Below are 114,945 nucleotides of genomic sequence, written 5' to 3'. Positions count from 1 at the left end.
GTTCGGAAAACACCGTGACGTCCCGCTGATCGAACTTGGCGTCACAGCGGCACGGCAAGCCCTGCAGGACTCCGGCCTTGACTACACCGACATCGGTGAGGTGTTCACGGCCTCGTCACTAGCTGGACCGCAGACCGGTATCAAGGTTGCACTCGAGTTGGGACGCACCGGGATTCCGGTTACCGCAACCGAAAGCGCCTCGGCGAGCGGCCTGGTCGCGCTCCGGCACGCGATCTCCGCAGTCACCTCAGGCCGAAGCGAGGCCGCCCTCGCTATCGGCTACGAGAAGACGACCGCCTTGGAGCCAGGTGGTGTGGTACCCGCGGCTGTTGGGTTCTGGGACCGCTTTCCCGCACAGACGCACTACGCCATCGAGGCGGCCCGATGGCTGTACGACGCCCGCTGTGGACCCGAGGTGATCGCCGCTGTGGCCGCGAAGTCCTACAACCAGGCCCGGTTGAATCCGCTTGCAGTACGACGGGACTCCGGTCCGGTGACCGTGGACGACGTGCTGGCCGCCCGGATGGTGGCGGAGCCGCTGACGAAGATGATGTGTCACGCCTCGGTGGACGGCGCCGCCGCCATTGTCGTGACACGCGAACCACGTCCGCGATCGGTCTCGGTGTTGGCGGTCGAACAGACCAGTTGGCCAACCGATCCGTCGTGGCCGCTCCTCGGGCCCGTCGTGGGCCCGCCGTCGCAACTGACGCTGACCGCCGAGAGGGCATACACCACCGCAGGCATCAAACCGACAGATATCGGGGTGATTTCACTGCACGACATGTGCGCCAGCGAGGAAATCACCGCACTCATCGCCATGGGGTTGGCCGATTCCGCCGGAGTTGCCGCACTCGCCCAGACCGGTGGTCTCGCGCACGACGGAACGCTGCCGACCAACACCGACGGTGGCTGCATCGCCCGCGGCCACGCCTTTGGAGCGACCGGCCTGGCTCAGGCCGCAGAAGTCGTCACCCAACTTCGCGGCGAGGCCGGAGCGAGGCAGGTGGCACAGCCAAAAGTCGGGATGGCTCAAGCTGTCGGCGGCGGCGGCTCCTGTGTCGTGGCGCTGATGCGCGCCTGAACTGGCGATTTCTACGCGATCGCGCCACTCTCTTTCAGCGCGAGGATCCGGTCCCAGTCACCGCCGAGATCCAAGATGAGTTGCTCTGTGTCGGCAGCGAATTCGGGCATCGGCGCCAACGCCAGCGGTGTCTCGTCGAAGAGCACGGGGCTTGCCACAAGATCGAAGCTCGCTCCCTGGTCATCCACCGTGACGATGTTGCCGTTCGCACGCACCTGCGGGTCGGCGGCCACCTCGGCGGTGGTCTGCACCGGTGCCCACTGTCCGTCGAAACCCTCCAGGGCGACCCGCCAATGAGCTAGCGGCTGAGCGCCGATCGTCGCACGCAACACCTCTATCGCGTCTGCACCGTTGGCAGCGAGCAGCTGGTGGGTCGCAAAGCGTTCATCCTCGGCCAGTTCAGGGACGCCCACCCGGCGACAGAACTCAGCGAAGTAGCGGAATCCCTGCAGCATGGACAGCCCCAGGAACCGGCCGTCTGCGGTTCGATAGAACCCGACCAATGGGTTGTTCGGGGTGACGTTGGCTCCCGCAGGATTGGTCTGCCACGGTTGACCACTCACCAACGCGGCGTTGATGGCCACGCCGGACGCCCACACACCCACTCCCAAAAGCGAGATATCCACCACACGAGCATGACCCGTGCGCTCCCGTTCGAAGAGCGCGGCGGCGATACCGCCGGCGATCGTCATTCCCCCGATCGAATCCCCGTACGCGGGTCCCGGTTGTGGAACCACCCCGTCAATGTCGCAGGGCGTCGAACCGGCGGCGCCCGCGGCCCGGCTCCAAAATCCCGTCATGTCGTAGCCGCCGGTCCCAGCGTCAGGCCCCAGCGGCCCGTAGGCGCTACCGCGCGCATACACGATGTCGGGATTGGCGGCCCGCAGATCGTCGACGTCGATCCGCAGTTTCTTCCTGGCGTCCGGCAAGAAGTTGGTGAGGAACACATCACTGGTCTTGGCAATGTCCATCAGCAGCTCATGCCCGTCCGGCGTCGCCATGTCCAATGCGACCGAGCGTTTCCCGCGGTTTGCGTGCTCCATCACCGGGTTCCGCTCACCCTCGATGGTAATGTGCCCGAGCTGACGCAGGCCGCGTTGGGAGTCGCCGGTCTGCGGATGCTCGATCTTGACCACGTCCGCGCCCCAGTCCGCCAGCACTGCACCGGCAGCGGGCACGAACGTCCACTGCGCGACTTCGAGTACCCGTACGCCCGACATGGGTCCGCTCATCGATTCCCCTCGTACCTTCGTTGATCGCTATCGTGTCAGCGGCGATTCAGCGTCACCGGCAGCAGATCGAAATTGTTGTTCAGCGCCGATGGCCTGGGAACGCGTTCTCCGGTGACTTCAATGCCGCTGGCGCGCTTGACGATTTCGTCAAGCGTCAGTCGCGCCTCTCTGCGGGCGAGTGCAGCGCCCATGCAGAAGTGTTCGCCGACTCCGAAGCCGAGATGGCTCGGCGCGTCCTTGCGTCGGATGTCGAACTGATCGGCCGTTTCACCAAAGTGCTCCGTGTCGCGGTTCGCTGAACCGTAGGCGAGCAGCACTCCATCACCCTCCCGGATCACCTTGCCGCGCAACTCCACATCGTGGGTGGCTTGTCTCGCCATGCTGCGTACCGGTGTCCAATAGCGAAGGACTTCTTCGATGGCGTTGTCCACCAGCGAAGGATCGTCGAACAGCGCTCGCGCCTGGTCCGGATGACTTGCCAGGCACTCGGCGATACCCGCGATCAGACTCTGGGTGGTTTCGCTACCGGCCGCCAGCAGCGTGAGCGCATACACCATGATCTGCAGGTCGTCGAACGGTACCCCGTCGATCTCACCCAACGTGGCGAGCATCGTCATCAGGTCGTCATCGACCGGGTTCTGAGCCTTCTCCTTGGCGATGTCCAGGAGATACGGACCGATCTCGGTCATGATGACATCGAAATCCGCCTGGGTTGCCGCTCCACTTCCGGAGCGTGAGATCGCCGTCGACCATCCGGCCACTTTCGGCCAGTCGGCCTCGGGTACGCCGAGGAGATAGGCGAAAACGTAGACAGGTATCGGCTCCGCGACGTGTGCTATCCAGTCGAACTCCCCGTCAGGCAATGCGTCGAAGACCTCGTTGACGACCTGTTTTACCCGCTCTTCTGCCCTGGCGACCGCCGCCGGGGTGAAGCGACCCTGGAATGTTCGTCGATGAGCCCGATGGACCGGCGGATCGAGGAACATGATTCCTCTGTTCCGGTAGCCCTGCGGTTCGACTCCCTGCTTGTGCGCGATGAGATCCATCAGAATCGCGATGCGTTCGGAGGCGAACTGATGAGGTCGTGCCGAAATCGCTTTGATGTCATCATATTTTGTGATGACCCAGAACTTTCCGTCGTCATACCAGTGCACGGGATCATGTGTTCGCAGCTCGCGGAACACCTCGTCGGGGCGATCGAGGTAGAACTGAGCCTGGTCGAATTGCGCGCCTGAGGTCGCCGACAGGGGATTCGTGACTGTCGTCATAGATGAACAATAGAACACAAAGTGTCTATTTGCGATATGGTCGTCGGGTGAGCTCTGCCTTGTCGCACCTTCGGGTGTGTGACCTCAGCGGGCAACTGGCCGGCGCGGGCGCGACGAAGATCCTGGCCGCGTTTGGTGCCGAGGTGATCCGGGTCGAGGATCCCGCGACCCGTGGCCTGTGGGACGCCCTACGGGGAGTGGGTCCCTATGTCGACGACCGTCGTGGGATCGACCTCGGCGCCGGGTTCAACAACCACAATGTCGGGAAGTACGGCGTCACCATCAACCTGCGTCTCGACGAGGGAAAACAGCTGCTGCGTGAACTGGTCGCGATCAGCGACGTCGTCTGTGAGAATTTCGCGGCCGGCGTGATGGCGCACCGCGGCTTCGGCTACGACGATCTTCGCGAGATCAAGCCCGACATCATCTATGTGTCCAACTGCGGATTCGGCCATACCGGCCCGTACCGCGACTTCAAGACGTGGGGTCCGATCGTGCAGGCGATGAGCGGTCTCACGTTCACCTCGGGGCTGCCCGATGCCGAACCCGCCGGTTGGGGCTTCTCCTACATGGATCACGGGTCGGCCTTCTACATGACGGTGGCCATCATGGCGGCGCTGCACCACCGTGACCGCACGGGTGAAGGTCAGCACGTCGATCTGGCCACGGTGCCCGCGGGCATCGCGATGCTGCCAACCGAGGTGCTCGACTGGACGGTGAACCGGCGACGCACCTCGGCACGAGGAAACCGGGCCGACTTCGACGAGTTCGCACCCCACGGCATCTACCCGTGCGCGGGTGAGGACCGATGGATCGCCATCGCGTGCCGTGACGACAGGGAGGCGGCGTTGCTGGCCAAGGTGCTGGACGAACCCGCGATCGCCTCGGAGCGCTTCGCGACACTGGCCACTCGACTCGCCGCCGCCGACGAACTCGACGAACTGGTTGCCACGGCCACCTCCCGCCGCGATGCCATCGCACTGGCCGATGATCTCGTCGATGCCGGCGTGCCCGCCAGCGTCGTCAAGAGCCCGCGGGAACGCATCGACGAAGACCCGGACCTGGCCAGGATGGGACTCTTCCCGACCGTCACACACCCCGACATCGGTGCCGTGCGCGTCGAGGGTGTTCCGCTCACCTTCTCAGCGACCCCGTGGAATGTAGACAGGCCGGGACCCAAACTGGGCCAACATAATCGCGAAATCCTGGGCGCACTCCTCGGCCACGATGACTCGACGCTTGATGCCTGGGCCGAGCGAGGTGTGATCTGAGCGCGCTAGCCGATCTCCGCGTCGTGGAGATAAGCGACCAGTTCACGCCCGTGGGCGGGCGTGTGCTCGCCGAACTCGGAGCCGAAGTCATCGTCGTCGAACCGGCACAGGGTTCCCCGCATCGTCTGCGTCCGCCGTTCGTCGATGACGAGTCCGGCGTTGACCGCAGTCTGCGTTGGTGGGGTCAGAACGCCGGAAAGCGCAGCGTGACCCTCGACGTTCAATCGGAGTCGGGCGCTGACACGCTGCGCCGACTCATCGGAAGTGCCGACATCGTGCTAGCCGGCGGCGATCGAGCGCCCGGCGGCATCACTTATCGTGAGGCGGCCGGGGACCATCCCGGTCTGATCTGGGTTTCGGTGACGCCGTTCGGATTGGGCAGCGTCAGGGCCGACCACCCCGCCACCGACCTCACGGTGCTCGCTGGAGGTGGGCCGGTGTGGAATTGCGGTTACGACGATCACTCCATACCGCCGATGCGCGGCTCCGGCGACCAGGCTTCCAACATCGGCGGCATGTACGCCGCGATCGGCGCGTTGATCGCGCTGTCGCATCGCGATCACACCGGTGTCGGCCAACTCGTCGACGTCAACGTGACGGCGGCCTGCAACGTTACCTGCGAGCAGACCACCTATCACTGGCTCGTGAACCAGGCGGTGTGTGTCAGGCAGACCGGACGCCATGCCTACCCGACGCCCAGCTCCGAAGTCCAAGTGCGTTGTGCCGACGGCCATTACGCGACTACCGGGGTGCTGCCCCGTAAACCGGAGGAATTCACTCGGATGATCGCCTGGCTCAACGAGTTAGGGCTGACCGAGGAGCTGCCGGAGACTGTGTTCCTCGAGATGGCCGCCGCCCGGACCACCCCGGTCGATCTGGCCTCAATCGGCGAGGACGACGAAACGACGGCAATCATGAGCGCCGCCCGTGACGCCATCACATTGATCGCGTCACGTATGCCTGCCAAGGAGTTCTTCATTGCCAGCCAGCAACGGGGTTTCCCGGCGGGCGCCATTCTGCCTCCTGATGAGGCCTTCGATGACGAGCACATGGTGGCGCGCGGCATGCATGTACCTGTCGAGCACTCCGAGCTCGACCGGACGGTCGTGTATCCCGGTGTGCCCTACGCCTTTTCAGCCAGTCCTACAGTAGAGCCGAGCCGTGCGCCGATGCTGGGCGAGCACAACGCGCTTCTCGACGAGCTGGCGCTTTGAGCGCAGAACACCGCCTCACCCATGTCGGGCTCTGCGTCACGGATATCGAGCGCTCGACCGAGTTCTACTGTTCAGCGCTCGGATTCACCAAGATCGGTGAGATGCACGTCGATGATGAAGTATCCGCACGGCTGCTCGACGTCGAAGACCTGGTGCTCGATCTGGTCTACCTCGAGCGCGACGGATTCCGCCTGGAACTGCTGGCCTATCCCACATCCGGCACAACGGGCGACGGCGCGCCACGCCAGATGAACGCTCTCGGCTTCACCCATCTGTCCTTCCGCGTGGACGACGCCGACGCCCTTGCCACCGCCGTCGTCGAGCACGGCGGGCAGCTGCTGGCCCACCGCACAGTCGTATTCAGCGGAGGCAATCGCGGGCTGATGCTCACCGATCCTGACGGGAACATGCTCGAGCTCATCGAGCGTATACGCTAGCTGAGCAACTAGTCACAATTCGTTCTGTTGTTCAGTTGGGTGGTAGAGTCCGTCTGTGCCCGCGACCAGCGAGTTGATGTATTCACCGTTCTCCAAGGCCGTCTTCGACGACCCCTATCCGGTCTACCGTCGGCTTCGCAACGAGGCGCCCGTGTATCGCGATCCCGACGACCGCTGGTGGGTGCTGTCGCGGTTCGAAGACGTGGCCGGCGCGTTACGGGACTGGGAAACGTACTCGTCCAAGCTCGGCCCGGCACCGGAGAATCCCGACGACGACGGCCGGAAGTATTCCGTCATATCGATGGACCCGCCGCGGCACGACCGTATCCGCGGCGTACTCAAGGGTTTTTTCACTCCCCGCGCCGTCGCCTCGCTGGAGGGTGCCCTGCAGTCGGTCGTCGACCATCACCTCGGTCGGCTCAAACGCGGCACCACCGTCGACGCAATGGAAGCGTTCGCCTTCGCCGTCCCCACCGACGTGATCGGGGATTTACTCGGCGTGCCTCAGGCCGACCGGGAGCAATTGAGGGTCTGGTGGGAGGCATTCCTGACCAGACACGAGGGCGAAGTCGCGATGCCGCAGAGTGCTATCGAGGCCAACCGCAACATCAGCGCTTACATCGGCGATCTCATCGACCGGCGCCGGACCGACCCTGGCGACGATCTGATCAGCATCGTGCTGCAGGCCACCTTCCACGACCCAGAAATCGGCGACGACCGCTCATTGACGCCTCACGAGGTGTTGATGTTCTGCAATCTGCTTTCCGCCGCGGGTTCTGAGACCACGCAGAAGCTCATCTCCAACGGTCTGGTCGCGTTACACGACCACCCCGATCAGTGGCAGCGAATCGTCAGCGATCACAGCGTGATTCCGGCAGCCGTCAACGAGGCCCTGCGATACGACACTCCCAGCCACTGGGTGGCCCGGACACTGACGCGTCCCGTCGAGCTACACGGTGTGACCATGGATGCCGGCGACTGGGTGCTGTTGCTGTTGGGCAGTGCCAACCGCGACGAGCGTCGATACGACGACCCCGACCGCTTCATCATCGACCGGCCGCGCGGCACCGATGTCTACTTCGGCTGGGGCATCCACATCTGCCTCGGCCAGTGGCTGGCTCGCCGCGAGGCGCAGATGGTCTTCGAGTATGTCGCCAAGAACTTCCCCGACTATGCGATCGGCGCACACGAACGCGTGCTGACAGCAACGGTGCGCGGCTATACCAGCGTGGAGATGACGCTGCGCTGAGCGCTCACTCGACCACCCACCGCGGTTCCCGCTTCTCGGCGAAGGCCTTCATGCCCTCGGTGTAATCGGGATGGGTCATCTGGTGCTGCAGGACGTAGCGGTACGCGACGTCGTGGGCGGCGTGCAATCCGACATCGAGGCTCTTCCACATTCCTTTGATCGAGGCCTGCACGGTAGCCGGGCTCAACTTCGTGATCGCAACGGCGATCTCTCGCGCGCGCTCCTGCAGACGATCGGCGGGTACGACCTCGTTGATCAACCCGATCTCGTATCCGCGCTGGGCGCTGATCCGCCCGTCCTTTGTCATGAGCGCCAATTGCATGACCATCGACAGGGGCATCCTGCGCAGCAGAACCGTCGGCTCCAGCGCGAAGACGTTGCCGACCGTGAGGTGGGTGTCGATCAACTCGGCGTGCTCGGCGGCGATGATCAGATCGGAATCGGCCACCTGGTGCAGGCCTCCCCCGACCACCATCCCGTTGAGAGCGCAGATGACCGGCTTCCACACGCCGTGGTGCAGCCTCGAGCCCGGCACCTTGTTGCGGATGCCCGACTGTGCGGTCGCGCGAATGTCCTGGCCTGCACTGAATGCGCGATCACCCGCGCCTGTGATGATGGCGACGCGGATGTCGGAGTCCTCGCGTACCCGCGCCCACGCTTGTCCGAGCTCGGTACGGGTCAGATCATCGGTGGCATTGAGCCGCTCCGGACGGTTGATCGTGATGGTCGCGATGTGATCGCTGACATCGAACAGGATCCTCTGAAAGTCCACCGCTAACCCCAATCGAAGTCGTGATGCAACAGATACGCATATAGTGTGTAAGTGTCTCATATCGGCCGAGTGGTCCGTTCGCCGGTCGACGTCGGTGCAGATCGGGAGGTGTGATGCCGGGGTCCGACGCAACGACGTCCGATAACCGCGCCGGGGACGCCGCCGCTTCGCAACCTGGTCTCGCAGCCCGCATCGAAGCGATCCTCGGCGTCGACCCCGGCGCCGAGGCAGTTGAGTTCGGCGGCACATGGACGACGTGGGGATCGCTTGCCGCGGTCGCCCACGGGGTCGCCGACCATCTGATATCGGCGCGCCTTGCACCGGGCGCACCGGTGGGCCTGGTGCTGCGCAATGACCCGGCGATGATCGCGGCGATGCTGGGCGTGCTGTTGGCCCGTTGCTGCATCGTGACGCTGAATCCGTCACACGGCAACGAGGGTCTGGGCCACGATATCCGCGACCTTCGCCTACCCGCGGTGGTGGCGTGCGGGGTCGACTGGGACCGGGCGGGCGTCGTCGAGTCTGCCAAGGGCGCTCTGGGCATTCGCGTGTCCGTTACCGACCGCCACGTCGAGGTCGTGGAGGGCCTCGAGTCGCCCGGCGACGGACCGTTCCGCGAATCCGATCCCACGGTCGCGGTGGAGATGCTCACCAGCGGAACGACGGGGCCGCCGAAACGGATTCCGCTGACGTACAGCGCGTTTGAGCGCACCATATCCGCGGCCGGGACTCACTACGGATCCAGCGACGACACCGCTGCCCGGTTGCGGCGGGGCGTGATGATCGTGAGTTCGCCGCTGGTGCACATGTCGGGACTGTTCCGCACACTGCTCTACGTGTGTCAGGGCCGCCAGATCGCACTGTTGCCGCGGTTCACCGTCGACGACTTCATCGATCTTGTCACCCGGCACCGACCGAAGGCCGTCAGTCTGGTTCCGACCGCGATGGCGATGGTCCTGGAGGCCGACGTCGACGCCGTCGTGTTCGACAGCGTCAAGGTGGTGACATCGGGCACCGCACCGCTGTCGGTCAGTCTGCAGCAGACCTTCGAAGACCGGTACGGCGTTGCCGTTCTGCCCTCCTACGGTGCGACCGAATTCGCGGGTGGTGTGGCGGGATGGAATCTGAAACTGCACCGCGAATGGGCCCAGTCCAAGCGCGGCAGTGTGGGCCGTCCCCAACCCGGCCGGGAGATCCGCATTGTCGCGGTCAACGACGGCCGTGAGGTCGCCGCCGCAGGCGAGCAGGGGGTCATCGAAGTGCGCACCGCAGGCGGTGAGTGGGTACGCACGACAGATCTCGGACGCCTCGACAGCGACGGATTCCTCTTCGTCGACGGACGCACCGACGATGTCATCAACCGGGGAGGATTCAAGGTCACCCCTTCCGATATCGTCGCCGCTCTGCGATCGCATCCGGCCGTGCGCGATGCCGGGGTGACCGGCCTGGCCGATGAACGGCTCGGCGCGGTTCCGGTGGCCGCCGTCGAGTGCGTCGAGGGCCAAGACGTCACCGCCGACGACCTGCTCACCTACCTTCGTGGGCGGCTGAGCCGATATCAGGTGCCCGCCGGTTTGAAGATCGTCGACGAACTCCCCCGAACACCGTCGATGAAAGTCAGCCAGCCGGCAATTCGCGCGCTGTTCGAAAGACCCGACGAGGCGGCCGTGTGACATTACGTTGCGTCGCATCGGGATTGGGCTTTCCCGAAGGTCCGATCGTCGACGACGACGGTTCGGTTCTGGTGTCCGAGATCGCCAACGGGCGGATCAGCCGGGTGCGCCCCGACGGCGCGGTCGAGACGTTCGCCGAGACCGGGGGCGGGCCCAACGGTCTGGCGCGCCTGCCCGACGGCCGGATCCTCGTGTGCCAGAACGGCGGTTCCCGGTTCGCCATCAGACCGTGGCCGTTCGACATCGACGGCTCCGTGCCACTATTCCTGCCGGCGGGTGGTCCCGACCAACCCATCACCCCGCAACTGCAGGTTGTCTCGAGCGAGGGTGAGGTAACTACTCTCACGACGACATTCGCGAGTATCAGCGGTGATGAACTGCCGTTGGCGCGCCCCAGCGACGTCTGCGTGGACGCCCAGGGCGGCTTCTACGTCACCGACGGCTTCTCGGTGCAGGGACGGAGTCGAAGCCTCACCGGCGTCCTGTACGGCACCCCCGACGGGCAATTGCGCGAAATCGTATATCCGCTGGAACTTCCCAACGGAGTAGCGCTGTCCCCGGACGGATCGAAGCTGTACGTCGCGGAAACCAGGACCCGGCGCATTTGGGAGTTCGAGGTGCTCGGCCCCGGCCGCGTCGGTACCGGGCGTGGCCTCGCCACGGTGCCGAGTGGTGGACCGATGAATTTTGGTGGCGCCGACGGCCTTTGTGTCGCTCCCGACGGCACGATTGTTGTCGCCACCGTGGGAACCGGTGGGGTGACGGCCTTTTCACCCGATGGAGACCTGCTGGGCGTGATCGTTGCCGATGATCCCATGACCACTAATGCAGCGCTCAGCCGCGATGGGCGCTCCCTGTTCATCACGCTGGCATCGTCGGGACGTCTGGTGGTCGTGGACGATTGGCGCTCTGCTCTCGTGTAGCCCCGTTGACGCGACGCGACGCGACGGCGTACGGCGCTGATCGCACGCGAGTTCCGCGACGACGGCTGGATCGCGCGGAGTCACCGCCTGCGACCGGAATGGCAGGACAAAGCGTTCGGTGCGATCGCCAACTGCCCTGAGCGAACGATCAGGATCGAAGAATGACTAGCGACCTCCGAGTTGTGCCTTCGTGACGAGGAGATACTCGCCGTGAACATGGCCGTTCGACATCGACGGCTCGGTACCGCTGCATGACGCCATGACGGCGAACGCCGCGCTCAGCCGGGACGGGCGCTCACTGTTCATCACGCTGGCATCGTCGGGACGCCTGGTCGTCGTGGACGATCGGCGCTCTGCTCTCGTGCAGGCAACTGTTGACGGTCTGGACAGTTGCGTCGACGAACTTGTCGCCGAGTTCTGCGACGACGTCGTCGCTCGTCGGACAAGGAGCGGTGGCCGTGACCCTACGGTGCCGGCGGATGCCGGATCGCAACCTGGCGACGCTCGACCCCCGATTCACGTCGCCGGGCTCCGTCTCCCGGAAATCGTGAAAACTCTTCTGCCCCAGCGGTTTCATCCGTCACATTCTCGACTCGATTTGTCGGTGATCGAATGTATGTTCGAATTATGGCATTGCCCTTGGTCGACGCGGTCGCCGCCTACACCGCCGGTGTTGACGCGCTGCTGAACGCCGAGGTCGACAGTCCGTCGCACCGCGACCTGCTCACGTGCTTCGACGCTATTCAGACTGCCTCGCAGCGTGTTCCGATGACCGGCTACGCCATCCTGGCGCGGTTGGACCGCGAAGCAGACCCCAAACAGTTGGGGGCTACTTCGCTATGGCAGCTACTCACCCTGCGCACCCGGATGAGCAAGGGCAAGGCCCTCAAATCAATCGCGCGCGCCCGGCTTCTCGCCCCAAGACGCACCCTGCAGGGTCAGGAACTACCGCCGGAGTGGGAGCACACGGCCGCCGGTCTGGCGGCAGGGGTGTTCGGCGATGAACACGTCGAGGTCATCCGCAAGTTCTTCAAGGCCCTGCCGGCCACTGTCGACCCTGTCACCCGCGTCCAAGCCGAACACAGCCTCGCCAGCGCCGCTGCCGAACTGGACCCGCACTCCCTGACCATCGCCGCCATCCACCTGCTGGCCATGCTGCACCCCGACGGGGACGAACCCGCCGACGCCGCCGCCCGCAAAGCCGGTCTCACCCTCGGTCCACAGCAACCCGATGGCCTGAGCTACCTGTCCGGATGGATCTCGGCGAAGACTCGTGCCCTACTCGAACCCGTCCTCGCCAAATTCGCCGAACGCAACCGCCACCCCAAGACGCCATCACCCGCCGCGGACGACACTGCGCCCGAGCAGGCTCCGACCGCACAAGACCCGCTGCCCTTCACCGAAGAGCGCGGGCCGCAGCCGGAACCGGTGAGCGACGAGCTACCAGCCGACACTGGCGAGCTAGCGGCCGACACCGACGAGCCCGCCGATGACGTTCCCGCCGAGGGGGATCCGTTCGCCACACATCCTGACGACCCGCCATTGCCGCGACCCGAGCCACTTCTCGACCTGCAGTTCCGCACTAAAGCCCAATACACTCACGACGCATTCGCCACCGCCCTCGAGATGCTGCTGCGCTCCAGAACTCTCGGGACGCTGAACGGCCTACCCACCACCGTGGTCGTGACCACGACCCTGCAGGAACTCCAAGCCGGCGCGGGATACGCCGTCACCGGCGGCGGCACCCGCCTACCCATGCGCGACCTCATCGCCATGGCAGCCCGCGGCGCCCACCACTACCTTGCCGTCTTCGACGGACACACCAGCGAAACGCTGCACCTCGGCCGCGCCAAACGCTGCGCCACCGCCGCGCAGAAACTCGCGCTGTTCGGCCGCGAGCGCGGCTGCACCGCCCCGGGATGCACCGCCCCCTTCTACGACTGCCAAGCCCACCACGGCGTCGAGGACTGGAAACTCAACGGCCAAACCAACATCGACGACCTCACCCTCGCCTGCGGCCCCAACAACCAACTCATCGAAGACACCGAGTGGACCACCCGCCGCGGCCCCGACGGCCGCTTCCAATGGATACCGCCTCCGCACCTCGACACCGGCCAACCCCGTACCAACAACCTCCACCACCCCGAACGCCTTCTCAAACCCAACGACGAGGATGACGACCCCCTCTAGGCGTCGGCCCGACTCACCTGCCAAGCAGGTCGCTCCCATCGGTCACACGACTTCGTAGACCTCGTATTCCAGAGTCTCACCGGCGAAGGATCCTTTGGCTACGCCTAGAATTCGGGTCAACCACTCGTAACGTGGGTCGCCGGTCTCGAAGTACATCGCAGAGTAGATGCCTGCGGTGGCGGCGTTCATTCGGCCAGTGTAGGTGACCAGAATCGTTGCACCATCATCAGTTTCGAGCGTGAGCCTGGCATCGACGAGGACCCGCCCGGACGGCTCGACGAAGGCTCAGTCGGCGGCCGCACGACCTTTGAGGGAAGCTTGCAACCGCTCGCCTTCGTAACGCGCGCCGGTGATCTCACCGATCGTCCGGCTCCCCGACGGCCCCGTCGAGATCGCGATCGGCTCGGCGAGTTCGTAGGTGACGTGGCACAGCGGACGCAACGTGGCGTCCAATGACCCTGGCACGGCGGTCACCGTCACGTCTGTTCCGCGGCGACGAACTCGAACACTGCGCCGTAACAGCTCGCGGGATCGGTGATCAATCGATCGCCGTCGTGCTCAGCGATGACGATATCGTGGGCGACCAGGCGAGCCTCCGCCGCGGCAAGATCGGCAGTCTCGAAGATGCACGAATGCATGATCTCGCCGTTACGGGCCAGATCCCTGCCGGCCACCGAATCCTCGGTCAGCGGCTTGATCAAGTCGACCGTCGTATTCGCACCGAGTTGCAGTCGGTTGCGCTCCGCGTGCTTCCCGTCGTCCTTCGCGACGACGTCGGCCCCGAGTGCGCGATAGATGTCGGTGGCACGATCGAGATCACGAACCACCACGCCGATCCGCCAACCGGTGATCGCCAGCGGATGCGTGCGCCACGGTTCATTGCTCCACTCGTCGGCGAAGCGCGGGTCCTCCCATCGCCCCGGGACTCCGAGCGGTCCCGGCCGGGCCTCCGAGAACGGCATGAACTCCAGCTGGCCCGCGGTATCCCTGGGATGGGTGAACACCGGACTCATCGGCTTCTCGACCATGACGTCGCGGCCCGCGCCGGCCAGCCCGAAGCACCGCACGCCCAGGGCGGTCAGCGCATCGAAGATCTCGGTCGGCGGACTGTCCACGAAATACGCAGAGGCGTGGAAGTGCCTGCCGAACCGCGTCAAGAACCTTCCGAGCGGCAGATCTGCACCCTCTGCGGTGGGCTCCATGATGTCGACGGCCAAATCGGCGATGGCGACCATGGACGCCCAGCGCTTCTCGGCGTCCAGCCACTCGTCGGTGAAAACGTCGACCGCTCCGAACACGTCGCGGTACCACTGGGTGACGGTCCGATAGTCATCGACAATGTGGTTTACGTGCCACTGCTTGCCTACTGCGATCACGACATCACAATCCTCACTCAAGCCGGGTCCTGGTCGAACCTTCGTCTACTGAAGCGCCAGCCATCCGCATCTTTCGTCAACTCGTCTCGGTAGATCCCCTGCGCGATCACCTGATATCCCGCACCCGGGTTCGACACGAACACCGTGCAGTACGCCTGACCGGTCGCCGATGTACCGTCCCCCTGCGCCAATACCGACGTGGTGACGTGTCGAAGCTGGCCGGGCACCGTCGTCGACGTAGGCCGCCAGCCCATCGTGCCCGCGGGCCTGTTCGTCATCGCCGAGCAAGAAACCGCCGTCGGCGGTGAAACACTCTGCAAACCCCTTCGCGTCGCGCCGATCGAACGCGAAGTTGAAGCGGCTGATCAATCGCTCGATCTCGACGACGTCCTCGACTGGCAACGGCACAGCAGGCCCTCCTGAGACTCAACACGCGATGGGGCCAGAACACTATGACATATATTGTCTAACTGATAACACTCCCCGACCGTGTGGAGAGAGGCCGAGATGACGGGTGCGGCTGCCGAGGTCGACCTGTTCCTGTCGACCACCCGCGCGTTTCTTGACCGTGAAGCCTCGATCGAGCGCGTCCGCGAGATGCACAGCCGCGGTGACACCTACGACCGCGACTGGTGGCGCAAGGCTGCCGAATTGGGTTGGACGAGCCTGCTAGTCCCCGACGAACTCGGTGGTGGCAGCGTGTCCGGCAACGGCGTTGCCGACCTGGCTTTGGTCGCCGAGCAGATCGGCCGCACAGTCGCGCCGGGACCGCTGATGCCGGTCAGCGCGGTGCTCGCCGGTTTGGTCGACGCGAGCAACAGCACGCAACACACCGAGATGATCGCGGCTCTGATTGAAGGGACGGCCGTCAGTGCGTGGGCGGTCGATGAGCCCGGCGCGCCGTTCGGCGCGGTGCCCACAACCGTCGCGACGGAGTGGGCGAATGGGTATCGAATCGACGGGGTGAAGGATCGCGTCGAGGCGGGCATCGGCTGCGACTCTTACCTCGTGACAGCCCGCGCCGCCGATCGCCCGATCCAACTGATGGTGCCCGCGGACGCCAAGGGCGTCACCGTCGAACCGGTCGCGTCTATCGATCTGGTGCGCGACTACGCGACCGTTCGATTCGATGGAGTCGAGGTTGATGCGGACGCGGTCGTCGGAACGTCGGACGAGACGCTGGATCTCATCGCGCGCCAATCTCAGATCGCGCAGCTGCTTCAGACGTGCGAGATGCTCGGAATCCTCGACGCGGTGTTCGCCAAGACCGTCGAGTGGGCTCTAGAGCGGCACAGCTTCGGGCGGCCGCTCGCGTCCTACCAAGCGCTCAAACACCGCTTCGCCGACCTCAAAACCCAGTTGGAAGCCTGCCGGGCAATCGCGGCGCTCGCGACTCGCCACGTCAGCGCGAGGGCAGTCGACGCCGCACTCACGGTCAGCGCCGCCAAGGCGTACATCGGCGAGCACTCGGTCGCAATAGTGCAGGACTGCATTCAGTTGCACGGCGGTATCGGCGTCACCTGGGAACACGATCTTCATCTGTTCCTCCGCAGAATCGAGGTCAACCGCGCCATGTTCGGCACGACGGAAGAACACCAGGAGAACGTGTTCGCGCTCTCCGAGAAATCGGGAAAGACGCGATGACCGAGACCGTCGATGAATTCGCGGACAGAGCACGCAACTGGCTCGCGGACAACATGCCCCCGCTGGACCGCGCCGCCCCGCCGGTGTTGGATCGCGCCGAGGACAATACGTGGCAACGTGCGCGCGAGCTCCAACGTCGGCTCTATGACGGCGGATTCGCGGGCATCTGCTTCCCCGCGGAGTACGGCGGCTTGGGCCTGGAGTACGCGTACCAAGCCGCGTTCAACGCGGTCGCCGAACCCTACGAGATGCCGCTTGCGCTCAACATCCCGAGTTTGACGATCTGTTGCGCGACCCTGCTCGACGCCGGCAGCGAGAAGCAGAAGCGCACGCGGATCGCTGCTGCATTGCGGGGTGACGAGGTGCTGTGCCAATTGCTGTCCGAGCCGGGTGGCGGATCCGATCTGGCGGGAGTCACAACCCGCGCAGACCGATCGGGCGACAAATGGATTCTCAACGGCGCCAAGACCTGGAGTAGCAGCGCGTTCGCCGCAGATTTCGGCCTATGCCTGGTGCGCACAAACTGGGATGCACCCAAGCACGAGGGGCTCACGATGTTCCTGGTGCCGCTGCGGTCCCCGGGGTTGACGCTGCGACGGATCCGTCAGGTGAACGGGTCCGCGGAGTTCTGCGAGGAGTTCTTCGACGACGTCGAACTATCCGACGAGCACGTGGTCGGCGAGGTCGGAGGAGGCTGGGCCGTCGCCTCGAGACAGTTGTTCCACGAGCGTCGCGCGGTGGCGAAAGGATCTGAGTACGCAAATTGTGGGGCTTCCGAGGAAAGGCGTGACGGCGCTTTCGATCTCGTGGCGCTGGTGCACGCCACCGGTCAGTCCGACGATCGGTGGGCGCGCCGCCTGGCGGGACGCGCGCTGGCTCACCGTATCGTCGAGAAAGCGTTGGGCGAGAGCGTCTTTCACGGGGTCTCCACCGGAGTGATGCCGCCTGCCTCTGGCTCAATCACCCGCCTCTACTACGCACTCTGCGAGAACCTGAATCTCGATGCAGCTGTGGCGCTGGCCGGACCGGGGGCAGTGGTGGGTGCGGCAAACCAGGACCTCCTGGCGATTGGGCAGAAGTATTTGTCGCGGCAGACCGTGTGCATCGGTGGCGGCACGACGGAGATCGCACGAAACATCATTGCCGAACGCGTGCTCGACTTTCCGCGTGAGTACGCCGCCGACCGCGGCGTTCCGTTCAAGGATGTGCAGCGAGGTGGCACACGACGATGACGTTGATCACCGACCGCTTGCGCGCCGCGATCGGCGTCTGGCACGAACAGGACGGACCCGTATTCCCCATCGATTCCTCGGATATCCGCCGGTGGGCGATCGCCACTTATTGGCCACAGCAGCCGCCGCGGTTGTTCTGGGACGAGGACTACGCCCGCACCACTCGCTGGGGTGGCGTCATCGCTCCCGATGACTTCAATCCGTTCGCGTGGCCCATCCAGCCTCCCGATGCCGGACCCGCGCAATTCGCGCTCCCCCAACCCGGCGAGCCAGGGCAACATGTCCTCAACGGCGGAGTGGAGTTCGCGTTCGGTGAGCCGATGCGACCGGGTGATGTGATCACCGGCAGGTGGCGGATCAAGGACGCCACCGAACGCGAGGGTCGACTCGGTCAGATGCTCTATGTACAGCTGGAGCGCGAACTGCGCAATCAGCGCGGCGAGGTGGTCCGCACCCGTATCGACACCCTGATCAGATACTGAGAGAGGCAGCTGTGTTCATCGACGGGAAATGGCAATCCGCCTCGTCAGGCAAGACTTTCTCGAGTATCAACCCCGCGACCGGGGCGGTGCTGGACACCGTCGCCGACGGCGGCCGCGCCGAAGCCCGCCTCGCCATCGACGCGGCGGTGTCCGCGTTGCCAGCCTGGCGGGCAAGGACTGCCTACGAGCGAGCAGACATCCTCGCTTCGGCGCACCGCATCATGCTGGAACGCCAGGATGATCTGGCCGTCCTCATGACGAGGGAGCAGGGCAAGCCGCTGCGGATGGCGCGCACGGAGGTCGGCTACGCCGCCGACTTCCTGCTGTGGTTCGCCGAGGAGGCCAAACGTGTTTACGGCGAGGTGATTCCGTCATCGCGCGCGGGTCAGCGCTTCCTGGTGTTACAACAGCCGGTCGGGGTGTGCGCCGCTATCACACCGTGGAACTACCCGATTTCGATGATCACCCGGAAGGTCGCTCCCGCACTGGCCGCGGGCTGCACGTCGGTTTTGAAACCGGCCGAGCAGACGCCGCTGTGCGCGATCGAGACGTTCCGGGTTTTCGAGGACGCCGGTGTGCCTGCCGGTGTGGTCAACCTGGTGACCTGTTCGGATCCCGAACCGGTGGCCGAGGAGATCCTGTCGGACCCACAGGTTCGAAAGATCAGTTTCACCGGCTCGACCGAGATCGGGAAGATGATCGCTGCGCGCGCTGGCGCCACGATGAAGCGGGTGTCGATGGAACTCGGTGGACACGCACCGTTTCTCGTGTTCGACGACGCCGACCCCGAACACGCGGCCAAAGGTGCCGCACTCGTGAAATTCCTCAACACGGGCCAGGCATGTATCTGTCCCAACAGGTTCATCGTGCATCGCTCGATCGTCGCGCCGTTTCTCGAGACGTTGCGGCAGCGAGTGGAAAAGCTTGTTCCCGGAGACGGATTGGCCAAGGGAACGACAGTTGGCCCCCTCATCGACGAGGCGGCGCTGCACAAGATGACCCGACAGGTCGACGATGCGGTCGGTAGGGGCGCAACACTGATGCTCGGAGGTAAGCAACTGACCGGCGACACCTTCGACGGCGGTAACTTCTTCGCGCCGACCATCTTGTCCGAGGTCACCCCGGATATGGTGATCTGCTCGGAAGAGACGTTCGGCCCGATCGCTCCGGTCCTGGTGTTCGACGACGAGGCCGAGGCCATCGAGATGGCCAACTCCACCAGCTACGGCCTCGCCGGGTACATCTACACACGCGACATCAGCCGTGCGATTCGAGTCGCCGAAGCGCTGGACTTCGGCATGATCGGCATCAACGACATCAACCCGACCTCGGCCGCGGTCCCGTTCGGCGGCATCAAGGAAAGCGGACTGGGCCGTGAGGGTGCTCGCGCGGGTATCACCGAGTACCTTGATACCAAAGTGTTGGGAATCGCATTGTGACCGAATCGAGTTCGCCCACCTTCGAGTCGATCAACATCGGCGACCGAATCCCCGAATTCGTCCGAACCACCGGCTTCGCCGAATGGAACCGCTATGCCGCCGTCAACGACGAGTTCATCCCGATCCATATGGACGACGAGGCCGGCAGAGCCGCGGGTAACGAGAAGGGCGCGTTTGGGATGGGCAACCTACGGCTGGCCTATCTGGTCAACATGCTGCGGCAGTGGATCGGTGATGACGGCGCAATCCGTTCACTGACGGCTAAGTACCGGAGCATGAACCAGAAGGGTGACGAGTTGCGCGCTGTCGGCGAGGTGGTCGGCAAGGAAATCGTCGACGGTCTCGCGTTGGTGCATCTGAAGGTCGACGTCATCGACCAGAACGGCACGAGCACAACACCAGGTGAAGCCACGGTGGCCTTGGCTACTTGAATACGCCGGGCGACTTCGAGTAGTCGACGGTGGACAACTCGGTCATGCCGCCATCGATGTGCAGCACGGTTCCGGTGACGAACGCCGCGTCATCGCTGGCCAGGAAGGCCACCGCAGGTGCGATCTCGATATCGGGGTCAGCGCCGCGTTTCATCGGCGACGCTTCGGCCGTACGCGTGTAGTTGTCCCATTCGGTGCCGATCATGTCGCGCTGCACATCGGTCAACGCGAACGGGCACACGGCGTTGACACGGATACCGTGGTGGGCCCACTCGTTGGCGGCCACTTTGGTCAGCGCGCCGATGGCTCCCTTCGCCGCCGAATACGGTGCCGTGTAGGCGATGCCGCCCAGCGCCGAACCGGACACGAAGTTGATCACCGACGACTTCTGTGCGGCCTTGAGGAACGGGTGCGCCAATTGCATGAACCGGAAGGTGGCGCGTGGGCCTGTCGCCTCCGATAGCTCCCAATCTTTGTCGCTGACGAGTTCGAGCGCCTTCGGCATGGCGAAGTACTGCGCGGCGTTGACCAACACGTGCAACACACCGTCGACGGCGGCGGCCTCCACCGCGGCGGCGATCTCCTCGCGTTTGGCGACGTTGGCCTGGACGAACTTCGCCGTGGCGCCGTCTTTCCCAATCAGTTCGACGCACTCGGCCGCCTTGTCGGCGTTGAGGTCGACAATCGTCACGTGCGCGCCCTCGGCAGCCAGCCGCCTCGAGATCGCTCGCCCGAGCCCCTGGGCACCGCCGGTGACCAACACGTTTCGCTCGTCAAGGCGGGCCATGGGCAATCCTCCGGTGTGTAACAGTTGAACAATATTCGTTCTATCATCCATTATCATGGCAGACCGTTGGTGCCTGTCGTCGAGAAGGGGTAGAGGATGCGAGTAGACGTAGATCGCGACCTCTGTGAGTCCAACGCCGTCTGCGTCGGCATCGCCGCCGACATCTTCGAACTCGACGACGAGGACCTTGCCGTGGTGACCGTCGACGAGATACCCGCCGACCGGGAGGCGGACGTTCGGCAGGCCGTACAGCTCTGCCCGAAGATCGCGCTGACACTGCGCGAGGACGGATAGGCGTCGAACGATGTTCATCGGGCTGACAGAGGAGCAAGAGCTGCTGCGCGAGACGATGAGGCGATTGGCTGACACCACCGCCACATCAGGTCCCGACGACATCGCGTCCGATGACCGCCTCGACACACAGTGGCAGCGCCTCGTGGAGGTCGGCGTACCCGCGTTTCGCGCGCCCGCGACATGCGGGCTGGAGGCCAGCGGTGTCGAAACCGCGCTCGCCATCGAGGAATTGGGGCGCAGGCTGAGCGCACTACCCGTGCTCGGACAAGCAGTCCTCACCACCGAGCTGCTCTACGCCGCCGGTGCAGAAAAGGAGGTCGACCTGATCGCCGAGGGCGCTCTGCGCATGGCGCCGGTGTTGAGGGACGACCTGTCCGGATTCGCCGATTCCGAAGACCGCGGTGTCGTCCTTGACTCCGCAGGCGCCACCCATGCGCTGTTGGCTCTTTCCGATGGAAAGCGCCGGCGCTTGGTCTACGCCGCCATCGATACTGCATCGGGGCGTGAAGGCCTGGATTTGACGCGGTCGATCAGTCCCATATCCGCCTCCGGTCTCGGCGCCACCACGTCGGTGGGAGATCCTATCGACGCACGCCGATGGGACTCCGTCATGGCGATGGCGCTGACCGCCGTCGCCGCCGACCTGATCGGGGTGATGACGGGGGCGCTCGAGGACGCCGTCGGCTACGCAGGCGAACGCGTGCAGTTCGGCGTCAAGATCGGAACCTTTCAGGCCGTCCAGCACATACTGGCCGATTCGCTTGTCCGCCTCGAGGGAGCTCGTAGTTGTCTGTGGCACGCGGCGTGGGCGGTCGACCACCTCTCCCCCGCCGAGGCCTTGCTGGCGGCGCGCACGGCCAAGGCCTACGCGTCGGCCGCCGGTCGCGACGTCGTCGAGGCGGCCATGCAAGTCCTGGGTGGCATCTCCATCACCTGGGAGCATGTCGCGCATGTGCGCCTTCGCCGAACACTGTTGAACCGCAGGCTGTTCGGTGACGAAAGCGATCAATACCAGGCCATCGCCGACATGCGGCTGAATGATCCGGACCTGGGCTAGACAAGCGAACACCCGGAGAACCATGGATTTCAACGACACCCAGGACGAAGCCGAATTCCGCGCCCGTCTGCGCACCTGGCTCGACGACAACGCCGCAGCCGCCGTCATCCCAGAGGACCCCAGCGCGCGGGCTGACGCCGCGAATGCCTGGCATCAGACCCTCTACGAAGCCGGATACATCGGACTGTCGTTCCCGACCGAGTACGGCGGTCACGGGCTGTCACCCATCTACGAGGCAATCCTCAACGACGAGCTGGGACGCGCAGGCGCACCGCCCATCGAGGGTGTCGGACATCTGTCGAATGCATTGCGACTCTTCGGATCCGAGCAGCAGCGCGCCGAACTGCTGCAAGGGCTGTTGTCGGGCGCGGTGCGCTGGTGTCAAGGCTTCAGTGAGCCCGAGGCAGGGTCGGACCTGGCCAGTCTCAAGACAAAGGCGGAGGCGATCGAAGTCGACGGCCGACCGGTCTTCCGCGTCAACGGCCGGAAAATTTGGACCAGCTTCGCCGCGGTGGCCGACTGGTGCTTTCTGCTGTGCCGCACCGAACCGGACGCCGCCAAGCACGCGGGTATATCGGTACTGCTGGTGCCCATGTCCACCCCGGGCATCAACGTGGAGCCGATCGTCAATGCCGCACGCAACCGGGAGTTCGCCGAAGTCACGTTCACCGACGTCGACGTACCTGTCGAGAACCTGCTGGGCGAACGCGGGCAAGGTTGGTCGATCGCAAACCAGCTGCTGGCCTACGAGCGGGGCCCGAGTGATATCAACTGGATCAGCAGGCTCGCACTGCAACTGCGCGCACTCGAGGACGACGTGCGATCGGGTCGGCTCGCCGATACCCCCGCGGCCCGCGCCCGCTTGGGCGAGGCGTACACCGAACTGCGGGCCCTTCAGGTCAAGGTGCAACGGTCCCTCACCGACCGGGTCAAAGGTGCACTGCCCGGAGCAGAAGGTTCGTTGGACAAGTTGTTGATGGCCAGGGCAGACCAAACGTTCGGGCACACGATGATGGACCTGCGTGGAAGCGGACCCGTCCTGCGAGAGGGCCTGGAATGGGACGTGTACGTCTGGTCGCGCGCCGCGGGCATCTACGGCGGAACTGCCCAGATTCAGCGCAACATCGTCGCGCAACGCGTGCTGGGCCTACCCCGCAAATGAGCTAGGTGGCACGGCTCGTGGCAGACGACATAGGCGATGCGGTCGTGGAATGGATCTCCACGACGGTTGGCCCGATCCGCTCTATCGACCGCCAACAGCGTTGGCGGCCCGCATGGTTCGTCACCGCTGAAAGCAACGGCCGACCCGTTCGGCTGTATGTCCGCGGGAACCGGGAGGGATTCGGGTTCGCCGGTGTCGAAGCGGAGGCGGCGATCCTACGGGAGATGGAAAACCATGGGATACCGGTGCCGCACGTCCATGGCGTCATTGCCGACGGTGCTGCGGTGGTGATGGATTGGCTGTCGGGCGAAGCTGACCTCAGCAGCGCTGCCGATGCTGTCGAAATCGATGCCGTCATGGATGACTACGTCGATGCGCTCGTGCGAGCGCACCGCATCGACCCAGCCGCCTTCGCCGACATCGGCTTGCGCGTCCCCACCGGCGCACATGGCGTCGCTCTTGACTATTTCGAGACCTTCGTGGAGCGCTATCGATCCTTCAAGCAGCGACCAGAACCGTTGTTGGAGTTCGCGATCGGGTGGCTCAGGAGAAACCCCCCCACACACCGGTCAACGCCTCGATTCGTCCTCGGTGACACGGGTCAATTCATGTTTGCCGAAGGGCGGATAACCGGCCTCCTCGACGTCGAGTTGGCGCACATCGGTGACATCTCACACGACCTGGCCGGCTTGCGTTTACGGAACGTGACCGAGCCAATGGGCGACTTGGGCCGAGTACTGCGGCGCTACGCAGAGGTTTCCGGCGAGCCGCTGGACGTGGCATCCATCGAGTTTCACACCGCGAAGTTCGCACTCTGCACACCCCTGGGCGTCGCTCTGGTGCTCCACCTGGACCTCCCGCTGCTCGACATCGTCCAGTACATCGAGTGGTTCCACCAGCTTTCGCTGCACGCGATCGAGTCCATCGCTCGATTGTCAGATGTCGAACTCGCCCCGGTGTCGCTACCCGATCCTGTCCGGTCGCGTTACGACGGTGTGATCGGTGGGCTGTCGACCATGGTGGAATCTCTCGACGTCTCTGCCGGGATTACCGAGTACCAACGCGGTTCGGTAGCGTCGGTGGCACGCTTCTGCCATCGGGTGAGCGAGTTCGGCGATGCGATCGACCGTGCAGACCTCGCGGACATCGAGGCGACCACCAGGCTGGGATCAACAGACCGCCGCGCCGCTGACCAAGCGCTCGAAGCATTCATCTTGGATGCCGGCCCAGAACACGACGCGGCGCTGGTCCAGCTTCTCCACCGTCGGGTCATGCGGCAACTGCTACTACTCGAGCCGCTGTTGTCCGGCGGTCGAATTGGTCATGTCGCGCCGCTTGCTGAACTACTGGCGAGCGAGGCCCCCGTGACCGCTCAGCGCTCGCGGTAGTGCTTGAGCGCTTCCTTCATGCCCGCCAGTCGGCGCTCCATCACCTCGTCGCCCTCCCCCGCCTCAATCTTCTTGGACACCTCTGCGATCTCCTCGACCAGTCGGCCGGCCGCCTCATCACGCGTGAGAAGGTCCTGATCGACCCAGTCGTCTTTGGGGATACGCTCGCTCGGGTCCATATTCGCTCTTCCTCGTCGTACGCGCTATAGTTCAACTAAGCAGATTATGTTCAGTTGTTCCATAAGCCTAGCAGCCGTGCATGGGAGGAACCCGCGATGCCGCTCCAGCCGTCGATGAAACTTCTGTCCGTCGATGACCACCTCATCGAGCCCCCGCACGTGTGGACCGATCGGCTGCCGAAGAAGTACGTCGAGGACGGGCCCCGCATCGTGGAGTTCCCGCGCGAGGGCAGGTCGCCGATGCACCAGTGGGTGTATGAGGGCCGCAGTTATCCCAACATCGGGCTGAACGCGGTCGCGGGTAAATCACCGGAAGAATTCGGTGTCGACCCGGTGCGCTACGACGACATGATCCCCGGGTGCTACGACCCGAAGGCCCGGCTGGCCGACATGGACATCGACGGAGTGCACGCGATGCTGTGCTTCCCGTCGTTTCCGCGGTTCTGCGGGACCGTGTTCCTGGAAGGTCAGGACAAGGACTTGGCGCTGCTGTCCGTCCAAGCTTGGAATGACTTCTCACTCGACGAATGGTGCGCAAGCGATCCGGCGCGCTTCATTCCGATGATGATCAGTCCGCTGTGGGACACGCAGCTGATGGTGGCCGAGATCGAACGCAATGCCGCCAAGGGGTGCCGCGCGGTCGGTCTGCCCGACAACCCGATGAACCTCGGCCTACCCAGCTTCCATACCGACCACTGGGAGCCTGTCTGGTCGGCCCTGGAGGAGACGAACATGACGGCGGTCATGCATTTCGGCTCCGGAGGCATGCCCCCGTCGACAGCACCAGAGGCGCCGTTCGCGGTGATGGTCACCCTGATGGGGACGACCTCGATGGCAGCAGCCATCGAGTTGGTCTTCTCCCCCGTCTTTCACAAGCACCCGAACTTGAAAGTCGCGTTCTCCGAGGGCGGGATCGGTTGGATGCCGTACCTGGTCGAGCGCGCGGACTATGTCTGGCGTAAGCACAAGTACTACCAGAACATCCATCCGACGATCGCACCGTCCGAGCTGTTCCGCCGCAATATCACCGGTTGCTTCATCGAAGATGAAGTCGGTGTGGCGATGCGCCACCAGATCGGCATCGACAACATCACCTGGGAGTGCGACTACCCGCATTCGGACTCGTTCTGGCCCAAGAGCCGAGCGCGTGCGGAAGAGATGTTGGCGAGTGTGCCCGACGAGGATGCCGCCAAGATCGTCGAACTCAATGCGCGGCGCTGGTATGCGTTCCCGGAGGAGGGCTTCAAGTCGTCCACCGCCGACAGCGGATGGCGCCCGAACAACGGCGAACCGCCCGAGTACGACTATGACGCGGTCATGTCGGATCACGGCGGCGTCGGTTACGGAGCGTTCATCGAAAACCTCGCGAATCAGATGGCCAACAAGGAGATCAAGAACTAGCGGCGGGGATCGCGATGTCCGTTGGGACGTCGCGACCGCGCAGCACTTGGCTCCTGACGACGCGCCAACGGGCCCTTTCGGTAGCAGCGGCGGCCCGTAGCGCCGCGCCTGAGGCGGCCACGCCACCTTCGGATTTCGCGAATTCGGATAATCGTGCCGCCTCGTTGACCGGATCGCCGATAACGGTGTACTCGTAGCGGCGAGGGTCACCGATATTGCCTGCGACGGCGGTTCCCGCGGACACGCCGATGCCGGCGGCGAGGTGTACATCGCCGGAGAGAGCAGCCAAAAGCTCCCGCGCGGCCGACAGGGCCGCGCCGGCGTGGTCCGGGACGGCCTGCGGAGCACCGAAGACCGCCAGAACTGCATCACCCTGAAACTTGTTGACCCATCCGCGATGTCGCTCCACGATGTCTACCACCACCGCAAAGAAGTCGTTCAGCAACGCGACGAGGTCCGGCGGAGTCATCTTCGTCGCCATACGCGTCGAACCGACGAGGTCCACGAACAGGACTGCCACATCGTAGGTCGCGCCGCCCATCGCGGGTGCGCCGCCCTCCGCTTCGGCGAGGCGGGCCACATCTCGGCCAACATGCCTGCCGAACAGATCGCGCAATCGTTCGCGCTCCCGCAGCCCTTCTGCCATCGAGTTGAACCCCGCCTGCAGCAGGCCCAGTTCGGACGCGTCGAATACTGGGATTTTGACGTCATAATCACCGCGGCCGACACGTGCCATGCCGGCACGCACCTCATCGATGGGATCGGCCATCGTCGCGCCTGTAAAGAGCGTCACAGCAAGCCCACTCAGCACAGCCGCGCTGCCCAATCCGAGCACCACCACGGCCAATCGGTCACCCGGGTAGTCCACGACCAATGCGCTGGCCGCGGCAAGCAACACCATCAACAGGGGCACACCAGTTCCGACCACCCACGCCGCGAGTGCCCGCATTCGAAGGCCCAGGGGTTGCTGGCGGGCCGGCGGGTCTTCGGTCAGTACCGGCGCAACATAGGGACGCAACACCCGGGTGCACCACCAATACGTCAGCGTGGCTGTCACCGTCGCGCCCGACAACGTCGAAACACCAAGCGTCGTTGCCAGCCAGGGCCTCGCCGAATTCACGATGATCAGCAGTACGACTGCACCCGTCCACACGGCGGCGCCACAGATTGTCAGGCGCGCGGGGATGCGCATGAGCACGGCGTGCCGCTCCGCCTGTGACGCATCCGACCGCGCAGTCGTCCACCACAGACCCCAGAACGCTGCTATCGGCACGACGACTGCGCAATAGACTGCAGCGGCGATGACGTTGGTGCGCAATACCGTTGGGTCGCCCAGCGCCGCACCCGTGGGAAGTCCGCGCGAGGTCATCACACCGATGATGGACGCCCCAAGCATACTGGGGACGAGAGTTCCCACCGTCAGCATCGCTCGGGCGGACCGGTTGACGGTGCAGTCCCGCCCGCGCAGGAACTTCACGACTCAGTCCCTGCTCCTGGTTCGCCACCAGGCGGCGAATTCAGGATCCGCTAGGGGGAGGTCCCCGACGCCGATTTGGCTTCGGGGCCAGTCCGCGGCATTCTGCTCGAGAGGCGACCGCGCATGAGCGGCTCCGTACCACAGTCGGTGGCGGCGTTGGACGAACAGCCACCGCCCAGCCACCTGCTCATAGGTGTCCTCATACTTGATCAACTGATCCAGAAAACCGTCGGCCCGTTCTTGGGCATAGCAATGCGCCCACACCTGACCCCGCGCGCGGACGTCGTCGTCGAACTCCACCAGATGGTTGGCCACCAGAATCACCGCGAACAGACTACCGGTCATGCTGTCGACCATCAGCCGACGCAACCCGGCCGGACCGTCGCCATAGGAGCCGAAACGTGCACTCGGTGAGAAGAGTTCGGCCATAGCGTCAACATCTCGCGATTCGACTGCCGCCGCGTATTTGTACGGTAGCTCTCGAATCTCTTTGAGAGAAAGAAGTTTCGCTACCCGCCGATCGACATCGGGCACGGACATATCAGCCTCCGGTGACGTTGATGTCTTGGCCGGTGATCGCGGAGGCAGCGTCGGACGCCAGCCACATCGACACCTCGGCGACCTCATCAGGCTGCACCAACCGGTTGAGCTTGTTCATTCCGGCCAACCGTTGGCGCACCACGCCGGGATCCACTCCCTCGGCAGCTGCCCGGCGTCCGACGTAGGTGTCGAACAGCTGACCCGCGACGCTCCCGATTATCAGGCAGTTGACCCGGATACCGTTGGAGCCCACTTCCATTGCCATCGTCTGTGACAGCGCGGACAAGCCCAGCTTGGCGGCCGCGTAGTGCGCCTTCTTCGGTTGCACATTTGTCGCGGCTGCGGAGGACATGAACTGAATATTGCCCCGACCTGCGGGCAGCATCGCCTGGGTCAGCGCCTCGCGAGACAGCACCATGGGAGCGACCAGATTGGTCGCCAGTACATCGTTCCAGTTGGCGATCGACGCCTCATGCACGGCCTCATCGGTGCCCGGAGTAGCCGCATTGTTGATCAGCACGTCAAGACGCCCCCAGCGGGCGATGATGTCGGCGACCAGGCGGCTGCACGAGTCCTCCTCACGGATGTCCGCTACATGAACCGACGCGCCACCGCCCTCCTCGGCGATGTTCTCCGCGGTGATCGCAAGCTCGTCCGAGCGTCGCGCGACCAGTGCAACCATGGCGCCGCGGCGCGCATATCGTCGCGCGAGTACCCGGCCGATGCCGCCACTGGCACCGGTGACGACGACCACCTGTCCGGAAAAGTCGGCACTCACCGCTAGCCGTCCAACAGCATCTTGGCCATGGGTGTACCGGCCGGGAAGGCCTCCGTGATGCCGGCACTGAGATATCCGGAGTCGGTGACCATGGTGATTCCGTTGACCACGCTCGCGGCATCGCTGCACAAGAACAGAAGCGGGTAAGCCTGTTCCATAGGCGTGGCCGCCCCAACTCCGACCTTCGCGCGGTAGTCAGCGCCGAAGTCCAACCACAGATCAGCATTCGCCTGAGCCAGTGGAGTGTCCGTCGGTCCCGGACAGATCGCGTTGATCCGGATGCCGTCGGCCATGAAGTCCATGGCTTCTCTCGCGACATAGGCACACACCGCCTGCTTGGTGAACATGTAGTGCGCGCACTTGTTGTCGATTGCCCACGCCGTAGCCGTATCGAAGTCAACGATGTCGAGAAACTCGTTGAGCTGTGCCATATTCGACCGCCAAGCCAGGCCCGCGGCCGACGAGATGAAGGCGATCGCACTGCCATGGGGCAGCATGTCGTTGGCGCGAAGTCGCTCGATCAGATACCGGTGACCGATGAAGTTGATGCGCTCGATACCGTCACCGTCGGCGACACCCGCGCACGCGAACAACGCGTCCACAGTGCCGCCACACTCGGTCACCGCTGCATCGATGCTTTTCGCGTCGGCCAGATTGACGCGGATCGCCGTCGTCCCAGGCAGATCCGACGACGCGTAGTCCATCACGACGACCTCTGCACCGGCATCGAGCGCCAATCGTGCGGTCGCATTGCCCATGCCGGTGGCGCCGCCCACCACCAACACACGCTTACCGCGATACGCGAATGCATCGAACAAACTCATGAGGTCTCCAGAACAGTAGTGAGGGACTGGGCTGCGATGACCGACGCTCCGAACTCTTCGATCGCCTCCACAGCGTGGTTCACGCTATCGCCGGGCACCGAAAGCGTGACTGCGGTGACTCCTAACCGACTCAGCCGATCCACCTCGCCCAGATACGCATCGGCGACGAACGACGATGTTCCCGGCGTTCCCGGCAGTCCGTTGAAGGTGATGTCAATCGCCGTGAAATCTCTTCCCGCTGCGTCGCATCGGCGTCGAAGATCATCGAGGCCGGCGGCTAGGCCGGCTTCGGCGTCCATCACCGCGGTCTTGGTGTACCTGGCCAAGGCGTCGGCTGCGGCGAATGGACACCAGCCGTCGGCGTACTCGACGACACGGCGGCGCGCGGCGACAGTATTCCCACCGACCCAGATCGGGGGGCGCTTTACCGGCCGCGGGTGGGCAGTGATCCCGGCGGCCTGAAAGTGCTTACCGGCGAACGTCACGTCGTCCTGGGTCCACGCTCGGCCGATGAGTTCGAGAGCCTCATCGACCAATCCGGCGCGTTGCTCGAAATCGATTCCCAGCGCACCGAACTCGCCCCTCAGGTAGCCGACGCCGACCGCGAGCGTAAACCTTCCACCAGACAATGCGTCCAACGTCGCACCGGACTTGGCGACCAGGAAGGGATTGCGGTATGGCAGCACCACCAGATTGGGGATCAACCGCAATGTTGACGTGACGGCGGCCGCGTACCCCATCGCGACGAACGGATCGAGTGCGTCGTGCCCACCAGTGTCGAGCCACCGCTGTGGGGGCGCTGGGTGATCGGTGAACCCGAACCCCGTGAAACCTGCCCGTTCGGCGGCCGTGGCGACGGCCGCCACGCCCGAACCAGTGACCAGGTCCGGGTTGTAGGGATGGCTGTGCATCGGATGAGTCAAGATGAATCGCATCGTCTACCTCGCTGTGTGAAGCGCCAGCTACCGACCTTGGAACCGCGGGTCGCGCTTTTCGGTGAATGCCGCGACACCTTCGGCAACATCGGCGGTGCCCGCGACCTGCTCGACCAACAGCGCTTCACTGACGAACGCCGATGCCCGGTCTACATCGAGGGCCTGATTGAGCATCATTTTCGCCGCCGCCAACGCCCGAGTCGGCCCGCTTGCGAGTCGTTGCGCCCATTCGGACACGACCCTGCGTAGTTCGTCGTGGTCGGTGACAACCTCGTTGACAAGACCGATCCGATGCGCTTCGGTCGCCGACAACTCCTCACCGAACAAGACCAGCCTCTTGGCGACGTTGAACGGCACCTTCCGAGTCAAGAGGTATGCGGCGCCGCCGTCGGGCGCGAGACCTCTGCGGACGAACAATTCGATGATCCGCGCGGATTCGACCGCCACGACGAGGTCGCAAGCGAGCACCATGCTGGCGCCGACCCCTGCCGCGACACCGTTGAGCGCACAGATCACCGGCTTGTCGCAGTCCAGCAGCGCGGCGACCACCGCCTGGGATCCGGTACGCAGAATCCGGGCCGCGTCGCCGGCGATCCGGTCTTGGCTCGGCCGCATGTTCGGGTCGCGCAGATTTGGGCCCGTGCAGAAATGCCGTTCACCCGCTGCGGTGAAAACGACGGCCCGAATTTCGGGATCCGCGGACGCTGAGGCCAGATTGTCGATCAAATCGCGTTGCATCGCACGGGTGACGGAATTGCCGACATCGGGGCGGTCGAGCACCAGCCACCGCACACCGGCTTCCGAACGGACCGTGAGTCCCGTTGTCACAGTTTTACTGGAACGCTGGCGGGGCCACGCACCGAGTTCGTGTGGACATATGCGACCTCAGCCTCGTCGACCTCCCAGGTCGGAAATCGTTTCAGCGTCTCCTCGATGGCGACGCGCGCTTCCAGCCGCGCGAGCGCAGCGCCGAGGCAGAAGTGCGATCCGTGCCCGAAGCTGATATGTCGGATTCCGGTGCGCGTGACGTCGAACTTATCGGGGTCGACGTACTGACGCTCGTCGCGTCCGGCCGACCCGGTCAGCAGCGCGACCTTGGATCCCGCGGGAATTACGGTGTCGTGATAGCTGGTGTCGCGCAGCGAATATCGGCCCTGAACCGGTGACGGCGCGTCATAGCGCAGCAATTCCTCGACCGCTCCGCCAATGAGTCCGGGATCCTCCACCAATTTCGCGCGCTGATCCGGATTGCGCGCCAGCGTCAGCGCCGCCCAACCGAGCAGGCGTGCGACGGTCTCGTTGCCCGCCACGTTGACCATCGCGATGAACACCAGCAGCTCGCCGTCGTCGAGACGCCGAGGGTCGACGTCGGGCATGACGAGATCGGAATCCATGAGATCGCTGACGATGTCGGCCGTGCGATGCTGCCGTCGCAGTTCGATTTGCTGCCGGTAATAATCGAACAGCTTTGCCGAGGCCTCGTCGCCTGCCGCATTGCGTTCCGACTCACCCTCGTCGCGATGGACCTGCGCGTCGGACCACACGCGGAGATTGTCGTGATCCTCCTCGGGAAACCCGAGGAGCGAACTGATCACCATCACCGGCAGTTTGGCCGAGAAGTCACGCACATAGTCGAATCCTTCGGCGCCCGCGTACTGATCCAGGTACCCGCGGCACAGCTCGCGGACGTAATCCTCCAGCTTGGCGATTCTGCTCCGAAAGAACGTGCGGTTGACCATCTTGCGCATCGAAGTGTGGTCCGGCGGATCCATCATGATCATCGCCTTGGGCGATCCCCAGGGATCCTCGGTGATCATGTCGAGGGTGATGCCGTGCTCGGAAGAGAACGCCTCGGTGTCGAGCGAGGCTGTCATGACATCGTCGAACCGGCTGAGCGCGTAGAAGTCGTACTCCGGGTTGTAGTAGACCGGCGCTTCGTCGCGCATCCGCTTCCACACCGAGTACGGTTCGGCGTGCAGGCTGCGGTCGAAAGGGTCCCAGCGCAGCTCTGTCGTCGTCATCGGCACCATCCTCTCAGTAGAACACTATTACATATTCTGTTTAATTGCACTACCATCATTGCGCCTGGAGCAATGCCGTTTGAGGAGGACTTAAAGGTGGAAACGCGGGAGCTAGATCACGTCGTATATGAAAAGGACGGGGCGATCGCGCGCATCATCCTCAACAACCCAGAGCGCGCCAACGCCCAGACCTCTGAGATGGTGCACAGCGTCAACGAAGCGCTCGATGATGCGCAATATGACTACGACATCAAGGTCGTCATCATCAAGGCCAACGGCAAAGGGTTCTGCTCGGGCCACGTACCCGACGGCAGCTATCCGGAGTTCAAGGCCGAACTCGAGGCGTCGGGCAAGGTCTGGCGTTCGGCTGCCCAGCTTTTCCTATGGCCGGTGCTCAAGCTGTGGGAGTTTCCCAAGCCCGTGATATCGCAGGTTCATGGCTATGCGATCGGCGGCGGAACGACCTGGGCGCTCATCCCTGAAATCACGGTGTGCAGCGATGACGCCTGGTTCCAGATGCCGTTGGTGCCCGGATTCGGTCTGCCGGGATCGGAGACGATGTTCGAGCCATGGGTGTTCATGAATTACAAGCGTGCCGCCGAGTACCTGTACACCGCGCAAAAGATCTCGGCCGAGCAGGCTCTCGAGTTCGGGTTGGTCAACCGTGTTGTACCGCGTGACCGACTGGAGGCCGAGGTCGAGGAACTCGCTGCCAAGATCGCCAAGGCGCCCCTGATCACGCTGCAAGCCACCAAAGCCGGAATCCTCCGAGCGTGGGAAAACATGGGTTTCCGGACACACCAGCAGGCGAGTAACGACCTGCAGGCTGTTGTCACGGGGTCCAAGGAGTTCCAGGACTACATGGTGGAGCTGATGAAAAAGGCCGCCAAGCCGTCGGACCGGGTCTGACCGTGCCGCTGAATCCGATCGTCCGATTCGGAGGCGGACCGCAGATCGACGCGCTACGTGGCGAGCTGCGGGAGTGGTTGGCCGCCAATCTCCCCGACGAATTCCGGCGCACCGCAGCCAATCCCGACTACTGGCCGCGGGAAGACCACGAACGTGCCGTCCGGTTCTGCCAGGCACTGCACGAACGAGGTTGGTTCGTTCCACACTGGCCCGCGCAGTTCGAGGGCGGCGGACTGGGGATCGTCGAGCAAGTGGTGATCCGCGAGGAACTCGCCTACGCAGGCGCCCCGATGGTCAACACCAACGGCGTGAACATGCTGGCCCCGGTGCTGTTCCGGTTTGGCACTCCCGACCAGCAGGCCGAGCACCTCCCCAAAATCGCGCGGTCCGAACGGATGTGGGCGCAGGGCTACTCAGAGCCCGAAGCGGGTTCCGATCTCGCCGCGCTGCGCATGACTGCGCGCCGCGACGGCGACGACTACGTGCTCGACGGGCAGAAGACCTGGACCAGTAACGGTGTGCTCGCCGACTGGATCTTCGTCCTCGCCCGGACCACGCCGCTCGGTGAAAAGCGGCAGGCGGGCATTTCGTTCTTTCTCGTCGATCTCGACTCGCCAGGTATCACGCGTCGGCCCATTCGCTCGATGACCGGCTATCCGACGTTCGCCGAGGAGTTCTTCGACGGGGTTCGCGTGCCGGCGACCAATCTGGTCGGCGGTGAAGGTGACGGCTGGAAAGTCGCGAAGGCCCTGCTGGTCGCCGAACGGTCGAACGTGACCCGCGCCGCCCAGGCGCAGCGTTATCTGGACGAACTGGTGGACTGGTGCCTCGCTCAGCGAGGCTCCTCGCACGATCCGCTGGCCGATCCGGCCAACAGGCTCGCGCTGGCGCGTGCGGTGGAGCGGGTCGAGGTCGGCCGCGCACTGTCCTATCGGGTGGCCCATCAGCAGGCCGCGGGTGCCCTTGATCCCGCGCTTCCCTCACTATCGAAGCTTTATCACTCCGAACTCACCGCGGAACTACGGCAGCTGGGAGCGACTCTCCTCGGCCCAGCGGGTGCGCTGATGCCCGATGACCCCGACGCAGTTCTGCACGGCCACTTCTCGGAGGGGCTGCTGCTCTCCCTGCTGCACACCATCGGTGGCGGGACAAGCGAGATTCAGCGGGATCTCATCTCGACCACTGGCCTCGGGCTGCCTCGCTAGCCGAGCGCTGTTGCGCGACCGTGGCCACAGCCAACTCCAGCGGGTGGAACGCCGCCAGCTGGGCGGCCTCCGCCGCTGCGATGAGTCGCTTCGTCAACTCGACCGCGCCCTGATCGTATTCGGCAAGCGAACGCGCGATCGAGATGGCGTCATCGACTGCGGCGGCGGGTTCGGCGAGGTCGGTGACCAGTCCCAGCCGATGCGCATCTTCGGCAGGCAAGCGGTTGCCGCGCAACAACAGCGACGACGCGCGATGCCTGCCGAGCTGCTGAGTGAGTCGCCACGCCAATCCGCCGTCTGGCACCACCGCGCGTGTGACGAACGGCGCCGAGAAGAACGCATCGCGCGCGGCGACCACGAGATCACAGGACAGAGCCAGGCTCCAGCCGAGGCCGATTGCGGCCCCCTCGACCGCGGCGACCGTGGGAACGCCGACCGATCGAAGTTGTTCCATGACCCGCTGCGCGTGTTCGACCCTACCCGCAGGCCCCATGGGCCCGGAGCCGTGCGCCGGCCCCGTCTTCAAATCCCCACCGGCGCTGAAGAATCCCTGCGCACCCGCGATGACGATGCCGCGTGCACCAGAAGTCGCCGTCAGCGCGGAGGCCAGCTCCGACCAGGACTCATAGCGCAACGAATTGCGCTGCGCCGGGCGGTTCAACCAAATCACCGCGACGCCGTCGCGGTCCTCGGTCAGGATCAGCGGATCCGGATTCACCCCGTGTATGCCGGTCACGATTTGTCGAGGAACTTGTCTATCGCAGCGCGGTGCTCGGGTGTGGTGAAACACTCGGTCTCTGCAGAGATTCCGTATTCGAGAATGGCGGTGACCGCGCGCTCAGCGTGCAGGTTCAGGGTGCGCTTGGTGTCCTGGACCGCGCGCGCGGGAAGTGCAGCCAGCCGATGAGCTAGCGCCAGGCCCTCGGTCTTGATGTCGCTGTGGGGAACTACGCGGTTGGCCAGCCCGAGTTCGACGGCCTTCTCCGCTTTGATGCGTTCACCGAGCAGCAGATACTCCTTGGCCTTCAGCAAGCTCATCAGGAGTGGCCACAGCACCGAACCACCGTCGCCGGCCACCAGGCCGCTCGCGACATGCGTGTCCGCGAAGAACGACCGGTCCGACATCAGCACGATGTCGCACAACACCGCGATGCTGCAGCCGAATCCGACCGCGGGTCCGTTGACCGCCGCGACGATCGGCAGCGGGAAGTCGATCATGTCGCGCACGATCCGACGGGCATCACGCATCCCCTCGCGACGAGTTACCGGGTTCTCCACATGCGTGTGCAACCACTCCACCAAATCCCCGCCCGCAGAGAAGAAGTCACCGGTTCCCGTCAGCAGCACCGCGCGGGCGTCGGGGTCTTCACCGAGGGTGGTCCACAGCCTCGCAAAGGCACCGTGCATCCGGTTGTTCACGGCATTGGCGTTGCCGGGGTTGTTCAGCGTCACGATCCGCACGGCGCCGTCGTTGGCGACGAGGATCTCGTCGCATCCGGTGGTATCCGGCGAGCCAGTAGGGAGTTCGCTCATCGAATCGCATCCGCGAGCCGCTTGCTGATGATCTGCTCCGCGTCAGCCACAATGCGCGAGACCAGTTCACCGGCCGTGGGGATGTCATCGATCAGACCCATCGCCGTCCCGACCCACCAGATGCCCGCGTCCAGATCCCCCGTCTCGTACACCTTGACCCCTCGCTTACCCGAGACCAGATGGGCGATGTCCTCGAATTGACCGCCCTCATTGAGGATTTCGACGACCTCACGTGAGACAGTGTTGCTCGCCACCCGGCCCGTATTGCGCAAAGTCCGGAAGATGAGTTCGGTATCGAGCTCGCTGCCCGCCACGATGGCGTCCTTGACCTTCTGGTGGATGGGCGATTCGACGGTGCACATGAACCGCGACCCCATATTGATCCCGTCGGCGCCAAGCGCCAGCGCCGCAACCAGCCCCCTACCATCGGCGAACCCGCCCGAGGCGATCATGGGAATCTCGATCTCTCTCGCCGCAGCGGGTATCAGGACCAGACCGGGAATGTCGTCCTCGCCAGGATGGCCGGCGCATTCGAAACCGTCGATGCTGATGCCGTCCACACCCAGACTCTGGGCCTTGACCGCGTGCCGCACCGAGGTGCACTTGTGCAGCACCTTGATTCCGTTGTCGTGGAACATCGGCAGGTGCGGACCCGGATTCGAACCGGCCGTCTCCACGATTTTGATCCCGGCATCGACGATCACCTGCCGGTACTCATCGTAGGGCGGCGGATCGATGGTAGGCAGGATCGTCAGGTTGACCCCGAACGGCTTGTCGGTGATATCCCGGGCGCGGGCGATCTCGTTCGCGAGGTCAGCAGGCGTCGGCTGAGTCAGCGCGGTGATCAGACCCAGACCGCCGGCATCCGACACTGCGGCGGCCAGTTCCGCGCGGCCAACCCACTGCATGCCGCCTTGCACAATCGGATGCTCTATACCAAAAGCCTCGGTGAACCTGGTGGAGATCAACGGATTTCGGTCCCTTCAGGATGAGGTGGTGCCCCGGTCCACGCCGGGCGACGGGTAGCGACGAACGCGTCACGGTCGACGGTGGCCGGCCATTTCGGAGGCCGCTTCTGCAGGAATGCGGTGAACGCTTCGATCTGTTCTGGGGTGCCCATCGACGCCCAGTAGCCCGACACGTCGACAGGCGGTAGCGCACGAGCCATCTCACGCTTCATCGCGGCGCGCGCCGCCGGGCCGGTGTTGCGCACCCTGTCGAGCAGCGCGGCGGTCTCGGCTACGAGCGACTCGTGCGGCACGACCTTGCCGATGAGACCGAGTCGCATCGCCTCGTCGGCCTCTACCCAATCGTTGCCGTAGATCAGGTGATTGGCCCGCAGCGTGCCGACTCGTTGTGGGAGTCGCGCGGCAACGAAGGCCTCGTAGATGCCGCGGGTGAGGTCAGGCACGCGGAGTCGGGCTCTGTCGGAGGCGATCACCAGATCCGCATAGAGCGTCATCACCAGCCCGCCGCCAAGAGCGAGTCCGTTGACAGCGCACACCACGATCTTCGGGATCTTTCCCAGCGTCTCGAAAGGAGTGGAGTCGTAGGCATCGGTGAACGAATCCCATCGCCGCTCAGGGTTGCCGACAGCGTTCATGTCGCCGCCCGCGCAGAATGTATCGCCGGTACCGGTGATGACGAGGAAATTCAGTGTGGGTTCGTCGGCGACGATCATCGCCGCTCGCTTGATTCCGTGATACCCGTCGGCAGTCAGCGCATTGCGCTTCTCCGGCCGATTGATGGTGACCGTGAGCGTGTCACCGGCGATGATCCCGGACAGCTCTTCGGCGCCCAGGTCAACGCGGCTTGGGAGTTCGGTCACGAGATGACGGCGATCAGCTCACCGACCTCATAGGTGCCACCTTCGGAGACCTTCCATGACACCGTGCCGGTCGCGGGAGACTCGATGTCCATCTCCACCTTGTCGGTGGCGATGGAGTACAGCGGCTCACCTTCAGTGACCGAGCCGCCATCTTCATGGAAGAACTCGGTGATCTCGGCTTCGGTGATGGCGTCACCAGGCTTGGGCATCCGCACTTCTGTCACGAAATCCTCCTGATCGCCTCGACCACCTGGTCTGCGCCCGGTCGGCAGGCGGCTTCCAGCGTCGCCGCCCGTGGGATCGGCGTGTACGTCCCCGCAACACGCTGGATGGGTGCAGCGAGCACACCGAAGAGTTCGGTACCAACCGCGGCGGCGATCTCGGCGCCCGGGCCACAGAATCCGACTGATTCGTGGGCGACCACCAGTCGAGTCGTCTTGCGGACCGAATCCAAAACCGTTGCCAGGTCCAGCGGTACCAACGTGCGCAAATCTACGACCTCGACCGAAATCCCCTCGCTGGCAAGTCTTTCAGCCGCCTCCAGCGCCGCATGCACCATAACGCCGTAGGCGACGACTGAGACATCGGATCCCTGGCGCTTGACATCGGCCTGGCCGAGCGGGATCACGTAGTCGGCCACCGGTACGGGACCCTTGCCGCCCCCGTAATAGAGCTTCATGGATTCCACGAACAGGCAGGGATCGTTGTCGGAAAGACAGGCTTTCAGCAGGCCAGCAGCGTCGGCAGCGGTACTCGGCCAGACGACCTTCAGCCCGGGTGTGTGCATCGCCCAGGCCTCGAATGCCTGCGAATGTTGGGGCCCCGCAGCCATTCCCACCATCGTCCTGATCACCAGCGGCGCACCTTTGCGACCACCGGACATATATCGCACCTTGGCCGCGTGATTGGCGATCTGGTCCATCGCGACGCCGAGGAAGTCCATGAACATCAGTTCGGCCACGGGACGCAGGCCGCCCAACGAGGCTCCTATCGCCGCGCCCACGATTGCGGATTCGGCGATGGGAGTGTCGAGCACGCGACCCTCTCCGTACTTGCCTGAGAGCCCCGCGGTGACTTTGAACATGCCACCGCCCGACGGATCGCCGATGTCCTCGCCAAGCAGGACTATCGAATCGTCGGCGGCCATTGCCCGGTCGAGTGTCCTGTTGATTGCCTGCACCAGACCAAGATCCTCGGTCTCGCCACCCGGCAGGACGGCATGCACCTGGCCGGGTTCAGCAAGCTCTGACCCATTGCAGGAGAACACGTCCCGGGTCAGCTCGTCGACATCGGGCGGTTCTGACGCGACAGCGGCGGTGAATGCCTCGTCGAGTTCGGCGATCACCTCGTTGTCGATGGTGTCGAGGTCTGCCTCGGTTGCGGTCCCATCGGCGATCAATCGTGCCCGGTATCGGGCAAACGGCGGATCCGCGCGCCTCGCCGCCAGTTCGTCCTGGTCGGCATATCCCATCGCGTCGCCGAAATAGTGACCCTGTAGCCGGTAGGCCTTTGCCTCGACGAATGTCGGGCCCGCTCCGGCTCGCGCTCGTTCAGCCGCCGCCGACACCGCGTCGTAGACGGCTTGTGGATCAGTGCCGTCGACGGTGACTCCGGGCATTCCGTAACCCACGGCGCGGTCGGACAGCTGGGCGGCGCGCGTGTATCGGTCGTAAGCGGTGCCCTCGGCCCACGCGTTGTTCTGGCAGAAGAAGATCACCGGCAGTGACCAGACCGCGGCCATGTTCATCGCCTCGTGGACATAGCCAATGCTGGTGGCTCCGTCGCCAAAGCTCACCAGGACAACCTGCCCGGTCTCGCGGCGCGCAGCGGCCAACGCGATGCCGTTGGCGATCAAGGGGCCTGCACCGACGATGCCGGTGGTCCATGCGATGCCGTGTGCGGGGTCGCAGATACCCATCGCGCCTGCTTTGCCCTTCGACAATCCGTCGCGGCGTCCGAGAATCTCGGCGAAGTAGCCCTCCAGATCGATGCCCTTGGCCAAGACATCGCCGAGTCCGCGGTAGGTGGTGACCAACTGGTCCCCATCGGCCAACGCAAGCATCGCGCCTGCCGACATCGCCTCCTGACCGTCGACCGGCCAGTAGCTCATCGCCGCCTCTCCCGAGGACAACGCCTTGCGCACTCGTTTGTCGCCGTGTTGCACCTTGCTCATCAGTCGGTAGAACTCGACCGCGAGGTCTGTGCTCGGCGCCGAGGCCTCAGTGCCTGTTTGAGCGGACATCACACTCCTTGCCGGGTCGGCGAGAATTCTACAATATGACGATATGTGTTCAATCGTGCAGTCAGGTGGCGGCCTGCATCTGCGCGGCAAACAGCATCCGATCGAAATAGCAGCGCTCCAGGATCAGCCCGTCGCCGCGGAAGATGAACAGGTTGATGCTGAGCATGTCCACCGCAGCACCAGGACGCGTCGTCCTGGTCTCCACCACCAAACCGTCGGCGGAGTGGAATATGGCTTCGGCCGAATAATGCAGCCGGGGCAATTCGTCCCACTGACGCAGAATCATCTGACGGACTTGCTCATCCCCGTCGAACACCATGCCGGTCGGGACGATCTCGTAACGCGGATGGGTGAATGTCGCCATGATCGCCTCGAGATCACGGTCATTCTCGCCTGCGACGTGTCGCAAGACCAGTTCCTCACGCCGTCGCTGGAGTTCGACGTCTGGCGCGGACACGACTCACCTGCACTCGAAGGTCGGCAGGTTGCGCCCATCCGGCAGCGGCACCCATGCGACGTCGACCTCGTCCCCCACCTGCGGCGGGACGCCAAACACATTCGACATGATGCGTGCACCCTCGTCCAGGTCGACGAGCACGACCGAATAGGGCACTTTGTCGGCGAGGGCAGGCAGCGCGGGACGATGGTGCACGCTGACCGCATAGACGACACCGCGACCGGACAACGTTTCCCAGACAAGTTGGTCGCCCCCGCAGTGCGGGCAAACGAATCGCGGATACCACACCAGCCGGCGGCAATTCGCACACCGCTGCATCGTCAGAGTCTTGCTCTTGGTCGCATCCCAATAGGGTGCCGAGACCGCGCTCGGCTCGGGCACCGGAATGGCGGGAACGTCGTCATTCACAGCGTCGCCTCCGTTCCGAGAATCACTGTGGACGTCGCCGACAGCACGCCACCGGTCCCGTGCGCCAATGCGACGTCGGCATCCACCTGCCGGTCGCCGCATTCGCCGCGCAGCTGGCGGGTCGCCTCGACGAGCAGAAACGCGCCGAACGCGCCGGGATGCGTATACGCGAGTCCGCCGCCGGTGGTCTGGCCGGGGAGCGTACCGCCGGGGGCCAGCGCGCCATCACCGACGAAGGCGCCGCCCTCCCCCTTGGCGCAGAAGCCGAGAGCCTCGAGGGCCAGCAGCACCGTGATGGTGAACGAGTCGTAGAGCTGCACGACGTCGACCTCGCCTGGGGTCAGCCCCGCTTGGGCGAACGCCGCCGGTCCCGACACCGCGCCAGGGGTGACCGTCAAGTCAGGCATCTGTGAAATCATCGTGTGCGATGCGGCCGAGGCCGCCCCCAACACGTAAACGGGCGCCTTTTCAAGATCGCGAGCCCGCGCCGCCGAGGTCACCACGATTGCACCCGCGCCGTCGGTGACCAGACAGCACTCCAACTTGTGCACCGGCTCGGCAAGGTAGCCGGAGTTCAGCACGTCGTCGACCGTGATCTCATTCTGGAGGTGCGCGCGCGGATTGCGCGCGGCCCACTTGCGAGTGTCGACTGCGATCTGCGCGAGTTGTTCTGCAGTGGTGCCGAATTCGGCCATGTGCCGATTCGCGGCCAGCGCGTAGGCGCTGATGGGCAACATCACCCCGAAGGGCGTCTCCCATTCGAGGCGCTCGGGTGTGGCGAAGACACCCATCCCCTTTTCGCCTCGTCTACGCGCGGCGCGCGGCGTCGATGCATAGACGATCACCACTGTTTCGGCAAGGCCCGCCGCGATCGCCGCCGCCGCGTGCTCGACATAGAGCCCGTAACTGGCGCCGCCGGTCTGTGTCGCATCGGTGAAACGCGGTGTGATGCCCAAGTATTCGGCTAGTTCCACGGAGTGCATCAACGTGCCCCCCGTACAGGAACACAGGCCGTCGACGTCCTTGAGAGTCAGTCCCGCATCGGCCAGCGCCGCCCGGATGACTCGCGCCTCGAGCTCTCGCAGTGGCACGTCGATGACGCCTTCGGGCGAAACCTCGTCTGCGGCACCGACTATGGCCGCTGCGCCACGGATACTCGTCACAGCGTCAGGCCGGGGCCGCTGCGAGCTCGGTTGCGGCCGGAATCACCTCTTGGGAGAACAGTTTCATCGACTCGTAAACCTTGGCGCGGTCCATCGCACCGCCCCGCGACATCCGCAGCATGATGTTGCGCCAACCCATGTCGATGACGGTCTGCATCTTGGTGATGATGCGCTCGGGATCACCCATCAAGGTCAAATGCGAGTTGAGCACCTGCTCGTAGCTCTGCTTGTCGTGCTTCTCGAACCAGTCCGAGTAGGCCTTGTAATCGGCTGGAATCTCACCGCCACGCTCGAACGGATTCGAGTATTTGAGATGCGTCTTGATGGACAGCTCGACACTCTCCCGCGGGTAGGTGCGGGCGAAGCCGTCGTCGGTGTGGCAGAACGCATTAAGGAGTGCCCAGACGTTCTCGGTGGCGGCCTCAAGCCCCTTCTTGGCCTGGGTTTCCAGGTAGATGTCGAGTGCACCCTGCAGGTCCGGGTCGACCGTGTAGGGATTGCCGATGATCGCGCCAAAACCCTTGTCCGCCAACCATTCAAAGCTCGACGGTGTTTTCATCACTGTGCCCCACACCGGAACGGGCCGCTGTACCGGACGCGGATAGATGGTCACATCCTCAAGCTGGAAATACTTGCCCTCGTAGCTCACATTCTCCTGCGTGAGCAGCAGGTTCACGATGTCAACACATTCCTGATAGCGACCTGTCGCCTCGTCCATCGAAATGCCGAAGCCCTGGAACTCGTGGGCTTGGTAACCGCGGCCGAAGCCGGCATCGAACCGCCCGCCGGACAACACATCGACCATCGCGATGCGCTCGGCGAGCTGAATCGGGTTGTGAAACGGGCTGACCATGCAGGCCGTACCGATACGGATGCGCTCAGTCTGCGCGGCGATCGCGGCCGCAACCAACGGGAGGTCGGCGAGCATGCCGTAGGGCGAGAAATGGTGCTCAGCCAGCCAGACCTCGTCGTAGCCGAGTTCCTCGGCCCAGCGCGCCTCCTCCAGCACGTTGGCGAACACCTGCTGGTCGGACAGGTGGTTGGGCTTGTCGCCGAGGATGAATACGCCGAACTTCATTCCGATCGCTCCTAGAAACTAGTTGCAGTTACTGCCACTATATTGCACGATTGAACATATATCGTCAATACGTTCAGTCCGATCACCCGGGAGGTTGCGTTGAGCCTTGACGCGAATGCAGTGGGCACCAAGCTGGATCCGACGACGTTTGCGTGGACGGAGGCCGACACCATCCTCTACGCGCTGGGGGTGGGTGCCCGGCCACCCGACGACCTCGGCCTTCTCGACGAACGCCGTGGTCCTGCGGTGTTACCGACCTTTGCCCTGCTGGCAAACTGGTGGGCGGTCAAGGATCTGCGCAGCGTCCTCGATCTCGGCTCGTTTCCCATCGTCCACGGCGGACAGTCGCTGTCGGTGTCTCGTCCCGTGCAACCTTGCGGCGAGGTGGCAGTGACCGGCGAGGTCACGGCGGTGTGGGACAAGGGCAAGCACGCCGCGATCGAGGTGACAACTCGCGGGACCGACGCCGACGGCGAACTCTTCGTCGCGGTCGGACAGACCATGGTGCTCGGCGGCGGCGGGTTCGGCGGAGACCGCGGCCCCGCGTCCGCAGATGAGCCAACCGGACCCTCCGACGTCACCATCATCGACGAGGTGCGGCCGGAACAAGCCGCCATCTACCGGCTCAGCGGTGACCGCAACCCGCTGCACATCGATCCCGATGCCGCCAAGAAATCGGGCTTCGACGATGTGTTCCTGCACGGCCTGTGCACTTTCGGATTCGCCGCGCGCGCTGTGATCAACAGTCTCGGCGGAGGCGATCCCACGGCACTACAGTCGATCAGCTGCCGATTCGCCAAACCCGTGATGCTCGGCGCGCCTTTGAGCACCGAAGTGTGGCGGCAGGGCCCGACCGTGCAGTTCCGCACCAGTCAGGGTTCGGTCGTTGCCCTGTCGGCAGGCACCGCGACGCTGCAAGGATGACAGTCATGGATCAACGTCGCATGCGGGGCCAACGCAACCGTGAGGCGCTCATCACCGCAGCGGTCGAACTCTTCGAGACGCAGGGCTACGACGCCACCACCGTCGACCAGATCACCGCCGCCGCTGGCGTCGCGCCGCGGACGTACTTTCATCACTTCGCGGCCAAAGAAGACATCCTTTTCGACGGCTACGCCGAAAGACTCGACGAGGCCACCCGCCGATTTCGCGCTTCGCGCTCGATCACGTTGTGGGGGGCGCTTTCTGAGGCGTCGGCTTCCGTTGCCGAAGCGATCGCCGCACAGCCGGAGATCTTTGTGGTGCGGGCCCGGATGTACGCAAGTCACCCGGCGCTTCGCGCGACGCGGCTGCGCATCAACGACGACTGGATCGACCAGATGACGCGTGAGGTCGCGCGATGGCTCGGTAGCGACGCCGAATCAGATCTGCGCCCGCGCTTGGCGGCCACCGTCGTCAACGGGGCCAACCGCGCCGCGATCGACACGTGGGTGGCCGGTGGCGGACGCGGCGACCTTCTGGCGATCATGAGCCAGGCGGTCGTTTTGCTTCGGCCGTCCATCAACCGCATCGAGCGGCTGGTCAAGGAAGATCGGCGCCGCCATGTCGGGTAACCGTGGGCTGGCGGTGGTGACCGGCGGCGCTCGTGGAATAGGCGAGGCGATCGTCGACGAGCTCGTCGCTGCCGGCTACCGGGTGGCCGTGGTCGACGTGAACGCCAAAGCGCTGGCCAAGACCGCCGAACGGGATGCCGCCAGGTCGGGTCTGATCATTCCGGTCGAGTTGTCTATCACCGACCGCGCGGCGGTCGAACACGAACTCGGCGCGCTTGCGGCCTCTCACGGCGCGATCCAGGCGCTGGTGAACAACGCGGGCATGACGTTGCCCGCCACGTTTCTCGACCAAACGGACGAGGACTGGAATCGGATCGTCGCGGTCAACCTCACCGGCACCTTCATCATGGCGCAGGTTGCCGCACGCCAGATGGTCGAGCAGAAAACCGGCGCGATCGTGAACATCAGTTCGGTGTCTGCGCACGGTGTCCGTACCGGGCCGGCCGCGTACGCCGCAGCGAAGGCTGGTGTGGAAGGCCTGTCCAGGCTGATGGCCGTGCAACTCGGTCCGCTCGGCGTGCGCGTCAACACCGTGGTGGTCGGGACCACCGCGACACCATGGTTGCTCTCTCGAAAGAGCGATGCCGAGCTCGAAACCATGCGTGCCACGACACTGACCGGATCCATCGGTGAACCCGCCGACATCGCCAAGACCGTCGGATTCCTTTGCTCACCGTCGGCCAAACACATCACCGGTCAGATGATCTCAGTATCCGGCGGGCAATGGATGCCATGATCGGGACCGCTGTACGATGAAACATCCATTGCCAATCTGTTCAGTCACATCGAGGTGGCCAGGGTGAGTTCAACCCGCACATTCGCTTACGACCCTCTTCCCTATCCGGCTGTCGTGCCAGCGATGCTCGCCGAACTCGTCGAGCGATTCGGTCGCAGTGACTTTGTCGTGTCGTCGGACGGAGCCGGTACCGACGAGCGAATCACGTACTCCGAAGCGGACGAACAGTCAGCGGAGATGGCGCGCCGACTGCTCGCCGCCGGCGTGACCAAGGGGGCCAGGGTCGGCATCCTCGCGCCCAACGGCCCCGACTTCGCGGTCGCGTTCCTCGCAACCACCCGGATCGGGGCCGTGGCGGTACCCATCAATACGTTCTTCCAGCCGCCCGAACTCGAATGGCTACTTCGCGACGCCGATATTCACACGGTGGTGTCGGTGCCCACCCTGCTGGGCAAGGACGTCGAGGCCCGACTCGAGCAGGCCACCGGAGTCGCTCCCGGCGCCGCGAACCCCGTACTCACCGACCGGCTACCGCACCTGCGCAATGTCTTCTCGCTGGCACCGGATGCCCAGGACTGGCCGGAACCGGTCGCGCAAACGTTCCTCGACGCCTGCGAGTCGACGGTGCGCGAGACGGATGACATGGTCATCATCTACACCTCCGGCAGTACGTCGAATCCCAAGGGCATCATCCACTCTCAGAACACTGCTATCGCGCATTCGCGTTTCATCGCAAGCCAACACGAGTGGGATCCCACCGACCGCGTCTATATCCCGATGGCCTTCTTCTGGGTCGGCGGCCTGATCTTCGGGCTGCTGGGACCGATGCAAATCGGAGTGACGATCCTGACCGAGCATCGGTTCGAGCCCGCCGACGTGCTCAGGCTGCTGGCGGCCGAACGCGCAACGTATACGACGGGCTTTCCCCACGTCGGTCCCGCGTTGACGAACCATCCCGACTTTGCGACCACCGATCTGTCCGCCCTACGAGAGGGCTACCAGCAGGTGCTGCTACCGCCAGAACGGCGTGCTGCCGACCCGTCGCTACGAGTTCGACAACTCGGGATGACCGAGACGTGCAGCTCACACACCTGGTGGCCACCCCACGAGCAGGTGCCGGAATCCAAGCGCGGGTCGCTCGGGGTTTCGGCACCGGGTTATGAACACAAGGTCGTCGACGAGACCGGTCAGGAAGTGCCCAACGGGGTGGCCGGCGAGATCTGTGTGCGCGGCTGGGCCATGATGCGCGGCATCGTCGGACGCAGTAATCGGGACGTATTCGATGCCGACGGTTGGTATCACACCGGCGACGCCGGATATCGCGATGACGACGGCCACCTTTACTTCGCGGGCCGCACCGACGACATGATCAAGACCTCGGGGGCCAACGTCGCTCCCATTGAAGTGGAGTCAACGCTGAGCAGAATCGACGGCGTGCGCATCGCCTATGTCGTCGGGCTGCCCGATCCGGCGAAGGGCGCGGTGGTCAGTGCCGTGGTAGTGCTCGACGACGGCGTCGACCTGTCGGCTGACGCCCTGGCCGCACAGTGCCGCACGGAACTCGCGGCCTACAAAGTGCCCAAGAAGTGGGTCATGCTGCCGGACGCGGACAGTCTGCCGTACACCACCACGAACAAGATCGACAAGATCGCGCTCAGCACGCTTTTGGAATCGGGCGCACTCTCATGACCGCCAAGTCCGGCGACACCATCGCGGCGCTCGCCGCTCGTGTCGAACGTCTCGAAGCGCTCGACGAGATCCGCCAACTCGCGGCCAAATACGCTGTGGCTCTGGACATGCGTGACCTCAATGCTGTTGTCAACCTCTTCGTCGAGGACGTCGGAGTCCCGGGTAAACGTCGTGGACGAGAAGCGTTGCGTCAGTGGTACGACACCGAGATGCGACATGACCTGCTGGGCAGCGCGCACGGGCCGCTCGCACACGTGATCGACGTCCACGACGCCGACCATGCGACCGGCTTGGTCTACTCACGCAACGATCTCGAGACCGAGACGACGTGGGTGATCGAACTGCTCGCCTACCTCGATGCATATGAACGGCGGCACGGCCGTTGGTACTTCGCCCGACGAACTCCGCTGTTCTGGTATCAGAGCGATATCACCGATCCTCCGCTCGGTCCCGAGAAGATGCGCTGGCCCAACACATCTGCGCACAAAGGGACGTTCCATGACGCGTTCCCCAGCTGGGCGGAATTCTGGTCGGCCGATCCGGGGCGGCTGGAAGCTGCAGTCCCCGCGCCGCCGCCGGTCGGCGAATGGTTGCAGACATTGCGGCGAAGCGACTCTGTCCCCCACGTCAGTCCGACGGGGCGAAGCGCCGACGATCCGAGAAGCGGATGACATGACAATCGACTCCGATTTAACCGTCTTCACTCTTACAGACGACCAGCGCGAGTTCCGATCGACCGTGCGCGCATTCCTCGAACACCACGTACCAGAATCCGAGGTTCGTCGCCTCATGGCGTCGGAAAAGGGCTTCGATCCGACGATATGGCGCGCCATGGCCGATCAGATGAGCCTGCAGGGATTGATCATTCCCGAGGCGTACGGCGGCGAGGGGTTCGGCTTCGCCGAACTCGGTCTGGTGCTCGAAGAGATGGGCGGGGCGCTAGTGCCCGGTCCCTACTTCACATCGGCGGTGCTCACCGCGGGTGCGCTCATGTGTTCCGGTGACGAGGAAGCGTGCGAACGGTACCTACCCGGCATCGCGTCCGGTGAGACCATCGCGACCCTGGCACTTACCGAGCGGTCCGGACGATGGGATCGCGATGGCATCGAGACAACAGCCGGCCAAGATGGCGGCGACTGGATGCTTCGGGGAACCAAACACTATGTGCCCGACGGCGGTATCGCCGATCTCGTGCTTGTGGTGGCCCGCGCCGCGTCCGGCGCCGTGGGCCTCTTCGCTGTCGAGAACACCGATGACCTGGTACGCAGAGAGCAGTCCACCCTCGACCCGACGCGCCGTCAAGCCGTCATCGAGTTCGTGGACACCGCTGCGATACGCATCGGCGGTGAGGATGCGTGGCCCGGGCTGAGCCACGCGTTGAGTCAGGCGGCGGCAGCGCTGGCCAACGAACAAGTCGGCGGCGCCCAACGGTGCCTTGATCAGGCGGTCGCCTACGTCAAGGTCCGTAGCCAGTTCGGTAGACCTGTCGGCTCATTCCAAGCGATTCGACACCGCTGCGCCGATCTCATGCTCGACATCGAATGCGCCAGAGGCGTAGCGCAATACGCCGTCCACGCCATTGATCACTTTCCCACTGAGTCCGAATCGGCGGCAGCGCTGGCCAAGGCGTACTGCTCGGACGTGTACGCGCGCGCCGCAGCGGCCAACATCCAGTTGCACGGCGGTATCGGATTCACCTGGGAACATCCCGCGCACATGTATTACAAGCGAGCGAGATCGTCGGCGATGTTGCTCGGCGACCCGAGCTTTCACCGTGGACTGCTGGCCGACAGCATCGACATCTGAGTTCAGAAGTCGGTGCCGCCGTCGATGTTGATGACCGCACCGGTCATGTATGCCGCTCGGTCGCCGAGCAGAAACGCGATGAGTTCGCCTGCCTCGTGGGGTCTTCCGCCGCGTCCCAGCGCCACTCTCATATTCCAGTCGGGATTGCTCGACAGATGGGTGTAAATCGCATCTTCGAGCGGCACACCGTATTGCTGTGCACGATGCTCTCGAATGTGGTCGTTCGTTTCGGTGTCGAACAGACCGGGGCACACCACGTTCACACGGATACCGTCGGGGCCGTGTGTTTTCGCCATGATCTTGGACAGCGTCAGCACAGACGCCTTCAGCGCGTTGTAGGGCGGGATGAGAATCTTGGGGGCTCGTACCGAATATGCGGCGGTGGTCACGATGGTGCCGCCGCCGTTGCGCTGTAGATGCGGGATGACCGCACGACACGACCGCACGGTCGCCATCAGAATGAGCTGGTAGTACCAATCCCAGGAGTCGTCGCCGTGTTCGAGGAATGGGCCCTGCTGGTTCATCGGTCCTGCGGTGACGGCAAGTCCTCGTAGAGGGCCCAGATCCTCTGCCGCGCGGTCGACGGCGCGATCGACTGCTCCTCCGCTCTCGGTTGCGTCGACGGCGATCCCCACGGCCCGGACTCCGAACTCTGTCGCCAGTCCTTGTGCACGCTCCTCGGCGCGTTGACCGTCGCGTGCGAGCAGCGCGACGTTCGCGCCGTCGGCGGCCAACGCCCGGGCCGCGCCGTATCCCATGCCGGTGGTCCCGCCGACGAGCACGTAGTTGCGGCCTTCTACTCCGAGTTCCACGCAGTCAACCTCCCGGTATGGTGGCGAAATCGAGCACTGAACACTATGACGAACTATGTCATGATGTTTAGCGGTGTCGGGCATCGCCACCGCAGCTAAGGACGACACAGCCGCACCGCGGCAGCGCACAGGAACACACCATGTCGCGTAGGATCGAATACTTGGCAGGGTCGATCTGAGCCGTCTAGCAGGCCCTACCGGACAGGAGCGGGATGGCGACCCAACGGGCCACGGCCGACATCGAGGCGCAAGAAGAGTACGACCGTCAGGATCAGATCCTTGAGGCGGCCAACCAGTGCTTCACCCAGTTGGGCATCCATCGCACCAGCGTGCAGGACGTCGCCAGGATGGCGAACGTATCGCGGGGCACGGTCTACCGGTACTTCGAGGACCGCAACGTGCTGATCGATGCGGCGATTGAATTCGGCGCCCAGAAGTTCTACCAGCAGGTCGCTGCGGCCATGGCCAAGAAGTCGACCCTTGCGGAGAAGCTTGGAGCAATGGCCGAGACTCACGCGGTCATCTTGTTGGACCATCGCACCCGCAACCGCCTGATGGCCGACGACTCAGAGCTGATGCGCCACATGATTTCCGATGGTGATTCCGCGGTCCGGCGAACCACGGCGTTCCTGGTGCCCTATGTTCGCGAGGCGCAGAAGCGCGGCGAGGTCGGCTCGGGCATCGACGTCACGGCCGCCAGCGAGTGGCTGGCGAGAATGATTTACTCCTTCTCGACGGTCAACGAAGCGCAGACTTTCGACATGTCCAAGCCCGAGACCGTACGCAAGTACGTCGAGAAGTTCGCCGTCAACGGATTGCGCTGACCCCACGGCGCGATTCTGTCTGTTCAACTGAACAACTCTTGTATTACTGTTCTGTATGATCGTGTGGTGCAAACCTCGCACGCGCAGGTCAGAGGACAGGAGACCATGACGGAGATCTGGCGCGAAGAGCGGATGCTGATTGACGGCCAACTCGTCGGGGCACGGGAGGGTGGCGCATACGACAACGTCAACCCGGCGACGGAGAAGGTGATCGGCTCCGCGGCCGACGGCACGGCCGCGGATATGGACGCGGCCATCTCGGCCGCGCGGCGGGCATTCGACACCACCGACTGGTCGACAAATCACGATCTGCGCGTGCGGTGCATTCGGCAACTGCACGAGGCTCTGGTCAAGCATGCCGACGAGTTTCGCAGCACAACCGTCGCCGAGGTCGGCTGCCCGCTGGCGCTGACTTACGGCCCGCAGATCGACGCGCCCCTGGCCGGGCTGCCCTGGGTTGCCGATCTTGCCGAGAATTACGCGTGGGAGACCGACCTCGGTATCGCCGAGCCGTTCGGCATCAAAACCCGCCGCACCGTACGCCGGGAACCGGTGGGCGTCGTCGCAGCGATCACTCCCTGGAATTACCCGGTGCAGATCAACCTCGCAAAGATGGTGCCCGCACTGGCCGCGGGCAGCACCGTGATACTCAAACCGGCGCCCGACACACCCTACGGTGCAACGCTTCTCGGGCATCTCATTGCCGAGCACACCGATATTCCGTCTGGCGTTGTCAACGTGGTCACCTCAGCGGGCCATGACGTGGGTCAGCAGCTGTGCGAAGATCCGCGCGTGGACATGATCTCGTTCACCGGCTCGACGGCAACGGGCACCCGCATCATGATGGCGGCGGCGGCCACCATCAAGAAGGTGTTCCTCGAGCTCGGCGGCAAATCGGCGCTCGTGGCACTCGACGACGCCGATATCGGATCGGCAGTCACCTCGGCGGCGTTCGCCGCAACCACTCACGCCGGACAGGGCTGCGCCAACACCACACGACTTCTATTGCCCAGAGCCAAGTATCGCGAGGGTGTCGACGCGTTGGCCGAAATGCTCAAAGGCTGGTCGTATGGTGATCCCACTGATTCATCTGTCCTCATGGGTCCGCTGATCAGCGAGCAACAGCGGCAGCGGGTGCTCGGTTACGTCCGCAAAGGGATCGACGAAGGCGCCACGGTGGCGGTCGGCGGCGGCATACCCGCGCATCTGCCGGTCGGCTATTACGTCGAGCCAACTTTGCTCACCGATGTCGATCCGAATGCCACAGTCGCCCAAGAGGAGATCTTCGGGCCGGTCCTGGTTGCCATCCCGCACGACGGTGACGACCATGCCGTGGAGATCGCCAACAACTCGCGCTACGGCCTGTCCGGATCGGTGGTGAGCGCGTCAGACGACCGAGCGCGCTCGGTGGCCAACCGCATTCGAACCGGCACGGTCAACGTCAACGGCGGGGTGTTCTACGGGGTAGACGTTCCGTTCGGCGGCTACAAGCAGAGCGGCATCGGACGGGAGATGGGCGTGGCCGGTTTCGAGGAGTACCTGGAGATCAAGTCGATTGCGCAACGGGCATCGTGACCGTGCGGTCGCTGTCGGGTAAACGGGTCGTCGTCGTCGGCGCTTCAGCCGGCATCGGCAAGGCTTTCGCGATCCGCGCGGGTAAGGAAGGAGCGCAGCTTGTCGTCGCTGCTCGACGCACCGACAAGCTCGCCGAAGTCATCGCTGAGGTCGGCTCGGGTACACCGGCGGTCACCGATGTGCGCCGACCCGAAGATTGTGCCCGCGTCGCCGCAGTCGCCCGCGAGCAATTGGGCGAAGTCGACCTGCTGATGATCAGTACCGGATACGCACCGCTGAAGAAGCTCGGCGACACCGACACTCACGACTGGCGCGACGTTTTCGAAACGAACGTGGTTGGTGTACACGAGACGATCCGTGCCCATCTGCCCATTCTCACGCCCTCGGCGATCGTCGCCGCGATGTCCTCCGATTCGGTGCGCAATCCTCACTCCGCGCTGGGGGCATACTCGTCGAGCAAAGCTGCGCTGGAGCGGTGTCTGGTCTCGTGGCGCCTGGAGAATCCGGGCTACAGATTCTGTTGTGTCGAGGTAAGCGGCACTGTCCCGACGGATTTCACGTCTGCATTCGATCCGGACGTGCTCGGCGAAGTTGCGAGCGAGTGGATGTCCCGCGGTCTTGTCCAGGCGAGCAGGATGACACCGGAAGACGTCGCCGAAGTGTTGGCGGGCGTCTTCGGCAGTGTAGTGGACTTCCCGGAGGTCGGCCTGGAATCACTCGTCGTCAAGTCGCCATCGGGACCGTTGCGCCCGTGAGCGTTTCACTCCTGCTCGAGATGGCTCAGGAAGCGGCGCTCGCCGAGCCTGATCGCACCGCGTTGGTGTCCGGTGACTTGCGCTTGACCATCGCCGAACTGAGCGACCTCGCCGACGGCGCTGCCGGCGTGATCAGCGCTTCGGGGGCCGAACACGTCGCGTACGTCGGCGCCGGTGGGGTGATGCTCCCGCTGCTGGTGTTCGCTTCGGCACGGGCTGCCGTCCCCGTCACCCCGTTGAACTATCGGCTGTCCGCGGACGGTGTCCGTACGCTGATCGGGCGGCTCCCGAAGCCCGTCGTGATCGTCGACGACGAGTACCGCGCTGTGGTCGGAGACTTGGCGGGCCACGCCGCGCAGATCTTTTCCGCTGCTGACTTCATCACCGCGGCGCGGATATCGGCACCAGCGGCCGAGTTCGCCGACCCGGATTCGGTGGCTGTGGTGTTGTTCACTTCGGGCACGACATCAGCACCCAAAGCCGTTGAGTTGACGCATAACAACCTCACCAGCTACGTCATGGGCACCGTCGAGTTCGCGTCGGCAGAACCCGGTGACGCCGCCGCGATCTGCGTACCGCCTTACCACATCGCCGGCGTCGGAGCCGCCCTCTCGAATCTGTATGCCGGGCGTAAGATGGTTTACCTCAACAACTTCGACCCCATCGAATGGGTCCGACTGGTCAATCGCGAAAAGGTCACCTCGGCAACAGTGGTTCCCACGATGCTGGACAGGATCGTGACCGTACTCGAAGGGCTCGATGGGTCTCCCCTACTGCCCTCGCTGCGCACGCTTGCCTATGGCGGATCGAAAGTCGCTGCGCCGCTGGTGCGCAAGGCCTTGGAACTGTTGCCGCATGTCGGATTCGTCAACGCCTACGGTCTCACCGAGACCAGTTCCACCATCGCCGTGCTCACCCCCGAGGACCATCGCAACGCGCTGGCGTCAAGCGACCCCGCAACGTCACGTCGGTTGGGGTCGGTTGGCCGGCCCGTCCCCACGGTCGAGGTGCAGGTCCGAGCCGAGGATGGCACCGTGCTGGGGCCGGACGAGCCCGGCGAGTTGTTCGTCCGCGGCGAGCAGGTGTCGGGCCGCTACACCGGCATCGGGTCGGTGCTCGACGCGGACGGCTGGTTCCCCACCAAGGACGTCGCATTCCTTGACGAAGACGGCTATCTGTTCATCGGGGGCAGATCCGACGACACCATCATCCGCGGCGGCGAAAACATCGCTCCGGCCGAGATCGAAGACGTCTTGGTTGAACATGCTGGCGTACGGGAGTGTGTCGTGGTTGGCGCCGATGACGACGAGTGGGGTCAGATCATCGTCGCCGTCGTCGTGCCTGACGGCGAATTCGCACCCGAACCCGAGGAGCTACGGAGTTTCGTGCGCGAACGACTGCGGGGATCGAGAACTCCGGACCGTGTCGTCTTTCGCGGTCAACTGCCCACCAACGCCACCGGCAAGGTCCTGCGACGCCAGATCGTTGATGAACTGAACGCCGACGCCAAGGAGTCGACATGATCAAGAACGGCACTCGACTGAAAAGTCAGGTGTGCGAAACCCAGGTCATCATCGTGCGCAGTTCGGAGGCGCTCGACGACCTACGCGCAGGTGGTTCGCCGATGATTCCCGTCGGCGATGAGATCGATACGAGCCTGGCGCTTGACGACGGTCTCGCCGGGGGCACGCAGATGGGCAAACGATATGTCGACGGCGCGGGGGCCGAGGTGCTGGTGACCAACGCCGGCGCAGGCTCACTGTCGATCGGATCGACGCCTCTGGCGATCAAGGAAGCCAAACCATTGCCCGCCAGCGATTAGACGGATCATGGCTCTTGTCATTGCCGCCGAAGCAAACGGTTCGATCGGATGCAACCTGACAAATGAACGCGGAAAGGGCATCACATGGCCGACATGATCGATGACGTCGAATCGCTTTGGCCCGAGTACCCAGACTACCGAATCGACCTGACGCCCTGCCGGCTGACGGGACAGGTCTGGGCCGGCGACACACTGCTGGCCGAAAGCGATGCCTGTCTTATCGTGACGGAAACTGATCACACGGACAGGCTGTACTTTCCGGAATCGTCGGTTCAGTGGCAGCACTTCGAAAAGTCGGAGCACACCACGGTGTGCCCTTTCAAGGGACGGGCCGATTATTGGAACCTCATCGGCCCGCACCAACCGAGCGCGAATGCCGTGTGGACCTATCGTGCGCCGCTGCGAGAAGTTGCCGGGCTGAAAGGTTATGTGTCTTTCTACGACCTTGATATGCGAATCATCGTGGTCGATCGATGGCCCGACGGTACCGAGGTACCTGCGACGTTTCCACTTTGGGGCGATGCTGACGAGCTACTGCGGCTCATCGATGTTCAACCCGCGTCGGACTGCAAATTCATCGGTCCGGCTCATGGCCCGACTCGCCGCGACGTCGTCGAAGGCGGTCAGTTCGCCGGAGAAGCCATTGTTGCTGCCAGTAAAGCCCTTCCTGGACAACGGGTCACATCGATATCGATGATATTCACGAAGGCTGCTTCGTTCACCGCGCCTGTCGATGTCGATGTCGATGTTCTGCGCCAAGGTCGAACGTTCTCGACCGCCGAGGTGCGGATCAGCCAGCACGGGGCGTTGCGAAGTGTTGGGTTGCTTCTCGCCGACTCCGGCGCCGATGACGTCATGCGCGACAGCGCACCAATGCCTGACACCCCCGGCCCGGAAGCCGCTGTGCAGTTCGCCGGCTTCGGGATGCCCGGCCGGGAGATCAGGGTCGTCGACGCCGCATACGATCCCGACCCGGAGCGGGTCGGACCACCCGTGATCGACGCCTGGGTCCGATTTAGGGACGCACCTGATGAGCAATATCTACATCAGGCGCTATTGGCGCAGTCGACGACGCACTGGACCATCGCTGCAGGCATGCTGCCCCACCGCGGCTTCGGTGAGGCTCGCGCGCACGACACGTTGTCCACCGGAATCATGAAGGCCACCATTGCCTTCCACGACGACGCGGATGTCAGTGAATGGCTGCTGTACAGGAATTGCGCATTCTGGTCAGGACGAGGACTCGTGCAGGGCGACGGGCGGGTGCACACCCGTGACGGCCGCCTCGCCGCCTCCTACACCATTCAGGCCATGGTCCGAGCGTTCGGCCGCAGTCCCGCAGACATGGGACACGACAGCCGGACGGCGATGTAGTTGGCTTTCAGCAGTTATGGATCTTCGATACGCCGCGCCAAACCTCGAGCTGGAAACCCTCTGCCGCCGTTATGCAGCGGCGATAGACCATCGCGACATCGGCGGCCTGCTCAGTGTCTTCGCAGTAGACGCCACCATGCGCGTAGAGCAGCCTGGAAAGCGGCCGGGCAACCTGAACGGTCATCGCGAGCTCGAACGCATCATCGAGATCGTGAATCGCTTTCCCCGCACCGCGCACGTGCTCGGACAGGGCCTTTTCCAAGTGGACGGTGAACGTGCAATCGGTGAAGTCTATTGCACTGCACATCACTTCAGTTCTGACGAACAGGGCTCCTGCCACGATCTGGTGATGCACATCAGATACATCGACCGCTACGCGGTCAGCGAGGACCGCGGCTGGCGCATCGTCCACCGAAGAGTGTGCGTCGACGCCACCGAGGACCGACAGGTGCTCGGGGACTGGTAGTCGAATGGGACGATGCTCACGTGACATGGCCGAGCACGTAGTGCCCGCTGTCCGGATGGTGATACCACCCACCCGCCGCGCTGGTCCCGCCGTCTACGTGCAGCGTCTGACCGGTGACGTAAGAACTGAGATCGCTCGCGAGAAACACTGCGGCTCCAGCCATCTCGTCGACATGGCCGGCACGGCCGAGCGGCACCATCAGCTTGGCATTCTCCTCGCCGTTCGGCGCCATTCGGCGAAGACTCTCGGTGAGGGTGAAGTCGGGTGCCAAACCGTTGACCCGAATACCGTGTGATGCGAGCTCGAGCGCAGACGTCTTGGTGAAATTGAGTACCCCCGCCTTCGCTGCCGCATATGCGGCGAAGCCGGGTGCTGCGCGCACGCCTTCGATCGTGCTGACGTTGATGATGCTGCCGCCCAGTTGCGCATCGACCATGGCGCGAGCCACCCGCTGAGTGCACAGCATCACCTGCGTCAGGTTCATGCGGATCAACGAATCCCAGCCGTTGGGGGTCGTCTCGAGGAGACCGGACCAGAAAACGCCACCAGCGTTGTTCACCAGAATTGTCGGCGTGCCGAATTCGCCCACCGTTTCGGCCAGCGCAGCGTCGACCTGCTCAGGATCGCGGACGTCGGCCACGCAGGCCAGTCCGTCCACCTCCGCGGCGGCCTCGGTCGCCTGGGCGGCGTCCTTCTCCCATATCGCCACGCGAGCCCCGAACTCGGCGAACGCTGATGCCACTGCCCTGCCGATGCCCGCTCCACCGCCGGTCACGACGGCAACGTGACCGGCAAGCGACACCGCATCACGGCGTAGAACCATCGGGCCTCCTCGACGACGAATGTCTGCATAGGCACTATACGACTAGACACTGAATGCTCTATTGTTTCATTCGGAGAACCGGGAGAAGTGGATGCTGTTCAACGACAAATACGGTCCCTGGGCGCTGGTCGCGGGCGCATCGGAAGGTCTCGGCGCCGCGCTCGCCAACGGTGCCGGCGAGCGGGGGTGCAACGTCGTGCTGATCGCGCGCACCGAATCGAAGCTGGCCGACGTCGCCGCCCACATCGAGCGAACCTACGGTGTTCAGACGCGCACGCTGTCGGTGGATCTCAGCGGCCCCGATGCGGTTCAGCACGTGATCGAGGGTGTCGACGATCTCGAGATCGGACTCTTCATCTATAACGCCGCCGCCGAGCCTCGTGGGTTGTTCCTCGATACCCCAGACGACGAACTCGTACGCAATGTGTACATGAACTGTACGGTCCCCACGCTGCTCACCAAATCGCTCGCTGCCAAGATGGTCGAACGCCGGCGCGGTGGTATTGCGCTGTGTTCCTCCGGCGGTGCACTCCAGGGCCTACGCATTTTCGCCGCCTATGGAGCCGCCAAGGCCTATGAGTTGCTTCTTGCGGAAGGTCTGTGGGACGAGCTGCGCGGTTCCGGCGTTGACGTCATGGGTTACATCATCGGCACGACCTTGACCCCTGAGTTCCGTCGCAACATGGACGTCACGCCTGACGTCGAATCGAGCTTGCGCGCTGCGGGCGCGCAGAGCCCTGAGGAATGCGCCGCGCGCTTCTACGAAGTGTTCGGCAGTGGCCCAAGGGGATACGCAAGTGACCACATCGAGGCGAGCTTTGCCGCAAACGCCAGTCTGCCGCGTGCTGAAGTAGTAGCCGCTTTGGGCGAGCACATGCAGGCGAACTTCGGCTAGACGCCGAGGCCAAGCGGTCCTGCTGCACGAATTCTATCGATGAACTGACTCAACGGAGGCACACATGAACCGTCTCAAGGGCAAGGTCGCCCTCGTCACTGGAGCGGCCCGCGGCCAGGGGCGCAGCCACGCCGTCCACCTCGCGGACGAGGGCGCCGACATCATCGCCGTCGACATCTGCGCCGACATCGAGTCGAACGAGTACCCGCTTGCCACTCCCGAGGACCTCGACGAGACAGCGAAGCTCATCGAGAAGTCAGGGCAGCGGGTGGTGACGGCTGTGGTCGATGTGCGTGACCGCGCAGGTCTCAAGGGAGCGCTGGATGACGCCGTTGCGCAACTGGGTGGGCTGCACGTCGTCGTGGCGAACGCGGGGATCTGCCCGCAGGGCAACCATATTCCGTATCAGGGCTTCATCGACGCATTCGACGTTGACTTCGTCGGCGTCGTCAACACCATCCACGTCGGCCTCGGCCACCTGACTGCCGGCGGGTCGGTAATTGTGACGGGTTCCATCGCTGGACTCGTCGACCAGAAGGATCTCGCGACTGGCGGAGGGCCGCAAGGCCCTGGCGGGGCGGGCTACGGCATGGCCAAGAGGATGGTCCGCGACTATACGAAGGCGCTGGCCTTGACGATGGCGCCGCACAACATCCGGATCAACGCGGTCCATCCCACGAACGTCAACACGGACATGCTGCACAACCTGCCGATGTATCGCACCTTCCGGCCGGACCTGCCCGAACCTTCGCGAGAAGACGCAGAGTTGGTCTTTCCGGTCCTGCAGGCAATGCCGGTCCCCTACGTAGAGACCGAGGATGTGTCGCACGCGGTGGTGTACCTCGCGTCGGACGAGTCTCGTTACGTTACCGGGCAACAACTGTTCATCGATGCCGGCGCTGGCTTGAAAATGGGCATGTAAGCGTTTCTGCACGCGCATGGATTTTGTGCGAGCAAATAGCAGCGATGTCATCCGCAGTTAGAGGATCGCTGGACCCAGCCACCGCGCAACGAAGCGGCGGAGTGCGACTCCGCCGCGCGTTTGAGGTCTGGGATCGGTGAGGAGAGATTGCACAGTGCGCAAGGTCATTTCGGCCAGCTCGCCAAGTTCGGTGACATCCAAGCCATGAAGCTTCCAATCGACATCAGGGCGGTGAAAGACCGACAGGCAGAATGTATTGGCGTGTCAGCGGTTAGCGAAATGACCTCTTCGTCCTCGGCTCAGCGAGTCAACAGGCTCTCGAGTTGCGGATCCCCGGCGAGATTCTCGATCGCGAACGAAACGCATTCGACGACTTCAGAAACCGGATCCTTGAGTCCGCCGACGTGTTGTGTGACTAGATCGCGCCACCGCTGCAGGTTCGATCGGCGCTCCAGGTCGGACTCGAACCGACACTGGACGGCGACACTGGCCGAGCACGGGCAGCGCGATGAGCTTTCGCCACAGCAGTAACACCGGTCACCGCTAACCAAACCGCGGCGGTGCAAGATCCGAATTGGATACTTGCGGCGGCGTGGAAATTTCCGGCTTGGCTTCGTTCAGGGTGTTTGTGTAAGTGCCGTCGACGTACACGTCGATCCAGGTCGTACCGTCGATCGTTTTGTACGAACACGTCGAGACCCGACCCTTCGGGCCCGAACTGGTTTCGTACCGGCCATTGGCTTCCTTGCACCCAGCCTTGATTTCCGCCTCAGTCTGCTTTTCCTCGGCGCTGGCGCCGACGGCTGATGCGAGCGCAATACAAAGGCCAATGCAAACGGCGCCGACGGCTCGGGCGACGCGCGCGATTCGGCGGGTCGCGGCGTGCTTGTTAGTTGTCATTCTCTACTCCTCGTGGTTAGTTGGCGGCGCGGTCGCGCCGCTTCACGGGAGGAATTCTTCTGAGATCACGGGGACCGTGTAATCGCCGTTGGGCCAGAATTAGCCCCTCGACGGGGAGGATTTCCTGTCCGACCGGTAAGCAACTTCGGCCCGAGGCGATGCGCACCAATGGTGTGCCCCCAGTGAGACTCGAACTCACACTTGGCGGATTTTAAGTCGGCCGAAGCACGTGCGCCGGTATTCGTGGATGTTTCAATTACCTGCTTCTAACAGCAGATACCGTTCACCGCGTTCGTCAGCATTCGCGGCTATCACGCGTGAGATGTGACAGCGTCGTGACACTGACGCAGTCGCCCCGAAAGCCGAACTACCCTGCTCGCCATGGGCGGGGCCCCATGCGTAGCGGGCTATCACCTACGAACTGCCCAGCCGATCCGATCGCTGCATCCCGTCGCGGTCGGTGAATGTCGCACCTTCGCGTGACCGAGAAGCTGCCACTCCTTGGACGTCACCCCTCCTGTCGGTGCGCTGAACTAACCTCCCCCGTAGTCAGACCCGACCGTCATGATGTGTTTGGCGTGGTGAGCGAAAGCGGAAGACAAGGTGATTGACCGGCTCGAACGCAGACCTATTCGTATTGAACTCTCGAATGGCGAGATCCGATATGAAGTTCGAGCTGCGGTTTACATGAACGGTAAGAGGAAACGGTTGAGACGACGCTTCAAGACCACCGTTGAGGCCGAGGCATTCTTGGCCCAAACGTCCGAACCAAATCGCATCAGACGCTACAAGATCCGCGATGAGCAGTATCGGGAGGCGGTGAGGCAGTCCGTTTCCATTGCCGGCGCGCTCAAGCTGCTGGGTGTCGTGCCGGAAGGCGGCAACTACCGTGTCCTCCGCCGAGCCATCGACCGCCTCGGTCTCGATACATCCCACTTCGCCGGGCAGTCCTGGGCGAAAGGCAAGAGGGTCTCGCATCGCCTGCGACCGATCGAGGACTTCCTATCGAACACGTATCCGATTCAGTCTGATCGGTTGCGCCGGCGCCTCATCAACGAAGGCGTTTTCGAGCGTAGGTGCTCCGGCTGCGAGCTCGATAGCTGGATGAGCCAGCCGATTCCTCTGGAGTTGGACCATATAGACGGCAACCATCAGAACAACGCGCTGCAGAACCTTCGACTGCTGTGCCCCAACTGTCATGCGCTCACGCCGAACTTCAGAGGCAAGAACAAGAGCTGTGCCTCCGCACTAGACTCGACCGCCTAGAGGGGACGTAGCCTAATTGGCATCGGCGGGGCGCTTAAAACGCCTGACATTTGTGGGTTCGAGTCCCACCGTCCCCACCGTCTCGGCGGGTCCCGTTTGACCGACGGATGCCGACCGCAGCGTGGTGCTGAACCCGCCGCCATGGCTATTACTCTCATGAACCCCGAGGGTCGGCCGAGGTCGGGTGCCCGCCTATTACCGGGCGGCGGGCGTTCAGTCTCCAAGAACACCCCAAGTAGTTCAGCCCACTCTCGCTATCAACACCCACCACCAACCAAACAGGGAGAGATCAACCATGAACCGCAACATCGTCAAGCTCGCTCTCGTCAGCGCCGCCTTTGGCGCCATGGCCGTTGCCGGTGCCGGCACCGCGCTGGCCGAGGCCCCGCGCGTCGACACCGCACCCGCCTTCTTCCCCTTCGTCGAATTCGAGGACGTCGTCGAGCAGCCGTTCGAGAACTTCGGCGATCGAACCGAGCGCCAGTTCGAGAACTTCGGCAACAACGTAGAACGCCAGTTCGCGGCTTTCGACTGAACGCCGCGCCATGACGCCCGCTGCCCTCGGACAGCGGGCGTTCTCGCGTCAGCCGGGTGTTCGCATGACCAGAGCAATCGGTAGCCGCATTTCGCCAGGGAGATCGCGAGATGAGAACGTTCTCATCCGAGGTGCCTGAGAGCCGGGCCCGATCGGGACCATCTCCGCGCGTTGTCAACTATGTTCGCCTATGTGGAGCCACCCCACACCTACATACGGGAGGCATCCGCTTCGGTGGCACACCACGCGGATTACCTCGACCGGCGCGACGACCACGCGCTCTGCGGAGCGGCGATCGTGGTTGCGACGACCCTGACGCAAGCGGACGCGGTCTGTCCGGAATGCGAAGAGAAGCTGATTCAGTACCACCTCGCATGGTGGCGGGAGAGGGCACTGGCGGCCACGGCCGAGGTCGAGGCACTGCGCGCCAAGTACGGCGAGCCTGCGCAACCCACGTCCCAGGTCGACGCAACGACCGCCGAGCCGGAGGAAACAGAGCCGACGACCCTGCTCGACCATGCGCGACGAGAACTCACGAAACTCTGCCGGGAGTTCGACGACGCCGTCCCCTACTTCCGCCTGAAGAACGCGATGCAAGCGTTCAGCGACGGGTTGGAAAGCGACCAGCGGGTTCTGCTGGCGCAAGAGATCGGCGGCGACGGCACGCTAATTCGTTGGTCGACAACGGAAGTCGAAGCCCTCGGTTGGCATGTCAGCAACAGCCCTGTCCGAGGAGAATCCGAAGCGACGTGGGACGCCTGGATTCAGGACTCTTACCAGGCACCGAAACCGACGAAGCGGCGGTTCGGCCGCTCTCGCTGAGCGCCGGGCGACGGAAACCGTTAAAGGCCGGGACGGGGCCGTCAAGAATCCGTTAAGGCCGGTATTGACCTCCTGAGCTGGGGCGATCCTTCTATGGGCCGCCGAAATACGGCGACCCGTAAACATCTCGGAGTGTCATGTCCGTCCTGGTGTACATCGCGTTGACGGTGGCGGTCTTCGCCGTCTTCGGCCTGATTCAGAAGTGGGTCGAGGGTCTGTGATCGAAAACGTCATCGGGCTCGTGCTGGCGGTTCTCATCGCGGTGTTCCTCTTCGCCGCCCTGCTCTTCCCCGAGAGGTTCTGAGTGAGCACCACCACCGCGGGGATCCTGTTCCTCATCTCGCTCATCGTCGGCCTCGCGGTCGTCCACGTGCTGCTGGGCGACTACATGTACCGGGTCTACTCCTCGGAACGGCACCTGCGCGGTGAGTGCGTCATCTACCGATTAATCGGCGCCGACCCCAAGGCGGAACAGACCTGGGGTTCCTACGCCCGCAGTGTGCTCGCGTTCTCGGCGATCAGCTTGCTGTTCCTGTTCATTTTCCAGTTGGTGCAGGGCAAGCTGCCCTTGCATCTCAACGACCCGGGCACCGAAATGACCCCCGCGCTGGCGTGGAACACCGCGGTCAGCTTTGTCACCAACACCAACTGGCAGGCCTATTCGGGGGAGTCGACCCAGGGCCACCTGGTGCAGATGGCCGGTCTGGCCGTGCAGAACTTCGTCTCGGCGGCGGTGGGTATGGCGGTGGCGATGGCGTTCGTGCGCGCACTGGCCCGCCGCAACACGTCAGAACTCGGCAACTTCTGGGTCGACCTCATCCGCGGAGTCATTCGAATCCTGTTGCCGCTCTCCGTCATCGGCGCCATCGTGCTGATCGTCGGTGGAGTCGTCCAGAACTTCGACCTGCATACGCAGATTGCCTCGACGCTGGCCGGTGGTCAGCAGACCATTCCCGGAGGCCCGGTCGCCAGCCAGGAGGTCATCAAGGAGCTAGGCACCAACGGAGGCGGGTTCTTCAACGTCAACTCCGCGCATCCGTACGAAAACCCCACCGCATGGACGAACTGGATAGAGATCTTCCTGCTGTCCTGCATCGCGTTCTCACTGCCGCGGACCTTTGGACGCATGGTCGACAGCCGTAAACAGGGCTACGCGATCGTGGCCGCCATGTCGGTCATCGCACTGATCAGCGTGACGCTGATGATGACCTTCCAGGTGCAAGCGCACGGCACGGTCCCGACCGCCGTGGGCTCGGCGATGGAAGGTGTCGAACAACGGTTTGGCGTCCCCGATTCGGCGGTGTTCGCCAGCATGACGACGTTGACGTCCACCGGCGCCGTCGACTCGTTCCACGACTCCTACACCAGCCTCGGCGGCATGATGGCGCTGTTCAACATGCAGCTCGGCGAGGTCGCACCCGGCGGCGTGGGCTCGGGCCTGTACGGCATGCTCGTGCTGGCGATCATCACGGTGTTCGTCGCGGGCCTGATGGTCGGCCGCACGCCGGAATACCTCGGCAAGAAGATCACACCGCGTGAGATCAAGCTCGCAGCAACGTATTTCCTCATCACACCGCTGATCGTGCTGACCGGCACGGCGGTGGCGATGGCGATGCCCGGTCAAAGGGCAGGCATGCTCAACACCGGACCGCACGGCCTCTCGGAAGTGCTGTACGCCTTCACCTCCGCCGCCAACAACAACGGGTCGGCGTTCGCCGGGATCTCGGTCAACACCGAGTGGTACAACACCGCACTCGGGCTGGCCATGCTGTTCGGCCGGTTCCTGCCGATCATCTTCGTGCTGGCGCTCGCCGGTTCACTGGCAAAACAGGGCAAGACACCCGAGTCCGTCGGCACGCTGCCGACCTACCGGCCGCAGTTCGTCGGCATGGTCGCCGGCGTCACGGTGATCCTGGTCACCCTGACCTTCCTTCCCATGCTCGCGCTGGGACCCCTCGCCGAAGGAATCCACTGACATGTCCGCACCCACCATCGACACTGTGCCCGCACAGCCGAAACAGCACGCGCCCAGGCGAGTTCAGGGCGGGCTGCTCGACCCGAAGATGCTGTGGAAGTCGATGCCCGACGCGCTGCGCAAGCTCGACCCCCGCACCCTGTGGCGCAATCCCGTCATGTTCATCGTCGAGATCGGCGCCGTCTGGAGCACAGTGCTCGCCGTCATGGAACCGTCCTGGTTCGCGTGGCTGATCGTGGTCTGGCTCTGGCTCACCGTGATCTTCGCCAACCTCGCCGAAGCCGTCGCCGAAGGACGCGGTAAGGCGCAGGCCGAGTCACTGCGTAAGACCAAGACGGCGACGATGGCTCGGCGCCTCGTCGGCTGGGCACCGGGAACACCCGGCCGTGAAGAAGCGGTCGCCGCGCCGCTGTTGCAGCAGGGCGACATCGTGGTGGTCGAGGCGGGCCAGCCGATCCCGGGCGACGGCGATGTCGTGGAAGGCATTGCCTCGGTGGACGAATCGGCGATCACGGGTGAATCCGCACCCGTCATTCGCGAATCGGGCGGTGACCGCTCGGCCGTCACGGGCGGCACCACCGTGCTGTCGGACCGCATCGTCGTGAAGATCACCCAGAAGCAGGGAGAGAGCTTCATCGACCGCATGATCGCGCTCGTGGAGGGCGCCAACCGGCAGAAGACGCCCAACGAGATCGCGCTCAACATCCTGCTGGCCTCGCTGACGATCATCTTCGTGTTCGCCGTCGCGACGCTGCAACCGCTGGCGATCTACTCGAAGGCCAACAATCCGGGAGTCGCGGACTCGTTGGCGCTCAACGGCTACGGTGTCAGCGGCATCGTGATGGTGGCTCTGCTGGTATGCCTCATCCCGACCACGATCGGCGCACTGTTGTCGGCGATCGGCATCGCGGGAATGGACCGCCTGGTGCAACGCAACGTGCTCGCCATGTCGGGCCGCGCGGTGGAGGCCGCCGGCGACGTCAACACCCTGCTGCTCGACAAGACCGGAACCATCACGCTGGGCAACCGGCAGGCCGCGGCCTTCGTGCCGCTGAACGGTGTATCCGGCGAAACCCTCGCCGACGCTGCGCAGCTGTCCAGCCTGGCCGACGAGACGCCGGAGGGCCGCTCGATCGTCGTGTTCGCCAAACGGGAGTACGGTCTGCGGGCCCGCACCGCCGGGGAACTCGATACGGCCCACTGGATCGAATTCAGCGCCACCACAAGGATGTCCGGCGTCGACTTGAAGGACCACAAGCTGCGCAAGGGCGCGGCGAGCACCGTGGCCGAGTGGGTGCGCTCCGAAGGCGGCATCGTGCCGACCCAGCTCGGTGACATCGTCGACGGGATCTCCGCCGCCGGCGGCACGCCGCTGGTCGTCGGACAAGTGCAGGATGGTAGGGCCGAGGTACTCGGTGTCATCCATCTCAAGGACGTCGTCAAGCAGGGCATGCGGGAACGCTTCGACGAGATGCGCCGCATGGGCATCCGCACCGTGATGATCACTGGCGACAACCCGTTGACCGCCAAGGCGATTGCCGACGAGGCCGGCGTCGACGACTTCCTCGCCGAGGCCACGCCGGAAGACAAAATGGCGTTGATCAAGAAGGAGCAGGCCGGCGGCAAGCTCGTCGCGATGACCGGTGACGGCACCAACGACGCACCCGCACTTGCGCAGGCCGACGTCGGCGTCGCGATGAACACCGGAACGTCGGCGGCCAAAGAGGCCGGAAACATGGTCGACCTGGACTCCGATCCCACCAAGCTCATCGAGATCGTCGAGATCGGCAAGCAGTTGCTCATCACCCGCGGTGCGCTGACGACGTTCTCGATCTCCAACGACATCGCCAAGTACTTCGCGATCATCCCCGCGCTGTTCGTGGCGCTGTTCCCGGGCCTGGACCTGTTGAACATCATGCGGCTGCACAGCCCGCAATCGGCGATCCTGTCGGCGGTGATCTTCAACGCCTTGGTCATCATCGCGCTGATTCCGCTGTCGCTGCGCGGAGTACGGTACACGCCGGCCAGTGCGTCAAAGCTGTTGAGCCGCAACCTCTACATCTACGGCCTCGGCGGCATCATCGCCCCTTTCATCGGCATCAAGCTGATCGACCTCGTCGTCCAACTTTTCCCAGGAATGTGACATGAATCTTTCCAATCTCGTTCGTCAGCACTGGGCTGCGTTGCGCGCGCTGCTGGTGCTCACCGTCATCCTCGGCATCGCCTACCCGGTGTTCATCTGGCTCGTGGCGCAGCTCCCGGGCCTGAACGACAAAGCCAACGGATCGCTCATCGAGGAGGATGGAAAACTGTTGGGCAGCAGCCTCATCGGCCAATCGTTCACCGACGCCGACGGCAACGCGCTACCGCAGTACTTTCAGAGCCGACCGTCCGCGGCCGGTGACGGCTACGACCCGATGGCCACCAGCGCGAGCAACCTCGGGCCGGAAAGCATTGTCGATACACCCGTCGGCGGTGCCGACAATCCAACCGAAGCCAAGCCGAGCCTGCTCACCTTGGTCTGCGAACGCAGCGCCACCGTCGGTAAGACCGAAGGTGTGGACGGCACACGGCCGTTCTGCACCGGCGGCGGGGTCGGGGCCGTGCTGTCGGTCATCGGCCCGCGCGATGCGCAGGGCAATGTCGTGCAGCCGACCCGGGTGGTCAGCGTCAACGAGCCGTGTGCCACCACGCAGACGCCGTTCCTCGACACTTACGAAGGTGTGCGCGTCGAGTGTGCGACGCCCGGCGAGGATCACAGCATCGGCCACCTCGTGCCGATCCGCGGCAGCGCGCCGGCCGATCCCGTGGTGCCCGCCGACGCGGTCACCGCAAGCGGAAGCGGCCTGGACCCACACATCTCGATCCCGTACGCCGACCTTCAGGTCAGCCGGGTCGCCACGGCGCGCGGTGTCAGTCCAGAGCAGGTTCGCGAGGTGCTGGCCGCGCACACGGACGGCAGGTTCCTGGGGTTCGTCGGCGAGCCGACGGTCAATGTGCTGCAGCTCAACCTGGACCTCGACCAGAAGTATCCGGCAAAAAGCTGACGTGACCGGTGGATGATGGGGTGGTGACCGACCGGCCGGGCTCCCAGAAAAAGCGTGGCGAGCTGCGCATTTATCTGGGGGCCGCGCCCGGTGTCGGGAAGACGTACGCCATGCTCGGTGAGGCGCACCGACGGCTGGAGCGCGGCACCGACGGGGTCGCCGGGGTGGTGGAGACGCATGGCCGCAAGAAGACCGCCGACCTGATCGAGGGCATCGAGACCGTCGCGCCGAAGCTCATCGACTACCGCGGCAGGCAGTTCGCCGAACTCGACGTCGAGGCGGTGCTGCGGCGCGCACCGCAGGTCGTCCTCGTCGACGAGCTGGCGCACACCAACACCCCGGGCAGTAAGAACGCCAAGCGGTGGCAGGACGTCGAGGAGCTGCTCGAGGCCGGCATCACCGTCATCTCCACCGTCAACGTTCAGCACCTCGAGAGCCTCAACGACGTCGTCACCCAGATCACCGGTATCGAGCAACAGGAGAAGGTGCCCGACGAGATCGTGCGCGCAGCCGACCAGATCGAGCTCGTCGACATCACACCGGAAGCCCTGCGGCGCAGGCTCGCTCACGGCAACGTGTACGCACCCGAACGGGTGGACGCGGCGCTGTCCAACTATTTCCGAAGAGGCAACCTGACAGCGCTGCGCGAACTCGCCCTGCTCTGGCTGGCCGACCAGGTCGACGCCGCGCTGGAGAAGTATCGGCAAGAGAACCAGATCACCGCGACCTGGGAGGCCCGCGAACGCGTCGTCGTCGCAGTCACCGGGGGTGCGGAGTCGGAAACGCTGGTGCGCAGGGCATCTCGCATCGCCTCGAAGTCCAGCGCCGAGCTGATGATCGTGCATGTCGCGCGCGGCGACGGACTGTCGGGTGTCTCGGCACCCCAGATGGGCACCGTGCGGGAGCTGGCCGCCAGCCTCGGTGCGACCCTGCATACCGTCGTCGGTAACGACGTGCCGAGTGCGCTGCTGGATTTCGCCCGTGACGAGAACGCGACACAGCTGGTCCTCGGCACGTCGAGGCGGTCCCGCTGGGCCCGGATGTTCGACGAGGGCATCGGCGCGAGCGTGGTGCAGCAGTCGGGCCCCATCGATGTCCATATGGTGACCCACCCCGAAGCACGTAAAGAGTCGTTGTGGTCACGGATCTCACCGCGTCAGCGTCACCTCACGTCGTGGCTCGCAGCTGCCGTGGTCCCGTCCGCGGTCTGCGCGCTCCTGGTCTTCCTGCTCGACCCGTTTCTGGGCGTGGGCGGCGAGAGTGCGCTGTTTTTCATCGGCGTTCTCGTCGTAGCCCTCCTCGGCGGCGTCGCCCCCGCAGCGCTGTCAGCCGTGCTGTCCGGCGTGCTGCTCAACTTTTTCCTGATCGAACCCCGTCACACATTCACGATCGCTGAACCCGACAACGCGATCACCATAGTGGTCCTGTTGTTCGTCGCCGTTGCTGTTGCTGCACTGGTCGACAATGCCGCCAAACGCGCGCGTGAGGCTCGCCGAGCGTCCCAGGACGCCGAACTGCTGGCGTTGTTCTCGGGGTCGGTGCTGCGCGGCGCCGATCTCGAGGCGCTGCTGGAGCGAGTCCGCGAGACGTATTCGCAACGAGCCGTGAGCTTGCTGCGCGCCAACGCGGGAATCGTCGCGTGTGTCGGCGACAATCCGTGCGTCGATGTCGATTCGGCAGACACCGCAATCGAAGTCGGCGACGACGAATTCTGGATGTTGATGGCCGGACGCAAGCTGGCCGCCCGCGATCGCCGGGTGCTCACCGCCGTGGCGGTGCAAGCGGCGGGGCTGGTACGGCAGCGCGAACTCAGTGCGGAAGCGGGCAAGGCCGAAGCCATCGCCAGGGCCGACGAACTGCGGCGCTCACTGTTGTCCGCCGTCAGTCACGACCTGCGCACTCCCCTGGCCGCGGCCAAGGCGGCCGTTTCGAGTCTGCGCAGCGACGACGTCGACTTCTCCGCCGAGGACACCGCCGAACTGCTGGCAACCATCGAGGAGTCGATCGATCAGCTGACCGCGCTGGTCGGCAACCTGCTGGACTCGTCGCGGCTGGCCGCCGGTGTGCTGAAGCCCGAACTGGGCCCGGTGTATCTAGAAGAAACCGTGCAGCGGGCGATTCTTGGAATCCGCAGGGGAAACACGGGTTTCCGGCGTCGTGGCCTGGACCGGGTCAAGGTCGACATCGCCAGCAGCGGAGCGGGTGCGGTGGCGATCGCCGACGCCGGCCTGCTGGAGCGGGTGCTGGCCAACTTGATCGACAACGCGCTGCGATACGCGCCGGACAGCCCGGTGCGGGTGACCGCAGGGCAGGTCGGCAACCGAGTGCTCATCGCCGTCGTCGACGAAGGCCCCGGCATCCCACGTGGTGCCGAGGAGCAGCTGTTCGCCCCGTTCCAGCGCCTCGGTGACCACGACACCAGCATCGGTGTCGGCCTTGGCCTTTCGGTCGCCCGCGGCTTCGTCGAGGCCATGGGTGGCACGATCTCGGCAACCGACACCCCCGGCGGCGGGCTCACGGTCGAAATCGACTTGGCGGCGGCATGACGACGAAAACCCGGGTGCTGGTCATCGACGATGAACCGCAGATCCTGCGGGCACTACGAATCAACCTGTCGGTGCGCGGATACGAGGTGTTCACCGCCGCCAGCGGCACGGAGGCACTGAAACAGGCCGCCGATCACAAACCCGACGTCATCGTGCTGGACCTCGGACTGCCCGACATGTCGGGCATCGACGTGCTCGGCGGGCTGCGCGGATGGCTGACCGCACCGGTGATCGTGCTGTCAGCCAGGACCGACTCATCGGACAAGGTCGAGGCGCTGGACGCAGGCGCCGACGACTATGTCACCAAACCCTTTGGCATGGACGAGTTCCTGGCCCGGCTTCGAGCGGCAGTGCGGCGAGCCGCGGCATCCTCGGAAGTCGACGAACCCGTGATCGAGACGTCGTCGTTCACGGTCGACCTGGCCGCCAAGAAGGTGACCAAGAACAACACCGAGGTGCACCTCACCCCGACCGAGTGGGGCATGCTCGAGATGCTGGTGCGCAATCGCGGCAAACTCGTCGGCCGAGAAGAACTGCTCAAAGAGGTGTGGGGTCCGGCCTACGCGAAGGAAACCCATTATCTGCGTGTGTATCTGGCGGCGCTACGGCGCAAGCTTGAAGACGATCCGTCGCATCCCGTGCACCTGCTGACCGAAGCCGGGATGGGCTACCGCTTCCAGCAATGACTACGCAGCTGACAGGCGTGGCCGCAGGCGCTCGACGTCGATGTCGGCGCCGCGCGCAAGATCATCGATCAGGGTTCGCGCGTGTATTGCGAGCGCATCGACGTCGACGCCGTACAGGGCAGGGCGGACTACCTCGTCGAGGCGGTCCGCGGCCCGACTCAAGACACCCGCGGCACCGGCTGTGTTGCCACGCTGTATGTGCGTGATGCCCACGGCGAGCTGCGCCAGCCCCTGCCACATCCCGCGCTCGTCGTCGGGTCCGTTCTTCCATGCCGCCTCGAGCACCTCGTGGGCGTGAAACGCCAGCCCCTGATCCAGCAGTTCTTGGGCGTAGGTCAACGAATCGGCCGGGGAAAGATCCAGATCGTCGGGTATCCGCGCGACGCCCCGGCTGCCGTGCGGTAACGGACGGCCGAGCGCGTCACGGGGTCGGCTGTTGCGGGCATTGCCGAACTCGTCGCGGTCGCGGTCCACCACACCCATCCTGACAGGTTCGGGATCAGTCGGGTTGCGTGCGGCGCTCGGCAAGAGCGGCCAACCGCCACGTGCATTCGCGGTTGCGGGGAAAGGCCGCCGCCAACGCCAGCCGACGCGGAATCAGGTTGAGGGGGCCACCGACCGGCACCTCGGCCATCTCGATGCGGCATCCGTCGGAGGTGTCGTGGAGGCGCAGCGTGATCCGCGCCATTCCGAACGGCCGGGTGCGGGCCAGCAGCACGAGTTCCTCCATCGGCGTGCAGGATTCGACCTCGGTTTCGTCGTTGATGGCCACCGGCCATACCCCGATGGTGTGGTGGATCTTGCTGCCGACCGCCGGCCAGTTCGGCTCGACAGCGCGCATCCGGCTGTTGCCGACCACCCATTGCGAGTAGGTCCAGCCGTCGGCGATCACGTCCCACACCTGCTGGCGGGTGGCGGTGGTGTCACGTTTGACAGTCAACGAGCTGTCGACTGCGGCGGGTCCGGTCATGACCACGCGCTTACCCGGTCGCGACGGCCTCAAACGCCCGCGGTCTCCTCCGCCAGGGCGATCAGCTTCCTGCGGACCAGGTCGGGACGCTCGTCGACGATGAAGTGGGTGGCATCAACGGTCTCCAGCGTGTAATCGTCGGCATTTGCGGTCTCCGGCGACACCATGGACGAGGTGACCGCACGGTCGCGCGTTCCAAACAGCACACGGATCGGCACCGTCGCCCGCCGGGTCTCGGGATTCCTTGCACTGCGCGGTATTTCACGGGTCAGGAACGTGCGGTAGGTGTCTCTGCCCGCCCGCGCGCACACCGGGTCGCGGAATCGATCGGCGAACAGTTGCTTCGTCTCGGGATCCATCTCGGACCCGATGGCGAGGATCACCTTCTCCACGTAATTCGTGCGTTGTTGAACGAAGATGCCGAAGGTCGCCAGCGGTATCTGGTAATCGAATCGCCAGATGTGCGGCAGCACCGTCTTCGGCGATTGCCAGGGATGGGCCATATTCATCGCGAGATATCCATCGAAGCGCTCGGGTTCCCGCAAAATCATGCGGTAACCGACATAGGCCCCCCAGTCGTGGGCGACCAGCAGGACGCGGGGCAAACCCAGCGCGTCGAGCAGGGCAAGCACGTCGGTGGCGACGTCCTCCTTGGCCCACCGATGCGGCGGCGGACCGGACCAGCCGTATCCGGGCAGGTCGGGCGCGATGATTCGCAGCCCGGGCGGCGGATCGGCCAGCAGGTCGCGCCATTCGTAGTGGTGCTGCGGCCATCCGTGCAAACAGACGACGGGACGGCCGTCCGCCGGGCCGGCCTCGGTGACGTGAAAGCGCACCCCGTTTGCATCGACGAACGACCGGCGCACACCTTCGATCCTCGGCGGTTCGGCAGTCATGAATCCGACTCTAGAGAACCCGTCGCGCGCTACGGTGCGGGATATGGCCGGGTATCGCGAACTCTTCGACGCCAGCATCTCTGATCCTGCGACCTTCTGGGCGGACGCTGCCAGAGCCGTCACCTGGACCCGCGAGCCGCAGCAGATCCTCGACGACTCCAATCCGCCGTTCTACCGGTGGTTTCCCGATGCCGAGATGAATACATGCGCCAATGCGTTGGACCGTCACGTCGAGGGCGGCCGCGCCGACCAGCCGGCGCTGATCTACGACTCCCCGGTGACAGGGTCGAAGCGCACCTACACCTACGGCGAGCTCCTCGACGAGACGGCGCGATTCGCCGGTGCGCTGCGTGCACTCGGGGTGGGTAAGGGCGACCGCGTGGTGATCTACATGCCGATGATCCCCGAAGCGGTGATCGCGATGCTGGCGTGCGCTCGCCTTGGCGCGGTGCACTCGGTGGTGTTCGGCGGGTTCGCGCCCCATGAGCTGGCCACCCGCATCGACGATGCGCGACCGACCGTCGTCGTATCCGCATCCTGCGGCATCGAACCGACCCGGACAGTCGAGTACAAACCCATGCTCGACGCCGCACTGGAGATGTCTGAGCACCCACCCCGCAACTGCGTGATCGTGCAGCGCGACGGTCACCGTTGCGAGCTGACACTTGACCGCGACATCGACTGGCAGGACCTTACCGGCGCAGATCCCGTCGATCCGGTGCCGGTCGCCGCCACCGATCCGCTGTATGTGCTGTACACGTCCGGTACGACCGGCAAGCCCAAGGGCATCGTCCGTGACAACGGCGGACACGCGGTGGCCCTGTTGTGGAGCATGCGCAATATCTACGACATCGCGCCGGGGGAGGTCTTCTGGGCGGCTTCCGACGTCGGCTGGGTGGTCGGTCACTCCTACATCGTGTACGGACCGCTCATGCTCGGTGCGACGACCGTGCTCTACGAGGGCAAGCCGATCGGCACGCCCGACCCGGGCGCGTTCTGGCGGGTCGCGTCGGAACACGGTGTCAAGGCGCTGTTTTCGGCGCCGACCGCGCTGCGGGCCATCCGCAAAGAGGATCCCGACGGCGCACACATCGACCACTACGACCTGTCCGGCATGAAATATCTGTTCCAGGCGGGCGAACGTCTCGATCCTGATACGTATGCGTGGGCATCGGAGAAGCTAGGTGTGCCCGTCGTCGATCACTGGTGGCAGACCGAAACAGGGTGGGCGATCGCCGCCAACCCGATGGGCCTGGAATCCATGCCGATCAAGCCGGGCTCGCCAACAGTGCCGATGCCGGGCTACGACGTGCGCATCCTTCACGTCGACGGCTCCCCTTGCGACCCCGGCGAGGAGGGTGCGATCTGCATCAGATTGCCGCTGCCGCCGGGCACCCTTCCAACACTGTGGGGCGATGACGACCGCTACGAAGCGTCCTATCTCTGTGAGCACCCCGGCTACTACCTCACCGGCGACGGCGGCTACCTCGACGAGGATGGCTATCTGTTTGTGATGGGGCGCATCGACGATGTGATCAACGTTGCCGGACACCGCTTGTCGACGGGTTCGATCGAAGCCGTGCTGGCGACGCATCCCGCCGTGGCCGAATGCGCCGTGATCGGCGTCGCCGACGAGATCAAGGGGCAGGTGCCGCGGGGGTTTGTCGTTCTGACCTCGGGTGCGTCCGGGGAGGGCCTGGCCGACGAACTCGTCAAGTTGGTGCGCGACGAGATCGGAGCGGTGGCGTGCTTCAAGCAGGTCGATACCGTCTCCGCGCTGCCCAAGACCCGGTCGGGCAAGATCCTGCGTAAGACCATGCGCGGTATCGCTCATGGCAAAGATGAACCGGTGCCGTCGACCATCGAGGATCCGACGGTGCTCGACGCACTGAAACCCGTTCTGCGGGACTAGGACTTATTGCGCAGGCGTGTAAGACGCGTAATTCACACGTTCGCTAGCGGCGGCCCGCCAGACGCCGCTTGAACACCTCGTCGAACTGGCGGTACGTGCTGCGCAATTCGTGGCCGGGCCAGTCCTCGGCCTCCAGCTCGGCGGGCAGCAGCGGGTCGAGTTGTAGATGCCGGACGACGGTGATGGACAGCGCGAACTGATAGATGAAGTCGTCGGCATCGACCGCTTCGACGTCGAGCTCGTCGCGCATCGCCACCGTCAGCCTTCGCGCATCGGCCGTCCAATCATCAAGACTGAAAAGGGATCTCACGGTCTCGGCCGCAATATCGGTGGCAGCACCGTGAAAGTGCACACATTGGCGGTCGAGCACGGCGCGCAGCGTCGGCAACCGCTTTGGGTCCAGGTTGTCCGGGCGGATCCAGACTCCTTCGCGCAACTCGGCGAGGTGCAGCCCTGTCGCGGATTTGCGCAGTGCGAGACGATCAGCCGCCGAACGGCGGTCCAGCGAGACCACCGCCAACTCCCAGGTGCCGTCCCACGGTAACGCGGTGTCGTCGTAGCGGGCCGCCTCGTCCACCCGTTGCCGACGCTCGAGCAACGGCCCGGCCAGCGCATAGATCCCGTCGTCACCGGTGAGCTCACCGTTGGACACCATGCGCCACAAGCAGGTGCGCGTAGCGCCGTCACTGATGCCGAACAGCGAAGCGATCCCGACGAGTTCGCCCACCGTCAGGCGCGGTTCGTCGGCCCCAAGGAGCGCTGTCGCCAGCACGGACCGGGCGCTCAGGGTGCGGTCGCCGATCAGGTCGGCGACTCGAGCGCGAGAGGCTGTCGGCACCTAGGACTCCAGCCAGGGCTCACGCCAACTGGGGTATCCGGCAACGAGTTTGGACACCGATGGCGGACCCCACGATCCGACCACGTAGGTCTGCAGTTCAGGGGGCGACTCGATCAGCGGCTGGACGATGCGCCAGGTCTCCTCGACACCGTCCTCACGCGCGAATTGGGCGGAGTCGCCGCGCATGGCATCGAACAGCAGCCGCTCGTAGGGTTCGGGCGCCTCACCGAGCTCCTTGGCGAATGTCAGCGACAGATCGACGCATCGGGTGGTGTTCGCACCGGGTTCTTTGGCCTGGATGATCAGGTCGGTACCCGGGTTCGGATCGATCCGCAGCACCAGTTGGTTGGGGTCGGGCCGCTCCGGCATGACTGCGAGCTTGGGCGGACGCTTGAAGAACACCCGAATCTCGGTGGCCCGCACCGGAAGTGCCTTGCCGGCGCGAATGAAGAACGGCACCCCGGCCCATCGCCAGTTGTCGATCTCGAGCTTCAACGCGGCGAATGTTTCCGTTTGGGAGTCCGGCCGCACCCCCTTGATGGACCGATATCCGTCGTACTGGCCGCGGATGTAGTGCGCCGGATCAATCGACGGGATCGCACGAAAAACCTCCGCCCGCTTGTCGCGAAGCCCGTCGGCACCCGCACAACTCGGCGGTTCGGAGGCGAATAGTCCGATGAGCTGAAGCAGGTGGTTCTGCACCACGTCACGCAGCGCGCCGACCGGATCGTAGAAGCTGCCCCGATCCTCCACGCCGAAGTTCTCGGCCATGGTGATTTGCACGCATTGGATGCGGTCGCGATTCCACAGCGGTTCGAACACCGAATTGGCGAAGCGCAGAAACATGATGTCCATCGCCGGTTCCTTGCCGAGGAAGTGATCGATGCGGAAGATCTGCCACTCCTCGAGCACGCTGCGCAGTTGTGCGTTCAGGGCACGGGCCGATTCCAGGTCATGGCCGAACGGTTTCTCCACCACCACGCGCGCTCGATCGGTGAGGTTGGCGTGCGCCAGGCCTTCGACGACCATCCCGAACAACGACGGCGGGATCTCGAGATAAAACACCGGTGTGTGCTTGCCCTCGACCGCCCGGGCCACCTTCTCATAGGTGTTCGCATCGGCGAAGTCGCCCGACACCATCGAAAGGCGTTGCGCGAAACGGGCGAACACCTCCTCGTCGATCGTCTCGCCCGCGGTCTCGATCGAACTGCGCGCATGGTCGCGCAGCGTCGCCTCGGACCATTCGTCAAGCGCGACACCGACGATCGGGCAGTCCAACAACTTGCGCCGTTCGAGCCGGTAAAGCGACCGGAAGGTCATCTTTCTGGCGAGGTCTCCGGTGATGCCGAAGATCACCAGTACGTCCGCTGGGGTGGTCGCCGGTGACGTCATGATGTCTAGTTCTTCTTCTCGGCGTGACCGCCGAATTCGCTGCGCATGGCCGACAACAGCTTGTCGGTGAACTCGCCGAGGTCCCGCGAGGAGAACCGTTCGAACAGCGACGTGGTGATCACCGGGGCGGGGACCCCCTCGTCGACCGCGGCCAGCACCGTCCAGCGCCCCTCGCCGGAATCCGAGACCCGACCGGTGAAGTCGTCGAGTTCGGGTGAACGCGCGAGCGCATCGGCGGTGAGATCGACCAGCCACGAACCGACCACCGACCCGCGGCGCCAGACTTCGGCGACCTCACCGACGTCGATCGAGTACTGGTAGGCCCACGGATCGCGCAGTGGGGTGGTTTCCGCGTCGACCGTGCGGTCGATCTTGCCAGCATCGGCGTGCTTGATGATGCTCAGCCCCTCGGCGATGGCGGCCATCATCCCGTACTCCACCCCGTTGTGCACCATCTTCACGAAATGCCCTGCGCCGCTTGGCCCGCAATGCAGATAGCCGTCTTGCGCGGTGCCGTCGGTGCGGGTGCGGCTGGGAGTCGGCTCGGCACAGCCCTCCCCCGGCGCGATGGTCTTGAAGATCGGATCGAGCCGCGACACCACTTCCTTCTCGCCGCCGATCATCAGGCTGTAGCCACGTTCGAGACCCCACACCCCGCCGCTGGTTCCGCAGTCGACGTAGTGGATGTTCTTGGTCAGCAGGCTCTTGGCGCGGGTGATGTCGTCTCGGTAGTAGGAGTTGCCGCCGTCGATCACCGCGTCGCCGGGTTCCAGGAGATCCACCAACTGTTCCAGGGTGGAGTCCACCACCGCGGCGGGCAGCATCAGCCACACCGCGCGCGGCGTCTCGAGCTTCTGTACGAAATCGCTCAGCGAGTCCGCACCCGTGGCGCCCTCGCCGGCCAACTCGGTCACCGCATCGGCGTTCATGTCGTAGACCACGCACCGGTGCCCGTCGCGCATGAGCCGTCGTACCAAATTGGCACCCATCCGGCCGAGCCCGACCATTCCCAGTTGCATTGGCGAATCCGTTGCCATGTCTCTCCTAGTAATCGTGGTCTCCCACGATGTTAACGCTATCTCACGATTTGATTGACACGTAGCACTATCAATGTGATACTCCCGTGGTATGGCCACTCCGACACGGGCGTCGGTCGCCGACGATGTCACCGTCGTCCGCCGCATCCTGGCGCACATCGACGCGGGCACGACCGACGAAGGTGACGCCTGGCGTGAACCCGTCGAAAATTATGTGAACCCAACCCGATTCGTCGAAGAACTCGAGGTGCTGCGCTCCTACCCGAGCGTCTATCTGCCGTCGGCGGCGCTTCCCAACCCCGGCGATCACGTCGAGCGGGTCAGCTTCGGCGTACCGCTGTTCGCGGTGCGCGGCCGCGACGGCACCGCGCGGGTGTTCCGCAACTCGTGCCGGCACCGAGGCATGGCGCTCGTCGAAGGGCCGGGCTGTGCGCAGGCACTGGTGTGCCGCTATCACGGCTGGACCTACCGTCTCGACGGCGCGCTGTCGCACGTGCCCCACGCCGATGCCTTTCCCGGCCTAAACGTGTCCGCCCGCGGACTGGTCGAGGTCGAGAGCCGAGAGGTCGACGGGTTGATCGTGATCGGCCCGCTGGGGACACCGCACCCCCAGGCGGACGCCGCGATGGCGGCGTTGGCCGACGGCAGCCCGTGGCGGGATAAGTTGGTGCACTCGACGCGGCTCGTCGCGGTGCGGCCGGCGTTGCGCGCGATGAACTGGAAGGTCCTCGTCGAGCAGTTCCTCGAGGGCTACCACATTCGCACCACCCACAAGAACACCTTCTACCCCATCCAGTACGACGACCTCAACGTCGTCGAATCGTTCGGGCCGAACACCCGAGTCACATTCCCCTACAGGAACATCGAACGCCTGCGTGACCGTCCCGAGTCGACGTGGGAGGTCGGGCACCGCGTGACGTACGTATACCACCTGTTCCCGAATGTCATGGTGGCGACGTTCCCGAGCCAGGTGCTGGTGATCACGATCGACCCGATCGACATCGACCACACCACGGTCACGATCTACGCCATGGTTACTCCGGACGTGATACGGCGCGCGGCAGCCGATCCCGAGACCTCCCAGGACGCGCGAAACCTGCTGAACGAAGGCGGCATCGAGGACAACGACATGTCGGAAGGCGTACAACTGGGCCTGCACGCCGGGGCCAACACCTTCGTCGAGTTCGGCACCCACGAAAGCGCGATCGGCCTCTTCCACGCCACGCTCGACGACCGGTTGGCGAGAATTCGATGACCACCTACGAGCACCTGCTCTACGAACAACGCGGACCGGTCACCGTCATCACCATCAACCGGCCCGAGCGGATGAATGCCATTGGCCCCCAGACTCATCGCGAGCTCATCGACGCGTGGGAGCGCTTCCGCACCGATGACGACGCCCTCGTCGGCGTCCTCACCGGCGCTGGCGACACCGCGTTCTGCGCGGGCGGCGACCTCAAGGCCGCACAGGCCGGTGAGCTGCCGATCGACGCGAGCCCCGACGACGGGGTCCTCGGCCCGTCACGCTGGACCCACGTCTACAAGCCGACGATCGCCGCGGTCAACGGCGTCGCCTATGCCGGCGGTCTGGAGTGGGCGTGCTGGACGGACCTCGCGATCGCCGACGAGCACGCCACCTTCGGCGTCACCTGCCGCCGCTGGAACATCGGGCTGGCCGACGGCGGCACCCAGCGCCTCACTCGCATCCTGGGCTACCGCCGCGCGATCGACCTCATCATCACCGGCCGCGTCGTCGAAGCCGTCGAGGCCGAACGCATCGGCCTCGTCAACCGGGTGGTGCCGAGCGGCACCTGCTTGCAGCACGCTCTCGAACTCGCCGAGACGATTGCGGCGCTCCCCCAACCCGCGCTGCGCACCGACCTCGAGGCCGCGCGCACCGGACAGGGCCGTCCGTTGGACGACGGCTTGCGCATCGAAGCGGAATGCTTCGGCCGGTCCATCTACGCCGCGGAAACCGTCGAGGGGTTGCGACGGTTCAACGACCGCGACCATCCCGACCTCGCGCCGTCGACATCCAGCTGACAGCGGCGACTTCGGTCACTTATTTGGCCGGGAAGTAGGTCAGCGAACCTAACCTCGGTTACGGTTTTGATGTGGCAACTCCGACTGTGCCTTTCGACTACGCCGCGAAGCAGGCGTCCGATTCGCTACAGGCGAGGTACTTCCGCGGTGCGCTGGCCGATCAGCGGGCGCTGACCGCCGCCGAGCTCATCAGGCAGACCCGGAAACTGGATGCCATGTCCACCCGCTCGGATGCGTTGGCTATCAGCCGGCTGCGTCGAGACATCCGCGCCAACGAAACCGAACTCCGCGATCTGGACCGCATGATCGCCGCCCTCGACCACCGCTTCGCCGCGATCTGGGCTAGCCAGTCATAGCGACAAGCCGGCGATCGACAGCGCGATGCCGTCGAGAATGTCGTGCTCGCTGACCACCAGTTCGTTGATTCCCGCGCGGTCGCCGAGTGCGTTGGCCAGCTCCTCGACGATGATCGCGCCACCGCCGATGACATCCACCCTGCCCTCGTGCATCGGACCCAACGCGGTGCGCTGCGCGCGCGTCATCGCGATCAGCTCGTCGCACACGGGCAACAAATCGTCGAAACCGACGCGGGACAAGTGAATCGCCTCGGAATCGTAGGTCGCCATCTTGTGCGCCAGTGCCGCCACGGTCGTCATGGTGCCGGCCACCCCGACCCATGTGCGCGCGCGTTCGACGGGCACCACGCCGAACGCCTGCCCCAACCCATCGCGGACGACCTCGCGTGCCGCGGCGACCTCCGCGGGGGTCGGCGGGTCGGAATGCAGGCACCGCTCGGTGAGCCGCACGCAGCCGATGTCGGCCGAGAAGCCAGCCTCGACATCGCGCACTCCGAGCACCACTTCGGTGGATCCGCCGCCGAGGTCGACGACGACGAAAGGGCCGTCGGCCGTGTCCAATTCGTTGACCGCACCGCGGAACGACAGCTCAGCCTCCTCGGTCCCGGTGATCACCTCGGCGACAGCACCCGGCACCACAGCGCCGAGAACCTCCGCGGTCATCGCGAAGAACACGTCGCGGTTCGACGCATCGCGCGTCGCGGAGGTGGCGACCATCCGCACCGTCGGCACGTCATACGTACGCAACAGTTCGGCGTAGTCCGTGAGCGCTGCCCTGGTGCGGTCCAGTGCCTCAGAAGCGAATTGCCCTGTGGCGTCGACCCCTTGGCCCAACCTGACGATCCGCATCTCGCGATGCACATCCACCAACTTGCCGTCGTCGGTGTCGGCGATCAGCAGCCGAATCGAATTCGTGCCGCAGTCGATGGCGCCAACCCTAGTCATACGCTCCACGTCTCCCGTTCCAGAATTCCCGCCATCGCCGGCTCGACGGCCAGCACCGCCAACGCCTCGTCGCCGAATGGGTTGACACCCGGCCCCTTGGCCAGCGAGTGGGCGATCACCACGTGTAGGCACTTCACCCGATCAGGCATGCCGCCACCGGAAAACGTTGTGCCCAAAGGTTCTATCGCATCCCGCTCGGCAAGGTACGACTCGTGCGCCTTGCGATACGCGACGGCGAGTTCCGGGTCCTCCTGCAGACGCTCGGTCATCTCCCGCATCAAACCCGACGATTCGAGCCGGCTGGCCGCGGCGGTCAACGCGGGGTGGGTCAGGTAGTACAGCGTCGGAAAGGGTGTGCCGTCGGGCAGTTTCGGCGCCGTCTTGACGACGCCGGGCTCGCCATTGGGGCACCGGTAGACGATCTCGAGGACACCGCGGGGTTCTCGACCCAGCTGCGCCGCGACCGCCTCCAGATCCGCCGGGTCAACCACCGGGAGGGGGCGCGTTGTTCGGCGGTGCGGGCGCAGGAGGCACGGGCGCCGGTGCCGGCGCGACACCGTAAGGCTTCTCGGCGATGGTGCCCCATAGCGCGGTGTACCAGGGCTGGTCGGGGTTGACGGTGGCCGGTTCCACGCCGGGCATCGTCGGCACCGCACTGCCGGGCGGAAGCTGCACCTGGTACGGGATCTCGCCGGGCATCACGAATCCGAGGCGTTCACGCGCCTGCGCGGCGATGAACACCGGGTCAGCCAGCTTGACCTTCTGCTGTTCCAGGTCGGCGATCTGCGCGCGCAGTTGTTCCTCGGTGGCCTTGAGTTGTTTCATCTCGGTACGCTGCCCGAAATAGGTGCGCACCGGCCCCGCGATGGTCAGCGTCAGCACGCAGATCACCGCGGCCAGGATGGCGGCACGCCGCGCCGCGGACCCGAACCGTTGCTCGGACTGCTGCTCCGCGGCCACCACAATGGATTTGCGGATCGAGTCGGCGGCGTCTTTCGGTTCGGCGGCTTGCGCCTCGGGCACCGGCCGCGGCTCGGTGATTCGTGGCTCGCGACGTACGGGCGACGTGCTCCGCGGACGGCCCCGCGATGCCTCGGACTTACCCGACTTCCCAGGTCGAGAAGTCGGGGATCGCCGCTTGGGGTCGGGCCGCTTCGCTTCTGGCACGGGCTATTTGGCTCCGGTATCCGCTCTTCGCGCAAGCGGCTCATCGCCCACCGAATAGCGCGGGAAGGCCAGATCGCCCGCGTACCGGGCGGCGTCGCCGAGGGTCTCCTCGATGCGAAGCAGCTGGTTGTACTTGGCGACGCGCTCGCTGCGCGCCGGTGCGCCGGTCTTGATCTGACCACTGCCAACTGCGACCGCAAGGTCGGCGATCGTGGTGTCCTCGGTTTCGCCGCTGCGGTGGCTCATCATCGTGCGGTAGCCGCTGTTGTGTGCGAGCGCGACGGCGTCCAGCGTCTCGGTGAGCGTGCCGATCTGGTTGACCTTCACCAAAAGTGCGTTGGCCGCACCTCGTTCGATGCCGTCCTCCAGACGCTCGGGGTTGGTGACGAACAGATCGTCGCCGACGAGCTGGATGCGGTCACCGATCGCGGCGGTCAGGGCCACCCAGCCGTCCCAGTCGTCCTCCGACAGCGGGTCCTCGATCGACACCAGCGGATACGAATCGAGGAGGCCGGCATAGAACTCGATCATCTGCATGTCGGTCCGGGTTTCCTTCTCGAACTTGTAACCCGTTCCCTCGGTGAAGAATTCGGTCGCGGCGACGTCGAGCGCCAGCGCCACGTCGGATCCGGCCTTGTAGCCGGCGCCCTCGATGGCCGTCAAGATCAGGTCCAGCGCGGCCTTGGTCCCCGCGACGTCGGGAGCGAACCCGCCCTCGTCGCCGAGGCCGGTGGACAGACCCTGCTTCTTGAGCACCGACTTCAGCGAGTGGTACACCTCGGTGCCCCACCGCAGCGCTTCCTTGAAGCTGGCGGCGCCGATCGGGGCCACCATGAACTCCTGGACGTCGACGCCGGTGTCGGCATGCGCGCCGCCGTTGAGGATGTTCATCATCGGCACCGGCAGGATGTGGGCGTTCGGCCCCCCCAGGTACCGAAAGAGGGGTAGAGCGGCACTATCTGCCGCGGCCTTCGACACAGCCAGCGACACGCCGAGGATCGCGTTGGCGCCGAGGCGGGACTTGTCGGGGGTGCCGTCGAGATCCAGCAGGGCCTGGTCGACGAGCCGCTGATCGTCGGCGCTGAGCCCGATGACGGCGGGAGCGATCTCGTCCAGCACCGCCTCGACCGCCTTTTCGACGCCCTTGCCGCCGTAGCGGGAGCCGCCGTCGCGCAGCTCGACCGCCTCGTGTTCACCGGTGGAGGCACCCGACGGCACCGCCGCCCTCGCGAAGGTGCCGTCCAGCAGGGCCACCTCGACCTCGACCGTCGGGTTGCCGCGGGAGTCGAGGATCTCGCGGGCTCCGACCTGCTCGATGATGGGCACTTGCGCCTCCGTGGTCTTGGGAATGGGTTCCTGACGTGGATGAGCCTAGAGGTTGCGCCGAGAACCGGCGTGTTTAGAGGGGGTGTCCGTTGGCGTAGGCCGTCGCCCAGTCGCGCACAGTGCGGGCGTACTGGTCGGAATGGTTGTAGGCCCGCAGGGCGTCCATCCAGCCCCGGGGTGTGGCCAGGTCCTTGCCCCGCCAGCACAGGTAACCGGCCGCCGACAGCGCGGCGTCGTCGAAGTTGTCCGGGCTGATGACCCCGTCGTTGTTGGCGTCGACGCCGTAGAGCTTCCAGGTGTCGGGGATGAACTGCATCGGGCCCATCGCGCGGGCGTGGACCGACTCCAGGTCCTGTTCCTTATCGTGGCTGACGCCCTCGCTGTCGAAGATCTCGAGGTTTCCGTTGGTGCCGTCCAGGCGGACACCACGGATCGGCGGGGTGACGTCACCGTTCTGGGCGATCGTCGCGCCGCGGAATGTGCCGTGGTGGCTCTCCACCTCGCCGATACCCGCCAGCGTCGTCCACTCCAGGTGGCAGTCGGGGTTCTCCACCTCGGCAACCCGGGCCGCATAGGCGTAGGCCTCCAGAGCCGCAATGGGCATCCCCAGCGCAGGGGCACGTTCGGCAGCCCATTGCCGCAGCTGATCGGCGGGACGCCCGTCGGCGTGGGTATCGATTTTGGGCACAGCGTCGCCCGCTGGCGGTGGCACCCCCTCCGGAATCGGGGTGCCCACCTGCCATGAACAGCTCGAAGCCATTATCAGCGCTGTCGCTCCTAATACCGCGACCGCTCGCAGCCAACGCACGCGCGACACCAAACTCCCTCAAACCAACCTCGGTCATGCCATCGTCCCACGCGCTCAGGGCATGGTGGGAAGGCGCGGCCGACGCCTCTTACGCCGAATCCCAGTTAACCGGGATCATCGCGATTCGACGACCACCTCTTGATCTTCCAGTTCACCGTCATTCTCGCCACCGCCGTCGTCGTCCGAGGCGCCGGCGGGCACCGGCACGGGCACTTCAGCCGGTTCAGGCTCAGGGTCTGCGGCGGGCCAGTGTGCTCGCCACTCCCGCTCGGTGACGTCGCCGAGCGACGCGACGTCGAGTTCCTCGGGCACGTCCGCCCCGCGCCGGTCCGCGGCGACCGCGAGTTCGGTCGTGCGGACAGTGTCCATGAACTCCAACACCGACGCACGCAATGCGCTCTCGGTGTCGACGTGTGGGGCCACGCTGACCGATGTCACGGATTGCGGAATCAGGTCGGCGGGCACCCCGGCCGCGATCGCCCGCTCGAGCACCTTCTGCGCCAAGGCCAGTGCGGGTTGCCCGGTCGGCACGTTGTCCATCGCGGAGCGGACGCCCTTTTTCGACCGCTCCAGGGATTTGCGTTCTTCCCACTGCGCGAGCTGATCCTCCAGCGAGATCTCCTCGCCAGCGAGCACCGCGGGCACGCGGTTGACGAGCTTGCGGATAAGGGAGTCCGCCACGTCGTCGATCGAGAACGGGCGCTCGGGTGCGTCCTCGGCGATGCGGGCGTGAAAAAGCACCTGCAACAACACATCTCCGAGTTCGTCGCGCAACTCGTCTGCGTTGCCGCTGCGCACCGCGTCGAAGACCTCGTAGGTCTCCTCGAGTAGGTAGCGACGCAGCGAATCGTGGGTCTGCTGCGATTCCCAGGGGCCCGAGGTGCGCAGTTTGTCCATCATTGCCACGGCATCCACCAGCCGCTCACCTGGCGAGGCGCTGGGCGCCTCGATGAGTCGGTCGCCGGCAGCCAGTCGCGCCTTGACCGCGGGGTGCTCCCGATCTGACGACAGCAGAACTGGCGCATCTTCGCCGGCGTACGCGGGCCTGGCCGCGGGCAGCGACCACGGCACCCGCACCGGCATCTCCTCGGTGTACTGCACGTCTCCGGCAAGCAGATCGATCGCCTCGACAGGCACCAATGAAGGGCGGCGCGGATCGACCAAAACGACGGTCATCGGCTCGACCCCCTCATGCGTTCTGTGAGACCGCTGATCTCGGTTATACCAACATTGACAGACTCGACGGTCTGGTGAGACTCGATGGCGCTCGGCTGCGGCGATGGCCGCCCCGCCCGGAGGCGGAGCGGCCATCGTGTCACATTTCGTGCCTTAGGACTCCGTGTCGATCAGGCCGGGATCACCCAGTGACCCGGCGCCTTGTCGAAGAACGGGTTGACGATCCCGTTCACCGTCGGCATCTTCTTCAGCTGGCCGGGCGGAATGTTGAAGAACGGATTCGGAACGCCGTTGATGAACGCCGCATTCTTCAGCTGTCCCGGCGGAATGTGACCGACCGGCAGCCTGAAGTAGTAATCCACCTCAGGGAACTGCACACTCGGCAGATTCACATCGGGAACGTTGACCGCAGGCAGGTTCACATCGGGAACGTTCACGGCCGGCACATTCACATCAGGAACGTTGACCGCAGGCACGTTCACATCGGGAACGTGCGGAATACCCGGGACGGGAATCGGCGGCTGCGGCACGGCGTGCGCGAGCCCTGCGCCCAGGCCGAGCGCGCCGAGTCCGAGTGCACCGGTCATCGTGGTGGTTATTGCCATCTTCTTGAAGTTCATATCGACTCCTTCGCCTTGCTATCGCGCGACCGCACCAACCAGCTCGGTGGTAATCGCGTGATGTGTCGGTTTAGGAAATTGCGCGACCGCCTCTGTCTAGCGATCTCGCCGCCCTCGGTATAGACGACAATGCAACACCTTGACCCCCCGACATGTATGTCGGATCGGCCTTCCCGTGCGTTAACAGTGCCTGCCGATCCAAAGTCGCTGTGCAGCAACGAAACGCCGCGGCGACCAGGGGTTTAGACCGTCGAAATCGAGCCAGAAATCACGTCGACGCTGCCCTGTGGCTTCCCGTCCAGGGCCAGGAGCAGGTCGGCGACCATCTGTACCAGTTCGAGGTCACGGATCCGCGGCGCGGCGACACCGCCACCCGCACGGGGTATGGGTACCTGCACCGTCGACGTCGTCGCGCGGTACGCCGCACTCGGGTAGAGCCGCTTGAGCCGCAGCTGCTGAGAATCCACCAACTGCAACGGCGACAGCTTGAGCGTGGCTTCCGACACCGTGCTCATTTCGGTGACCCCGTAATGCCGGCACAGCAGTCGCAGCCGGGCCACCGCGATCAAGCGACGCGCGGGTTCGGGCAGCGGGCCGTACCGGTCGACGAGCTCTTCAATGACGGAGCTCACTGCGTCCTCATCGGCCGCCGCCGCCAGCCTGCGGTAGGCCTCCAACCGCAATCGGTCGCTGCCGATGTAGTCCGGCGGCAGATGGGCGTCGACCGGCAGATCGATCCGCACATCCTTCGGTTCCTCCGGCGCCAGAACCGTTTTCCCATCCGCTGCGGCGCGGTAGGCCTCGACGGCCTCGCCGACCAGCCGCACGTATAGGTCGAAACCGACGCCAGCGACGTGACCGGACTGCTCAGCACCGAGAACGTTTCCGGCACCGCGGATTTCGAGGTCCTTCAGCGCCACCGCCATTCCGGCGCCGAGTTCGTTGTTCTGCGCGATCGTCGCCAGCCTGTCATATGCGGTCTCGGTGAGCGGAACCTCGGGCGGATAAAGGAAATACGCATAACCGCGTTCACGGCTGCGGCCCACCCGTCCTCGCAGCTGGTGCAATTGCGACAGGCCGAATGTGTCGGCCCGCTCGACGATCAGCGTGTTGGCGTTGGAGATGTCCAGGCCCGTCTCGACGATCGTGGTGCACACGAGGATGTCGAACTCGCGGTTCCAGAAGCCCTCAACGGTCCTCTCCAGCTGCTCCTCGGGCATCTGGCCGTGCGCGACGGCGACGCGGGCCTCGGGGACCAACGCGCGCACCTTCGCCGCGGCCTGGTCGATCGAGCGCACCCGGTTGTGGATGTAAAAAGCCTGCCCGTCGCGCAGCATCTCGCGCCGTAGCGCCGCAGCGACCTGCTTGTCGTCCTGCGGGCCGACGTACGTCAGCACCGGATAGCGCTCCTCGGGCGGGGTGAGGATCGTCGACATCTCCCTGATGCCGGCAAGGCTCATCTCCAGTGTGCGCGGAATCGGGGTGGCGCTCATGGTCAGCACGTCGACGTGGGTGCGCATCGACTTGATGTGCTCCTTGTGCTCGACGCCGAACCGCTGCTCCTCGTCGACCACGACCAGGCCGAGGTCCTTCCACATCACGCCCGTCTGTAACAGCCGGTGGGTGCCGATCACGATGTCGACCGAGCCGTCCTTCATGCCCTCGAGCACCGCCCGCGATTCGGCGGGATCGGTGAACCGGGACAGGCCCTTCACGGTGACCGGGAAACCGGCCATGCGCTGGGTGAACGTCTGCAGATGCTGGTCGGCCAGCAGCGTCGTCGGCACCAGCACCGCGACCTGCTTGCCGTCCTGGACCGCCTTGAACGCCGCCCGCACCGCGATCTCGGTCTTGCCGTAGCCGACGTCACCACAGATCACCCGGTCCATCGGGACGGGCTTCTCCATGTCGCCCTTGACCTCGGTGATGGCGGTGAGCTGGTCGACGGTCTCGGTGAACCCGAACGCGTCCTCCATCTCGGCCTGCCACGGGGTGTCGGGGGCGAACGCGTGACCGGCCGAGGCCTGCCGCTTGGCGTACAGCGATACCAGCTCGGCGGCGATCTCGCGCACCGCGCGTCGGGCCTTCGTCTTCGTGTTCGTCCAGTCGCTGCCGCCGAGCTTGCTCAAGGTCGGCGACTCACCGCCGACGTAGCGCGACAGCTGATCCAGCGAGTCCATCGGCACGTACAACCGGTCCGAGCCGCCGCCCCGTTTCGACGACGCATATTCGAGCACCAGATACTCGCGCCGGGCGCCGCCGACCACCCGCTCGGTCATCTCGACGAACCGGCCGATGCCGTGCTGGTCGTGCACCACCAGATCGCCCGCGGTCAGCGCCAGCGGATCGACGACATTGCGCCGCTTGGCGGCCAACCGCTTGCCCTCGGTGGCAGCGACCCGGTTGCCCGTCAGATCGGTCTCGGTGATCACCACCAGATTGGCGCCCGGGATCACGACACCGTCGTGCAGCGGCCCCTTGAGCACATTGACGATCCCGTCCTTCAGATCCTCGCCCGGCTCCAAACAGACTGCCGCCGTGTCGGATTCGCGCAATTGTTCGACAATGCGGTGCGCGGTGCCGGTGCCGGGCGCGACGACGGCGGCATGCCCGCCGGTGAGGACGTGGGCGCGCAGCATCGCAAAGATCTCTGTGACATTGCTCTGCTGTCCTCGCGCCGACGGCGCCGGACGGATGTCGATCTCGAGTGCCGACTCGTCGGACAGCTGGCTCAGCGTCCACCACGGGTGGCCGCCGTCGCGGGCCGCCGAGCGCGCGTCATCCAACTCGATGAAGCCCGACGCCCCCATCGCCTCGAGGTCGATCGGTGCATCACCGCCGACCGCCGCCGTCGACCACGAGGCCTCCAGGAACTCGCGGCCCGTCTTGATCAAGTCGGCCGCGCGGGTGCGGACCTTCTCCGGGTCGCAGATCAGCACCGGGGTGCCCGCCGGCAGATGCGCGGTCAGCGTCGCCAAGTCGGTGGGGCGCAACAGCGGCAGCAGCGCCTCCATCCCGTCGACGGGGATGCCCTCGGACAGCTTGGCGAGCATGTCGGGCACGCTGCCGGTCACGGTGTTGTCGATCACCGGGTGCTCGGCGGCCAGCTCGAAGGCCCGGATGCGGACGTCGTCGGTCAGCAGCACCTCGCGGCAGGGCACGGCGATGAGCACGTCAACATCGATCTCGGGGATGGAGCGCTGATCGGCGACGGAGAACATCCGCATCTCGGAGACCTCGTCACCCCAGAACTCGATGCGCACCGGGTGCTCGGCGGTCGGCGGGAACACGTCGAGGATGCCGCCGCGCACCGCGAACTCGCCGCGTTTGCCGACCATGTCGACGCGGGTGTAGGCCAGATCAACCAGCCGGGCGATCACTTGATCGAATGTCGCCTCCGAGCCGACGGTCAGTGTCACCGGCTCGATCTCGGCCACGTCGGGGGCCATCGGCTGCAACAGCGACCGGGTGGTCGTGACGACGACCTGCAGCGGCGGGCCGAGGCGTTCGTCGTCCGGGTGCGAAAGCCGGCGCAGCAGCATCAGGCGTGCACCGACGGTGTCGACGCCCGGAGACAGCCGCTCGTGCGGCAGCGTTTCCCAGGACGGGAACAGGGCGACGGCGTCGCCGAATACGCCGCGCAGTTCGGCGGTCAGGTCGTCGGCTTCGCGCCCGGTCGCGGTGACGACGAGCAGCGGGCCCGCCGAGGCGAGTGCGCTCGCGACATACGCCCGCGCGCTGGCGGGTCCGACCATGGCGAGATCGGCGGGTTTGTCGGCGGCGCGGTCGGCGATCTTCTGAAGCGAAGGATCCCGTAGTGCCAGGTCGACAACTCCGGCGATCGGGGTCTGGACATGGTTGATCCCCGATGCGGTCATGATGCCTCCATCGTAGGCACAGCGATTTCGGTGTCGCTGGTCGCGCTCACCGCGACTCAGTACACCGAAACCGCCCTATTCGTCGAGCAGTGGCGGGTCGTTCTCGAGATGCATCAACCCGTTCCAGCAGAGGTTGACCAGGTGCGCGGCCACGACCTCTTTCTTGGGCTCGCGCACATCCAGCCACCACTGCGCCGTCATCGAGACGGAGCCGACCAGGGCCTGCGCGTACAACGGCGCCATCTCGGCGTCCAGCCCGCGGCGGGAGAAGTCGCCCGCCAGGATCGAGGACACCTGGTTGACGGCCTCGTTGAGCAGCGTCGAGTAGGTGCTGCCCGACGAGATCGAGGCCGGGGAGTCGCGTATGAGGATGCGGAACCCGTCGGTGCGCTCGTCCACGTAGGTCAGCAGTGCCAGCGCCACCCGCTCGATGCGCAGCCGGGACCGGTTGTTGGTCATCTTCGTCAGAGATGACGTGATGCGGTCCAGCAGCGCGGACATCTCGCGGTCGACCACCACTGCGTACAGCCCTTCCTTGCCGCCGAAGTGCTCGTAGACGACCGGTTTGGAGACGTTGGCGCGCTGCGCGATCTCTTCGATCGAGGTGCCCTCGTAGCCGCGCTCGGCGAACAATGACCTCGCGATGTCGATGAGCTGATGCCGCCGCTCCGCACCGGTCATCCTGGCGCGGGGCGTGCGCATGTTGCTATCGGGGCCGTCGGGCTTAGCGGGCACTGCCACGGCTTTCAGGGTATGCCCTTCGACTAACATCACGGGTTGATCGATCCGTCGTGGTGTAATCGGCAGCACCTCTGATTTTGGTTCAGATAGTTCAGGTTCGAGTCCTGGCGACGGAGCACTTGCGCGGCGAAAGTGCGCAAACTGGCCAAGGAAGACGGCGTGTCGCCCGCAGACACGCACGTTCGCGGGGAAGGGAAACCCTATGACCCAGGGGCCCACTGATTCGGCCGTCGTCGTCTTGGCGGCAGGCGCAGGCACCCGGATGCGCTCCGCAACCCCGAAAATGCTGCATGAGATCGCCGGCCGCAGCATGCTGTCGCACGCGCTGCACGCCGTCGCCGACGCGACCCCGCAGCACCTCATCGTCGTCGTCGGCAAGGACCGCGACCTGGTGGTGCCCGCAGTCGACAAGCTGGCAGCCGACCTCGGCCGCGGCATCGACATCGCGGTGCAGGAAGAGCAGCTGGGCACCGGGCACGCCGTCGCGTGCGGCCTGACCGCGCTGCCCGTCGGCTTCACCGGCACTGTCGTCGTCACCTTGAGCGACGTACCGCTGCTGGACGCCGGCACGCTCGCCGACCTGATCGCAGTGCACAGTGCCGAATCCGCCGCCGCGACGGTGGTGACGACGACGCTGCCCGACCCCAAGGGTTACGGCCGCATCCTGCGCACCCAGGACGGCGAGGTCATCGGCATCGTCGAACAGGCCGACGCCACCCCGTCGCAGCTGGCCATCACCGAGGTCAACGCCGGCGTCTACGCCTTCGACACCACCGCGTTGCGGTCGGCACTCGGCCGTCTGCGGTCGGACAACGCGCAGCATGAGCAGTACCTGACCGACGTCATCTCGATCCTGCGGTCCGACGGCCACGTGGTGCGAGCCAAGCACGTCGACGACTCAATGCTGGTCGCCGGCGTCAACGACCGGGTGCAGCTGGCCACGCTGGGCGCCGAAATGAACCGGCGCATCGTGACCGCGCACCAGCGCGCCGGGGTGACGATCACCGATCCGGCCTCCACCTGGATCGACGTCGACGTGACCATCGGACCCGACACCGTCGTCTACCCCGGCAGTCAACTGCTCGGGTCGACCCACATCGGCGCGAACTGCCAGATCGGCCCGGACACCACGCTGACGGACGTCACAGTCGGCGACGAGGCGATGGTGGTGCGCACCCACGGCAGTCAATCGGCGATCGGTGGTGGGGCAGCCGTCGGCCCGTTCGCGTACCTGCGACCCGGCACCGTGTTGGGCGCCGACGGCAAGCTCGGCGCGTTCGTCGAGACGAAGAACTCGACCATCGGGGCGGGTACGAAGGTGCCGCACCTGACCTACGTCGGCGACGCCGATATCGGCGAGCACAGCAACATCGGCGCATCCAGCGTGTTCGTCAACTACGACGGCGAGAACAAGAGCCGCACGACGATCGGCTCCCACGTACGTACCGGATCCGACACGATGTTCGTCGCGCCGGTCACCATCGGTGACGGCGCCTACACCGGCGCGGGCACCGTGGTGCGCGAGGACGTGCCGCCGGGCGCACTGGCGGTGTCGGCGGGGCCACAGCGAAACGTCGAGGGCTGGGTGGCGCGTAAGCGACCCGGATCGGCTTCGGCCGCCGCAGCGGCGGCGGCATTGGGCTCAGCCGAGGGCGCATCCAGTCCATCTGGCGAACAGCCCAGCCAGGACGACGCCACAAAGCCGTGAGCCGGTTGCCAGGTGTTCGGGATTTGGCAACCCGTACGATTGAGCCGATATCGTCCCCGAGCAATGAGGGCACTGTGGGCACCGAGTGGACCGACAACCGCAAAAATCTGATGCTGTTCTCGGGTCGCGCGCACCCCGAACTGGCTGAACAGGTCGCCAAAGAGCTCGACGTCCACGTCACGGCGCAGACCGCCCGCGATTTCGCGAACGGCGAGATCTTCGTCCGCTTCGACGAGTCGGTTCGCGGTTGCGACGCCTTCGTACTGCAGTCGCACCCCGCGCCGTTGAACCAGTGGCTGATGGAACAGCTGCTGATGATCGACGCGCTCAAGCGTGGCAGCGCCAAGCGCATCACGGCGATCTTGCCGTTCTACCCCTACGCCCGCCAGGACAAGAAGCATCGCGGCCGCGAGCCGATCTCCGCGCGGTTGGTCGCCGACCTGCTCAAGACCGCGGGTGCGAACCGGATCCTGACGGTCGACCTGCACACCGATCAGATCCAGGGCTTCTTCGACGGCCCCGTCGACCACATGCGGGCGCAGAAGCTGCTGACCGGCTACATCGCCGAGAACTACTCCGACCACGACATGGTCGTGGTCTCCCCCGACTCGGGCCGCGTGCGTGTCGCCGAGAAGTGGGCCGACTCACTGGGCGGCGTTCCCCTCGCCTTCATTCACAAGACCCGCGACCCGCTGGTGCCCAACCAGGTGAAGTCCAACCGCGTCGTCGGCGACGTGAAGGGCAAGACCTGCATCCTCACCGACGACATGATCGACACCGGCGGCACCATCGCCGGCGCGGTGAACCTGCTGCGCGCCGACGGTGCCAGCGACGTCATCATCGCCGCGACGCACGGCGTGCTGAGCGATCCCGCCGCGCAACGGCTCGCGGACTGCGGTGCACGCGAGGTCATCGTCACCAACACGCTGCCGATCGATGAGGAAAAACGCTTCCCGCAGCTGACCGTGCTATCGATCGCACCGCTGCTGGCCAACACCATTCGCGCGGTGTTCGACAACGGTTCCGTCACCAGCCTTTTCGACGGGTCCGCGTAGTGCCAGAGGGAACCATCTATCACAACCCGAAGTGCAGCACCTCCCGTAAGACGCTGGAGTTGTTGCGGGACAACGGCATCGAGCCGACGGTGGTGCAGTACCTCAAGACCCCACCGACCCGCGCCGAGCTCGCAAAGATGATCAAGGACGCCGGCATCGACGTGCGCACCGCGGTGCGTAAGCGTGAATCTCTTTACGGAGAACTGAATCTCGCCGATGCCACCGACGACGAACTGCTCGACGCGATGGCCGAGAACCCGATCCTGATCGAGCGGCCGTTCGTCGTCACCACGAAGGGCACCCGACTGGCCCGGCCTATCGACGCGGTGCGCGAGATTCTGTGAGGGTTCGCCACCGCGTGGTAGCCGCCGCGCTGGCGGTTCTCGCCGCGTCGGGTTGTGCGCCGAAACCGCCTGACTACCAGTCGCTTTTGTCGACGACGCCGACGACGGCCACGACCACTTCGTCGGGCGACGAGGCGCAGGTGCCCATCGCGACCTACTTGGAACAGAAGGGCGTCGTCGGAGAGCCCATTCCGGCGGACAAGCTCACCGACCTCACGGTGACGTATCCGACACCACCGGGCTGGAAGCCGTTCTTCAACTCGAATCTGTCGCCGGGCACGCGGGTGATCGCCAAGGGCACGACCTATCCGATGGCGATGGTGATCGTCTTCAAGCTCAACGGTGACTTCGATGTCAAGGAAGCCATCGGGCACGGCTACGTCGACGCCGAGATGTCGGAGAACTTCAAGCGCCTCAACGCGTCGATGGACGACTTCAAGGGCTTCCCGTCGGCCATGATCGAGGGCAGCTACGACCTCAACGGCGCGCGGATGCACACCTACAACCGGATCGTCATCGCGACCGGTGCACCGCCGGCCAACAATCGGTACCTCATCCAGTTCACGGTGACGGGCTACGCGGACAAGGCCGTTGAAGAGGCGCCCGATATCGAGGCGATCATCCGGGGCTTCAACGTCGCAGTGCCGAAGGCTCCCCCGAAGTAGGGCCCACACGAAGTAGGGGACCGTTCACGTTCGGCGAACCCACCGGTTGGATGGCGCCGCTAGGGTGGGCGCCATGAGTCAATGGACCGCCGCCGACCTGCCGTCCTTCGCCGGACGGACCGTCATCGTCACCGGAGCCAACAGCGGCCTGGGCCTGATCACCGCCCGTGAACTGGCCCGCGTCGGGGCCAAGACGATTCTCGCCGTGCGCAACACGGCCAAGGGCGACGAGGCCGCGCGATCCATCACCGGCGATGTCGAGGTGCGCAAGCTCGACCTGCAGGACCTCGCATCGGTGCGCGCGTTCGCCGACGGGGTCGACAACGTCGACGTGCTCGTGAACAACGCGGGCATCATGGCGGTCCCCTTCGCGCTGACCGTCGACGGGTTCGAGAGCCAGATCGGTACCAACCACCTCGGCCATTTCGCCCTGACGAACCTGCTGCTGCCCAAGATCACCGACCGCGTGGTGACCGTGTCCTCCGGCATGCATCTGATCGGCCAGATCAACCTCAAGGACCTGAACTGGAAGGCGCGGCCCTACTCGCCGTGGCGGGCCTACGGCCAGTCCAAGCTCGCCAATCTCCTGTTCACCAGCGAGTTGCAGAAGCGACTCGACGGGGCGGGGTCACCGCTGAAGGCGCACGCCGCCCACCCCGGTTATTCGGCGACAAACCTGCAGGGCAACACCGGACGCAAGCTGGGCGACGCGTTGATGACGTTCGGCAACAAGCTGGCGACCGACGCCGACTTCGGCGCCCGTCAGACGCTGTACGCGGTGGCCGAAGACCTGCCGGGCAATACATTCGTCGGGCCGCAGTTCGCGATGTGGGGTCCGACCGGGCCCACCCCGCTGCGCAGCCCGCTGGCTCGCGACGCCGAGAAGGCCGCTGGGCTGTGGGAGCTGTCCGAGCAGCTCACGGACACCAAGTTCGGGCTCTGATTTGGGGTTGAGCTGCGGCTGCGGCTACCCTGGCTGCTAATCACGGCGAGGGTGGGCAGCCACCGTTATCGACGCGAACCATCTAGAGGTTCCCTGGCCGTGCTCGACACGACACAGGAGTTGAACCCAATGGCCAAGAACGCGCCGAACAACATCGCCGCAGCAATCCGCACGGAAACCGGCAAGGGTGCGTCGCGCCGCGCGCGCCGCAACGGCAAGGTACCCACCGTCCTCTACGGCCACGGCAGCGAACCGCAGCACCTCGAGCTCAATGCCCACGACTTCGCCGCGGTGCTGCGCCACGCCGGCACCAACGCGGTGCTCACCCTCGACATCGAGGGCTCCGAGCAGCTCGCGCTGACCAAGGCGCTGACCCTGCACCCGATCCGCCGCAACATCACGCACGCCGACCTGCTGGTCGTGCGCCGCGGCGAGAAGGTCACCGTCGAGGTCAACGTCATTGTCGAGGGCGAAGCGGCGCCGGGCACGCTGGTCACCCAGGACAGCAACAGCATCGAGATCGAGGCCGACGTGCAGTCGATCCCGGAAAACCTCACCGTCTCGGTCGAGGGCGCCGAGATCGGCACCCAGTTCGCCGCGAGCGCGATCCCGCTGCCCGACGGTGTTTCGCTGGTCTCCGATCCCGAATTGCTCGTCGTCAACGTCGTCGCCGCCCCGACCGAGGAAGACCTCGAGGCCGAGGGCGCTGGCGAAGCCGCCGAGGGTGAAGCGGCCGAAGGCGAAGCCGCCGAGGGCGAAGCGGCCGAGGGCGAGGGCGAAGCCGGCGAGGCACCCGCCGCGGAGTCCGAGTAGCACGCGATGGCCGAACCCCAACTTGTGGTCGGCCTCGGCAACCCCGGTCCGCAGTACGCCACCACGCGGCATAACCTCGGCTTCCTCGTCGCCGACATCCTCGCCGATCGCATCGGCTCGGGTTTCAAGGTGCACAAGAAGTCGGGGGCCGAGGTGGTCACCGGTCAGCTCGCCGGCCGTCCGGTGGTGCTCGCCAAGCCGCGCTGCTACATGAACGAGTCCGGGCGTCAGGTCGCGCCGCTGGCCAAGTTCTATTCGGTGGCGCCCGCCGACATCATCGTCATCCACGACGAGCTCGACATCGACTTCGGCCGCATCCGGCTGAAGTTCGGTGGCGGGGTCGCCGGGCACAACGGCCTGCGATCGGTGGGCTCGTCCCTGGGCTCCAACGACTTTCAGCGTGTCCGCATCGGAATCGGTCGCCCGCCCGGCCGGATGGAGGGCGCAGCGTTCGTGCTCGGCACGTTCACCTCGGCGGAGTGGAAAGAGGTGCCGACGATCTGCGAGCAGGCCGCCGACGCCACCGAACTGCTGATCTCCCAGGGGTTGGAGCCGGCGCAGAACACCGTGCACGCCTGGGGCTAGCGTCAGCCGTGCGTCTGACCCGCCAGCGTCGTGATCGGCGCCTCGGAGGTGAGTCGGTTGGCCACGAATTGTGCTGCCTGCGTCGTCAATCCGGCCTGCACGTACAGGCTGTGCGCGGGCCTGTCGTCACCACCGGAGCACACCGGATCGGCCCCGTTGCACAGGTCGATGGTCTTGTATCCGTACTGCGGGCTCAGCGACGTCAGCGGGCCGCCGAGCAACCGGATGGACGGGTTGCCGAACACAGCGACCGCGGCGACGTGATCGGCGGCGGCCGGCGGTAACAGGTTGGTGAAGCCGAGCGTCGGCTGGTTGGCGATCGCAAGCGCATCGATCACCGCGGCACCCTGCGAGAAGCCGCCGAGCACGATCTTGGTGTCGGGGCAGGTCGCGACGGTGTTCTGGACGAATGCGCTGGCGTCGTTGGCGCCGTCGGCAGCGCGGAGGAAGTCGTACGAGGCCGGGTAGTTGACTGCGTACACGTCCACCGACTGCCCCGGCACCAACGGTCGCAGCGCATCGACGAACGCGTCGCCGACCCGCCCTATGCCCGCCGGCTCACCGGTGCCGCGCGCGAAGACGACCTGAACATCGGCGCACTCGGCGGGCTGCGCCGAGGCGACGCCCGTCGGGCCCGCCGGAAGCAATGCCGGTGCGACGAGCGTTACACCCGAAACCATCAGTGCCGCAACACCCAACAGTAAACCGCGCGTGACCCCTCGGCTGATCTTCATACCGGGCCAAACGCCGTCGAGCGGCGAATCTATTCCGTCTAGCGAAATCAGAGTCCGCTGATGCCGCTGTCGACCACCTTGATCTGCTTGTGCGGGAAACGTCGCTCGGCGTACTCCTTTGCCACCGAGTTCGGCAGGACGTAGAGCGTCTCCTTCTTCTCCTGCAGTGGTTTGAGGACCAGATCCATGAAGCCCTTGCGGTCATCGAGGTACGGCTCGATGACGTCCTCTCCGGCCGGACACACCGCCAGGCAATAGGCCGCCTTGTAGTTGGCCTTGAAGGACAGGCTCTGCCACATCGAGGCGTTCTCGGAATCGCTGACTCGCGAACGGAAATCGGCCGCGTCTTCACTGTCGGCGATGGTCTGCACCCAGTCGGTGAATCCGCCCATGAACTCGCGGTAGTTGTGGGTGGAGCACGCGAAGAAGTCGAACTCCCCGTCCTTCTTGATGGCACCGACCGGGCAGGCCGCGACACAGAGCTTGCATTCCAGGCACGGCGAATAGTCAAGCGGCTCACCGTAACTGCTGACCGGCGCGGCCACAAGCACCGTGCCGAGAAGGATGAAGTTGCCGAACTTCGGGTGAATCACGTTGCGGTGGATGCCCATCACGCCGAGGCCGGAGGCTACCGCGACAGGTTTGTGCGCCACCACCCAGATGCGACCGGGGAACCGGTCCATCTCCATGGGAAACGACATCGACGGATTGATGGCGCGGTAGCCGGCATCTTGCAGCGCGCGGGTGATGCGGTGCGCGGCCTCGTTCATGATCTCGCCGCTGCGGTGGAACTCCTGATTGGCGACGCTGCGCGCGGTGGAGCGGACGTTGTCGCGGTTCATCTTGACGACCAGGGAGATGTAACTTGCGACGCCGGGCAAGGCCTCGTCGACATGTTCACGTTCGGAGGCGAGGTCGGGGTTGTCGACGCTGGCGAACGCGACGTCGTCGACGCCCGCATCGAGACAGACCTGACGTAGCCAGTCGGCGTCGATGACGCCTGGCTTCTCGGTTTTGCGTGCCCGCACCTTGCGCACTGTCGGGTGGTCGGCGAGCCGAGCGGAGACTCTGTCGGTCATGCTAGGTATAGTACACAATACTCAGATGTTCGGTAGCCGTAAGAAGGCTGAACCGCCGCGTAAAGAAACCGTTCAGACGACGCTTTCGCATCGCGAACGGGCGTACACCGGAAGCATGTCCAACAGCCACAACGGCGTACTGAGGTGTGCCTGGCATCAGCTTCTCGACGGTGATCGACGGTGGGGATCAATCGACGTGCGCCCCGACCGGTTCGGCGTGACGCGCTATCGACTGGTCGTGTATCCGCCGGGCATCAGCCGAACCGAGCGACGCCGCCTCCGCGTCGCCCGGGGCTGGCCCCTGTGGGGTGTGGCGGCCTGGATCATCGCCGAGATCTATCTGGTCGGTGCCCTCGATCCGTGGATAGCGCTCGCGCTTTCGATCGGTGTCACGCTCGGGCTGGGTCTCATCGCTTCGGCGCTGGCGGGACCATTGCGCACCCAGGTCCGCACCATGACCGCCGCGGTTTTGGTCGGCCGACCGGATCTGGGATCGACCGCGGAGCGGGACATGATTCAGCGCTTGGGCGCGCGGTTGATCAGAGCCGACGAGGGCCTCGCCGACGCGGCGTTGAGCGCGGCCGAACACGAGTCGATCTGGTGGGCCGTCTACGACGAGATGGCGCCGGCACTGGCTGATTCGACGCTGCGCGAACCTGGGCGGAGCGCGTGATGATCGAACTGCTTCAGGTGCTCACCCTGATGTTGGTCCCCGTCGCGTATTTCCTCACGATCAGGACGATCATCGGCCGTCAGAATCGAATCGCGGAAGAAACTGGTCGATGCCAGCGTCGGACGCGGATCACAGAAACGAGTTCTCCGCGCTGAGTCCGCGTTCGGGGAAAGCGCCCAGCGCGAAAGTCTCGGCGTTGCCCAGCCCGACTCCACCCCCGACGGGGTCCTCGACGCGCACCAGCAGATCGCGCAGCTGATGGAGTTCGCGCGCCTTCTCGGGTTTGTCACAGTCGGTGACGTGGTTGCCCTCGACCCTGAGATCGCCCACCCATTGGCCGTACACCCAGTCGTTCCAGCCGTAATAGCCCGCGGTGCCGAGGTGAAAGCCGCCCGGCCCGGCCGCGGTGATGGTCAGCGGACGCTTGGACCCGTCGGCATCGATGAGGGTGATTGTGCCGTGGGTGAAGCGGCGGTTGTCATCCTGAAAGTGCATGTCCTGTTCGACGGACACGAACCTGTGCGATGTCCCGTCGTCGCCCTGTTGCTCTGCCTGACAACGGATCTCGAGAAAACCATCGCCGCGCTCCTCCTGATACATGACGAACAGCGAGTACGTCGACCCGTCCTGCGGGTCATGGTCATCGGCAGCCACGTCATGAACATCTGCTTGATCTTGCGGCCACCGCGGGGCAGCCCCGGAATCGGCTTGCCGACCCCGGGCCGCAGTCCCCATGAGTGGTCGCGGATCGAAATCCACTTGTCCGCTTCGATTTCGGTGCGCTCGCCGTCCAGCTCCACCCATCCGGACGCGACTCCGATCTGGTGGTAGCGCAACACGTTGTGCGTGACGCGGTAGCCGTCCGGGCTGCGGTCAGGCCAAGGATCCTCCAGCGCGGTATCGAAAGTTCCGCGCAGCTCGACGTCGAATGCGATGGGGGCGTGCTCGGTTCTCTCCAGACTCACCCGGACGGCGCGCAACGGCTCCACCACGCGGTAGGCGATCGGGCCCACCTGGGTGCCCGCCGGATCTGACGACAACCGGCGCCCGGCCCGCACCGTCCACTGCTCGGTGCCTCGGCATACGCCGGCCGCTCCGTCGAAGACGCCGCGGTTGGTGTACTTGCCGACACCGAGCACGACCTGCAGCGAGTTGTCGCGGGCGTGGGCGATCGTCCAGATTTTCTCGGTCCATGAGGGATCCGACTGGCTGACCGTGGCAAAGGTATCGACGATCTGATGGGTGAGCAGTTCGTCTTCGGGTACCAAGGCGCCGTAGTTCGTCGTCAGCACAATGACTGCCTTTCAGAGGTTCCATCCGAACAGGGAAACCGAAGTACTTCGCCATATCGGTTCCGCCCCGTCCGGGACTTAACATTGGCGCCAACGGTGTCTCGGCTCATCGAGCCGCACCGGAGCTCGAAACAGCGCTAGTGTGACATTTGGACCATTAGATGTAAAGGACACGACCGTGGCTGCTCGCCCCACCGTCGACGCGGATCCGTCGACGCGGCGACGGATCCTCGCCGCCACCTTCGTCGTGCTCGCCAGGGATGGCAGACGCAAGTTGCAGCTCTCGGACGTAGCGGCCGAGGCCAAGGTGTCGCGTCCGACGCTCTACCGCCATTTCGGCTCCAAGGACGGACTGCTCGAGGCGTTCGGCCGGTACGAGCAGGACAACTTCGACGCCGGTATCGCCGCCGCGGTCGCGGGCCTCGACGGCTCCGACCGTCTCGACGCCGCGTTGCAATTCATCGTGGAATTCCAGAGCACGTACTCGCTGGGGTCGCTTGCCGACATCGAACCAGAGCATGTGCTGCAACAGATGAAGCGGGTGCTGCCGGTCATCCACGAGCGCATCGCTCGCATCATCCCCGGCGACGACAGCGACGTCGCCGCGGCCGCCGTCGTGCGAATAGCGGTCTGTCACTACGTGATCGGGGGTGGCACCCCCGATCAGTTCCTCGCCGAACTTCGTCACGCAGCGGGGGTCGGCCCGTCGCGGCGGCGGCTGTCGCGGGTGGTCAACGGCTAGTAGCGCTGGGCGACTGACGTCCGGAACCGTCACGTCGTATTACGCATGGTGCTCCAAACGTAAAGCTCGAAGTCTTTACATACTGCGGGTGCTATGTAAATCTTTTCCGCATGGCTGGGATCACGCTCGTCCAACGCGACCTCGCTGCCGCCCGGTCGCAGCTGCAGAAGTGGTGCGAGCACAAGTTCGGAGATGACGCGGTCGTATCGGAACTGGTTGCAGCGAACCGGGCCGGCGGATTCTCCAGCGAGAGCCTGATGTTCTCCGCGACGGTCGACGGCGAGACACATGACTACATCATCAGGATTCCGCCCGCCGGCGGTGGCATCTTCCGCGAATACGACCTGGGCGCCCAAACCCTGACGCAGGAACTGCTCCACGAATACGGCGTCCCGACGCCTTCGCCGATCTACTACGAGCCCGACCGGACCTGGATCGGCTCGAAGTTCATGGTGATGCCCCGCATCGTCGGACACACGCCATCGGATTTCACCTATGCCGTCAAGGGGTGGCTGCGGGATGCCGGGCCCGACGTCCAGCGCCGCGTGCACGATTCGTTTCTCGAGACGTTGGTGCGGCTGACGGCGGTGCCGGTGAGCGAGGCGTCGTGGCTGTCGCGGCCCGCAGGTGTCGGCATCTCCGCCGAAATCGGTTGGTGGCTGGAATATGTGCGGTGGGGCACCGACAATCAGGTCCCCGACCTGATGACCGAGGCGTTCACCTGGCTGCGCCGCGGACAGCCCGAGGATGGTGGCGCACTGAGCGTCTGCTGGGGTGACGCGCGGCCGTCGAACGGCATCTTCGACGATGTGGGCCAGATGGTCGGTGCACTGGACTGGGAGCAGGCCTGCCTGTGTCCGGTCGAGACGGACTTCGGGTGGTGGTTGGCCTCGCGCAAGCAGATGCTGGAGGTCAACGGGATCGATGCCGACCCCGAACTGCCGGGCTTCGACAGCTGCGCCGCGGTGGTCCGCCGATTCGAAGAGATGATCGGCCGCGAACTCGAAAACCTGGGCTGGCACGAGGTCTTCGCGATGGTGCGCATGGGCTGCTGCATCGTGCGCATGCAGTCGCTGCTGCGCCGCAACGGACAGGCCGACCATTTCCTCACTCGCGCGCCGATCCTGCCCGCGTGGACGGTCGACGCGATCCGCTCCTAGTCGCCCGTGCGGCGCGCGTACGCCCGCAACGCGAACGGGGCGATCACCGCGGTGATCGCCAGCGACCACAGGATCGTCGCGAGTATCGGGTGATGCAGCGGTAGTTGTGCCTCCGGCGGGGCGGGCGGACCGTTGCCCCACAGCTCCCGCACCGCCTGGGTCAGCGACGACACCGGATTCCACTCGGCGATGACACGGAGCCAGCGCGGCATGGGCTCAGTCGGCGCGAAGGTGTTGGCCAGGAACGTGATTGGAAAAAGAACGGTGAACATCACGCCGTTGACCGCTTCGACCGAGCGCATCAGCGAGCCGATCAGGATGCCGAACCAGATCATCCCGAAGCCGAATACGAGGATCAGCGCGAAGGCGAGCACCGCGTCGACGAAGCCGCCGCGGATCCGCCATCCGATGCACAGCCCCGTCACCGCCATCACCACGACACCGATCGACGAGTGCAGCAGGCTGGCGATGCTCCGTCCGATCAACACCGCCGACCGTCGAATCGGCAGCGATCGGAACCGGTCGATGATGCCCTTCTCGACATCGGCGGTGATTCCGGTGGACACCACGAACGCGGTGAACACGATGGTCTGCGCCTGGATGCCGGGGAGCAGGAACTCGCGGTAGGACGCGCTGCCGGCGGTGGCGATCGACGCGCCGAACACGAACGCGAACAGCAGCACGAACATGATGGGCTGCACCGTGACGTCGCTCAACATCTCGGGCATCCGCTTGGTGTGGATCATGTTGCGCTTGACCATGATCCACGACTGCTCGGCGATGTTCGTCTGGCGGATCCGGGGCCGTTCCAGGGTGTCGCGCTTCTCGCTCTCGGTGGTGGTCATGCGCTGACCTCCTCGGTCTCGTCGCCCTCGACGCGATGGCCGGTCAGGGACAGGAACACGTCGTCCAGGCTGGGCCGGGACAGGCCGATGTCGTCGACCTCGATCGCGCGCTCCTGCAGCCAGCCCGCGACCCGGGTCAGGTCGGCGATGCCGTTGGCCGCCGCGGTGAGTTGCCGTGCACCAACGTCGACGTGGACCTCGGCGCCGGTACGCGCGATGAGCTCCCGCGCCGCGGGCAGGTCGGTGGCGTGCGAGACGGTGACGACCAGGCTGGCATTGCCGGCCTGCTCTTTGAGTTGCAGCGGCGTGCCCTGCGCGATGATCCGGCCGTGATTGACGACGACGATGTCGTCGGCGAGTTGGTCGGCCTCCTCGAGGTACTGCGTGGTGAGCAGCAGTGTCGTGCCCTCGGCGACGAGGCCGCGCAGCATCTCCCACAGCTCGCTGCGACTACGCGGATCCAGACCCGTGGTCGGCTCGTCGAGGAACAGCACCGGCGGTGACGCGATCAAGCTGACCGCGAGGTCGAGCCGTCGCCGCATGCCGCCGGAGTACCCGCGGACCGGCCGGTCGGCGGCATCGGCGATCGAAAACTGTTCCAACAGTTGATTTCCCAGGCGTTCGAGGTCGCGACGACCGATGCCGTAGAGACCGCCGATCATCCGGATGTTCTCGCGGCCGGTCAGCAGCTCGTCGACGGTGGCGACCTGTCCGGTGAGGCCCATGTTGCGGCGCACCATGTCCGGTTGCTCGCGGATGTCGTATCCCGCCACCCGCGCGGTTCCGCTGGTGGGGACCGTCAGCGTCGTCATCATCCGGACCGTGGTGGTCTTACCCGCACCGTTGGGACCGAGCAGGCCCAGCACCGTGCCGGGCGGCACCACGAAGCTGACGCCGTCGACAGCTGGTCGTTCGGAGGCGTTGTCACCGAATTTCTTCACGAGGTCGATCGCCTCGATGGCCGGAGAGGTCATGGGCCAACCGTAGCGACGAGCTCCGACGCGCAGCCAATGGATTTCCTCGGCGAGCGACCGCAAAATGCCATATCTGCGCGGCGTGTCACGTACAGACACGGTCGGTCGCGAGCAGGGAAAAGGTCGCGCAGGTTCTAGGTGACCAGCGAGACCGAGTTGGAGCGGCGCAGCTTGCCCGACGGGGTCTTCGGGATGCTTCCCGGCCCCAGCACGACGACGTTGCGCGGCCGCACGTCGACCTCGGCCACCACCTCATGGGCGACCTGATGCTCGATGCGACGCACCTCGACCGGGTCCTGCCAGGCGTTGGACTCCACGGCGACGGCGAAGGTTTCCCGCGAATGACCGGCGTCGAGTCGCACCGCGACGGCGCAGCCCGGCCGGACGCCCTCGACGCGGCCGGCGGCACGCTCGATGTCGGTCGGGTAGATGTTGCGGCCCGCCATGATGATGACGTCCTTCACGCGGCCGCACACGATGATGTTGCCTTCTTCGGTGATGTAGCCGAGGTCACCGGTGTCGTACCAGCCGTGCTCGTCCTGGGCGGGGATGAAGCCGCCCATGGTGATGTAGCCGGGTGTCAGGCACTCGCCGCGAAGTTCGATGACGCCGACACCGCGGGCGGGCATGACGTTGCCGTGCTCGTCGATGACGCGGGCCTCGAGGTCCGTCAGCAACGGACCGAGGGAGGCCAGCCGCCGGGTGTTGCCCTTGGTGGCGGGCACGGCGCGGCGCAGCGCCGCGAGCAGGTCGGCGTCGACCTCGTCGACCACCAGGCCGGCGCCGCACGGTGAGAACGACACCGCCAGGGTGGTCTCGGCCATGCCGTAGGCGGGCAGGATCGCGTCGGGCTTCAGACCGAACGGCTTACCCGCGTCCAAGAGGTCCTCGACGTCGGCGGGCTCGACGGGTTCGGCGCCCGAGAGCGCGAACCGCAGCGTCGACAGGTCGAACTCGCCCGGCTTGGCCTGGCGCCGCAGCCGCTTGGCGAACAACGCGTAGGCGAAGTTCGGGGCCGCGGTCATGGTGCCCTTGTACTTGTCGATGAGCTTGGCCCACAGCAGGGTGTCGCGCAGGAAGTCCATCGGCGTGACCTTGACGAGCTCCGCGCCGAAGTACATCGGGATGGTGAGGAAGCCGACCATGCCCATGTCGTGGAAGCAGGGCAGCCAGCTGACCATGACGTCCTTGTCGACGTCGTACTCGGCGCCGATGAACATGGCCTCGGCGTTGGAGTGGATGTTGCGGTGGGTGATCTGCACCGCCTTGGGAGACCCAGTGGATCCGGACGTCAGCTGCATCAGTGCCAGGTCGTCCTCGCCGACCTCGATGGGGTCGATCGGGTCCGACGCCAGCAGGTCGGCGACGGTCAGAACCGTGATGCCCTTTTCCTCGAGGACCGGGATCGCGACGAGGAACGGTTCGGAGACGATGACGGCCTTGGCCTCGATCATGCCGATGACGTTCATGGTGTCCTCGGCCCAGATCACGAGGTCGGTCCGGGGCGTGGGCTGGTGCAACATGGTCAGGCAGGCGCCGCGCATCCACAGGCCCTGCGCTACCGGCGCAATCTCGACCGGGAAGCCTGCGAGCACGCCGACCGAATCGCCGAGTCCGATTCCGGCCTCCGCCAGACCACCGGCGACGGCGCGGGCCCGCTCGTGAACCTCACCCCAGGTGTGTCGAACTGGCTCGTGCGGTTCACCGGTGACCATGCCCGTTGTCACGGTGCGGGCGTTTCGGTACATCTTCTCGGTGAAACGGCTCACGACAACCTCCTCGGTTTCCGAACAGGACATGCCCGGATGTAATGCTCCGCCTGATCAGAGGCGCTTTCCAGGAGGCGCGCACACAATTGGGGAGCGGTTGCGTCTCGAATTGGTGATGCCTCTGGTGAGCGGTCGGCTATGACAAGTCGCCCGCCGATGTTGCCGGCGGGCGCGAATGCCGCGTCCAAAGGATGACCGCTAGTTTTCACCGTCGATCATCTTAAACATTTCTTAAGGACCTGCCAAAATCTGGCGGGCATTGAGGCCTGAGTCACACCGTCATTTGCGAAGCGCCTGGCGCGTCACACGGAGGCCGACGGCGCGGGCACCACCCGTGCCCCCTGCACGGGCCCACTGGCGACGCGCACGGTCCGGCAGACACCGGCACCGGCCATCTCGGTGGCGACGTCGACGGCCGAGGACGCCGACGAGCAGAGGAAGGCACACGTCGGTCCCGAGCCCGAGACGATGCCGGCCAGCGCCCCGGCCTCGGTGCCCGCGCGCAGGGTGCGACGCAGCTCGGGATCCAAAGACAGCGCAGCTGCCTGCAGGTCGTTGCCGAGCAGCGGCGCCAGCTCCGCGGGATCGCCGGACGCCAGGGCGGCCAGCAGCGGCTCTGGATCGTCGAGGCGCGGCGGCGCGTCGCGCTCCGTCTCACGCAGGCGGTCGATCTCGGCGAACACCGACGGCGTCGACAGCCCGCCCTTGGCGAAGGCCAGCACCCAGTGAAAAGTGTTGCGGGCCAGCACCGTTGCCAGTTCCTCGCCGCGACCCGTACCCAGTGCGGTGCCGCCGTGCAGCGCGAAGGGGACGTCGCTGCCCAGCTGCGCGGCGAGCACGTGGAGGTCGCGCCGCGGCACCCCCAGCTCCCACAGCGTGTTCATCGCGACGAGCACAGCCGCGGCATTGGCACTGCCACCTGCCATGCCACCGGCGACGGGGATCGACTTCTCGACCGTGATCGCCACGTCGGGTGCGCGCCCGACATGTTCGGCGAGCAGTTCGGCGGCGCGCCACGCGAGGTTGCGTTCGTCGGCCGGCAGCGTGTCTGCGCCTTCTCCCGCCAACTCCAGCGACAGCACGTCGGCGTTGCGCACGGTGATCTCGTCGAGCAGCGAAACCGCGTGAAACACAGTGGTCAGCTCGTGATAGCCGTCGTCGCGGCGATCTCCGACCTCGAGGTACAGATTGACCTTGCCCGGCACCCGCACAGTCACCGATCCGGTCGGAACCCATTCGGATGCGGTGTTGCCGTTGGACACCAGACGACACTATCGGAGGAGACCGCACCCAGGAGCCGTCTGAGCAGGTCAACCTCGCCGATCAAACCCCTAGTCTGAGGGCGTGCTCTCCGTTGGCGAAGAGTTTGAAGGTCACATCGTCTACGAGGCGCTGGGCCGCGGCGGCCATGCGACGGTGTACCGGGCGCGCGCCCGGGATCGGGACGTGGCGCTGAAAGTCCTCGACCAGGGCCACCGCGATCTCACCCACATTGCGCGACTGCGCCGCGAGTTCGAATTCGCCCGTCGCCTAGCCCATCCCCACATCGTGACGGTGTACGAACGCGGCACCGGGTGGCTGTCGATGGAACTTGTCACCGGCGGCGGGATCGTCGCCGTGGGCACCATGACCAAGCGTCTCGCCGCACTCGAACAGATCGCCGACGCGCTCGACTACACTCACAACCGCGCGATCGTGCACTGCGACGTGAAACCCGCGAACATCCTTGTCCGCCAAGATCTTTCCAGTGCTGTCCTGATCGACTTCGGCGTCGCCCATGCGGTCACCGACGATATCACCCACCGATCCACGCAGATCGAAGCGTCGCTCCCCTATGCGGCGCCGGAGTTGATCACCGGACACGCGCCGACGGGAGCCACCGACGAATACGCGCTGGCATGCACCGCCGTCGAACTGATCACCGGATCGCCACCGTTCACAGCCTCGTCGGGACTTGGCCTCATCGACGCACACCTGCACACGCCGCCACCACGTTGGTCACGTGAAATTACCTGGCTGCCAAGAGTATTCGACGCAATCGTGACGAAAGCCCTCGCGAAGGCGCCGGAGGACCGCTACGCGTCCTGCCGTGAATTCGTCTCGCTGATCACCCGGGCGCTGCAGTAGGCGCCGGGATCAGACGTGCAAGGAACCGTCGCGCGGATGCCGATGGTGAACGACCGGCTTCGGCTCGGCCGGAATCGACTCCTGACTTTCCTCCGACCGTTGCAGCAGTCGGACGAAGTCCGCTATCGAGAGCGTCTCGCCGCGGCGGGACGGATCGATGCTCGCCGCCAGCAACCGGCTGGCCGATTCGTTGCCCGAGCCCGCCCATTCGGCGAAGGCGTTGCGCGAGGTCTTACGTCGCTGCCCGAACGCGATGTCGATGAGGTTGAACACGCGTTCGCGGAAGCCTTCGTCGGTCGGCCACGGCGACTTCTCGTACCGGTCGATGCGCACCAGGCCGGAATAGACCCGCGGAATCGGCCAGAACACCGTCGGCGAGACCATGCCGTAGCGCCGGACGTTGCCGAAGTACCGGACCTTCACGCTCGGCACGCCGTAGTCCTTGCCACCGGGTTCGGCCGCGAGACGCTCGGCGACCTCGGCCTGAACCATCACCATCACGGTGCGGATCGAGGGGAACTCGGCCAGCAGGTGCAGCAGCGCGGGCACTGCGACGTTGTACGGAAGGTTGGCGACCAAAGCCGTGGGCTCGTCGGCGATTTCGTCGCGACGCAGGTTCAGGATGTCGCGGTTGAGCACCGTCAGCCGGTTGATCTCGCTGTGCGAATGATCGGCGACAGTGATGGGCAGCTGTCGGGCCAGCACCGGATCGATCTCCACCGCCGTCACGCATGCGCCCCGGTCCAGCAGGGCAAGCGTCAGTGAGCCCAGGCCCGGGCCGACCTCGAGAACGTGATCGTGCCGATTGACGCTGGACGCCGAAACGATTCGACGAACGGTATTGGCGTCATGGACGAAGTTCTGGCCAAACGATTTGCGTGGCCGGAAATCAATCTCTCTCGCCAGGTGTCGTATCTCGGTCCGCCCGAGTAATCGAATGGTCAGCGCGCACCAATCCTCCCGCTACACGTCGGCCACGCACCCCACCCTTGTCGTGCCCGAGTGACCTCAGCAATCGCGATCTGCTCTTCCCTGGTTGCCAAATCAGCCCTGTCAGCATACCTCAGACCACCGTTGCGCTCCCAGGTGTTCTGGTCGAATTGAACGCCACCGTAATATCCGTTGCCGGTGTTGATGGCCCAATTACCTCCTGCTTCGCACCGAGCAAGCGCGTCCCAGGTAGATCCGTTGTTGACTTCCGGGACCTCGGTACCGGGCTTGGCGCCGACTCGAAGGACGCCGTCGCGGGCCGGAACAACTACGACATTGGCTACTGGCATCCTGCCTGTTTCGACGCCATTAACCTTTGCGATGGCAAACGTCACGTCCTGCGTTCCCGGCGTACCGGGATCCTCCACGATCTGACGGCTCATGTTGAGTTCAGGATCTTCGATGCGGTGATTCGCCGGTGGCAACGGCGCGCGTTCGGTGACCTTTTCGATCCGAATCCGCTTCACCTCGATCTGCATTCCGTCGACGACCGGCGAGGACGCGGCAGGCACCACCTCGTCGCTTTGCAGCAGCGGCACGCCCGCCGCCTCGAGCAGGGCGGCGACGTTCGGCGCGGCCAGGTGCACCGTGCGGACCACACCGGCGTCGGACAGTTGAACGGTCTTGGGGCTCACCACCGGCAGCGACATGCCTGCTAGCGGCACTCGGCTGCCGCGCGACGCCGCAGCGGGCGCCTTGTCCGTCATCTGCAGCTGGCTCAGCGCCTCATCGACTGTCGACGCGGTCGTCCACACCTCACGACTGTCCCGGCCGTCCGTGGAGATCTGCAGCGGACGGCTACGGCGCAGCACGATCGTGTCGGACTGATGCACCGTCTGATCGGCCGCCGGGTAAAGGTCGTCGCGTTCGCCAACGTCGAAACCGTTCTCCGTGACGACGTCGATAACGCGCGACTTCATGGTGTCCACGGTGATGGAAGTGCCGTCGACGGCCAGGGTCACTGTCTTATGCGTAGCAACTGCGAATCCACCCGCGAACGTCAGCGCAAGCAACGTCACCCCGACCACGAGGCGCAATAACGGCGACCGCTCCTGGTGGATCTTATTCAAGATGTTCAAAACGTCGTCTATCCCGACTATCGGTCGGTGGGCCTACCTGCAGAAGCCCGCCGAGTTTGATCACAAGACGGTAACGAAAACGCTCACGCGCAGCAACTCGCCAGCCCGTAGGCACGGGCAGCCGTCGAAGTGGTTTCTTGCGCAACGTCCTCAGCGGCTCTGTTGAGGAGTTCGGCGAGCGCACGAACAGTGTAGGGCAGGCAGTAGGGCTCATTCGGCGCACCGCGGTACGGGTGCGGTGTCAGGAACGGCGCGTCGGTCTCGACGAGGAGTTGCTCGGAGGGGATCAGCGACGCCGCTTCCCGCAGGCCAGTGGCATTGCGGAAGCTCACGGTTCCGGACAGGCTGAGCAGCCAGCCGCTGGCGACACACGTCCTGGCCATCGCGGCATCCGACGAGAAACAGTGGAAGATCACGGTCTCGGGAGCCCCCTCGGCGGCCAGAACGTCCAGGACCTCGGCGTCAGCGTCCCGGTTGTGGATCATCAGCGGCTTGCCGACGCGCTTGGCGAGGTCGATGTGCCAGGCGAACGCGTCACGCTGAGTCGCGGGGTCGGCGCAGCCCTCGAGCTTGCCCGGCCAGTACATGTCCATGCCGGTCTCGCCGACGGCGACGACGCGCGGATGCCTGGCCAGCCCCTCGATGACGGCCTTGGCCTCGTCGGTGAGCGCGTTGGCGCGGGTGGGGTGCAGCGCCACCGCACCGTAGACGCGCGGGTCGGCGTCGACGGCGTCGGTGACCCAGCGCGCGGAGTCGAGATCGTCGGCGATCGTCACGACGGCCTGCACGCCGACAGCCTCGGCCCGGTCGACGATCGTGCGGATGCTCTCGGCGTCGGTCGCACCGCAGGCATCGAGGTGGGTGTGCGCGTCGATCAGCGGTGCCAGCCGTTCCGGAGCCGGGGGCTTCTCCCGTCTGGCTGAACGCTTGTCACTCACCGCCACACAATAAGCTGACCCACAAATGAGCACCCTGTCTTCCCCCGGCGCGAGGGCGCGCACCCCCGGGGACCCTTACTACATCACCACGGCCATCGCCTATCCCAACGGCGACCCGCACATCGGGCATGCCTACGAGTACATCGCCACGGATTCGATAGCGCGGTTCAAGCGTCTGGACGGCTACGACGTGCGCTACCTGACCGGCACCGACGTCCACGGCCAGAAGATGGCGGAGACGGCGGCCGCCCTTGGCATTCCGACCGCGGAGCTGGCGCGGCGCAACTCAGATGTCTTCGAGGGGATGCAGCAGAAGCTCAATATCTCGTTCGACCGGTTCATCCGGACGTCGGACGCCGACCACTATGCGGCGTCGATCGAGATCTGGAAGCGGATGAACGAGGCCGGCGACATTTACCTCGACACGTACTCGGGGTGGTACTCGGTGCGTGACGAGGGCTTTGTCACCGAGGGTGAAACGAGCGTCAACGCCGACGGCGTGCGGATCGTCACCGAGACCGGCGCCCCGGTGACGTGGACCGAAGAGCAGACCTACTTCTTCCGACTGTCGGCCTATGCCGAGAAGCTGCTGGCGCACTACGCCGCGCACCCGGAGTTCATCGAGCCCGGCGTGCGGCGCAACGAGGTGGTCAGTTTCGTCTCGGGCGGGCTGCGCGATCTTTCGATATCTCGCACGACGTTCGACTGGGGCGTACCGGTGCCCGACCACCCCGACCATGTGATGTACGTATGGGTCGATGCGCTGACGAACTATCTGACGGGCGTCGGATTCCCCGACACCTCGTCGGAGATGTTCCAGCGGTTCTGGCCGGCCGATCTGCACATGATCGGCAAAGACATCATCCGGTTCCACACCGTCTACTGGCCCGCCTTTCTGATGTCGGCGGGAATCGAGTTGCCGCGCAAGGTGTTTGTGCACGGCTTCGTCCTCAACCGCGGCGAGAAGATGAGCAAGTCGGTCGGCAACGTCGTCGATCCGAACGCGTTGGTGGACGCCTTCGGTGTGGACCAGGTGCGCTACTTCTTCCTGCGTGAGGTGCCGTTCGGCCAGGACGGCAGCTACAGCGAGGAGGCGATCATCGGCCGCATCAACGCCGACCTCGCCAACGAGCTCGGCAACCTGGCGCAGCGTTCGCTGTCGATGGTGGCCAAGAACCTGGACGCAATCGTGCCTGAGCCAGGCGAATTCACCGTGGAGGACCTACAGCTTCTGGATGCCGCCGACGGGTTGCTCGAGCGGGTGCGCACGCATTTCGACGCCACCGCAATGCATCTGGCGCTGGAGGCCATCTGGTCGGTGCTCGGAGCGGCGAACAAGTACTTCTCCGCGCAGGAGCCGTGGGTGCTGCGCAAGTCCGACGAGGCGAGATTCCGCACCGTGCTCTACACGACGCTGGAGACGGTGCGGATAGCGGCGCTGCTGAGCCAGCCGGTGATGCCCGAGTCGATGGCCACAATGCTCGACCTGCTGGGCCAGGCCGACGATCAGCGGACGTTCGCATCGGTCGGCACGCGGATCGCACCGGGGACTCAGCTGCCCGCCCCGGTCGGCGTGTTCCCGCGTCATCAGGCGGAGTGAGATCTTTCGACGAACGTGGGTTACCCGCACGCTGCATCGCCGGAAGGTGTGCGGGTAACCCACGTTCGCGTTGATACTGGAGTGACGCACGTCACTTTTTGTCACGCTCGGCGGGCGGGAGGTGTCTTGAGGACATGACCCGACACACCACCACAACAACTAATTCGCGGCCCGCCGCGGCCAAGGTCGTCGTCATCGGCGGCGGCTACTCGGGAACACTGGCAGCCAACCATCTGCGGATGCGCGGCACCTGGCAGATGCCCGACATCACGCTGGTCAACCCCCGCCCCAAGTTCGTCGAGCGGATCCGGCTGCACCAGCACGCGGCGGGCGACTACGACGCGGCAGTCGACTACGGCACACTGCTCGGCCAAGGCATAGGTCTCGTCGTCGACACTGCGACGCGCATCGACGCCGCCAACCGCACCGTTGAGCTGGCCTCAGGCCGTGCACTGCGCTACGACTACCTCATCTACGCGGTCGGCAGCACCGGCGCAGTGCCCGCATCGGTACCCGGCGCCACTGAATTCGCCTATCCGATAGCGGAATTCGAGCAGGCACAGCGTCTGCGCACCGCCATCGCCACCGTGTATCCGGATGCGCCGGTCACCGTCGTCGGCGCCGGGTTGACCGGCGTCGAGACCGCCGCCGAGCTGGCCGAGCAGGGCCGCAGGGTCACGCTGGTCTGCGGTGGCCGGCTGGCGCCGTCGCTGTCGGAGCCGGGGCGGAGGTCAGCCGCCAAGGTGCTGCGCAAGCTGGGTGTGACGGTGCTCGAGTCCGACATCGTGACGCAGGTCCGGTCCGACGCGGTCGTCTTCGCCGACGGGGCCGTGCGCCCGAGCGCGTTGACGATCTGGACGGCGGGCTTCGGTGTGCCGGAACTGGCCGCGGTGAGCGGCCTCCACACCGATGAGCTGGGCCGGCTGCTCACCGATGAGACCCTGACCAGCATCGACGACGATCGCATCGTGGCCGCCGGTGACTGCGCCTCCCCGTCGGGGGTGCCGCTGCGGATGTGCTGCGCATCTGCCTCGCAGTTGGGCCCCCAGGCGGCCAATACCGTGCTGAACCGCATCGCCGGCATCTCCCCGGCACCGCTCGCCTACGGCATCCCGGGGTCGTGCACCAGCCTGGGTAGGCGCGCCGGAATCCTTCAGTTGGGCCGCCAGGACGACACCCCGGTGAATCTCTTCATCGGCGGGCGCGTGGGCGCTCGACTCAAGGAGACGATCTGCAAGGGCACGCTGTGGGGCATGCGTCGCGAGGGCCGCAAGCCCGGTTCTACCTTCTGGTTCAAGGGCGGCGCGCGGCCTGAG

115 protein-coding genes, 2 tRNA genes and 4 pseudogenes (2 of these 121 cut by a window edge) are annotated in these 114,945 nt (G+C 65.1%); 63 read left to right on the top strand and 58 right to left on the bottom strand.

Translation table 11 applies throughout. The features are described from left to right. Positions 1-1,081, top strand: partial view of a thiolase family protein gene (locus tag M1248_RS08655; protein ID WP_163730469.1) — the 3' portion only. The gene continues 38 nt to the left of window position 1, outside the view; 1,081 of the gene's 1,119 nt are visible here — the last part of the coding sequence; its start codon lies beyond the left edge, outside the window; the stop codon is at positions 1,079-1,081. 11 nt (positions 1,082-1,092) lie between these two features. Here the strand turns inward: M1248_RS08655 and M1248_RS08650 are convergent, their stop codons facing one another. Both M1248_RS08650 and M1248_RS08645 read right to left on the bottom strand, forming a co-directional pair. Then, positions 1,093-2,313 (bottom strand): CaiB/BaiF CoA transferase family protein, encoded by a 1,221-nt coding sequence (locus tag M1248_RS08650; RefSeq protein WP_163730470.1) that lies wholly within the window; start codon positions 2,311-2,313, stop codon positions 1,093-1,095. Positions 2,314-2,348: 35 nt separating this feature from the next. After that, a complete protein-coding gene (locus M1248_RS08645) occupies positions 2,349-3,581 on the bottom strand; it encodes a cytochrome P450 (RefSeq protein WP_163730471.1) in 1,233 nt (410 codons plus the stop codon). A gap of 47 nt (positions 3,582-3,628) precedes the next feature. Here M1248_RS08645 and M1248_RS08640 point away from each other — a divergent pair, with 47 nt between their 5' ends. From M1248_RS08640 to M1248_RS08625, 4 genes are read left to right on the top strand one after another with little or no spacing between them, the layout of a single operon-like run. Further along, positions 3,629-4,852: a CoA transferase gene (locus tag M1248_RS08640; protein ID WP_317148098.1), complete on the top strand. Its 1,224-nt coding sequence runs from the start codon at positions 3,629-3,631 to the stop codon at positions 4,850-4,852. After that, positions 4,828-6,066, top strand: coding sequence for a CoA transferase (locus M1248_RS08635; protein WP_317148156.1), 1,239 nt, complete (start codon positions 4,828-4,830; stop codon positions 6,064-6,066). Before M1248_RS08640 ends, M1248_RS08635 begins: the two co-directional genes overlap by 25 nt. After that, positions 6,063-6,503 (top strand): VOC family protein, encoded by a 441-nt coding sequence (locus tag M1248_RS08630; RefSeq protein WP_317148097.1) that lies wholly within the window; start codon positions 6,063-6,065, stop codon positions 6,501-6,503. The genes M1248_RS08635 and M1248_RS08630 overlap by 4 nt, the downstream gene beginning before the upstream one ends. 55 nt (positions 6,504-6,558) lie before the next feature. Continuing rightward, positions 6,559-7,752 (top strand): cytochrome P450, encoded by a 1,194-nt coding sequence (locus tag M1248_RS08625; protein WP_317148096.1) that lies wholly within the window; start codon positions 6,559-6,561, stop codon positions 7,750-7,752. A gap of 4 nt (positions 7,753-7,756) precedes the next feature. Here M1248_RS08625 and M1248_RS08620 read toward each other — a convergent pair whose 3' ends face one another. Beyond that, entirely contained in the window at positions 7,757-8,524 is a 768-nt protein-coding gene (locus tag M1248_RS08620) for an enoyl-CoA hydratase/isomerase family protein (RefSeq protein ID WP_317148095.1), read from the bottom strand. A gap of 113 nt (positions 8,525-8,637) precedes the next feature. Between M1248_RS08620 and M1248_RS08615 the strand changes: the two genes are divergently transcribed. Then, positions 8,638-10,197, top strand: coding sequence for a class I adenylate-forming enzyme family protein (locus tag M1248_RS08615; RefSeq protein ID WP_317148094.1), 1,560 nt, complete (start codon positions 8,638-8,640; stop codon positions 10,195-10,197). Next, complete coding sequence (locus M1248_RS08610; RefSeq protein ID WP_317148093.1) at positions 10,194-11,120, top strand: SMP-30/gluconolactonase/LRE family protein; 927 nt, start codon at positions 10,194-10,196, stop codon at positions 11,118-11,120. The genes M1248_RS08615 and M1248_RS08610 overlap by 4 nt, the downstream gene beginning before the upstream one ends. A gap of 165 nt (positions 11,121-11,285) precedes the next feature. Here the strand turns inward: M1248_RS08610 and M1248_RS08605 are convergent, their stop codons facing one another. Next, positions 11,286-11,429, bottom strand: coding sequence for a hypothetical protein (locus tag M1248_RS08605; RefSeq protein WP_317148092.1), 144 nt, complete (start codon positions 11,427-11,429; stop codon positions 11,286-11,288). A gap of 318 nt (positions 11,430-11,747) precedes the next feature. On the opposite strand from M1248_RS08605, the gene M1248_RS08600 reads away from it, so the two are divergent. Beyond that, positions 11,748-13,310: an HNH endonuclease signature motif containing protein gene (locus M1248_RS08600; RefSeq protein ID WP_317148091.1), complete on the top strand. Its 1,563-nt coding sequence runs from the start codon at positions 11,748-11,750 to the stop codon at positions 13,308-13,310. Positions 13,311-13,352: 42 nt separating this feature from the next. Here the strand turns inward: M1248_RS08600 and M1248_RS08595 are convergent. From M1248_RS08595 to M1248_RS33350, 4 genes and pseudogenes are all read right to left on the bottom strand, one after another. Continuing rightward, positions 13,353-13,577 (bottom strand): annotated as a pseudogene (locus M1248_RS08595) (DUF3237 family protein); the annotation flags it as partial. Positions 13,578-13,595: 18 nt separating this feature from the next. Next, on the bottom strand, positions 13,596-13,775 hold the full coding sequence (locus tag M1248_RS08590) for a hypothetical protein (RefSeq protein ID WP_317148090.1): 180 nt from the start codon (positions 13,773-13,775) through the stop codon (positions 13,596-13,598). Between the two features lie 11 nt (positions 13,776-13,786). Further along, entirely contained in the window at positions 13,787-14,686 is a 900-nt protein-coding gene (locus M1248_RS08585; RefSeq protein ID WP_317148089.1) for a VOC family protein, read from the bottom strand. 17 nt (positions 14,687-14,703) lie between these two features. Continuing rightward, positions 14,704-15,094: pseudogene (locus M1248_RS33350) on the bottom strand (nuclear transport factor 2 family protein). Between the two features lie 99 nt (positions 15,095-15,193). Between M1248_RS33350 and M1248_RS08575 the strand changes: the two are divergent. The 5 genes from M1248_RS08575 to M1248_RS08555 are packed head-to-tail and all read left to right on the top strand — an operon-like array spanning position 15,194 to position 19,914. Next, the gene (locus M1248_RS08575) at positions 15,194-16,330 is read left to right on the top strand and encodes an acyl-CoA dehydrogenase family protein (RefSeq protein WP_317148087.1); all 1,137 of its coding nucleotides are present in this window, start codon (positions 15,194-15,196) and stop codon (positions 16,328-16,330) included. After that, the gene (locus tag M1248_RS08570) at positions 16,327-17,562 is read left to right on the top strand and encodes an acyl-CoA dehydrogenase family protein (protein WP_317148086.1); all 1,236 of its coding nucleotides are present in this window, start codon (positions 16,327-16,329) and stop codon (positions 17,560-17,562) included. Before M1248_RS08575 ends, M1248_RS08570 begins: the two co-directional genes overlap by 4 nt. Then, complete coding sequence (locus M1248_RS08565; protein WP_163730480.1) at positions 17,559-18,044, top strand: MaoC family dehydratase N-terminal domain-containing protein; 486 nt, start codon at positions 17,559-17,561, stop codon at positions 18,042-18,044. Before M1248_RS08570 ends, M1248_RS08565 begins: the two co-directional genes overlap by 4 nt. An 11-nt stretch (positions 18,045-18,055) precedes the next feature. After that, positions 18,056-19,483, top strand: a complete 1,428-nt coding sequence (locus tag M1248_RS08560) for an NAD-dependent succinate-semialdehyde dehydrogenase (RefSeq protein WP_317148085.1) — start codon at positions 18,056-18,058, stop codon at positions 19,481-19,483. Then, a complete protein-coding gene (locus tag M1248_RS08555) occupies positions 19,480-19,914 on the top strand; it encodes a MaoC/PaaZ C-terminal domain-containing protein (RefSeq protein WP_014208586.1) in 435 nt (144 codons plus the stop codon). Before M1248_RS08560 ends, M1248_RS08555 begins: the two co-directional genes overlap by 4 nt. Here M1248_RS08555 and M1248_RS08550 read toward each other — a convergent pair. Next, complete coding sequence (locus M1248_RS08550) at positions 19,907-20,701, bottom strand: SDR family NAD(P)-dependent oxidoreductase (protein WP_317148084.1); 795 nt, start codon at positions 20,699-20,701, stop codon at positions 19,907-19,909. The genes M1248_RS08555 and M1248_RS08550 overlap by 8 nt on opposite strands. A gap of 96 nt (positions 20,702-20,797) precedes the next feature. Here M1248_RS08550 and M1248_RS08545 point away from each other — a divergent pair, with 96 nt between their 5' ends. Genes M1248_RS08545 through M1248_RS08530 form a run of 4 tightly spaced genes read left to right on the top strand, consistent with a single transcriptional unit; the run spans position 20,798 to position 24,602 of the window. Continuing rightward, complete coding sequence (locus M1248_RS08545; RefSeq protein ID WP_163730484.1) at positions 20,798-20,995, top strand: ferredoxin; 198 nt, start codon at positions 20,798-20,800, stop codon at positions 20,993-20,995. Between the two features lie 10 nt (positions 20,996-21,005). Then, positions 21,006-22,052 (top strand): acyl-CoA dehydrogenase, encoded by a 1,047-nt coding sequence (locus M1248_RS08540; RefSeq protein WP_317148083.1) that lies wholly within the window; start codon positions 21,006-21,008, stop codon positions 22,050-22,052. Between the two features lie 22 nt (positions 22,053-22,074). After that, positions 22,075-23,214, top strand: coding sequence for an acyl-CoA dehydrogenase family protein (locus M1248_RS08535; protein ID WP_317148082.1), 1,140 nt, complete (start codon positions 22,075-22,077; stop codon positions 23,212-23,214). A gap of 17 nt (positions 23,215-23,231) precedes the next feature. Further along, positions 23,232-24,602: a phosphotransferase gene (locus M1248_RS08530; RefSeq protein ID WP_317148081.1), complete on the top strand. Its 1,371-nt coding sequence runs from the start codon at positions 23,232-23,234 to the stop codon at positions 24,600-24,602. On the opposite strand, the gene M1248_RS08525 is transcribed toward M1248_RS08530, so the two are convergent. Then, a complete protein-coding gene (locus tag M1248_RS08525) occupies positions 24,587-24,781 on the bottom strand; it encodes a hypothetical protein (RefSeq protein WP_163730488.1) in 195 nt (64 codons plus the stop codon). The two genes, M1248_RS08530 and M1248_RS08525, sit on opposite strands and share 16 nt — an antisense overlap. Before the next feature lie 96 nt (positions 24,782-24,877). On the opposite strand from M1248_RS08525, the gene M1248_RS08520 reads away from it, so the two are divergent. Next, positions 24,878-26,182, top strand: a complete 1,305-nt coding sequence (locus M1248_RS08520; RefSeq protein ID WP_317148080.1) for an amidohydrolase family protein — start codon at positions 24,878-24,880, stop codon at positions 26,180-26,182. Here the strand turns inward: M1248_RS08520 and M1248_RS08515 are convergent. From M1248_RS08515 to M1248_RS08485, 7 genes are all read right to left on the bottom strand, one after another. Then, positions 26,172-27,551: an adenylate/guanylate cyclase domain-containing protein gene (locus tag M1248_RS08515; protein WP_317148079.1), complete on the bottom strand. Its 1,380-nt coding sequence runs from the start codon at positions 27,549-27,551 to the stop codon at positions 26,172-26,174. The genes M1248_RS08520 and M1248_RS08515 overlap by 11 nt on opposite strands. Before the next feature lie 111 nt (positions 27,552-27,662). Beyond that, positions 27,663-28,199, bottom strand: coding sequence for a nuclear transport factor 2 family protein (locus M1248_RS08510; protein ID WP_317148078.1), 537 nt, complete (start codon positions 28,197-28,199; stop codon positions 27,663-27,665). 1 nt (position 28,200) lies between these two features. Then, positions 28,201-28,977 (bottom strand): SDR family NAD(P)-dependent oxidoreductase, encoded by a 777-nt coding sequence (locus tag M1248_RS08505; RefSeq protein ID WP_232076168.1) that lies wholly within the window; start codon positions 28,975-28,977, stop codon positions 28,201-28,203. 2 nt (positions 28,978-28,979) lie between these two features. Next, positions 28,980-29,801, bottom strand: coding sequence for an SDR family oxidoreductase (locus tag M1248_RS08500; RefSeq protein WP_163730491.1), 822 nt, complete (start codon positions 29,799-29,801; stop codon positions 28,980-28,982). Next, positions 29,798-30,736 (bottom strand): LLM class F420-dependent oxidoreductase, encoded by a 939-nt coding sequence (locus tag M1248_RS08495; RefSeq protein ID WP_163730492.1) that lies wholly within the window; start codon positions 30,734-30,736, stop codon positions 29,798-29,800. Before M1248_RS08495 ends, M1248_RS08500 begins: the two co-directional genes overlap by 4 nt. Before the next feature lie 27 nt (positions 30,737-30,763). Beyond that, a complete protein-coding gene (locus M1248_RS08490) occupies positions 30,764-31,564 on the bottom strand; it encodes an enoyl-CoA hydratase/isomerase family protein (protein WP_317148077.1) in 801 nt (266 codons plus the stop codon). Then, complete coding sequence (locus M1248_RS08485) at positions 31,561-32,757, bottom strand: cytochrome P450 (protein WP_317148076.1); 1,197 nt, start codon at positions 32,755-32,757, stop codon at positions 31,561-31,563. The genes M1248_RS08490 and M1248_RS08485 overlap by 4 nt, the downstream gene beginning before the upstream one ends. Positions 32,758-32,829: 72 nt before the next feature. Between M1248_RS08485 and M1248_RS08480 the strand changes: the two genes are divergently transcribed. Both M1248_RS08480 and M1248_RS08475 read left to right on the top strand, forming a co-directional pair. Beyond that, the gene (locus M1248_RS08480; RefSeq protein WP_410506641.1) at positions 32,830-33,666 is read left to right on the top strand and encodes an enoyl-CoA hydratase/isomerase family protein; all 837 of its coding nucleotides are present in this window, start codon (positions 32,830-32,832) and stop codon (positions 33,664-33,666) included. A gap of 2 nt (positions 33,667-33,668) precedes the next feature. Beyond that, positions 33,669-34,871, top strand: a complete 1,203-nt coding sequence (locus tag M1248_RS08475; RefSeq protein ID WP_317148074.1) for an acyl-CoA dehydrogenase family protein — start codon at positions 33,669-33,671, stop codon at positions 34,869-34,871. Here M1248_RS08475 and M1248_RS08470 read toward each other — a convergent pair. The 11 genes and pseudogenes from M1248_RS08470 to M1248_RS08425 form a co-directional block, all read right to left on the bottom strand. After that, complete coding sequence (locus M1248_RS08470) at positions 34,837-35,607, bottom strand: enoyl-CoA hydratase/isomerase family protein (RefSeq protein WP_317148073.1); 771 nt, start codon at positions 35,605-35,607, stop codon at positions 34,837-34,839. The two genes, M1248_RS08475 and M1248_RS08470, sit on opposite strands and share 35 nt — an antisense overlap. Beyond that, positions 35,604-36,404 (bottom strand): enoyl-CoA hydratase/isomerase family protein, encoded by an 801-nt coding sequence (locus M1248_RS08465; protein ID WP_317148072.1) that lies wholly within the window; start codon positions 36,402-36,404, stop codon positions 35,604-35,606. Before M1248_RS08465 ends, M1248_RS08470 begins: the two co-directional genes overlap by 4 nt. After that, positions 36,401-37,372 (bottom strand): nitronate monooxygenase family protein, encoded by a 972-nt coding sequence (locus tag M1248_RS08460; protein WP_317148071.1) that lies wholly within the window; start codon positions 37,370-37,372, stop codon positions 36,401-36,403. The genes M1248_RS08465 and M1248_RS08460 overlap by 4 nt, the downstream gene beginning before the upstream one ends. Then, on the bottom strand, positions 37,369-38,232 hold the full coding sequence (locus M1248_RS08455; protein ID WP_317148070.1) for an enoyl-CoA hydratase/isomerase family protein: 864 nt from the start codon (positions 38,230-38,232) through the stop codon (positions 37,369-37,371). The genes M1248_RS08460 and M1248_RS08455 overlap by 4 nt, the downstream gene beginning before the upstream one ends. Then, the gene (locus tag M1248_RS08450; protein WP_163730501.1) at positions 38,229-38,456 is read right to left on the bottom strand and encodes a biotin/lipoyl-containing protein; all 228 of its coding nucleotides are present in this window, start codon (positions 38,454-38,456) and stop codon (positions 38,229-38,231) included. The genes M1248_RS08455 and M1248_RS08450 overlap by 4 nt, the downstream gene beginning before the upstream one ends. Continuing rightward, the gene (locus M1248_RS33345; RefSeq protein ID WP_410506646.1) at positions 38,453-39,445 is read right to left on the bottom strand and encodes an alpha-ketoacid dehydrogenase subunit beta; all 993 of its coding nucleotides are present in this window, start codon (positions 39,443-39,445) and stop codon (positions 38,453-38,455) included. The genes M1248_RS08450 and M1248_RS33345 overlap by 4 nt, the downstream gene beginning before the upstream one ends. Before the next feature lie 90 nt (positions 39,446-39,535). Next, positions 39,536-40,342: pseudogene (locus M1248_RS33340) on the bottom strand (thiamine pyrophosphate-dependent dehydrogenase E1 component subunit alpha); the annotation flags it as partial. A 193-nt stretch (positions 40,343-40,535) separates the two neighbouring features. Further along, positions 40,536-40,931, bottom strand: coding sequence for a nuclear transport factor 2 family protein (locus tag M1248_RS08440; protein ID WP_163730503.1), 396 nt, complete (start codon positions 40,929-40,931; stop codon positions 40,536-40,538). 3 nt (positions 40,932-40,934) lie between these two features. Then, the gene (locus M1248_RS08435) at positions 40,935-41,339 is read right to left on the bottom strand and encodes a Zn-ribbon domain-containing OB-fold protein (RefSeq protein ID WP_232076169.1); all 405 of its coding nucleotides are present in this window, start codon (positions 41,337-41,339) and stop codon (positions 40,935-40,937) included. Then, the gene (locus M1248_RS08430) at positions 41,336-42,502 is read right to left on the bottom strand and encodes an acetyl-CoA acetyltransferase (RefSeq protein WP_163730505.1); all 1,167 of its coding nucleotides are present in this window, start codon (positions 42,500-42,502) and stop codon (positions 41,336-41,338) included. The genes M1248_RS08435 and M1248_RS08430 overlap by 4 nt, the downstream gene beginning before the upstream one ends. Before the next feature lie 4 nt (positions 42,503-42,506). Next, entirely contained in the window at positions 42,507-43,580 is a 1,074-nt protein-coding gene (locus M1248_RS08425; RefSeq protein ID WP_317148068.1) for an LLM class flavin-dependent oxidoreductase, read from the bottom strand. A gap of 99 nt (positions 43,581-43,679) precedes the next feature. On the opposite strand from M1248_RS08425, the gene M1248_RS08420 reads away from it, so the two are divergent. The 6 genes from M1248_RS08420 to M1248_RS08395 all read left to right on the top strand — a co-directional run bounded on the left by M1248_RS08420 (position 43,680) and on the right by M1248_RS08395 (position 49,364). Next, positions 43,680-44,504 carry a MaoC/PaaZ C-terminal domain-containing protein gene (locus M1248_RS08420; RefSeq protein ID WP_317148067.1) on the top strand — a complete coding sequence of 275 codons (825 nt, stop codon included), beginning with the start codon at positions 43,680-43,682 and terminating at the stop codon, positions 44,502-44,504. 5 nt (positions 44,505-44,509) lie between these two features. Further along, positions 44,510-45,133: a TetR/AcrR family transcriptional regulator gene (locus M1248_RS08415; protein WP_317148066.1), complete on the top strand. Its 624-nt coding sequence runs from the start codon at positions 44,510-44,512 to the stop codon at positions 45,131-45,133. Next, positions 45,123-45,869, top strand: a complete 747-nt coding sequence (locus M1248_RS08410) for an SDR family oxidoreductase (RefSeq protein ID WP_317148065.1) — start codon at positions 45,123-45,125, stop codon at positions 45,867-45,869. The genes M1248_RS08415 and M1248_RS08410 overlap by 11 nt, the downstream gene beginning before the upstream one ends. Positions 45,870-45,932: 63 nt before the next feature. After that, complete coding sequence (locus tag M1248_RS08405; RefSeq protein ID WP_232076170.1) at positions 45,933-47,558, top strand: class I adenylate-forming enzyme family protein; 1,626 nt, start codon at positions 45,933-45,935, stop codon at positions 47,556-47,558. Further along, the gene (locus tag M1248_RS08400) at positions 47,555-48,229 is read left to right on the top strand and encodes a nuclear transport factor 2 family protein (protein WP_163730510.1); all 675 of its coding nucleotides are present in this window, start codon (positions 47,555-47,557) and stop codon (positions 48,227-48,229) included. Before M1248_RS08405 ends, M1248_RS08400 begins: the two co-directional genes overlap by 4 nt. A 1-nt stretch (position 48,230) precedes the next feature. Then, on the top strand, positions 48,231-49,364 hold the full coding sequence (locus M1248_RS08395) for an acyl-CoA dehydrogenase family protein (protein WP_317148064.1): 1,134 nt from the start codon (positions 48,231-48,233) through the stop codon (positions 49,362-49,364). 2 nt (positions 49,365-49,366) lie between these two features. Here the strand turns inward: M1248_RS08395 and M1248_RS08390 are convergent, their stop codons facing one another. Beyond that, positions 49,367-50,176, bottom strand: coding sequence for an SDR family NAD(P)-dependent oxidoreductase (locus tag M1248_RS08390; protein ID WP_163730512.1), 810 nt, complete (start codon positions 50,174-50,176; stop codon positions 49,367-49,369). A 212-nt stretch (positions 50,177-50,388) separates the two neighbouring features. Between M1248_RS08390 and M1248_RS08385 the strand changes: the two genes are divergently transcribed. The 7 genes from M1248_RS08385 (at position 50,389) to M1248_RS08355 (ending at position 56,992) form a co-directional block, all read left to right on the top strand. Further along, positions 50,389-51,000 (top strand): TetR/AcrR family transcriptional regulator, encoded by a 612-nt coding sequence (locus M1248_RS08385; RefSeq protein ID WP_317148063.1) that lies wholly within the window; start codon positions 50,389-50,391, stop codon positions 50,998-51,000. A gap of 105 nt (positions 51,001-51,105) precedes the next feature. After that, positions 51,106-52,575 (top strand): aldehyde dehydrogenase, encoded by a 1,470-nt coding sequence (locus M1248_RS08380; RefSeq protein ID WP_317148155.1) that lies wholly within the window; start codon positions 51,106-51,108, stop codon positions 52,573-52,575. Next, positions 52,572-53,330 carry an SDR family oxidoreductase gene (locus tag M1248_RS08375; RefSeq protein ID WP_317148062.1) on the top strand — a complete coding sequence of 253 codons (759 nt, stop codon included), beginning with the start codon at positions 52,572-52,574 and terminating at the stop codon, positions 53,328-53,330. Before M1248_RS08380 ends, M1248_RS08375 begins: the two co-directional genes overlap by 4 nt. Further along, on the top strand, positions 53,327-54,853 hold the full coding sequence (locus tag M1248_RS08370) for a fatty acid--CoA ligase family protein (RefSeq protein WP_317148061.1): 1,527 nt from the start codon (positions 53,327-53,329) through the stop codon (positions 54,851-54,853). Before M1248_RS08375 ends, M1248_RS08370 begins: the two co-directional genes overlap by 4 nt. Further along, positions 54,850-55,152: a hypothetical protein gene (locus tag M1248_RS08365; RefSeq protein ID WP_163730516.1), complete on the top strand. Its 303-nt coding sequence runs from the start codon at positions 54,850-54,852 to the stop codon at positions 55,150-55,152. Before M1248_RS08370 ends, M1248_RS08365 begins: the two co-directional genes overlap by 4 nt. An 84-nt stretch (positions 55,153-55,236) precedes the next feature. Then, positions 55,237-56,526: a DUF427 domain-containing protein gene (locus M1248_RS08360; RefSeq protein ID WP_317148060.1), complete on the top strand. Its 1,290-nt coding sequence runs from the start codon at positions 55,237-55,239 to the stop codon at positions 56,524-56,526. Between the two features lie 16 nt (positions 56,527-56,542). Further along, positions 56,543-56,992: a nuclear transport factor 2 family protein gene (locus M1248_RS08355; protein ID WP_317148059.1), complete on the top strand. Its 450-nt coding sequence runs from the start codon at positions 56,543-56,545 to the stop codon at positions 56,990-56,992. A gap of 16 nt (positions 56,993-57,008) precedes the next feature. Here M1248_RS08355 and M1248_RS08350 read toward each other — a convergent pair whose 3' ends face one another. Continuing rightward, positions 57,009-57,815 (bottom strand): SDR family NAD(P)-dependent oxidoreductase, encoded by an 807-nt coding sequence (locus M1248_RS08350; RefSeq protein ID WP_317148058.1) that lies wholly within the window; start codon positions 57,813-57,815, stop codon positions 57,009-57,011. 91 nt (positions 57,816-57,906) lie between these two features. Here M1248_RS08350 and M1248_RS08345 point away from each other — a divergent pair, with 91 nt between their 5' ends. Both M1248_RS08345 and M1248_RS08340 read left to right on the top strand, forming a co-directional pair. Further along, the gene (locus tag M1248_RS08345; RefSeq protein ID WP_163730520.1) at positions 57,907-58,710 is read left to right on the top strand and encodes an SDR family NAD(P)-dependent oxidoreductase; all 804 of its coding nucleotides are present in this window, start codon (positions 57,907-57,909) and stop codon (positions 58,708-58,710) included. Between the two features lie 64 nt (positions 58,711-58,774). Then, complete coding sequence (locus tag M1248_RS08340; RefSeq protein ID WP_163730521.1) at positions 58,775-59,632, top strand: mycofactocin-coupled SDR family oxidoreductase; 858 nt, start codon at positions 58,775-58,777, stop codon at positions 59,630-59,632. Between the two features lie 57 nt (positions 59,633-59,689). Here M1248_RS08340 and M1248_RS08335 read toward each other — a convergent pair. After that, positions 59,690-60,054: pseudogene (locus M1248_RS08335) on the bottom strand (TetR family transcriptional regulator); the annotation flags it as partial. A 121-nt stretch (positions 60,055-60,175) separates the two neighbouring features. Then, entirely contained in the window at positions 60,176-60,532 is a 357-nt protein-coding gene (locus tag M1248_RS08330; protein ID WP_317148057.1) for a hypothetical protein, read from the bottom strand. A gap of 603 nt (positions 60,533-61,135) precedes the next feature. Here M1248_RS08330 and M1248_RS08325 point away from each other — a divergent pair. The 10 genes from M1248_RS08325 (at position 61,136) to M1248_RS08280 (ending at position 71,409) form a co-directional block, all read left to right on the top strand. Continuing rightward, the gene (locus M1248_RS08325) at positions 61,136-61,798 is read left to right on the top strand and encodes an HNH endonuclease signature motif containing protein (protein ID WP_317148056.1); all 663 of its coding nucleotides are present in this window, start codon (positions 61,136-61,138) and stop codon (positions 61,796-61,798) included. A 1-nt stretch (position 61,799) separates the two neighbouring features. Further along, positions 61,800-61,875: transfer RNA gene (locus tag M1248_RS08320), tRNA-Leu, on the top strand. Between the two features lie 218 nt (positions 61,876-62,093). Next, the gene (locus tag M1248_RS08315) at positions 62,094-62,333 is read left to right on the top strand and encodes a hypothetical protein (RefSeq protein ID WP_317148055.1); all 240 of its coding nucleotides are present in this window, start codon (positions 62,094-62,096) and stop codon (positions 62,331-62,333) included. A gap of 192 nt (positions 62,334-62,525) precedes the next feature. After that, positions 62,526-63,155, top strand: a complete 630-nt coding sequence (locus M1248_RS08310; RefSeq protein ID WP_317148054.1) for a hypothetical protein — start codon at positions 62,526-62,528, stop codon at positions 63,153-63,155. Between the two features lie 202 nt (positions 63,156-63,357). Beyond that, positions 63,358-63,459: a K(+)-transporting ATPase subunit F gene (gene kdpF, locus M1248_RS08305; protein ID WP_232076172.1), complete on the top strand. Its 102-nt coding sequence runs from the start codon at positions 63,358-63,360 to the stop codon at positions 63,457-63,459. Continuing rightward, positions 63,460-65,130 (top strand): potassium-transporting ATPase subunit KdpA, encoded by a 1,671-nt coding sequence (gene kdpA, locus M1248_RS08300; protein WP_317148053.1) that lies wholly within the window; start codon positions 63,460-63,462, stop codon positions 65,128-65,130. A gap of 1 nt (position 65,131) precedes the next feature. Continuing rightward, positions 65,132-67,273 carry a potassium-transporting ATPase subunit KdpB gene (gene kdpB, locus M1248_RS08295; protein WP_317148052.1) on the top strand — a complete coding sequence of 714 codons (2,142 nt, stop codon included), beginning with the start codon at positions 65,132-65,134 and terminating at the stop codon, positions 67,271-67,273. 1 nt (position 67,274) lies between these two features. After that, positions 67,275-68,177 carry a potassium-transporting ATPase subunit C gene (locus tag M1248_RS08290; protein WP_317148051.1) on the top strand — a complete coding sequence of 301 codons (903 nt, stop codon included), beginning with the start codon at positions 67,275-67,277 and terminating at the stop codon, positions 68,175-68,177. 8 nt (positions 68,178-68,185) lie between these two features. After that, a complete protein-coding gene (locus M1248_RS08285; protein WP_317148050.1) occupies positions 68,186-70,723 on the top strand; it encodes a sensor histidine kinase KdpD in 2,538 nt (845 codons plus the stop codon). Further along, positions 70,720-71,409 carry a response regulator gene (locus M1248_RS08280; protein ID WP_163730530.1) on the top strand — a complete coding sequence of 230 codons (690 nt, stop codon included), beginning with the start codon at positions 70,720-70,722 and terminating at the stop codon, positions 71,407-71,409. The genes M1248_RS08285 and M1248_RS08280 overlap by 4 nt, the downstream gene beginning before the upstream one ends. Here the strand turns inward: M1248_RS08280 and M1248_RS08275 are convergent, their stop codons facing one another. The 3 genes from M1248_RS08275 to M1248_RS08265 are packed head-to-tail and all read right to left on the bottom strand — an operon-like array spanning position 71,410 to position 73,275. After that, positions 71,410-71,886 carry a DUF309 domain-containing protein gene (locus tag M1248_RS08275; protein WP_163737673.1) on the bottom strand — a complete coding sequence of 159 codons (477 nt, stop codon included), beginning with the start codon at positions 71,884-71,886 and terminating at the stop codon, positions 71,410-71,412. A 22-nt stretch (positions 71,887-71,908) separates the two neighbouring features. Next, on the bottom strand, positions 71,909-72,379 hold the full coding sequence (locus M1248_RS08270) for an SRPBCC family protein (RefSeq protein ID WP_174262094.1): 471 nt from the start codon (positions 72,377-72,379) through the stop codon (positions 71,909-71,911). A 29-nt stretch (positions 72,380-72,408) separates the two neighbouring features. Further along, the gene (locus M1248_RS08265) at positions 72,409-73,275 is read right to left on the bottom strand and encodes an alpha/beta hydrolase (protein ID WP_317148049.1); all 867 of its coding nucleotides are present in this window, start codon (positions 73,273-73,275) and stop codon (positions 72,409-72,411) included. Here M1248_RS08265 and M1248_RS08260 point away from each other — a divergent pair. Further along, entirely contained in the window at positions 73,274-75,187 is a 1,914-nt protein-coding gene (locus M1248_RS08260; protein ID WP_163730533.1) for a propionyl-CoA synthetase, read from the top strand. The two genes, M1248_RS08265 and M1248_RS08260, sit on opposite strands and share 2 nt — an antisense overlap. Before the next feature lie 43 nt (positions 75,188-75,230). Here M1248_RS08260 and M1248_RS08255 read toward each other — a convergent pair whose 3' ends face one another. From M1248_RS08255 to gnd, 3 genes are read right to left on the bottom strand one after another with little or no spacing between them, the layout of a single operon-like run. Beyond that, positions 75,231-76,025 carry a PaaX family transcriptional regulator C-terminal domain-containing protein gene (locus M1248_RS08255; protein WP_317148048.1) on the bottom strand — a complete coding sequence of 265 codons (795 nt, stop codon included), beginning with the start codon at positions 76,023-76,025 and terminating at the stop codon, positions 75,231-75,233. Continuing rightward, entirely contained in the window at positions 76,026-77,417 is a 1,392-nt protein-coding gene (zwf, locus tag M1248_RS08250) for a glucose-6-phosphate dehydrogenase (RefSeq protein WP_317148047.1), read from the bottom strand. It lies immediately after the preceding gene. 5 nt (positions 77,418-77,422) lie between these two features. Beyond that, entirely contained in the window at positions 77,423-78,436 is a 1,014-nt protein-coding gene (gene gnd / locus M1248_RS08245) for a phosphogluconate dehydrogenase (NAD(+)-dependent, decarboxylating) (RefSeq protein WP_317148154.1), read from the bottom strand. Between the two features lie 109 nt (positions 78,437-78,545). Between gnd and M1248_RS08240 the strand changes: the two genes are divergently transcribed. The 3 genes from M1248_RS08240 (at position 78,546) to M1248_RS08230 (ending at position 80,853) form a co-directional block, all read left to right on the top strand. Next, positions 78,546-79,709, top strand: coding sequence for an aromatic ring-hydroxylating oxygenase subunit alpha (locus M1248_RS08240; protein WP_317148046.1), 1,164 nt, complete (start codon positions 78,546-78,548; stop codon positions 79,707-79,709). Next, entirely contained in the window at positions 79,706-80,497 is a 792-nt protein-coding gene (locus M1248_RS08235) for an enoyl-CoA hydratase-related protein (protein ID WP_317148045.1), read from the top strand. Before M1248_RS08240 ends, M1248_RS08235 begins: the two co-directional genes overlap by 4 nt. 71 nt (positions 80,498-80,568) lie before the next feature. Next, complete coding sequence (locus M1248_RS08230) at positions 80,569-80,853, top strand: hypothetical protein (RefSeq protein WP_317148044.1); 285 nt, start codon at positions 80,569-80,571, stop codon at positions 80,851-80,853. Here the strand turns inward: M1248_RS08230 and M1248_RS08225 are convergent. The 9 genes from M1248_RS08225 to M1248_RS08185 form a co-directional block, all read right to left on the bottom strand. Then, a complete protein-coding gene (locus M1248_RS08225; RefSeq protein WP_317148043.1) occupies positions 80,848-81,798 on the bottom strand; it encodes a Ppx/GppA phosphatase family protein in 951 nt (316 codons plus the stop codon). The genes M1248_RS08230 and M1248_RS08225 overlap by 6 nt on opposite strands. After that, positions 81,795-82,289, bottom strand: a complete 495-nt coding sequence (locus M1248_RS08220) for a DUF501 domain-containing protein (protein WP_317148042.1) — start codon at positions 82,287-82,289, stop codon at positions 81,795-81,797. Before M1248_RS08220 ends, M1248_RS08225 begins: the two co-directional genes overlap by 4 nt. Continuing rightward, entirely contained in the window at positions 82,282-82,965 is a 684-nt protein-coding gene (locus M1248_RS08215; protein ID WP_317148041.1) for an FtsB family cell division protein, read from the bottom strand. Before M1248_RS08215 ends, M1248_RS08220 begins: the two co-directional genes overlap by 8 nt. Positions 82,966-82,968: 3 nt before the next feature. Continuing rightward, entirely contained in the window at positions 82,969-84,291 is a 1,323-nt protein-coding gene (gene eno, locus M1248_RS08210; RefSeq protein ID WP_163730543.1) for a phosphopyruvate hydratase, read from the bottom strand. 73 nt (positions 84,292-84,364) lie between these two features. Further along, positions 84,365-85,108 carry a lytic transglycosylase domain-containing protein gene (locus M1248_RS08205; RefSeq protein ID WP_317148040.1) on the bottom strand — a complete coding sequence of 248 codons (744 nt, stop codon included), beginning with the start codon at positions 85,106-85,108 and terminating at the stop codon, positions 84,365-84,367. A gap of 105 nt (positions 85,109-85,213) precedes the next feature. Beyond that, positions 85,214-86,275 carry a nucleoside triphosphate pyrophosphohydrolase gene (locus tag M1248_RS08200; protein ID WP_317148039.1) on the bottom strand — a complete coding sequence of 354 codons (1,062 nt, stop codon included), beginning with the start codon at positions 86,273-86,275 and terminating at the stop codon, positions 85,214-85,216. Positions 86,276-86,445: 170 nt separating this feature from the next. Further along, entirely contained in the window at positions 86,446-86,895 is a 450-nt protein-coding gene (locus M1248_RS08195) for a hypothetical protein (RefSeq protein WP_317148038.1), read from the bottom strand. A gap of 242 nt (positions 86,896-87,137) precedes the next feature. After that, positions 87,138-90,773: a transcription-repair coupling factor gene (gene mfd / locus M1248_RS08190; RefSeq protein WP_317148037.1), complete on the bottom strand. Its 3,636-nt coding sequence runs from the start codon at positions 90,771-90,773 to the stop codon at positions 87,138-87,140. Between the two features lie 75 nt (positions 90,774-90,848). After that, positions 90,849-91,454: a TetR/AcrR family transcriptional regulator gene (locus M1248_RS08185; RefSeq protein ID WP_317148153.1), complete on the bottom strand. Its 606-nt coding sequence runs from the start codon at positions 91,452-91,454 to the stop codon at positions 90,849-90,851. Positions 91,455-91,558: 104 nt separating this feature from the next. Between M1248_RS08185 and M1248_RS08180 the strand changes: the two genes are divergently transcribed. From M1248_RS08180 to pth, 8 genes are all read left to right on the top strand, one after another. Next, a tRNA-Gln gene (locus tag M1248_RS08180) sits at positions 91,559-91,630 on the top strand. Positions 91,631-91,716: 86 nt separating this feature from the next. After that, complete coding sequence (gene glmU, locus M1248_RS08175; protein ID WP_163730548.1) at positions 91,717-93,222, top strand: bifunctional UDP-N-acetylglucosamine diphosphorylase/glucosamine-1-phosphate N-acetyltransferase GlmU; 1,506 nt, start codon at positions 91,717-91,719, stop codon at positions 93,220-93,222. A gap of 74 nt (positions 93,223-93,296) precedes the next feature. Continuing rightward, positions 93,297-94,277, top strand: coding sequence for a ribose-phosphate diphosphokinase (locus tag M1248_RS08170; RefSeq protein WP_163730549.1), 981 nt, complete (start codon positions 93,297-93,299; stop codon positions 94,275-94,277). Next, positions 94,277-94,621, top strand: a complete 345-nt coding sequence (arsC, locus tag M1248_RS08165) for an arsenate reductase (glutaredoxin) (RefSeq protein WP_317148036.1) — start codon at positions 94,277-94,279, stop codon at positions 94,619-94,621. Before M1248_RS08170 ends, arsC begins: the two co-directional genes overlap by 1 nt. Beyond that, positions 94,618-95,286 carry an LpqN/LpqT family lipoprotein gene (locus tag M1248_RS08160; RefSeq protein WP_317148035.1) on the top strand — a complete coding sequence of 223 codons (669 nt, stop codon included), beginning with the start codon at positions 94,618-94,620 and terminating at the stop codon, positions 95,284-95,286. The genes arsC and M1248_RS08160 overlap by 4 nt, the downstream gene beginning before the upstream one ends. Before the next feature lie 73 nt (positions 95,287-95,359). Beyond that, positions 95,360-96,229, top strand: a complete 870-nt coding sequence (locus M1248_RS08155; protein WP_317148034.1) for an oxidoreductase — start codon at positions 95,360-95,362, stop codon at positions 96,227-96,229. A 129-nt stretch (positions 96,230-96,358) separates the two neighbouring features. After that, positions 96,359-97,042, top strand: coding sequence for a 50S ribosomal protein L25/general stress protein Ctc (locus M1248_RS08150; RefSeq protein ID WP_317148033.1), 684 nt, complete (start codon positions 96,359-96,361; stop codon positions 97,040-97,042). A gap of 6 nt (positions 97,043-97,048) precedes the next feature. Continuing rightward, complete coding sequence (gene pth, locus M1248_RS08145) at positions 97,049-97,627, top strand: aminoacyl-tRNA hydrolase (protein WP_163730555.1); 579 nt, start codon at positions 97,049-97,051, stop codon at positions 97,625-97,627. A gap of 2 nt (positions 97,628-97,629) precedes the next feature. Here the strand turns inward: pth and M1248_RS08140 are convergent, their stop codons facing one another. Both M1248_RS08140 and M1248_RS08135 read right to left on the bottom strand, forming a co-directional pair. Further along, positions 97,630-98,361, bottom strand: a complete 732-nt coding sequence (locus M1248_RS08140; protein ID WP_317148032.1) for a cutinase family protein — start codon at positions 98,359-98,361, stop codon at positions 97,630-97,632. A 47-nt stretch (positions 98,362-98,408) separates the two neighbouring features. After that, the gene (locus M1248_RS08135) at positions 98,409-99,440 is read right to left on the bottom strand and encodes an epoxyqueuosine reductase (RefSeq protein WP_317148031.1); all 1,032 of its coding nucleotides are present in this window, start codon (positions 99,438-99,440) and stop codon (positions 98,409-98,411) included. 25 nt (positions 99,441-99,465) lie between these two features. On the opposite strand from M1248_RS08135, the gene M1248_RS08130 reads away from it, so the two are divergent. Next, positions 99,466-100,113 (top strand): DUF6611 family protein, encoded by a 648-nt coding sequence (locus tag M1248_RS08130; protein ID WP_317148030.1) that lies wholly within the window; start codon positions 99,466-99,468, stop codon positions 100,111-100,113. 129 nt (positions 100,114-100,242) lie between these two features. Here the strand turns inward: M1248_RS08130 and M1248_RS08125 are convergent, their stop codons facing one another. Together M1248_RS08125 and M1248_RS08120 are read right to left on the bottom strand one after the other, a co-directional pair. Continuing rightward, entirely contained in the window at positions 100,243-100,608 is a 366-nt protein-coding gene (locus tag M1248_RS08125) for a hypothetical protein (RefSeq protein WP_317148029.1), read from the bottom strand. Continuing rightward, positions 100,527-101,405 (bottom strand): hypothetical protein, encoded by an 879-nt coding sequence (locus M1248_RS08120; protein ID WP_317148028.1) that lies wholly within the window; start codon positions 101,403-101,405, stop codon positions 100,527-100,529. Before M1248_RS08120 ends, M1248_RS08125 begins: the two co-directional genes overlap by 82 nt. Positions 101,406-101,583: 178 nt before the next feature. Between M1248_RS08120 and M1248_RS08115 the strand changes: the two genes are divergently transcribed. Both M1248_RS08115 and M1248_RS08110 read left to right on the top strand, forming a co-directional pair. Beyond that, positions 101,584-102,147, top strand: a complete 564-nt coding sequence (locus M1248_RS08115; RefSeq protein ID WP_317148027.1) for a TetR/AcrR family transcriptional regulator — start codon at positions 101,584-101,586, stop codon at positions 102,145-102,147. Positions 102,148-102,257: 110 nt separating this feature from the next. Further along, complete coding sequence (locus M1248_RS08110; RefSeq protein ID WP_317148026.1) at positions 102,258-103,307, top strand: phosphotransferase family protein; 1,050 nt, start codon at positions 102,258-102,260, stop codon at positions 103,305-103,307. Here M1248_RS08110 and M1248_RS08105 read toward each other — a convergent pair. From M1248_RS08105 to M1248_RS08090, 4 genes are all read right to left on the bottom strand, one after another. Then, positions 103,304-104,152 carry an ABC transporter permease gene (locus M1248_RS08105; protein ID WP_317148025.1) on the bottom strand — a complete coding sequence of 283 codons (849 nt, stop codon included), beginning with the start codon at positions 104,150-104,152 and terminating at the stop codon, positions 103,304-103,306. The genes M1248_RS08110 and M1248_RS08105 overlap by 4 nt on opposite strands. Beyond that, positions 104,149-105,126, bottom strand: a complete 978-nt coding sequence (locus M1248_RS08100; RefSeq protein ID WP_163730566.1) for an ATP-binding cassette domain-containing protein — start codon at positions 105,124-105,126, stop codon at positions 104,149-104,151. The genes M1248_RS08105 and M1248_RS08100 overlap by 4 nt, the downstream gene beginning before the upstream one ends. Before the next feature lie 134 nt (positions 105,127-105,260). Further along, positions 105,261-106,895, bottom strand: a complete 1,635-nt coding sequence (locus M1248_RS08095; protein ID WP_163730567.1) for a fatty acyl-AMP ligase — start codon at positions 106,893-106,895, stop codon at positions 105,261-105,263. Between the two features lie 302 nt (positions 106,896-107,197). Then, on the bottom strand, positions 107,198-108,157 hold the full coding sequence (locus M1248_RS08090; protein WP_163730568.1) for a 4-(cytidine 5'-diphospho)-2-C-methyl-D-erythritol kinase: 960 nt from the start codon (positions 108,155-108,157) through the stop codon (positions 107,198-107,200). 82 nt (positions 108,158-108,239) lie between these two features. Between M1248_RS08090 and M1248_RS08085 the strand changes: the two genes are divergently transcribed. Further along, positions 108,240-109,022: a serine/threonine-protein kinase gene (locus M1248_RS08085; protein ID WP_163730569.1), complete on the top strand. Its 783-nt coding sequence runs from the start codon at positions 108,240-108,242 to the stop codon at positions 109,020-109,022. A 9-nt stretch (positions 109,023-109,031) separates the two neighbouring features. Here M1248_RS08085 and rsmA read toward each other — a convergent pair whose 3' ends face one another. From rsmA to M1248_RS08070, 3 genes are all read right to left on the bottom strand, one after another. Beyond that, positions 109,032-109,967, bottom strand: coding sequence for a 16S rRNA (adenine(1518)-N(6)/adenine(1519)-N(6))-dimethyltransferase RsmA (gene rsmA, locus M1248_RS08080; protein ID WP_317148152.1), 936 nt, complete (start codon positions 109,965-109,967; stop codon positions 109,032-109,034). Beyond that, positions 109,964-111,091: a transglycosylase family protein gene (locus M1248_RS08075; RefSeq protein WP_317148024.1), complete on the bottom strand. Its 1,128-nt coding sequence runs from the start codon at positions 111,089-111,091 to the stop codon at positions 109,964-109,966. Before M1248_RS08075 ends, rsmA begins: the two co-directional genes overlap by 4 nt. An 83-nt stretch (positions 111,092-111,174) precedes the next feature. Continuing rightward, positions 111,175-112,029: a TatD family hydrolase gene (locus M1248_RS08070; protein ID WP_317148023.1), complete on the bottom strand. Its 855-nt coding sequence runs from the start codon at positions 112,027-112,029 to the stop codon at positions 111,175-111,177. A gap of 25 nt (positions 112,030-112,054) precedes the next feature. On the opposite strand from M1248_RS08070, the gene metG reads away from it, so the two are divergent. Together metG and M1248_RS08060 are read left to right on the top strand one after the other, a co-directional pair. Continuing rightward, the gene (gene metG, locus M1248_RS08065; RefSeq protein ID WP_317148022.1) at positions 112,055-113,629 is read left to right on the top strand and encodes a methionine--tRNA ligase; all 1,575 of its coding nucleotides are present in this window, start codon (positions 112,055-112,057) and stop codon (positions 113,627-113,629) included. 134 nt (positions 113,630-113,763) lie between these two features. Continuing rightward, positions 113,764-114,945, top strand: partial view of an NAD(P)/FAD-dependent oxidoreductase gene (locus M1248_RS08060; protein WP_317148021.1) — the 5' portion only. 39 nt of this gene lie beyond the right edge of the window; 1,182 of the gene's 1,221 nt are visible here — the first part of the coding sequence; its start codon is at positions 113,764-113,766; its stop codon lies off the right edge, out of view.

It is taken from the genome of Mycobacterium sp. 29Ha (assembly GCF_032883055.1).
Lineage (GTDB): Bacteria > Actinomycetota > Actinomycetes > Mycobacteriales > Mycobacteriaceae > Mycobacterium > Mycobacterium gallinarum.
This window is presented reverse-complemented; position numbering and strand designations above follow the sequence as displayed.

What these genes read in the sequence shown, in the direction of transcription:
- M1248_RS08650 (WP_163730470.1), bottom strand. Translation starts at nt 2,313, where the DNA reads ATGAGCGGACCCATGTCGGGCGTACGGGTACTCGAAGTCGCGCAGTGG.
- M1248_RS08645 (WP_163730471.1), bottom strand. Translation starts at nt 3,581, where the DNA reads ATGACGACAGTCACGAATCCCCTGTCGGCGACCTCAGGCGCGCAATTC.
- M1248_RS08615 (WP_317148094.1), top strand. Translation starts at nt 8,638, where the DNA reads ATGCCGGGGTCCGACGCAACGACGTCCGATAACCGCGCCGGGGACGCC.
- M1248_RS08600 (WP_317148091.1), top strand. Translation starts at nt 11,748, where the DNA reads ATGGCATTGCCCTTGGTCGACGCGGTCGCCGCCTACACCGCCGGTGTT.
- M1248_RS08575 (WP_317148087.1), top strand. Translation starts at nt 15,194, where the DNA reads ATGACGGGTGCGGCTGCCGAGGTCGACCTGTTCCTGTCGACCACCCGC.
- M1248_RS08570 (WP_317148086.1), top strand. Translation starts at nt 16,327, where the DNA reads ATGACCGAGACCGTCGATGAATTCGCGGACAGAGCACGCAACTGGCTC.
- M1248_RS08565 (WP_163730480.1), top strand. Translation starts at nt 17,559, where the DNA reads ATGACGTTGATCACCGACCGCTTGCGCGCCGCGATCGGCGTCTGGCAC.
- M1248_RS08550 (WP_317148084.1), bottom strand. Translation starts at nt 20,701, where the DNA reads ATGGCCCGCCTTGACGAGCGAAACGTGTTGGTCACCGGCGGTGCCCAG.
- M1248_RS08545 (WP_163730484.1), top strand. Translation starts at nt 20,798, where the DNA reads ATGCGAGTAGACGTAGATCGCGACCTCTGTGAGTCCAACGCCGTCTGC.
- M1248_RS08540 (WP_317148083.1), top strand. Translation starts at nt 21,006, where the DNA reads ATGTTCATCGGGCTGACAGAGGAGCAAGAGCTGCTGCGCGAGACGATG.
- M1248_RS08535 (WP_317148082.1), top strand. Translation starts at nt 22,075, where the DNA reads ATGGATTTCAACGACACCCAGGACGAAGCCGAATTCCGCGCCCGTCTG.
- M1248_RS08525 (WP_163730488.1), bottom strand. Translation starts at nt 24,781, where the DNA reads ATGGACCCGAGCGAGCGTATCCCCAAAGACGACTGGGTCGATCAGGAC.
- M1248_RS08520 (WP_317148080.1), top strand. Translation starts at nt 24,878, where the DNA reads ATGCCGCTCCAGCCGTCGATGAAACTTCTGTCCGTCGATGACCACCTC.
- M1248_RS08515 (WP_317148079.1), bottom strand. Translation starts at nt 27,551, where the DNA reads ATGACCTCGCGCGGACTTCCCACGGGTGCGGCGCTGGGCGACCCAACG.
- M1248_RS08510 (WP_317148078.1), bottom strand. Translation starts at nt 28,199, where the DNA reads ATGTCCGTGCCCGATGTCGATCGGCGGGTAGCGAAACTTCTTTCTCTC.
- M1248_RS08500 (WP_163730491.1), bottom strand. Translation starts at nt 29,801, where the DNA reads ATGAGTTTGTTCGATGCATTCGCGTATCGCGGTAAGCGTGTGTTGGTG.
- M1248_RS08495 (WP_163730492.1), bottom strand. Translation starts at nt 30,736, where the DNA reads ATGCGATTCATCTTGACTCATCCGATGCACAGCCATCCCTACAACCCG.
- M1248_RS08485 (WP_317148076.1), bottom strand. Translation starts at nt 32,757, where the DNA reads ATGACGACGACAGAGCTGCGCTGGGACCCTTTCGACCGCAGCCTGCAC.
- M1248_RS08480 (WP_410506641.1), top strand. Translation starts at nt 32,830, where the DNA reads ATGCCGTTTGAGGAGGACTTAAAGGTGGAAACGCGGGAGCTAGATCAC.
- M1248_RS08465 (WP_317148072.1), bottom strand. Translation starts at nt 36,404, where the DNA reads ATGAGCGAACTCCCTACTGGCTCGCCGGATACCACCGGATGCGACGAG.
- M1248_RS08425 (WP_317148068.1), bottom strand. Translation starts at nt 43,580, where the DNA reads ATGAAGTTCGGCGTATTCATCCTCGGCGACAAGCCCAACCACCTGTCC.
- M1248_RS08415 (WP_317148066.1), top strand. Translation starts at nt 44,510, where the DNA reads ATGGATCAACGTCGCATGCGGGGCCAACGCAACCGTGAGGCGCTCATC.
- M1248_RS08410 (WP_317148065.1), top strand. Translation starts at nt 45,123, where the DNA reads ATGTCGGGTAACCGTGGGCTGGCGGTGGTGACCGGCGGCGCTCGTGGA.
- M1248_RS08400 (WP_163730510.1), top strand. Translation starts at nt 47,555, where the DNA reads ATGACCGCCAAGTCCGGCGACACCATCGCGGCGCTCGCCGCTCGTGTC.
- M1248_RS08395 (WP_317148064.1), top strand. Translation starts at nt 48,231, where the DNA reads ATGACAATCGACTCCGATTTAACCGTCTTCACTCTTACAGACGACCAG.
- M1248_RS08385 (WP_317148063.1), top strand. Translation starts at nt 50,389, where the DNA reads ATGGCGACCCAACGGGCCACGGCCGACATCGAGGCGCAAGAAGAGTAC.
- M1248_RS08380 (WP_317148155.1), top strand. Translation starts at nt 51,106, where the DNA reads ATGACGGAGATCTGGCGCGAAGAGCGGATGCTGATTGACGGCCAACTC.
- M1248_RS08365 (WP_163730516.1), top strand. Translation starts at nt 54,850, where the DNA reads ATGATCAAGAACGGCACTCGACTGAAAAGTCAGGTGTGCGAAACCCAG.
- M1248_RS08360 (WP_317148060.1), top strand. Translation starts at nt 55,237, where the DNA reads ATGGCCGACATGATCGATGACGTCGAATCGCTTTGGCCCGAGTACCCA.
- M1248_RS08355 (WP_317148059.1), top strand. Translation starts at nt 56,543, where the DNA reads ATGGATCTTCGATACGCCGCGCCAAACCTCGAGCTGGAAACCCTCTGC.
- M1248_RS08350 (WP_317148058.1), bottom strand. Translation starts at nt 57,815, where the DNA reads ATGGTTCTACGCCGTGATGCGGTGTCGCTTGCCGGTCACGTTGCCGTC.
- M1248_RS08345 (WP_163730520.1), top strand. Translation starts at nt 57,907, where the DNA reads ATGCTGTTCAACGACAAATACGGTCCCTGGGCGCTGGTCGCGGGCGCA.
- M1248_RS08340 (WP_163730521.1), top strand. Translation starts at nt 58,775, where the DNA reads ATGAACCGTCTCAAGGGCAAGGTCGCCCTCGTCACTGGAGCGGCCCGC.
- M1248_RS08330 (WP_317148057.1), bottom strand. Translation starts at nt 60,532, where the DNA reads ATGACAACTAACAAGCACGCCGCGACCCGCCGAATCGCGCGCGTCGCC.
- M1248_RS08315 (WP_317148055.1), top strand. Translation starts at nt 62,094, where the DNA reads ATGAACCGCAACATCGTCAAGCTCGCTCTCGTCAGCGCCGCCTTTGGC.
- kdpB (WP_317148052.1), top strand. Translation starts at nt 65,132, where the DNA reads ATGTCCGCACCCACCATCGACACTGTGCCCGCACAGCCGAAACAGCAC.
- M1248_RS08290 (WP_317148051.1), top strand. Translation starts at nt 67,275, where the DNA reads ATGAATCTTTCCAATCTCGTTCGTCAGCACTGGGCTGCGTTGCGCGCG.
- M1248_RS08280 (WP_163730530.1), top strand. Translation starts at nt 70,720, where the DNA reads ATGACGACGAAAACCCGGGTGCTGGTCATCGACGATGAACCGCAGATC.
- M1248_RS08270 (WP_174262094.1), bottom strand. Translation starts at nt 72,379, where the DNA reads ATGACCGGACCCGCCGCAGTCGACAGCTCGTTGACTGTCAAACGTGAC.
- M1248_RS08260 (WP_163730533.1), top strand. Translation starts at nt 73,274, where the DNA reads ATGAATCCGACTCTAGAGAACCCGTCGCGCGCTACGGTGCGGGATATG.
- M1248_RS08265 (WP_317148049.1), bottom strand. Translation starts at nt 73,275, where the DNA reads ATGACTGCCGAACCGCCGAGGATCGAAGGTGTGCGCCGGTCGTTCGTC.
- zwf (WP_317148047.1), bottom strand. Translation starts at nt 77,417, where the DNA reads ATGACGTCACCGGCGACCACCCCAGCGGACGTACTGGTGATCTTCGGC.
- gnd (WP_317148154.1), bottom strand. Translation starts at nt 78,436, where the DNA reads ATGCAACTGGGAATGGTCGGGCTCGGCCGGATGGGTGCCAATTTGGTA.
- M1248_RS08240 (WP_317148046.1), top strand. Translation starts at nt 78,546, where the DNA reads ATGGCCACTCCGACACGGGCGTCGGTCGCCGACGATGTCACCGTCGTC.
- M1248_RS08235 (WP_317148045.1), top strand. Translation starts at nt 79,706, where the DNA reads ATGACCACCTACGAGCACCTGCTCTACGAACAACGCGGACCGGTCACC.
- M1248_RS08225 (WP_317148043.1), bottom strand. Translation starts at nt 81,798, where the DNA reads ATGACTAGGGTTGGCGCCATCGACTGCGGCACGAATTCGATTCGGCTG.
- M1248_RS08200 (WP_317148039.1), bottom strand. Translation starts at nt 86,275, where the DNA reads ATGACCGTCGTTTTGGTCGATCCGCGCCGCCCTTCATTGGTGCCTGTC.
- M1248_RS08195 (WP_317148038.1), bottom strand. Translation starts at nt 86,895, where the DNA reads ATGAACTTCAAGAAGATGGCAATAACCACCACGATGACCGGTGCACTC.
- mfd (WP_317148037.1), bottom strand. Translation starts at nt 90,773, where the DNA reads ATGACCGCATCGGGGATCAACCATGTCCAGACCCCGATCGCCGGAGTT.
- M1248_RS08185 (WP_317148153.1), bottom strand. Translation starts at nt 91,454, where the DNA reads ATGACCGGTGCGGAGCGGCGGCATCAGCTCATCGACATCGCGAGGTCA.
- glmU (WP_163730548.1), top strand. Translation starts at nt 91,717, where the DNA reads ATGACCCAGGGGCCCACTGATTCGGCCGTCGTCGTCTTGGCGGCAGGC.
- M1248_RS08155 (WP_317148034.1), top strand. Translation starts at nt 95,360, where the DNA reads ATGAGTCAATGGACCGCCGCCGACCTGCCGTCCTTCGCCGGACGGACC.
- M1248_RS08150 (WP_317148033.1), top strand. Translation starts at nt 96,359, where the DNA reads ATGGCCAAGAACGCGCCGAACAACATCGCCGCAGCAATCCGCACGGAA.
- pth (WP_163730555.1), top strand. Translation starts at nt 97,049, where the DNA reads ATGGCCGAACCCCAACTTGTGGTCGGCCTCGGCAACCCCGGTCCGCAG.
- M1248_RS08140 (WP_317148032.1), bottom strand. Translation starts at nt 98,361, where the DNA reads ATGAAGATCAGCCGAGGGGTCACGCGCGGTTTACTGTTGGGTGTTGCG.
- M1248_RS08135 (WP_317148031.1), bottom strand. Translation starts at nt 99,440, where the DNA reads ATGACCGACAGAGTCTCCGCTCGGCTCGCCGACCACCCGACAGTGCGC.
- M1248_RS08130 (WP_317148030.1), top strand. Translation starts at nt 99,466, where the DNA reads ATGTTCGGTAGCCGTAAGAAGGCTGAACCGCCGCGTAAAGAAACCGTT.
- M1248_RS08125 (WP_317148029.1), bottom strand. Translation starts at nt 100,608, where the DNA reads ATGCACTTTCAGGATGACAACCGCCGCTTCACCCACGGCACAATCACC.
- M1248_RS08110 (WP_317148026.1), top strand. Translation starts at nt 102,258, where the DNA reads ATGGCTGGGATCACGCTCGTCCAACGCGACCTCGCTGCCGCCCGGTCG.
- M1248_RS08105 (WP_317148025.1), bottom strand. Translation starts at nt 104,152, where the DNA reads ATGACCACCACCGAGAGCGAGAAGCGCGACACCCTGGAACGGCCCCGG.
- M1248_RS08100 (WP_163730566.1), bottom strand. Translation starts at nt 105,126, where the DNA reads ATGACCTCTCCGGCCATCGAGGCGATCGACCTCGTGAAGAAATTCGGT.
- metG (WP_317148022.1), top strand. Translation starts at nt 112,055, where the DNA reads ATGAGCACCCTGTCTTCCCCCGGCGCGAGGGCGCGCACCCCCGGGGAC.